We start from the raw sequence: 114765 nt of genomic DNA, 5'->3' as shown, positions 1-114765 counted from the left end.
TCCGCGCATGATCACCACCGGGGGTGGGGTCAGCCGAGGGAGCGCATGATCTCGCCCATCAGGCGGGCGGTCTCGCTGGGAGTCTTGCCGACGCGGACGCCGACCTTCTCCAGGGCCTCCTTCTTGGCCTGGGCCGTGCCGGCCGAGCCGGACACGATCGCGCCCGCGTGGCCCATGGTCTTGCCCTCCGGAGCGGTGAAGCCCGCCACGTAGGCCACGACCGGCTTGGTCACGTGCTGCTCGATGTACGCCGCGGCCCGCTCCTCGGCGTCGCCGCCGATCTCACCGATCATCACGATCGCGTCGGTGCCCGGGTCATCCTGGAACGCCTGGAGCGCGTCGATGTGCGTCGTGCCGATGACCGGGTCGCCGCCGATGCCGACGGCCGTGGAGAAGCCGAAGTCCCGCAGCTCGTACATGAGCTGGTAGGTCAGCGTGCCGGACTTCGAGACCAGGCCGATGCGGCCCGGGGTCGTGATGTCCGCAGGGATGATGCCCGCGTTGGACGCGCCCGGAGAGGCGATGCCGGGACAGTTCGGCCCGATGATGCGGGTCTTGTGGCCCTTGGACACGGCGTAGGCCCAGAACTCGGTGGTGTCGTGGACCGGAACGCCCTCGGTGATCACCACGCAGAGCGGAATCTCGGCGTCGATGGCCTCCTTGACCGCGTCCTTGGTGAACGCCGGGGGCACGAAGACGACGGACACGTCCGCGCCGGTCTTCTCGATGGCCTCGGCGACGGTCCCGAAGACGGGCAGCCCCTCGTGGACGGTGCCGGCCTTGCGGGCGTTGACACCGCCGACGACCTTGGCGCCGGAGGCCAGCATGCGGCGGGTGTGCTTGGTGCCCTCCGCGCCGGTCATGCCCTGAACAATGATCTTGCTACTGTCAGTGAGCCAGATAGCCATTACGCACCTACCGCGGCGAGCTCGGCGGCGCGCTTGGCCGCATCGTCCATAGTGTCCACCAGCTCGACGCGCGGCAGCGCGGCGTCGGCGAGAATCTGCCGCCCGAGAGCGGCGTTGTTGCCGTCCAGCCGTACGACCAGCGGGTGGGTCACCGCTTCGCCGCGGCTCTCCAGCAGCTGGAACGCTGAGACGATGCCGTTGGCGACGGCGTCGCAGGCGGTGATGCCGCCGAAGACGTTCACGAACACCGACTTGACCGACGGGTCGGAGAGGATGATCTCCAGGCCGTTGGCCATGACCTCGGCCGAGGCGCCGCCGCCGATGTCGAGGAAGTTGGCCGGCTTGGGCTGGCCGGGGTAGGCCTCGCCCGCGTAGGCCACGACGTCCAGCGTGGACATGACCAGGCCCGCGCCGTTGCCGATGATGCCGACCGTGCCGTCGAGCTTGACGTAGTTGAGGTGCTTCTCCTTGGCCTTCGCCTCAAGCGGGTCCTCGGCGGCCTTGTCGACGTAGGCCGAGTGCTCGGGCTGGCGGAAGCTCGCGTTCTCGTCGAGGGTGACCTTGCCGTCGAGGGCCTTCACCTGGCCGTCGGCCGACAGGATCATCGGGTTGACCTCGACGAGCGAGGCGTCCTCGTCGACGAAGACGGCCCAGAGCTTCTCGATGAGCTCGGCGGCGCCTTCGATCGACTGCGGCGGCAGGCCACCGGCCACGGCGATCTCGCGGGCCTTGTCGCGGTGAACTCCCGTGATGGGGCTCACCGGGATCTTGGCGACCTTCTCCGGCGCGGTGTGCGCGACCTCTTCGATGTCCATTCCGCCGGCCGCCGAGCAGATGGCGAGGAAGGTCCGGTTGGCGCGGTCGAGGAGGAAGGAGAAGTAGTACTCCTCGGCGATCTGGCTGGCCTCCTCGATCAGAACCTTGTGGACCGTGTGGCCCTTGATGTCCATGCCGAGGATCTGCGTCGCCTTCTGGTAGGCGTCGGCGGCGTCGTCCGCGACCTTCACGCCGCCGGCCTTGCCACGCCCGCCGGTTTTGACTTGGGCCTTGACGACAACGCGGCCGGTGAGCTGCTCCGCAGCCGCGCGCGCCTCCTCCGCGGTGTGCGCGACGATGCCGCGCGGCACCGGGATGCCGTACTCCGCGAAGAGCTCCTTCGCCTGATGTTCGAACAGGTCCACGAGGGTCCGTCCTTTGATGTCGAGGCCAGGCTGTGGTCCCCGCCCGGCGATTCCGCGCATGAAGCCTAGCCGCAGCACAGACATGGCCACGTCATGGGGTCCTGGTAAAGCCTTGCCAAGGACATGGGATATACGGCAGGGTTGGGCGAATTGTCCTAAACCGATATCGGGACGTGCCGAGCGCCCATGACGACCGGTTAAGGAAGACCAGCCGGGCCCGCTTGCCGGGAAGATCTATCTCCGTCCCGGCGCGAATCCCATCTGGATCAGGCGCGCGATCGCCTTGTCGTTGCGGGCGTCGGGCTCGGCCACGATCCCGCCGCCGGCTCGGGTCCGCCGGCGCGTACGCGAGGCAGTCGGACAGGAGCGTGGGTGGGCTTCAGCGGGAGAGGCGTCAGCGGTCATGTCTCTCCTCGGTGAGGTGGTTCCAGTCCGTGATCACGGGGACGAACTCTCCGCGCAGCCACAGCGGCAACTGGTCGCGGTGGTGGGCGTCGCCGGGTACGCCGGAGGCCCCGAACGGGACGACCCAGAGGCTGTCCTCACGCCGCGCGAGGTCCCAGACGTAGCGGGCCGCGGGTCCGCGTGCGGCGTGGTCGGTGATGCCGGGCACGCTGGACGTCGCGAGCACGCAGTCATGGTCGCCGGACAGGCCCGGCCATACCTCATGCGTCAGCCCCGGCAGCGCCTGCCATGGGGCGAGCCGGTGCACCTCTCCCCACCGCGGCAGCACCTCCCCGGTCCCGGCCTCCGCCGCGGCAGTTAAGGCGACGTCCTCGATGGCGGCCCTGACGACGCCGGGCGTGTCGATGCCGGGCAGCAGTTCGGTGGTCAGCACGCCTTCCAGGGCGAACGCGATCCGCCGGACCAGCAGGACCCATGGCTGGAAGATTTCGGAATACCGCGACGCGGTCTCGGCCAGCCCGGCCAGCGCGGGATGAGCGGCCAGCCGCCGCACCACCCCCGCTCGCACAGCAGCGTACAAGGTGGCGTCGCCGCTGTCGGCCTCCATCCGGCCGTCCCAGCGCAGCAACCGCTCCCGAAGGCGTGCGGCGTCGGGGGTCAGGCCGTCCAGTCCGGCCAGCAGGTCCAGCAGCGACCGGGCCGAACTCAGGAAGGTGTCGGTGTGGATGGCTGTGACGTCCTTGGCGGACCAGGCCGCCGACCCGTCCAGCAGGTGGCGGATCCGCTCGGCCCGGTGGGGGGCGGCGAAGTCGACACCGAGCGGCTCGGCCAGGCCCCGCTGGTTCGCCATCACCGCGACATCGTCGACCTCCGCACGAGGCAACGGCTCGTGCCAGCCGTGCCACTCGTGGGCGGGATCCCACGCGGGCACGACGCGCAACCCGTTGTCCCGATGGCGGAGCGGCACCATGCCGGCCACCCGGTGCAGCAGACCGCCCTCGGTGTCCGCGGCCTGCACGACGTTGACGGGCTCCGCCCACAGGTCGAGCGCCCGATCCACGTCGGCGACGGTGGCCGCTCTGAGCAGCGCGGGGAGAGCGCGGAAGCCCACGTCCTCACGCACTCGCGGAGGATAGCGGAGACTGATTCCCTGCCCCTCCCCGTCAGCCCCCGCGCCGCCGATCACCAGGGGGCCGCGGTCGGTCTCGATGACCTCGACCTGGACGGGATCGCCGCCCGCCACCTCGATGGTCTCGACGTGGACCGAGGCGGGCCGCCAGCCGTCCGGGCCGAGGGCCTCGACCTCTCCTCCCCGCCTCCGGAGGCGCTCCCGGTAGAGATCCTGGTAGTCGGCCATGGCGTTGGTGATGGCCCAGGCCACCGTGCCGGTGTGCCCGAAATGGGCGATGCCGGGAACGCCCGGGACGGCCAGCCCCACGACGTCGAACTCGGGGCACGACAGGTGGACCTGCTGGTAGACGCCGGGGTCCTCGATCACCCGGTGCGGGTCGCCCGCGATGAGGGGGGCTCCGGTGATGGTGCGGGCGCCGCTGAGGATCCAGCCGTTGCTCCCGGACGCGCCGGGCGGGCCGTCGTGGGCGAACAGCCGGATGGCCTCGTCGCCAAGGCTGCGGGCGACCTCCTCGCGCCAGAGTTTGGCGGGGAAGTTCGCGAAGAGGATGTGCGTGGACAGCCAGAGTCCGAGCGGCGTCCACGGCTCCCAGCGGCCGGGGGCCAGTCCGGTGGCGGCGAACTCCGGTGCCCGGCGCGCTCCCTCGGCGAGCCCGTCGTTGACTCCGTCGACGTAGCTCCTGACCCACGCGCCGGTGTCCGCGTCGAGGCGGTCGAAACAGCGGCGGGCGGTGTCGTCCAGCCGGGCCTGCCGGGCGAAGCGGTCCCAGGGTACGGCGGCGGCGCCGAGGAAGGCGGCGGTGGTGCCCTCCGAACGGTGCCGCTCGACCTCGATCTGCCAGGCCCGGTCGATCGCGACGTCGCGCCCCTGTGCGAAGGCCAGCTCGTGCGCGCTCCCGGCTCGCAGATGCGGGATCCCCCAGGCGTCCCGATAGGTCTCGATGGTCACTCCGCTCCCCCTCTTTCTGGTATGGCCGCGCCCACATCGGTGTCTAATCGGTGTCTAAGGGACAGCGCGGGCGGGTGGTGTCATTCAGCGTGTCCCGCTATCAGGCGTCCGTCCCGTGGCCGGCCGGGAAGTTCGAGCGGTACGACATGTTCGCCGGAGAGTTCCCGCTGTCCTGCCTCAACCGGCTGCGATTGCGCGGCAACCGGCAGATGGTCGACCTGGCCGGCCCGTCGGCCGCCCTTCAGTTCGCCGGGACGCTCGTGAACCCCATCGCACGCTTCGCGGCGCGACCGTGACCCCGCCTCAGGCGGGCACCGCCGTACGGACCCAGTCCACGATCTCCTGCGTCGTGGCGCCGGGCGTGAAGATCCGCGCGACGCCCATCTTCTGGAGCTCCGGGATGTCCGCCTCCGGGATGATGCCACCGCCGAACACGACGATGTCCTCGGCGTCCTCCTCGCGGAGGATCTCGATGAGCCGGGCGAAGAGCGTCATGTGGGCACCGGAGAGGATGGACAGGCCGATGGCCGCCGCGTCCTCCTGGATGGCGGTCTTGACGATCTGCTCGGGCGTCTGGTGCAGCCCCGTGTAGACGACCTCCATGCCCGCGTCACGCAGTGCCCGCGCCACGACCTTGACTCCGCGGTCATGTCCGTCGAGCCCCGGCTTCGCTATGACGACCCGGATCCTGGCTTCCATGAAGTCCTCCCAGATGGTGCCCGCTGCCCGAAGCGTAACCGCAGCCCCGACCGGCGCCGCCGTACGGCCCTGCCATGCGGACCAATTCCGTTAATCAACTAAAAACTCACAGCAAACGTTGAGTTTCGTGACTTTTCCGTGATTACGGCTCGGCAAGATTTCCGGGTCACCTCTCGAAGAACGAGGGGCATTTACGGGAGGAACCCCCCAATGAGGCGAACAATCGCCGCTTTGGCATGCGCCGCTACAGCCACGCTAATCGCGCCCGCGGTCGCGGCGCCCGCCCACGCGCAGGCCGGCGCCGCCGACCCGGTCGCCGCGCTCAAGAAGCAGTTCGTCGCCGGGCACGGCGTTCACTTCACGTCCGTCGGGAAGATCAGCATCGGCGGCTTCTCCTCGGTCAAGCTCCGCCAGAAGGGCGACGTCGAGTTCGCCAGGGCCGGCGTCTCCGCGAGCGACGTCACGGCGAAGATCGACTTCGGCGGCTCGCTCGGGGACGAAGGCGACCTTCAGGGCCTCGACGACCCGACCCGGACCATCACCGTGAAGAAGAAGACCTACGTCTCCGGCGGCGTGTACGCCGACGCCCTTCCCGACGGGAAGACGTGGCTCCGGATGCCCGGCGGCGACGCGGCGGGCTCCGTCGCGGGCAACAACTTCATCAACCCGCTGAACCCCCAGGCGCTCAAGGCCGTGCTCGCCACCGCCAAGGCCCACGGCAACGGCGGTGTGATCGGCGGGGCCAAGACGACGCTCTACCGCGGCGCGATCACCCTGCAGCAGCTCGCCGCTTCGACGCCGTCCCTCAAGAACGAGCTCAAGGCTCTCGGGCCGGAAAGCCGTAAGACGGTCGTCTCCTGGAAGCTCTGGGTCGGCTCCGACAGCCTGGTGCGCCGGCTGTCGACCTCGACGAGCCTGAAGTACAAGACCAAGAAGGTCAGCTTCACCCTCGACGTGGCCGGCACCCTCACGTTCACCGGGTGGGGTTCCAAGATCCACATCACGCCTCCGCCGTCCGACCAGGTGGCCGACGTCTCCGACATCGACGGCACCGTGCCGGAGATGCCCGACTACATCAACCTGGGCGACTGACCGCCGGTAACACTGAAGCGGGAGGCCACGGCACCTGGCCTCCCGTTTCCATGTCGGCGAAAGGTCCCGCGCCAGCCGCTTCGCCGCACGCCGGGCTTCCGGCTCCTCCACTTTCCATGTCGGCCAAAGGGTCCCGCGTCAGCCGGTTCGCGGGCGGTGGAGTCAGATCTTCTCGACCTTGGCGTAGGCCAGAAGAAGTGTCTTCTCGCCTTCGCTACCGAAATCGATCTTCGCTCGGGTCTTCTCCGCGATGCCTTCCACGGCGACCACCGTGCCGAGGCCGAACGTGTCGTGGGTGACCCTGTCTCCCGGTGTCAGGTTCGGGATCTCCCGGCCGCCCGTCCTGGGGGCGGGAGCCGTACGGGACCGGGGAGACGTGGCGGCGGACCAGGCGTTCTTGGCCGGGTCACTGCGCCAGTCGACGAGGTCGCCAGGCACCTCCGAGAGAAACCGGGAGGCCGGGTTGAACGACGGCGCGCCCCAGGAGGTGCGCACGGCCGCGCGGGAGAGGTAGAGCCGCTGCTCGGCGCGCGTGATTCCCACGTAGGCCAGGCGGCGCTCCTCCTCCAGTTCCTTGGCGTCGGCGAGCGAGCGCATGTGGGGAAAGACGCCGTCCTCCATCGCGGTGAGGAACACGACGGGGAACTCCAGGCCCTTGGCGGTGTGCAGCGTCATCAGCGTGACGACGCCGCCGTGGTCCTCCCCTTCGGGGATCTGGTCGGCGTCGGCGACGAGCGACACCTGCTCCAGGAAGTCGACCAGCGTGCCGTCCGGGTTGGCCTCCTCGAACTCGGCGGCCACCGAGATCAGCTCGTTGAGGTTCTCCAGGCGGCTCTCGTCCTGGGGGTCGCCGGAGGTCTCCAGCTCGGTGCGGTAGCCCGTGCCGTTCAGCACCTCCTCGGCGAGGTCGGACAGCGGCAGCTCCTTGGCCCGCAGATCCTCCAGCATCGCCGTGAACTCCCTGATCGCGTTGAGCGACCGGGTGGCGAGGCCGGGGGCCTCGCCGGCCCGCTGGAGCGCCTCCCAGAAGCTGATCCGCTCTCTGGTCGCGAAGGCCTCGATCATCGCCTCGGCCCGGTCGCCGATGCCGCGCTTGGGCACGTTGAGGATGCGCCGCAGCGACACCGTGTCGCTCGGGTTGGCCAGGACCCGCAGGTAGGCGAGCAGGTCCTTGACCTCCTTGCGCTCGTAGAACCGCACCCCGCCCACGACCTTGTACGGCAGGCCGGTGCGGATGAAGATCTCCTCGAAGACACGGGAGGCCGAGTTGGTCCGGTAGAAGACGGCCACCTGGCCCGGGGTGATCCCCTCGTCGTCGCTGAGCCGGTCCACCTCCTGCGCGACGAACATGGCCTCGTCGTGCTCGTTGTCCGCGACGTATCCGACGATCTTCGCCCCGGCGCCCTGGTCGGACCACAGGTTCTTGGGCTTGCGGCTCTCGTTGCGGGAGATCACCGCGTTCGCCGCGTTCAGGATCGTCTGCGTGGAGCGGTAGTTCTGCTCCAGCAGGATCGTCCGCGCGTCGGGGTAGTCACGCTCGAACTCGAGGATGTTGCGGATCGTCGCCCCGCGGAACGCGTAGATCGACTGGTCGGCGTCGCCCACGACGACCAGCTCGGCGGGCTCGACGCCCTCCCTCACGACGTCGCCGTCGGCGGTCCGCACCTCCGGCCGGCCGACCAGCTCGCGGACCAGCGTGTACTGCGCGTGGTTGGTGTCCTGATACTCGTCGACCATCACGTGCCGGAACCGCCGCCGGTAGTGCTCGGCCACCTCGGGGAAGAGCTGGAACAGGGCGACCGTCAGCATGATGAGGTCGTCGAAGTCCATCGCGCCGGCCTCGGTGAGCCGCTGCTGGTAGGTCCGGTACGCCTCGGCGAGCGTGCGCTCCAGATGGGTCTGGGCCCGCTCCGCCGCCGTCTCGTAGTCGATCAGCTCGTTCTTGAAGTTGCTGACCTGGGCCGAGAACGACCGCGGCGGGTAGCGCTTGGGATCCAGGTCGAGCTCCCGGCACACCAGCGCCATGAGCCGCTGCGAGTCGGCCTGGTCGTAGATCGAGAAGCTGCTGGGGAAGCCCAGCCGCTTGGCCTCCCGGCGCAGGATCCGCACGCACGCGCTGTGGAAGGTCATCACCCACATGGCCTTGGACCTCGGCCCGACGAGCCGGTCGACCCGGTCCTTCATCTCGCGAGCGGCCTTGTTGGTGAAGGTGATCGCGAGGATCTCCCCCGGCTGCACACCGCGCTCGGCCAGCAGGTAGGCGATGCGGTGGGTCAGGACCCGCGTCTTGCCGGAGCCCGCTCCCGCGACGATCAGCAGGGGACTGCCCTGGTGGAGGACGGCCTCCCGCTGCTGCGGGTTGAGGCCGTCGAGCAAGGGGTGGGTGGCGGCTCGGGTGGACACGTGACTAAGGGTATGACCGTCCACCGACATCCGGTGCCCGCCCTCCAGAGAAGCCCCCTTTAAGGTGAGTTGCCGGACCAGGAGGAGGCCAGCCCATGCTGGATGACGCTGAGATCACAACGGTGCTGGTAGTGACCGCGCACCCCGACGACATCGACTTCGGCGGAGCCGGGACGATCGCCAAGCTCTCCGACGCGGGGGCGCAGGTCGTGTACTGCCTGGTCACCGACGGCGACGCGGGCGGCTTCGACCGGGATCTCGACAACGGCGGCATGGCCGCGCGGCGCCGCGCCGAGCAGACGGCCGCCGCCAAGTGCGTCGGCGTCAGCGACCTCCGCTTCCTCGGCCACCAGGACGGTGTGGTCGAGCAGACCCTCGGCCTCCGGCGCGACATCACGCGGGTGATCCGGCAGGTCAGGCCCGATCTCGTGATCACCTCCACGCCCGAGCGCAACTACGCCCGTCTGGGTCCGAGCCACCCGGACCACCGGGCCGTCGGCGGAGCCACCCTCGACGCCGTCTACCCCGACGCCCGCAACCCCTACGCGTTCCCCGAGTTGCTGGCTGACGAGGGACTCGACGCCTGGACGGTCCGCGAGGTCTGGCTGATGGGCACCATGACGCCCGACCACTACGTCGACGTCACGGCGACCGTCGACCGCAAGATCGCCGCGCTGCGCGCCCATGAGAGCCAGACCGCCCACGTGGAGGACCTCGACGGCATGATCAGAGGCTGGCTCGCCGCCAACGCCGCGACCGCGGGCCTCCCCGAAGGCACGTTCGCCGAGGCCTTCCAGGTCGTGGTCAGCGCCTGACCCGGGCCATATGGTGCTCCATCCGCGGGGGCCAAGGGCGGAGAGCACGGGCAGGATCATGGCGTGAACACACTGCTCCCGGTGACCCCTCGGCTCGTCCTGGTCCTGGTCCTGCTGGTCCTGGCCGGTGCGGGCGTCAGCGTCCTCGGCCGCCTGGGGCATACGAGGGCCATCGTCACGGCGTCCGTCCGGGCCGCCGCGCAACTCGCCGCCGTCTCGCTCATCATCGTCTGGGCGGTCGCCCGGCTGCCCGCCGTACTTCTGTTCCTGCTGGTCATGTACGGCGTGGCGGCCGCCACCGCCGGGCGGAGGATCGTCCGGAGCCGGGCCGCCTGGTGGGCCGCGCTGCCCGTCGGCGCGGGCACGGTCCCCGTCGTGGGCCTGATGGCGGTGACCGGCACGCTGCCCATGAAGGGCATCGTGGTCATCCCCATCACCGGGATCGTGCTCGGCGGCTGCCTGACCGCCACCTCGCTGGCGGGCCGCCGCGCGCTCGACGAGCTGACCGTACGGCGGGGCGAGGTCGAGGCGGCCCTGTCCATCGGGCTGTCCGGCCGGGAGGCCGCGCTGGAGATCTGCCGGCCCGCCGCCGCCCAGGCGCTGGTGCCCGCGCTCGACCAGGCCAGGACGGTGGGCCTGGTGACCCTTCCCGGCGCGTTCGTCGGCATGCTGCTCGGCGGGGCCGACCCCGTTCACGCTGGCGCGGTGCAGCTCGTCGTGCTCATCGCGCTGATCGCCGCCGAGGCCGTGGCCGTGCTGGTCACCATCGAGCTCGCCGCCCGCGGCCTGTTCCGCCCCTAACCATCGGAGGTCACGTGCGTGATCATGCAGGGATTCCCCAGCAGCCCCAACGAGCTGCCACCCCCATGTTGATGATCATGCACAGATTCCCCGATTAACGTCTGACCTGCGGATGCTCGGTCCGCGATCTGGCACGGAGGCCTCCCGTGCATGATCACGCATCGGACCTCCGCACCTCAAGCGGTGCCCGTAGGAAGCCGTGCATGATCACGTACCGGATCTCCGCACCTAAGACGGCCCGAAGGAACCCTTGCATGATCACGCATCGGATCTCCACACCTCAGACGGCCCCGCCGGGAACCCTTGCATGATCACGGCCGGGGGGGTGGGGGCTGAGCCGCCGGGCGGCGCGGGCGGCGAGGTAACCGAGCGAGTTCGTGGCGACATGCAGCACGGACGGGGCAAGGAGACCGCCACGACGGCGAAGCTCGTGGAAGAGCAGACCCGCGATGCCTGTCGACACCACGGTCCCCGCGACAAGACGAGCGGTCTCCACGCCATCCCCCGTCTCGCCCGATGTCAGGCGGCCGAGTGCGGGGTTGGCGCGGGCCATGTCGAGGGCGGGCAGCACGTGCCACAGCCCGAAGAGGGCGGCCGACGCGGCGACAGCCGTACGAGCCGGGACCGACCTCCCGAGGAGGGCGGGAAGCACGCCGCGGAAGGCCACCTCTTCGAGCAGCACGGTCCCGGCGGGCACCTGGACCAGCGCCTCCTCCAGCAGGCGGCGGCGCGACAGCGCGAGAGCCCGCTCGTCGTGGAAAAGGGGCCGGGTGCGCGGAAGGGCGACTCCCGCGGCGTAGCCGGCCGCCACCCCGGCGGCGAGCGTCCCGCCGATCGCGGCGCCGCGCCGGGGCGTGCGGAAGCCCAGCTCGGGCCACGTGAGCCCGCCCCGGCGGGCGATCGCGGCCAGGGCTCCGGTGGCGACGGCCGACGTCACGGGGGCCCACCGCGGGGCGATCCGGTTGTTCATCACGTTGGCGGCGACGAGCACGCCCAGTGCCGGCACCAGAGGATTCACCCGGCCCACGTCATGCCCTCCTCCGTGTCACACCGTCATTGTGGGCCGCTCAGGGGTGGGCGGTGAGTCAGCAGGCTCCGACGCCCCGTTGGAAGCCCTTGGCGAAGAATCCCTGCCGCTGCTCCGGTGAGCCGTGAGCGTCCGGCGCCCACCAGGCGTCGGTGGGGTCTCCGGCGGCGGCGAGACTGGTGAGCAGCTCCGAGTCGTCGCCCTCGTCGGCCCGGATCTGACCTTCCTGGAGCAGCCCGCTGAGCGTGCCTCCGGCGTAGCAGTCCGCCTGCAACTCCCGCTCCACGTTGTAGGTGAAGTCGTTCATGAGCTGCGCCTGTACGGCATGCCCGAACTCGTGCGGAATGATCACGTAGACCGCCCCGTCGCCCATGTCGTTGTAGAGCGACTCCAGCCAGTCCACGTCGAACGCGATGAAGTGCCCGGCCGGGCAGTAGAACGCGTTTTCCGGCACTGCCGGCTGGCCTCCGCAATCGGGGCCGCCCGTGCCGTGGTAGGGGATGAATGCCTTGATCGGCTGATAGGTCCTCCCGCTGGCGGCGAACCGCTTCGTCCAGAACCATTCGGTCAGGCACCGGGCGAGCCTCACGTCGCTCGCGAAGTCCTCCCCCGCCTCGTTGCACGGGGCCGCGGACGCCGTGCCGGGCGGTGAGCCCGCCGAGTGCCGCTGCGCGATCCGCCCGCAGGCGGCGGTCAGCACGAGCACGACGGCAAGGACCAGCGTGAGGGAAGCGATCAGTCGAGGCGCCACGCCCGCAATGCTGCCCGATCCTTGGGCCGATGCACACAATTAATCCGGATATGACCAGGTGTGGACCGGTTCGTTCGTGTGCATGTGCTCGATGTACCGCAGGGTCATCTCCCGTAGGGCGTCGTATCCGCCGCCGAGAGCCCGTACGGTCTCCACCTGCCAGGTCGCCCCCGTTCGGCCGGTGACGCAGCGCCGTTCGATGATGCCGAGCAGCCGGTCGCGCTGGGCCGGATTCACTCCCCACAGGTCAAGACCCTCGTAGGCCAGGGGAAGCAGCCGCCGCAGGACGAGCTCGGCGGCGGGGACCTCGCCGAGACCCGGCCAGTAGAGGCGCGCGTCGAGGCCGTGGCGGGCCGCCCCGCGCAGGTTGTCCTCGGCGGCGGCGAAGGACATGCGGGTCCACACCGGCCTCTCCGCCGTCGGCAGCACCCGCATCAGGCCGTAGTAGAACGCCGCGTTCGCCGCGATGTCCGCGACCGTGGGCCCGGCCGGGAGCACCCGGTTCTCCACCCGCAGATGCGGCACGCCGTCCACCACCGCGTAGACGGGCCGGTTCCAGCGGTAGACCGTGCCGTTGTGCAGGGTCAGCTCGTGAAGCTCCGGCGTGCCGCCCCCGTCGAGGACCTTCCGCGGATCCTCGTCCTCGCAGATGGGCAGCAACGCGGGAAAGTAGCGGACGTTCTCCTCGAACAGGTCGAAGACCGAGGTGACCCACCGCTCGCCGAACCAGACCCTCGGCCGCACGCCCTGCGCCTTAAGCTCCTCGGGCCGGGTGTCCGTGGCCTGCTCGAACAGGCTGATCCGGGTCTCCCGCCACAGCTCCTTCCCGAACAGGAACGGCGAGTTGGCGGCCACCGCGACCTGTGGCCCGGCGATGGCCTGCGCGGCGTTCCAGTGATCGGCGAACGCGGACGGGCTCACCTGCAGGTGGAGTTGCACGCTCGTGCAGGCCGCCTCCGGGGTGATGCTGTCGGCGTACGTGTCGAGCCGGTCCACCCCGTCGATCGCGATGTGCAGGTCCTCCCCACGGGCGGCGAAGATCTGCTCGTTGAGCAGTTTGTACCGCGGGTTGGCCGACAGGGTCGCCTCACTGACGTCGGACTCGCGGAGCGTCGGAAGGATGCCGACGAGCATCAGGTGGCCGCCCACCGGCCCGGCCCGCTCCTGCGCTCGGTTGAGGCGCCGCCGTACGGAATCCTCCAGACGGCGGGCGCCGTCTCCCGAGAGCTCCTGCGGGGCGACGTTGATCTCGACGTTGAACTGGCCCAGCTCGGTCGCCCAGTCCGGCTCCGCGATGGCCGCCAGGACCTCGGCGTTCTTCATGGCCGGCTCGCCACGGGAGTCGACCAGGTTCAGCTCGATCTCCAGGCCCGCCAGCGGCCGTTCGACGTCGAACCGCGACTCCCGCAACATCTGGGCGAGCACGTCGAGCGACCGGCGCACCTTGTCGCGGTAGCGGCGGCGGTCCTCCCGGGTGAACGCGATGGCTGGTACGTCACGTCCCATGGGAACCTCCGAGCGGCGCCTCGTCCCCGATCGCTTATAGCTTTGTTTCCTGAGATATGCCGCTCATGCGATGTTCCGCCGGCGGAGCTGAGGACCCGGCCTACACCAGGCGGCGGGCGGTGGCCCAGCGGGAGAGCTCATGGCGGTTGGACAGCTGGAGTTTGCGGAGCACGCTCGACACGTGCGTCTCGACCGTCTTGACGGAGATGAACAGCTCCTTCGCGATCTCCTTGTAGGCGTAGCCGCGGGCGATCAGGCGCAGCACCTCGCGCTCGCGCTGGGTCAGCGAGTCGAGCTCCGGGTCGATCGGCGGCGCCTCCGTGGAGGCGAAGGCGTCCAGGACGAACCCGGCCAGCCGGGGCGAGAAGACCGCGTCGCCCTCCGAGACCCGGACGATGGCGTCGGTCAGCTCGGTGCCGTTGATGGTCTTGGTGACGTATCCCCTCGCTCCGCCTCTGATCACGCCGATGACGTCTTCCGCCGCGTCGGACACCGACAGCGCGAGGAACCGGACCTGCGAGCCCGCCCCGAGGACCCGCTTGAGCACCTCCTGGCCGCCGCCGCCCGGCATGTGAACGTCCAGCAGCACGACGTCGGGCTCCAGCTCGGAGATCGCCCGGACGGCCGTGTCCACGTCCTCGGCCTCGCCGATCACCTCGATCGACGGCCCCAGCTCGGCGCGCACACCCGATCGGAACAGCCGGTGGTCGTCGACGATCAGCACACGTACGGTCTTCATTCGGCGTTCCTCTTCACGGCTTCTCACGACCTCGTTCACGGCTCTTCACGACCTCTTCATGGTCAGCATGACCTCGGTTCCGTCGCCTGGCTCGGTCCTGACCCTGGCGCTTCCCCCATGGCGCTCCATCCTGCCGATGATCGACTGGCGGATGCCCATCCGGTCCTCCGGCACGTCGTCGAGCACGAACCCCTTGCCCCGGTCCCGGACGAACACCGTCACCTCGTCGCTCTCCACCTCGGCGTAGACGGAAATCACGGGAGATTCAGAGTATTTGGCCGCGTTCACCATCGCCTGCCGGGCGGCGTGGAGCAAGGCCACGAGTCCCTCGGTCAGCTCGCAGTCGCCCACGCAGACCACCTCGATCGGCACGCCGTGAGCGTCCTCCTCCTCGGCGGCGACCCTCCGTACGGCTGCCGCGAGCGTGGCGTCGGCGTCCTGCTTGGGCTGGTAGAGCCAGTTGCGCAGCTCGCGCTCCTGGGACCGGGCGAGCCGGGTCACCTCGCGAGGGTCGGCCGCGTTGCGCTGGATGAGGGTCAGGGTGTGCAGCACCGAGTCGTGGACGTGGGCGGCCACCTCGGCCCGCTCCTCCTGCCTGATGCGCTCGGTCCGCTCGCGCTGGAGCTCCTTCACGAGGGAGGCCAGCCAAGGCGCGGCGATCATCAGCATCCCGCCGACGACGACGGCGGTGAAGACCAGGCCGGTCCGCGCCTTCGCCAGCTCGCCGCTGGCGGCGAGGAAGCCGATCGCGCCGACGACCACCAGCAGCGCCCCGATGCCCGTACGGACCCAGGTCGTGCTGACCTGCTTCACCGCGCCGGTCATCCAGCGCTGCCGCCGGCCGGGGTCGGCCTGCTGCCACAGGATCAGGGCGCCGATGCCACCCACGGCGATCGGCCAAGTGCCGAATCCCCCGCTGGACGCCCCCGTCATCCAGGCGAAGGCGGCAAGCGCCAGCCACAGCACGCCGTACGCCGCGAGCTGGCCCCAGTCGCGGCCGGGCTGGGGCCCCTTGACCTGTTCCTTGGGGACCTGTTCCTTGGGCGTGAACATCCAGAGGGCGGCATAGGCGACGAAGCCCAGGCCGTCGACGACGGTGAGCAGCACGAAGGCCAGCCGCAGCACGACCGGGTCGAGCCGCAACTGGGCGGCGGCGCCCTGGGCGACACCCGCGACCACCCGGCCCGCGACGGGCCTGACAAGCCTCGGGTACTCCTCGGGGAGGTTACGGGTCTCAGACATATCGTGAAGCATCGTCACACGTCACAGCCCCCCGCCGCATCAGGGCCCGCCCTGGTCCTCCCCCGAGCCGTCGCACGCGGTCTCAGGGTCCACGCGTCTCAAATGATGACCTGCCGTTGCCAGGCCTTATCCGTCAGCTCGCCACGTCTCGCCGTGAACGGACCACCATCGGCGCCGCGGCCGTCGCCGGTAACCGGCCGGATGATGCCGGAGCGCCGCCTAAGGCTCCGCGTGTTCGATACACACCGGCAGTACCAGGCGCAGTGTCGCGCCGCTTTGACACGGTACGGCTTCTGCCGTCCCGCCATGAGCCTCGGCGACCTGCCGGACGATGGCCAGGCCCAGTCCGGAGCCAGGGTGCGCGCGGGCCGCGGGTGAGCGGTAGAAGCGGTCGAAGACGAATTCGAGGTCGGTGTCGGGGATCCCCGGGCCGTCGTCTGCGACCTCGAGGGTGCCCGCCTTGACGCTGATCCGGATCCGGCCGCCGGACGGGCTCCATTTCACGGCGTTGTCGACAAGGTTCGCGACGGCGCGTTCCAGCGCGTCGGGGTCTCCGTGGACGAGGGTGGGCGCGCAGGTCAGCTCGAAACCGATCTTTGGTGCCCGACGCGCCGCGCGGGCTGCGACGCGCTCGGCGACGAGGTCGAGGCGGACGTCTTCGGTGTGGAACGCGGGCTGGCCGTAGCGAGCCAGGTCGACCAGGTCGTTGACCAGCGTTTTGAGTTCGCCGGCCTGGCCGAGCGCTTCGGCGGCGAGGAGTGGGGCCTGCGCGTCGGCCAGGTTTTCCGCCAGCAGCTCGAGGTTCACGGTCAGGCTCGTCAGCGGTGTCCGGAGTTCGTGCGAGGCGTCAGCCACCAGGCGACGCTGGGCGCCGACCGATTCGTCCAGGGCAGCGGTCATCGCGGCGAACGCCGAGCCGAGCCGGCCGATCTCATCCCGGCTGTCGGCGGGGATCGGGATGGCCAGATCGCCCGTCGTGCGGATCAGTTCGACGGTCTCGGTGAGCCGGCCTACCGGGCGTAGGACGCGGCGTGCTGCCAGGCGTGAGGCCAGTGCCGCCAGGAGTCCGGCGGCCACCGTCGAGCCGGCGAGCAGCCAGGCGAGTTGACGTAGCGTGGGTACGGGATCGGATTCCGGGATGGCCGTGCGCACGAGCGCCCCACGTGATCCGGAAAGTTGGGCGGTGTAGACGCGGTAGCCGACGCCGTTGTACACCGCGTCACGGAAGTAGGCGCTGGCGGTGCCGTTCGCGACGGCGACGTCGCGGGCGGTGAGGTCGACGAACTCCGTCGACGGCCCGATCTGGACCGGGTCCGGCACGATCTGGAGCTTGGTGTTCCCGATCCCGAGCGGAACAGCCGGGAAGTCCGGCTGCGTGTTCGACATGCTGTACTTGGCCTTGATGGCCATGGCCACGGCCGGTGCCTGTTCGACCGCCGCGACCAGTGAGCTGTCGATCTGGCCGCGGAGGTTGGCCTCCACAGCCGGATACAGGACCACCGACACGAGCACCAACGCGCCCGCGACCACGGAACCGCCGGCGATGGCCAACCGGGTGCGCAGGTTCATGGCTCCTCGCGCAGGACATAACCCAGGCCACGAACCGTCTGGATCAATCTACTGCCGCCGTCCGCCTCGAGCTTGCTCCGCAGGTAGCTGATGTAGACCCACAGCGCGTTCGACTCCGAGCCGAAGTCGTAGCCCCAGACGGACTCGAAGATCTGGGTCCGGCTCAGTACCCGGCCGGGATTGCGCAGGAACAGTTCCAGCAGCGACAACTCCGTCTTGGTCAGCTCCAGGCGCCGACCGGCACGCTCCGCCCTGCAGCCGCTCAAGTCCAGGTCGACGTCGGTGAAGCGGAGCACTTCGGCCCTGGCGCCGCTGCGCCGGAGCAGGGCTCTGAGCCGGGCCCGCAACTCGTCCAAGGCGAAGGGCTTGACCAGGTAGTCGTCGGCCCCCGCGTCGAGCCCGGCGACCCGGTCGGTGACCAGGTCCCGGGCCGTGAGCATCAGGATCGGCGTGTTGAGGCCGCCCGAACGCAGCGTCCGGCACACCTCCAGCCCGTTCGGTTCGGGCAGGAGGACGTCGAGCACCACCGCGTCCGGGCGGAACACGCCGTGCTCGGCGAGGGCGGACGCCCCATCAGCGGCGGATGACACGTCGTAGCCGTCCCGGCGCAACGCATGCTCCAGGGACCGCCGCACAGCCGGGTCGTCGTCCACCACAAGTATCCGCATGGTCGCCCATCCTCATCGTCGCTCCTGAAGCTGTGCTGTGAGACGCGGCGGCTGTCAGCCGTTGGCCAGCGACCGCTTCAGATCCGCCAACGCGCTGGTGAGCCGGTCGGAGCTGACCCCGAGCGAGGCGGCGATGTCGCCGAAGGCCTTGGACGTCGGATCGACTCCGCCGGAAGCCGATCCCAACGCCACCACAGCGGTCAGAGCGGCCTTCGCCTCAGCTTGACCGACGCCGAGCGCCGCGGCCACAGACGCCGCCGCGGCGTCCGTGGTGAACGGCGAGTCTTGCGGGCCGTCCACGCCCTTCCTGTCCTTGCTGTCCTGCTTGCCGTGGTCGTCACCCGGCGCGGGCTTGGCGACCAGCGGTCCCAGAGCGTCCTGGACCTGCGAGACCGGCAGCCCCAGGTTGGCCGCGACCGCCGCGACGAAGGCGTCCGGTGTATCGCCGGTCGAGGTGGCCGGCGACGTCTTGGCCGCGACCAGCGCGGCATCGAGCCGGTCGGTCGTCACCCCCAGCTTCGCCGCGACCGCGGCGAAGCCGGCATCCGCGGCCCCCGTGGGTTTCCCGTCCGGATCGACCGTCGCGGAACCGCACTTCCCGGCGCCCGGTGTCGGGGCCGAACCGGACGCCGCCGCCGACGTCGTACCGATCGCGGCCAGCGCGGCGAGCGTTGCCGTGGCCACCACCAGCCGTGTGCGTTTCATCATCGTGATGCCTTTCGTCCACTGAGCGCGCCGGACGAGAACCGGCGCCGTGGCGACAACACAAACATCGCGGCCTCAAGTGTGGTTTCGGCCAACTTTAGAGGTTCCTTAGAACGGCGACGTGCACGCAAGCACACACCGGGGAAGCCATCGCCACGCGCCCCGACGCGCATCACCCCAGGACCGCCGCTCTTCTTCCTGTGTACCTCCCCGAGGGCTCTCCGGCCAGGCCGCGACAGTGCCCTGATGCCGACCCCGACGGTTCGGGGGTGAGTCAGGGGTTCCCCCGATAGTGGGTGAGCGGCGCGGACCGCCAGGATGGGACCATGACCGAGGCACCACCCACCACCGCAGACGACGCCGCCGGAGCCGCCCCTGGAGGGGAGCCCGAGCGCGTGCTGAGCCGCAGCCGCTCCGGCCGCATGCTCACCGGAGTGTGCGCTGGTCTCGGCAGGTACACGGGCATGGACCCGGTCCTGTTCCGGGTGGGCTTCGCCGTCCTGGTCCTCGCGTCCGGCATCGGGATCATGCTGTACGTCGCGGCCTTCCTCCTCATGCGGCAGCCCGGCGGGGGCCCCGGATATCTGGAGCAGTGGACCCGCCGGATGTTCGACGCCGAGACCGTGCTCGCCCTCATGGCGGCGGTCTTCGCGTTCGGTCTGATCATCAACGTCGCGTCGGGCGGGATCAGCAGGGGCACGATCGTCGTCGGCACCCTGCTGGCCATCGTGCTTCTGGCGGCGCACGCACGGGGTGTCGACCTGCTGATGATGGCCAAGTCGGTCCCCGAGCGGGCGACCGGGCGGCGTGGCATGACGCGCACCCCCGCCACTACGGCCTTCACCTCGCCTCCCCCGCCGGCGCCGTTCACCACGACCGACCCGCCGTTCGCCAGGACCGACCCGCGGACGCCGTACGGCGTGCCCGCCGAGCAGGGCCCCGCCGCACCGTCCCATCCGGCGAGTACGGCAGGCACGCGGGAAATGCCGTCGGTTCCCGTCAGCACAGATGACGCTGCGGGTCCGGCGGGCGCAGCAGGTCCGGCGGGCGCAGCAGGTCCGGCGGGCGCGGAGAGTGCGGCCGTGGCGGGGGATTTGGCGGCCATGGCGGGTTCAGATGCCGCGGGCGCGGAGAGGGCCTCTGGTCCCCTGGGCGCGGCGTCGGACATGGGCGCGTCGGCGGACCAGGGCGCGTCGGGCGCAACGGGGAGGACCACAGCCGGCACCACCGCGATGCCCGCCGGGCCGCCGGCCGCCGCGGGCTACCGGAGGCTGTCGGACCTCGCGAGAGAGGCCCGCGACAGCACCTACGGCTACTCCTCCGGCGAGCCCTTCGCACCGCACGGCCCGTACACCGCGCGTGAGCCGTACCGGCACCAAGAGTCGTACCAGCCGTCGCCGCCTCCGGCGCCGCCCCGGCCGCCGCGGCCGAGGAAGGCGAAGCGGCCCAGGTCGTTCATCGGCGGACTCACCATCTGCCTGGCGCTGATCGTTGGAGGGGTCATGGTTACGGTTCAGCGGTCGGGCGCCGGTGCGGTCAGCCTGCCGGTGATCGGCGGAGCGGTTCTTGTCACGATCGGCGCGGGACTGCTGGTCGCGACATGGTTCGGCCGGGGCGCGGCACTCGTCGCCGCCGGCACCATCGTGTCGCTCGTCCTTGTCGCGGGGTCGTCGGTGAACGGAATTCCGAAGAAGATCGGCAGCTTCGTCTGGCGGCCGGTGAGCAGCGCCCAGGCGAGCACGGACTACGTCCTCGGGATGGGCGAGGGCAGACTCGACCTGAGCGACTACGCCCTCGCGCCGGGGAGCCGGGTCAGGTTCAACGCGTCGGTGTCGGTCGGGCAGATCACGGTCATCGTGCCGTCGACCGCCCGCGTCGAGGTGCACGGCTACACGAAGCTGGGCGAGGTCAAAATCGACCACAAGGTGGAGGACGGCGCGGACGTCACTTTCGAGCGCACCCTGGAGCCGGAGGTCATGGGCTCGGGTGACGTGCCGACGATCGAGTTGCACGTGAAGGCCGGGATCGGGGACGTGGAGGTGCGCCGTGCGGCCTGATCAACTGTCCAACGGTCCCGACCGCCGTCCCGAGCGGCCTCGCCAGGCGCACCGGACCAACTGGATGGCCCTGCTGTGCGGTCTGCTGTTCGTCGGCATCGGGGTCCGCTACTTGACCGGCCCGCCTCCCGACGCAGTGATCATGGCCCCCGTGCTGGTCGGGGGCCTCGGCTTCGCGGCCTTCGTGGCCATCATCGCCAAGGCCCTCCGACGATAGCCCCCTCCCCTTGCGCGTGATCATGCAGAGGTTCCTCGATGACGCCGGGACCACGGCACACTCCCCTCGTGATCATGCACAGACTCCCACGGTGGCACGGTAAGCAGGCCACACACCCTTCGAGACCATGCACGCATTCCCGCGATGGCGGCGCTACCTGGACCTACGTCGTTCATGATCTGGCAGCTACATGATCACGAAGCGAGGAAGGCCACTTCGGACAGCGTCCCCGGGAATCTGCGCATGATCACGATGAGTGGGATCGCACCTCATCGGCAGCACCAAGGAACGTGTGCATGGTCACACCCGGCTTGTCGGGGTCAGCGGATGACCAACTCGCGGTTGCGCTGCTGGGGGAGGCCGGCGAGCCTGCGCTGGCCCTCGGTCAGCAGAGCCGCCAGCGGGCCGGGCTCACGCAGCCTGGTGAACCGGTCCCGGTTGTACTTCCGCAGCCGCGCGGTACGGCGCTTGCCGGCCGCCGCCTTGAAGGCGATCACATGCTGACGCTCGGCCCTGGGCGCTCCGCTCAGCTCGTAGCCGTTGGCGATGAGGCGGTCGCCCAGCACCTCCTCGCAGAGGGCGATCTCCCAGGGCTCCAGCCTGGTGGACCATCTGCCCGCGTGGGCGGTGGTCACCTCCCCGTGCGTGTTGTTGTGCCAGACCTTGTGCTTGGGCACCGCCACCTCGGCGATGTGCCGGGGCTCGCACATGGCGGGGTCGAAGTCCTCGCCGATGAAGGCGCACAGCTTCTTGAGCTCGGTCTCCGGATCCGCCGTCAGGTCCTCGTAGCGGAGCTGGTAGAAGGTGTCCGCCGGCAGCTTGCGGGCGTTGCGCTCGCCGAAGTCGATCGCCTCGGCCCAGTTGGCCATGGCGTGCACGCTGTCCGGCTTGTACCAGGGCATCTCCTTCAGGGAGGCGACGCAGTCGCGCCCGTCCCTGACCAGGTTGATGAACTGGGCGTCGGGGAACATCCGCATGATCATCTCGACGTGCCGGTAGTAGCTGGGCCGCTTGTCACCCCAGCGCGGCTTGCCGAACCGCTCGGCGTAGCTCTTGAAGACCATCCCGACGACCGAGCCGAAGCTGCCCGGGCCGAGCATCGCCGACTGGACGAACTCGGCCTCGTCGAGGCCCAGCTCGCGGAACTTGGTGTTCCGCCCGGTGGCGATCCAGTTGGCCAGCGTGCGGCGGTTCTCCGCCAGGCGCATGTCGCCGTACATCCTGCGCGAGAAGTAGGCCGGGACCAGGAACCGGGTCTCCGGCGGTACGGCGATGCGCGGGTGCGAGTGCAGCATGAGCTGCAGCATGGTGGTGCCCGAACGCGGGCAGCCGATGACGAAGACCGGCCTGTCCGACTGCATGAAATCAATCCCCCCGTGATGAGATGACGACGCGTGGCGGGCGTCGGCCGCCCCCGCGTGGGCGGCCGACCGCTCGCGCACCGGGCGTGGGCCCCCGGCGGGCGCGGTGGCAGGCCGATCAGACAAGAATCCTGTTCCTCTCCGGTGTGTCCCGCGGGACCTGGCGGGCCGCCAGCCAGACGCGGTAGACGAGGCTCATCTCGAACGCCAGCAGCAGCGCCCCCGCGCCGGCCGACACCGGCACCCACGCCCGCGATCCGAGCAGCGGGCCGACCACGAACACCGCGGCGTGGAACTCGATTCCGCTGACCACGTGCGTCCGGATGCGGCGCCCTACAAGGAAGACGCGGAACCGGTCGTACCAGGGAAACCGCGCGTGGAACTCCTTCTGCAGGTCCACGAGCGTCCGGCCGTCCCCCACGGCCAGCTCCCCCACGTCGGTGCGCGGCCGCGCGCGCAGGACGTCCTCCACGAACACGCAGTCGGCCTTCATCCGAGCGTGGGCGAGCACCCGGGTCGCCTCCTTGACGCGCTTGAGCTGCGGCCCGTTGATGTAGCGGAACAGGTCGAGCAGGACGACGCCCATGGCGGCGAGCAGGAACTCGATGTCGCCGTCCTGGACGTACTCCCCGAAGCCGATCCCGAACGCGCAGCACACCACCCGGATCCGGTCGCCGACGTAGTCGAGCCAGAGGCCGAACGGTGTGCCGGTGCCCTTGAGCCGGGCGATCTTCCCGTCCATGCAGTCGACGGTGAAGCTGAGGTAGAACAGCGCCGCGCCGAGGATCAGGGCGCCCTCCGCGAAGGAGACCGCCGCCCCGAGGCCGACCAGCATCGACAGCCGGGTCAGACCGTTGGGCGTGAGCGACGAGTGGTTGGCGACGAGCAGCGCGAGCCGGCAGGCGAGCGGGTCGACCATGAAAACGGTCCACCACGAGTCCCGCGGCTTGCGAGTCGCGAGGATGTCATCCAGCGTGTAGCCCCCCATGCAGGTAAGAATGACTACAGCGGGTAGGCGTTCACGTGCAGTTCGGGAACAGGCTGGGCATCTCGTTGCCAGTTCTTGACTATGTCCCCCACCTGGGTAAACCGTCCGCCAATCGGGGTTGCGATCCGTTACAGTCCGTATCCGGGGGGAGATCAATGCCGGTTATTACGCTGTACCGGCGGCTGCAGGGGCGGCTGCCGTCTTGGGAGCCGACGCCGCGGGCCGCTCTGATCCGCGAGGGCGCGAGCCCGCTGCAGGCGCAGCGCGAGACGCTCGACCTCGTGTGCTCGTTGCTCTCCGGCGCCGCGGTGCCGTACTTCTGTGTCCGCCCGATGCCGGGCCGTCCGCCGGTCGTGGCCGTCGCGGAGGGCGACCGCCTCCGGGCGCTCACCGCGCTCGCCGCCGGCGGGCACCCGCTTTTCGCGGCGCGGCAGCCGTACGGCAAGCAGGGCGCGAAGACCCGGCCGTCGGACGTGGGCCGGATGCGCCCGCTGCGACGCGCGGCGGGGCTCCTGGAGGACGCCAGGATCGTGCGGGTGGCGCTGCTGTTCGCCAGCCCGTCGCGGACGCTGACGCTCGGTCCCGAGCACGGCTGTGACCTGGAGTTCTGGTCGCGGGAGGAGGACGTCCTGGTCGCGCCGCGGCCCAACCTCGCGTGCGAGGTCGTCCCGGTTCGAGACGAGACGGTCGAGGGTGGCGAACAGCTCTTCAACACGCTCGTGTCGGCCGCGCGGAGTGTGCGGACATACCCGACACGGCCGGAGTTCACCCGGCGGCTGGTCGACGACATCGACTTCCCGATCGACGCGGTCTACACCTGGGTCGACGGCGGCGACCCCGCCTGGCGCGCCCGCCGTGACCTCGCCCTCTCCGGCGCGCTTTCCGGAGGAGCCGGCGAGGGCCCGAACGGCGGGCTCAGCGAGCTGGCCACGACCGAGGCGCGGTTCACCAGCAGGGACGAGCTGCGCTACTCGCTGCGCTCGCTGCTGATGTACGCCCCCTGGGTCAACAGGGTCTGGATCGTGACCGACGGTCAGACGCCGTCATGGCTGGACACGACGCACCCGATGGTGACCGTGGTCCACCACAAGGAGATCTTCAGCGATCCGTCGGTGCTGCCGGTCTTCAACTCGCACGCCATCGAGACGCAGCTCCACCACATCGACGGCCTGGCGGAGCACTTCCTCTACCTGAACGACGACTTCTTCCTGGGCCGCCCGCTGTCGCCGCGGACGTTCTTCGAGGGGAACGGGATCACCCGGTTCTTCCCGAGTGTGGTGCACGTGCCGTTCGGCGCGCCCGAGTCGGAGGAGTCGCCGGTCCACGCGGCCGGCATGAACAACCGGCGCATGCTGGAGAACCTCTCCGGCCGGACGCTGACGCAGAAGCTCAAGCACGTGCCGTACGCGCTGCGCCGCTCGCTGATGTACGAGCTGGAGGAGCGGTTCTCGGCCGAGTTCGAGGCGACCTCGCGCAGCACTTTCCGGAAGTCCTCGGACATCTCGGTCGTGTCGTCGCTGGCGCACTACTACGGCTATCTGAGCGGCCGGGCCGTGCCGGGTACGGTGGACTACACCTACGTCGACCTGTCGCTGCGCAAGACGCCGGCCAAGCTCCGCCGTATGCTCACCCGCCGCAGGCACGACGCCTTCTGCCTCAACGACACCGCCCCGACCACCGCCGAGCAGGACGCGCTGCTGGCGCGTTTCCTCGAGGCCTACTACCCGACGCCGACGCCGTTCGAGCTCGTCTGATTCCCCGTTCGACCTCGTCTGACTTCGCGGGCCGCCCATGGGAGGCGGCCCGCGATCGGCTTATCGGCGGCGATCGGCTTATCGGCGGCGATCGGCTTGTCAGCGGCGATCGGCTTGTCGGCGGCCCATCAGCGGATGAGGTCTCTCAGCGGGCGACGGGGGCTTCGTAGCGGGCCACGAACATGCCACGGGAGGTCCATCGGCCCGTGGGGACGAACGAGCCGCGGACGAGGTTCAGCCGCTTGCTCGCAGTCGCCACCTTGCCGGTGTGGCCGACCACCCAGAGCGTGCGAACCCCGGCAAGCCGGGTGGCCAGCACGAGGGGACCCACGTCGCGTCCGCCGAAACTGCCGTCGCGCTGGGGTGACCGCTTGAGAGCGACGTCATCGAGGCGTCCGAAGATCTCGGGGTAGACCAGCTCGTACTTCCTGGCCTTGTCCGGAACGAACAGCACGGCATCGCCGCGCTTCGCGCCGGCGGCGAGCACCGCCGCGACCGGACCGGGATCGTCCTGCCGCCCGTCCGGCCCCCGGGTGAGGAGATGGCCGGGAATCGACAGTCCGAGCCCCGCCACCAGGAGAGCGAGGGCCGCTCGGCGGGGAAGCGCGGCCAGCCCGGCACCCGCGAGCAGAGCCGCGGCGGGCACGCAGCAGAAGACGTAACGGAAGACGTAGATCGGATGGTCCACCCACGAGACCGTGAGCAGCGCCAGTGGCGGCACGATGGCCAACGGCAGCGCCAGCCCGACGAGCCTTTCCCCGCGCCCGCCCCGCCATTCCCGCGATTCTCGCCCTTCCTGCGATTCTCGCCGGTCCCGCCGGTCCCGCCCGCCTCGCGGCGCATGCCGGCTGATGGCGAGCAGCGCGAGGCCCCCCGCGAGTGGGGCCACCCCCAGCCAGGCCGGGCTCGTCGCGCCGAGGTCGCCGAAGAGCTGGACCACGAGCATGCCCACGTCACCGGCGCCGGGCGAGCGAATCCAGGAGACCTGGGCGCTCTGCGCGGACGTGAGCGCCGCGAAGGGCGCCACGGCGGCCAGCGCCATCGCGACGGCTCCCAACCACTTCAGGACCGGCCCCCGCGACCACACGACGTAGATCCCGTGGGCGCCGGCGACCAGGAAGGCGAACAGGTTGACGTAGGCCAGCCCGGCCAGGGCCATGCCGTACACCGCGAAGGCCATCCGGGACGGCTCTCGCAGGGCCCGCAGGAGCAGCAGCGACACGCCGACTGTCATGGCCATCGCCAACGGGTATGGCCGGGCCTCCTGCACGTAGCGGGAGAAGACCGGCATCACCGCCAGCAATGCCCCGCCGTACAGACCGGCTCTGGGGTTGCCGAGCGCGCGCCCGAGGACGCCCACTCCGGCGGCCGACGCCACCCCGGCCAGGACGGACGGCAGCCGCAACGCCACGTCACCGGTCCCGAACACCGCGACGAACACGTGCATCAGCACGTAGTAGACGCCGTGAACGAGGTCGACCGTGTGGAGCAGGTGCAGCAGCTGGGGCAGCGTCCGGGTGGCGGCACTGATCGTGGCGGCCTCGTCCCGCCAGAGGGGCGGGCCGCTCAGGTTCCACAGCCCGGCGGCGAGCGCGAGGACGCCCGGCACGACAACGGTGACACTCGGCCCGGGCGGGCCGGACCCCATGCGCCGCCAAGGGCGCCCCGGTACGCCGAGCCGTACCGCACGATTCCGTACGGCAGGCGGAGCGGTGAGCCTTGTCATGAGCCTTGTCATGAGCCTTGTCATGAGCTCCGTCATGCGAGCATCCGCAGCGGCAGCCCCTGCTCCGTCCGCCCGACCGTCGCCGTCCACCGCCCGTGCCGACGACCTGCGCTCTCCAGGCGCGTGATGTAGGCATGGCCCTCGACCCGCAGCACGCCGAAGCGGTGGCGTACGTGCCTGTCGTAGCGGTTCTTGAGCCCGGAAGTGTGCTCGGCGAGCAGTTCGGGAGGCACCGTCACGTGGCCAGGATGCCTTCCGGCGGGCGGCGGGCATCGCCTAACCTCGATCGCCTTACCAACGCTTGGCCGTTCCTTGACCTGGCCCGCCCCCTCGCCCAAATAGGCGATCAGACCACGAGACCCGGCGCCTTTAGTTGGCGCTCCAAGCGGGTGGTGTGTCAGAGCACGTTACGATGCGGCCTGAATAATCCCCCAAGGAGCTGCACCATGGCTTTGCGTCGTCTCATTTCCCTCGCCGTCGCGTGCGCGCTGACGATGGCGGTCGCCGCACCGGCTCATGCCCGGTCGGCGCCGAAGAAGCCATACTGCGTGACCCACAAGTGCATCGCGCTGACCTTCGACGACGGGCCCGCCGACTACGCGGAGACCCTGCTGAAGATCCTCAAGAAGTACAAGGCCAAGGCGACCTTCTTCGTGATCGGCAATCGGGTGAAGAAGCACCCCAAGATCACCGCGAACATCGCCAAGGCGGGCCACGAGATCGGCAACCACACCTGGGACCACAAGTACCTCACCGAGCTGAGCTACGAGGACATCTACCACGAGATCAGGGACACTCAGCGGATCATCAAGAAGGCCACCGGTAAGACGCCGGTCCTCTTCCGGGCGCCCGGCGGGCTGACCGACGAGGACGTGGAGACCGCGACGGCCAAGTTCGGGCTGATCCAGGTCCCCGGAACGGTCGCCACCCAGGACTTCATCCCGGACTACCGCGACGTCGAGTTCCTCACCACCAGGGCTCTCGACATCGCCGGCCGGGACGAGGTCGTGCTGATGCACGAGACGGTCAAGCAGACGGTCCAGTCACTCCCGACCGTGCTCAAGGAGCTGACCAAGCAGGGCTACCACTTCGTGACGGTCTCCAAGCTGCTCGAAGGCCAGAAGCTCATCCCTGGGCAGATATACCCGGAGGAGCCGCTGCTGAGCGACGGCTGATCCGCCTCCCGAGACGCTGCGTCGGGGACTCCACGAACCGGTACGTCAGCCAGCTCAGGCCGAGCAGCAAGGTCAGATAGCCCAGGGTGATGGACGCCTGAGCAGCGGTCGGCAACCGCCGGAGATCGCCCGCCATGGCGTTCAGGAACCTGAGCAGCGGATGGTGGAGCAGATAGATCGAGTAGCTGATCAGGCCCAGCCAGGTCAGCACTCCCGGCAGGGGACGGCCGCGCAGCGCCATCCCGAGCGCGAAGGTCGCGGCGGCCAGGGCGATCGTGGTGATCCACACGTCAGGCTGCACCCACCACCAGCCCGCCTGGATCGACCACACCGGAGCGGCGGCCACGAGGGCCGCCGACACGACGACCGGCGTCAGCCCGCTCGCGCCGCTCTCCCACCGCTGGATGGCCGTTCCCGTGAACATGACCGCGAGGATCGCCGCTCCGAACCAGGGCACGAAGCTCGCGAAGACCAGCAGGACGATAGCCATCAGGCCCAGCGCGTAGGCGGCAGCCGTACGGAACCGGCCGGTGATCAGGCACGCCACGCCCGCGACGAACACCGCGCACGCCGCGATGGCCGGCCATTTGCCCGGCAGCAGCGGCGCGGACAGCACCAGCCCCGCGCAGACGGCCACGATGCCGAAGACGATGGCCAGCGTCCCGCTCCGCTTGTGCACCCCGCCGACGAACAGGGCGGTCACCAGCAGGTAGAAGACCATCTCGTACGACAGGGTCCACATGGGATCGGCCAGGCCGCCGTGGTGCACGACGTCGAGCAGCATCGTGAGGTGCGCGGCCACGGAGGACACATGGCGCGGGACCTCCTGGCGCACCGGCACCCAGATCGCCATGACCAGGACGAGACCGATGACGACCAGATAGAGGGGATAGAGCCGGAACAAACGGCTGATCCAGAACGCCCTGACGTCTCCCCTGCGCTCCAGCGAGGTCGGAATGATATAGCCACTGACCAGGAAGAACACCAGCACGCCATACATGCCGAGGTTGAACCAGAAGGGCCGGAGCGCGGGCATCAACCAGGGCAGCATGTGCTCGGCCACCACGGCCATCGCCCCGATCCCCCGTAGCGCGTCGAGCCACGCCAGCCGCGCGACCTTCGTGCTTGACGATCCGATGACCGGCTGAGTGGCAATCACCCGCGTTAACATACCGGGCTTTACGAAGATCTCACCTGAATTGGGATGTTTGCCGACCAAAGGGGTGTCTCTGCCGGAACACGACCAGGACAAGCGGAGACCCGCCGGACCCCTCGGTCCTGCGGGTCTCCTCCGCCGTCGCCCGCCCTGGACCTCGGTGAGGCCGATGCGGCGAGAGTCGCGCGCCCGAGACAGGTCAGCGGGCGGTCTCCAGTTCACGCATTCCCTGACGCGCCTGCGCGAAGAGCATGCCGACGTTCACCGCACGTGTACAGATCACGACCGCCACGATGTCGGGGTTGGTCTTGCTTCGCATGAAGAGGTGCACGAGGTTCTCGCTGTTGACGAGGATCTCGTTGAAGTAACGCCGGCTGTCGCCCATCCCACGGCTATGCGCCCACATCTCCTCGATCTGCACGATCGTCCGGCCCTGGAACAGGTCGGCGGTGGCCGCCGCGACGGTGTCGAGGATCTCGCGGGGGTGATTGTCGACGGTGTCGACCGCGAGGAGCATTCCGGTCGAGATATCGACGACTCCCGAGCCGACGTACTCGGGAACATTCTGACGGAAGATCTTGAGGGTATTGGTGACGATCTGTGCGAGGTTCATGGGGAGCTTTCTGAAATGAGCGCGCCGGGTCTGATCACGACGGCGCGCAAAGGATGTGCACGGCGGTACGCCGGACCCAGAGTCTTCCCTGATGGCGGCACCTGAGGCAAGTTCAAGTCCGTAGCCTGACGATCACGCGCAGTCGTGTGACTGATCTCGGGTGGCCCTTCCGGCTCCGGGGAGCGGGAGCGCACTGGCGGCGACAGCACCACGGCGCTACCCTGCAAATCCGGCCGGATTCCGTCGCAAGCGTGACTTAAGACCCTTGCGTACCGGCCGTGAACTGGGGTTGGTGGTCGCGTCTCCCCGGCAGAGGACGGAGCCCGGGTGAGCGAGTTGGACAGGCGAGGCCAAGGACGGATCACCGACGAGCTCCACGCCCTGGCACGGGAAAGGGCCTCTGGGACGCTGAACGTAGGAGGAGACCGCGGTGGAACGATCTATCTCGATGGCGGACGTCTGACCTTCGCCGAAGCAGCCGGGGTTCCCGACCTCGCCGCCAGATTGATCGGCTCGGGGCGGCTGCCGGCCGACCGATCGAGCACGCTCCACGCGCAGGCCCGGCCCCCCGGTGAGCTGGCCGTACTTCTCGTGGAGCAGGGCGACATCGGCGAAGACGAGATGCGGGCCGTCGTGCGTTCGGTCTCGTTGGACGCGATCACCGCATTGGCGATGCCGGGTCGACCATCGGTCGGCGGCATCCGGTTCGCGCCGCTGGAGCGCCCCTGGATCGGGCCGATCCTTGACTTGGACGTCGAGTCCGTTCTGTCCGAGGTCGCGCCGCGGACCCGGCTGCTGGCCGGGTACGACATCAGCCTCGACGACCGCCCCCAGATGTCCGACCTGCGTCGTCCGCTGGCGGTCGTGGGCCGCGCGCAGTGGATGGTCGCCTGCGGGATCGACGGCGTCATGACGCTGCGGGAACTGGCCTGGCGAAACGGCTCGGCCCTTTACGACACCATGGAGAACGTGGCCGGACTTGTCCGGGCGGGCCTGTGCACCCTTCAGAAAGACGTGGGATCCCCGGGGCGCGACGACGGGGCGGGTCACGGGCGGCCGGTGGATGAGACGGACAGCGCCACGATGGAGCTGCCCAAGGTCCCCGGACCGGCTCCGACGGCTCGTTCTCCCCAGACGCCGCCGTCCCGCACGCGTACGGCCGGTGCCGACGGCCCCCCGGTGGACTCTCTGCCTCGTCGCCGGCCGGGCATGACGACCTACGACAGAACGCCCGCCGGCGCCGTACTCCCCGAACTCGCGCAGGGGCCCTCGGGAGCCGTCCTACCGCCGGTCACGCCGATCCACGACGGCGTCTTGGAGCGGGTCCTGGAAGGGCTCAAGCGGATGGGCTAGAAGGTGAGGGCTTGATTTGTCAGACACGACCAGGGAAGCAGCCCGTCACGTCACCCATCCGCGTCGTGATTGTGCATGGTTCCCGGAGGGCCGTCCGGCAGGGCATGGCCCTGCCAGCCCGAATCGAACTCCGCCATGTGACCCGATATCCGCTTGACCATGTCCCGGGTCTGATAGTGCAGCATCCCGATGTTCAGATCGTTGGTTCCGACGACCGCCACGACGGAGCTGTCGCTCACCGCGAACACCGCCAGGTAGCCCTCGGCGCCACGGGCGACCGCCTCGCGGAACCGTCCGCGGCCGGTCGTCTCCGTGGCCTGACGAGCCAGGCCGAACGTCGCCGCGACGAGGGCGGCGATCCGGGTCGGCTCCAGATCGGGGATGTCGTGGGTCACCAGGAATCCGTCGCTCGTGGCGACCATGCTGCCGCGCACGCCCACCACCTGATCTCTCAGCTCACGGAGCTCCGCGCGGATCCGCTCCTCGGGGGTCGGCTCTTCTGCGCTCGGCCCGGTCATCCGTTCACCCCTGCTGGTCCGGACCCGCCTTGGCGGATCTCTTTGCACACGACGGCCTCGATCATCCGATCAGCGCCCGGAGGAAGGACACGGTGTCTCGCCGGGGCCCGGACGGTTCCCCCGGCTCTCGGGGTGACGGGGCGCCGACGACCGACACAAGCCCCAGGGCGATCAGCTGGGAGACTTCGACGGTCGTGCCGAAGACGCTGTGTCCCAGTTCCCACGCGAGGTCCCGCGGCGTGGACCGGTCACGCATCCGGATGAGCAGAGCCCACTGCAACTCGGAGACCTGTAGTTCGGGTGAGTCGATGTGCGGGTTTCGCAAGACCGCCGTGTCGGCCGTGAGGGAGATGGACATCTGCTTCACGATCTCCTGCCGCCGATTCACCTCGGTGAGCAGCGCTGGAAGGGACATGCCGCCCACCGTGCCGACAGTGGGAGTGCCGGATTCGCGGAACCGCTGCAGCAGCGCGTGCCGCGGCCTGCTGGACAGCAGTTCCAGCGCGGCGTCGACGGTGGCCTCCCTGACCGCGAAGCGCCATGCGAGCGAGCCGGCGATCTCCGGATCGACGGCATCCGCCGGGCCGCCGCGGTTCGCCCGGGAGCCCGCCGGGTCGGCCTCATGCGGACGCCCCGGCTGCCGCGCGAGCCCACTGGCCGGCCCGGGGGTGCGCTTCGACTCCGCGAAGACGACATCCCCCTCGCTGAGATAGATGGCCCCGCCAAGGTCGCCCGGCAGACGCAGCACACCGGTCTGGCCGGAGTCGGCGAGCTTTCCCAGCCGGACGACGAGCGGGTCCCTGTTGAAGTACACGGTGGTTCCTGTCCTGGCCGAGGGTCACACGCTCTGATAGTGACGGGGCAGGCCCGAATCGGCTCGTCCGGCGAAGCTCATGTCGAAGTCGCGAAGCTCCCGATGGGCCATCGCCAGGTTCGCCCTCGACCGGTCCAGCACCACAAGCAGCAGAAACCGCAGTCTGGGCGCCGGGCTGAACTGCCGGATCAGGTGATAATGACCAGTCAAGGTGATGATCGCGTCCTCGAGCCCGCCGTTAGCGGCCAGCTCTCCGGTCATGAGGGAGATCACCCTGGCCACATCGGCCGCGCCCGCCGCCGCGACGGGCAGGCGCGCCTCCTCCTGCTCCTGTACGGAACCCAGCACCATGCCGGTCGAGGCGTCGATGAGACACCCGAGCACAAAGCCGTCGATCTGCCTTACCTCGGCAAGCAAGGAGTCAAAGGGAGACACGGGCATGGATGCGTCCTTTCCACCAGGCACCGCAGGCAGATTCTAGGGGACGTCCGCACTGCCGCAGAACGTTCCAGGACGAGCTCCCCGGCGGTTGTCAGCGCAGGTAAAGACACTCGGAAAGATCAGCGGTCATCCGGGCAGACCAGAGGGAAGGTTGACTGTGGTGACGAGATGAGTACGAGGAGTAATGCGCAGCCCAGTAGGGCTACGAAGTGAGGCCGGGAGTGACCGCCGGGACGGTGGTGGCCCGGCCTTCGCGCTGTTGCAACCGGGTTGACCAGAGCGACTATGCGACTACTATGGGTTATGCGTGGTCGGGTGCGAACCACGAAGTGAGGCCGGGAGTGACCGCCGGGACGGTGGTGGCCCGGCCTTCGCGCTGTCTACGGTTCACACTCGGCTGCCGCGAGAACACCCTCCAGGCGTAGAAGAACAGACGCGTCGTTGCTCACCAGCGCGCCAGCCACAGAACTCACCACGATGTCGGCGACCCATAGCAGCGGCTCCTTGGCCATTGCCGCATGCGTCACGGTGTATCGGGGCGGGCGGCCCCCCAACCCGCGAAGAACCTTGCGATCATGGAGATCTTGACTCGCCTCGCGCTGACCCAGTACGAGGTGACGCACATCCTTCGGAACGTTGTGCACCATCCAGGTCAACGCTCGGGCGCGAGCCGCTTCCTTGCGCTTGGGCCGGTCGAAGCGACATCCGTACACGAGCGCCATGATGTCCAGCCGTGCCACTTCCGAGATCAGAGCCTGGCGGACATCTGCACTTTCGTCGTACCAATGGGGCGGCGAAGTCGACGGCACAAGCTTCCGCAGGCGAGTTTGCACCTCATCCGACAAGAGGCAGTCCGCGATCACTATCCCGACGAAATACAGGCCTCCAGCACGAATTGACTCGTCGATGTAGCCGGTCAAGGGGGGAGCGGTCACGGAACACTATGGTTCCGTAACACTCCGACACTTGTTCGCTACTTATAGCGAAGAAGAGTCGATCCGGGTGGCGGCGTGCGAGAAGGGGTTACTCCCACTCGATGGTGCCGGGGGGCTTGCTGGTGACGTCGACGACCACGCGGTTGATCTCGCGGACCTCGTTGGTGATCCTCGTGGAGATCCGGGACAGCACGTCGTACGGCACGCGGGCCCAGTCGGCGGTCATCGCGTCCTCCGACGTGACGGGCCGGAGGACGACCGGGTGACCGTAGGTGCGGCCGTCGCCCTGGACGCCGACCGATCGGACGTCGGCCAGCAGAACCACGGGGCACTGCCAGATGTCACGGTCGAGCCCGGCGCGGGACAACTCCTCGCGGGCGATGGCGTCAGCCTCGCGCAGCAGGTCGAGCCGCTCGCTGGTGACCTCGCCGATGATCCGGATGCCGAGTCCGGGGCCGGGGAACGGCTGACGCCACACCATCGCCGGCGGCAGGCCAAGCTCCTCGCCGGCCCGCCGGACCTCGTCCTTGAACAGTGTCCGGAGGGGCTCCACCAGCTCGAACTTGAGGTCGTCGGGAAGCCCGCCCACGTTGTGGTGCGACTTGATGTTGGCGGTCCCGGTGCCTCCGCCCGACTCGACGACGTCGGGGTAGAGCGTGCCCTGGACGAGGAAGTCGACCGGGCCGTCGGCGAGGATGGCGCGCTGCTCGTCCTCGAAGACGCGGATGAACTCCCGACCGATGATCTTGCGCTTCTCCTCCGGGTCGGTGACCCCGGACAGTGCCTTGAGGAACCGCTCCGCGGCGTCCACGACGCGGAGCTTGACGCCGGTCGCGGCGACGAAGTCCCGCTCGACCTGCTCGGCCTCGCCCTTGCGCAGCAGCCCGTGGTCGACGAAGACGCAGGTGAGACGGTCGCCGATGGCCCGCTGGACGATGGCGGCGGCCACGGCGGAGTCGACGCCGCCCGACAGCGCGCAGATCGCCCTGCCGCCGCCGACCTGCTCACGCACCGCCTCGACGGCGTCCTCGACGATGTTGAGCATGGTCCACGACGGGCGGCAACCGGCCGCGTCGAGGAAGTGCTTGAGCACCGCCTGGCCGTGGGCGGAGTGGAGCACCTCGGGGTGGAACTGCACGCCGTACAGGCCGCGGGAGGGGTCCTCCATCGCGGCGACCGGGGTGGCCTCGGTCGAGGCGGTGACGGCGAACCCCGACGGGGCCCCCACCACCGAGTCGCCGTGCGACATCCAGACCGACTGTACGGCCGGCAGCCCGGCGAAGAGCAGGCCCTCGCGGAGCACGTTCAGCGACGTGCCGCCGAACTCGGCGGCCCCAGTTTTGGCGACCCGGCCCCCCAGCGCCTGGGCCATCGCCTGGAAGCCGTAGCAGATGCCGAACGTCGGCACCCCGGTCTCGAACAGGCCCTCCGGGGCAGGCGGAGCGCCCTCGGCGTACACCGACGACGGGCCACCGGACAGGATGATCGCCTTGGGTTTCCTGGCCAGCATCTCGGACACCGGCATCGTCGACGGGACGATCTCGGAGTAGACGTGGCATTCACGCACCCGGCGGGCGATCAGCTGCGCGTACTGCGCGCCGAAGTCGACGACCAGGACCGTGTCGAACTCAGACACCGGAAGGACCCCCAGAAGAGCGAGCGGTACGGTCAGTCTATCGGCGCGTTCCACTCAAGCCGTTCTCCGTGTCGCCGTGATCATGCACGGTGTCCCGGGAAGCTCAGGCACGTCCAGTTTCCCGAATCGTGATCATGCACGGTGTCCCGGGACGCTTAGGCACGTCCGGTTTCCCGAATTGTGATCATGCACGGATTCCGCCACACACAGTCTGATCAGCGCCGGCACTCTTCGTGATCAGGCAGCGTTCGTCCGACGGGCACGCCCTCGTGGTGCATGATCACGCGGCACAAAGCGCCAGGTGGGCGGTCCATACGGGAACCTGCGCATGATCATGTGGGACAAAGCACCAGGCAGGACGGCCCATACGGGAACATCTGCATGATCACGCCGAGAGGGCTGGTGTTGAACGGCCAGACCTTGCCTGCCGGGGAACTATGTGATCTCCACGATCGGCAGCCGGAGGGCGCCGGGAGCGGCTGAGGGGACGACCGGCCGGGCGGGGGCGATCGGCGAGAGCCGTGCGTAATCCGAACCCAGCGCGGGACGCGGGTCGGGCTCGCCCTTGTTCGGCCAGAACGCCATGGCTCGCTCGGCCTGGGCGGTGATGGTCAGCGAGGGGTTGACGCCCAGGTTGGCCGAGATCGCCGAGCCGTCGACGATGTGCAGGCCCTCGTACCCGTAGACGCGGTGGTAGGGGTCGATCACGCCGGTCTCGGGCGAGTCGCCGATCGCGCAACCGCCGAGGAAGTGGGCCGTGGCCGGGATGTCGAAGAGGTCCAGCCATGACCCGCCGGGCATGCCGCCGATCTCCTCCGCCGCCAGGCGCACCGCCTGGTGCCCGGCCGGGATCCAGGTCGGGTTCGGCTCGCCGTGGCCGGGCCCGGCCCGCAGGCTCCCCTTCCGCAGGGAGACCGTGATCGAGTTGTTCTTGGCCTGCATGACGAGGGCGATGATGCCCCGCTCGGACCATTTGCGGTGGTTGAACAGCCGGGGCACGAGATGCGGCCGCCGGAGGGCCGCGCCGAGGAACCTCAGCCAGCGCGGCGTTCGTCCTCCGCCATCGGAACGGCCGTCGATGAGCAGTGTGCGGAGCATGGCCATCGCGTTGGAGCCGTCGCCGTACCTGACCGGTTCGATGTGGGTCTCGGCGTCGGGGTGGATCGACGACGTGATCGCCACGCCCCGGTTGAGCTTCTCCCCCTTGGCCGTCAGGCGCTCGAAGCCGAGCAGGGCCTCGGAGTTCGTCCTGGTCAGCACGCCGAGCCGGGAGGACAGCCGCGGCAGGGTAGTCGCCCTGAGCCGGTGGAGCAGGTGCTGCGTGCCGTACGTGCCGGCGGCGAAGACGACCTGGCGGGCCGTGAGCGTGCGCGCCCGGCCGAGGGAGCCGGTCTTCCTGACCGTGATCTCATAGCCGCCGTCGATCGGGCGGACGCTCCTGACGGTGGTCTCGGGGTGGACCTTCGCCCCGGCCTTCTCGGCCAGGTGGAGGTAGTTCTTGATCAGCGTGTTCTTGGCGCCGTGGCGACAGCCGGTCATGCACTCGCCGCACTCCAGGCACCCTCGGCGGCGCGGCCCGGCCCCGCCGAAGTAGGGATCGTCCACCTCGACGCCCGGCTCGCCGAAGAACACGCCGACGGGAGCGAGATGGAAGGTGTCGCCCACCCCCATCCGCTCCGCGACCTTGCGCATGACCTCGTCGGCCGGGGTCACGGTGGGGTTGAGCACCACGCCGAGCATGCGTTTGGCCTGGTCGTAGTAGGCGCTGAGTTCAGACTTCCAGTCGGTGATGTGGCTCCACTGGGGATCGTCGAAGAACGGGTCGAGTGGCTCGTAGAGGGTGTTGGCGTAGACGAGGGAGCCGCCGCCGACGCCCGCCCCGGCGAGGACCATGACGCCGTTCCGGCCGCGCAGCACGTGGATCCGCTGGATGCCCTTCAGGCCGAGCGCGGGGGCCCACAGGAAGTCCCTGGCCCGCCAGGAGGTCTTGGGCAGCGTGTTCTCGTCGAACCGCCGGCCGGCCTCCAGGACGCCGACCGAGTATCCCTTCTCGGTCAGCCTGAGCGCCGTCACGCTCCCGCCGAACCCCGATCCGATGACGACGACGTCGTAATCCATGGTTCCCCGCTACTTGAGGTGCAGTCGCTTCATCGTCTTGAGCAGGGTCGCGAGGGTGTCGGCGTACGTGTCGTACGGCAGGCCGAGGATCGGCTCGAACCCGAGCCACGAGGCCTGGCTGGCGACGGTCTGGACCTCGGTGTACTTCAGCAGGCCCTCGGTCCCGTGGCGCCGCCCGAGGCCGGACGCCTTCATGCCGCCCATCGGGGCGTCGTAGGAGCCGTAGGCCGAGCCGTACCCCTCGTTGATGTTGACGGTGCCCGCCTTGACCCGGGCGGCCAGCCGCCGGCCGCGGTCGAGGTCACGGGTCCAGATCGAGGCGTTCAGGCCGTAGACGGTGTCATTGGCCTTGGCGACGGCCTCGTCCTCGGCCGAGAAGCGGTACAGCGCCACAACGGGGCCGAACGTCTCGTCGCGGCACAGGTCCATGTCCTCGGTGACGTTCTCCAGCACCGTGGGCTCGTAGAACAGCGGGCCGAGGTCGGGCCGCGCCCGGCCTCCGGCGAGCACCGTGGCGCCCTTCTCGACAGCGTCGGCCACGTGGGCGGACACGGTGTCGAGCTGCCGCCGGGACGTGAGCGACCCCATCTGGGAGTTCCAGTCGAGGCCCCCGCCCAGCTTCATGTTCTCGACCACGCGGACGAACTTCTCGCGGAACGCGTCGGCGATCGACTCCTGGACGTAGAGCCGCTCGATCGAGATGCAGAGCTGACCCGCGTTGGTGAAGCAGGCCCGGACGGCGCCCTGCGCGGCCAGGTTCAGGTCGGCGTCGTCGAGCACGATCATCGGGTTCTTGCCCCCGAGCTCCAGGGAGCAGCCGATGAGCCGCCTGGCGGCCTCCTCGGCGATCTTCCGGCCGCCGCGGGTCGAGCCGGTGAAGGCCACGTAGTCGGCGCCGTCCATCAGCGCGTCGCCGATGTCGGCGGGCTCGCCGAGCACGACCTGCCAGATGTCACGCGGCATGCCGAGCTCCACGAGCAGGTCGATCGTCCAGAGCGTCGAGAGCGGGGTCTGCGTGTCGGGCTTGTGGACCACGACGTTGCCCGCCATCAGCGCCGGGACCACGTCCGGCACGCCGAGCGCGAGCGGGTAGTTCCACGGGCTGATCACCGCCACGGCGCCCTTGGGGTGGCGGATCTCGGTGGCGCGGGTCGCGATGGGGAAGATGCCCTTGCGGCGCTGGGGCTCCAGCAGGCGGGGGGCGCGCCGCGCAAAATAAAGCGTGCAGCCGGCCGCGTCGAGGACTTCCTCGTTCGCGTGGCGTCTCGCCTTGCCCGTCTCCATCTGGACGATGTCGAGAAGCTCCTCGCGCCGGTCCAGGATCGCGTCGTGCAGCCGGAGGAACGGGCTGACCCGCTCCCGCACGGGCAGCGCGGCCCACGCCTCCTGCACGGCCCGGGCCTTGGCGTACGCCGTGCGGACGTCCTCGGCGGTGGAGATCGGCACTTCGGCGAGGAGCTCGCCGGTGAAGGGAGCGGAGATCTCCCGAGTTTTACCTTCCGAGGTGACGTGCTTAAGGATGCGTTCGACCATGGCCGCATCGAGCGTCCCAATTGCTGCACTCATGACGGAAGAATATTCCGGAGCGTGACTTATGGCTACTGGCCGGTAAAGACAACCATCGGGACACGATACTTCCGCGTCCTCCTGGCGACACGCCAGAATCCAGCTATGCCAGAAATCGCTCGCTTTTTCCGGCGACCTCATGCCGGCTGCTGAGGTCGCCCCGCTGAGGTCGGGAGACCCGGGACGGCTGGGCGCCTACGACCTCCAGGGGCGGTTGGGAGAAGGGGGCCAGGGCGTCGTCTACCTCGGCGCGGGGGCGTCCGGCGAGAAGGTCGCCATCAAGTGGCTCCGGCCCGACCTCGCGGGCGACCCCGATATGGTGGAGCGCTTCCTCCGCGAGGTGGCGGCGGCCAAGCGGGTCGCCCCGTTCTGCACGGCCCAGGTCATGGAGACGGGCGTGGAGGCGGAGCGTCCCTACATCGTCAGCGAGTACATCGAGGGCCCGTCGCTGCAACGGCGCGTCCTCACCTCGGGCCCGATCAGCGGCCCGGCCCTGCACCGCCTCGCGATCGGTACGGCCACCGCCCTCGCGGCCATCCACCGGGCGGGGATCGTCCACCGCGACCTGAAGCCGGCCAACGTCATCATGGGACCGGACGGCCCGCGAGTGATCGACTTCGGCATCGCCAGAGCCCTGGACGCATCCTCCACACTGACGTCTCGTCCCGTGGGCACGCCGTCCTACATGGCCCCGGAGCAGATCATGGGCGAGCCCGCCGGGCCGCCCGCCGACCTGTTCGCCTGGGGCTGCACGATCGCCCACGCGGCCACCGGCGAGAGCCCGTTCGGCAGCGACTCGCTACCCGCCGTGATCAACCGGATCCTGAACGGCCAGCCGAAGCTGGGCGACCTCCAGCCCCCGCTTCGCGACGTCGTGGTCTCCTGCCTGGCCAGGGATCCGCGCACGCGGCCCACGGCCGAACAGGTGCTCCTCGGCCTGCTGCAGCACTCCGCGCCGAGCCCGGCGATCCTCCAGGAAGCGGCCGCCGCCGCGTCCGAGGCCCCCGGCCCACCCCCCGCCACCCCGGCATCCCACCGCCCGTCCCCCGCCATACCGGGATCTTCGGCCGCGCCGGCGTCCCCGGCCGGCTGGGGCGCTCGGCAGCCGGTGCCGCCACCGCCCTATCCGGGGCCCGCGTCGGACCCGGGCGCGCGCCCGCCTCGCCCGGATGACCGGTCTTACCCGGCGCCACCACCGCCACGGCCGTACTCCGGCCCGGCGTCGGATCCGGGGGCCCACCAGGCTACGCCCGGAAACCGTCCCTATCCCCCGCCGCCGACCCGGCCGTATCCGGGCCCGCCGCCGTCGCCGTACCCGCCGCCGATGCCGTCCCAGGCCGTCAGGGAGACGAAGACCCTGGAGAACGACCCGGAACGCTCCCCGCGGAAGTACGGCGTGGCCATCGCGAGCGGTGCGGTGGCGGTGCTGATCGTCGTGCTGGTCGCCGTCGTGATCGCCAATCGCGACCCGGACGGCACCATCCAGGCCGGGGGAACGACGACGACGTCCGCCACTCCGGCCTCGACGCCGTCCAGCCAGGAGCCGAGCCCGACGCCGGCCGTGACCGCCGAGACGACCGAGGCGAAGCTGCCGGGCGTGAACGCCACAGCCTACGAGAGCGCGTCCGACCCGATGAGGCTGACCTACTACGAGGTCGAGAACAAGCGGAAGAACGAGTGGATCAACTACCCGCGCTCGACGGCGAACGGCCGGTTCGTCAAGAGCGTGAAGTACTGGCAGCAGGCCATCTCCCCGGACGGGAAGGTCTCCGCCGGGCGGACCAGGAACTACACGAACGACAACTACCACGGCGTGGACCTCGTCGACCGCGCCACCGGCGTCGTCCACACGGTCAAGACCGTCAAGTATCCGCTGACGTACGAGTACGCCGACTGGACCAAGGACAGCCGCCGCCTGCTCCTCAGCATCCGCAACCCCGGCGGCTCCACCTGGACCACCAAGGGGTTCATCATCGTGGACGTCGACGCCGGCACCGCCACGGTCCGCAAGATCAACGACTCCTCGATCAAGGAGGGCCGGTTCTACTGGAACGGCGACGGCAGCATGGTCGCCACCTGGTTCGACAACGGCACGACCAAGGGGATCCGCTACTACGACCTCGACGGCGATCCGGTCAGGACCCTCGAAGGCGTCGGCATGCCGTACAACACGTTGTCGGGGCTGTTCTCCCCGTCCGGCGCCTCGATCGTCACCAAGTGTGCCGACGACGCGGCGAAGGTCTGCTACTGGAACGCCACCACAGGGGTGGAGACGGGCAGGTTCGGCTCCGACTGCACGAAGGTCCTCGGCTGGTGGGACGAGCAGCACCTGTTCTGCTGGACCGAGGTCATCGCCGGCAAGTCGGCCGTGGTCGTGACGGACCTGCGGGGTCAGCACCTGCGGACGCTCCTGGAGACCACGCAGGCCGAGATCCTGGGGCCGTACTACTCGCGCCGGCAACTCGGAAGCTGACCGGCCTCGAACCGGAGCCCGGTGCGATCCGTCGTAGGGGGCATGAGGACATCGATTCGTACGGCAGGCACCCTCGCGCTGGCCGGGATCCTGGCCGCGGCGTGCTCCGCGGGCCGTGCGGCACAGGCTCCGGGGGACGGCGGGGGCGGCGGGGGCACCGTGGAGCTGACCGGGAAGGTGAAGCTCGTCTCCTACACGAGCTGCGACGACATGCTGGCCGGGCTGCGGGAGGCCACCGCGAAGAAGGTCACCCCGTGGGGCCTCGGGGGCAACATCATGTACGCGAACCGTCTGGACGTGGCCCCCAACGCCAAGGCGTCCGGGGACTCCGGGGGCGCGGGGGGCGACCAGTCGTACTCCACGACCAACGTCCACGAGGCGGGGGTGGACGAGCCCGACCTGGTCAAGACCGACGGCAAGCGGATCGTCACCGTCAACCAGGGCGTGCTGCGGGTGGTCGACACCGCGACCAGGGAGGTCACCGGAACGCTGCGGCTCCTCCCGCCGGAGCAGAGCTGGTCGCCGGCCGACCTGCTGATCTCCGGAGACCGCGCGCTGGTGCTCATCCAGGGCCGGGGGCTGCTGCCGTTCGGGGCGGTGGCGAAGATGCGGCCCGGGCTGTCGGACCCGAAGTACATGATCGTGGATCTGTCCGGCCGGCCCAGGGTGCTCGGGTCGCTGAGCGTCCACGGAGGCCACGTGGACGCCCGCCAGGTGGGGTCCGTCGTGCGGATCGTCGTCCGGTCGCAGCCGGAGATCGCGTTCCCTGAGGCGAAACCGGACACCGCCGAGTCCAAGCTGCTCAAGCGCAACCGCGAAGCCGTGATGTCCGCGCCCATCGACGCGTGGCTGCCGCGGTTCACCATCGAGTCCGGTGGCGTGAGCCGTACGGACAAGGTCAAATGCGAGCAGGTCAGCCACCCGGCCGAGTTCACCGGGACGTCGATGCTGACCGTTCACACGATCGATCTCGCCGCCGACCCGTCCACCGCGCTCGACTCGGACTCGCCGATCAGCGTGGCGGCCGACGGCGACACCGTGTACGGCACGCAGAGCAGCCTCTACGTGACGAGCAACCCCCGCTGGTGGTCCAACCCGATGGCGATCGACGACGCGGTGCCGGAGCCCGGCCAGGCGGCGAGCGGGTCGCCCGAGCCGTCCCCGACGCCGACCGCGCCGCCAGAGCAGACGGAGGTGCACCGGTTCGACATCGGAGGCTCCGGCGCCCCCCGCTACGTGGGCTCGGGGGTCGTCCCGGGACGGCTGCTGAACCAGTACTCACTGTCGGAGCACCAGGGCAACCTCAGGGTGGCGACCACCTCCAACGCCGAGGTCTTCGGCGCGAGCCAGGGGACCAGTGACAGCGGCGTCTACGTGCTCAACGCCGACACGCTGGCCCAGGTGGGCGCGGTGACCGGCCTGGGCAAGGGCGAGCAGATCTACTCGGTTCGGTTCATCGGCGACCTCGGATACGTGGTGACGTTCAAACAGACCGACCCGCTCTACACGCTGGACCTGCGGGACCCGGCCGCCCCCAAGGTCACGGGCGAGCTGAAGATCTCCGGATACTCGTCCTATCTGCACCCCGGCGGTCCGGGACGGCTGCTCGGCATCGGCCAGGAGGCGAACGCCAAGGGCCAGGTCATGGGCACGCAGATCTCGCTGTTCGACGTGAACGATCCAGCCAGCCCGCGGATCCTGTCCCGGTTCCTCCAGAAGAGCTCGGGCTCGGAGGCCGAGTGGGACCCGCACGCGTTCCTCTACTGGCCGGAGTCGGGGCTGGCCATGGTCCCCGTGTCTGACTGGGGCGACGGTGGCAGCGGGGCCATCGTGCTGAAGGTCGGCGACAGCGGGATCACCAAGGAGGGAATGATCACGCACCCCCGGTCCGGTGGTCCGGAACGGTACGACCCCGGCATCCGCCGCTGCATAGTGATCGGCGGGAGCCTCTGGACCGTCTCCGACCTCGGTCTCAAGGTCAGTGACGCGGCGAGCCTCGCCGACCAGGCGTGGATCCCCTTCAAGTGAGACCTTCTTGTACGGTCGAGCGATGGCGGGCGGCGGAAAAGCGATCTCCCTGGCCGGATGACCGTACAAGACCCGTCGGCGAGGGAAGCGTCAGACCGGGCGGCCTTCCGGGAGGGCGACGGGGACGATCTCGGGAGCGCCGAGGCGGATCGCGTCGGCCTCCTGGTCGGTGTCCTGCTCCTGGGAGGCCCGCTCGGCCTCCACGCGCTTGGTGAAGTACTCGACTTCCCGCTTGACCTGCTCCGCGTCCCAGCCGAGCGGCTTGGCCATGAGCTCGGCGGCCTCCTGCGCGACGGCGGCGCCCCGGTGGAAGGTCTCGATCGAGATGCGGGTCCGCCGGGTCAGCGTGTCGTTGAGGTGCCGCGCCCCCTCGTGCGTGGCGGCGTACACGATCTCGGCGCGCAGGTAGTCGTCCGCGCCGCTCAGCGGCCGGCCCAGAGAGGGGTCGCGCTCGATCAGGTCGAGCAGCTCGTCGATCATGGAGCCGTACCGCTGGAGCAGGTGCTCGATCCGGGCGACGTGCAGGCCCGAGGACCGGGCGAGCCGGTGCCGGGAGTTCCACAGCGCCTGGTAGCCCTCCGCCCCGGCCAGGGGCACCTGGTCGGTGCACGACGGGGGCACGCGCTGGTCGAGCCCGTGCGCCACGGCGTCGACCGCGTCGCTCGCCATCACGCGGTAGGTCGTGAACTTGCCGCCGGCGACCATGACAAGGCCGGGCACCGGGTGGGCCACCACGTGCTCGCGCGAGAGCTTCGAGGTCTCCTCCGACTCGCCGGCCAGGAGCGGACGCAGCCCGGCGTAGACGCCTTCCACGTCGTCCCTGGTCAGCGGCACCGACAGCACGGAGTTCACGTGATCGAGGAGATAGTCGATGTCAGTCCGGGACGCCGCCGGGTGGGCCTTGTCGAGGGTCCACTCCGTGTCGGTCGTCCCGATGATCCAGTGCCGTCCCCAGGGGATGACGAAGAGCACCGACTTCTCGGTGCGCATGATGATCCCGGTCAGCGAGTGGATCCGGTCGCGCGGCACCACGAGATGGATGCCCTTCGACGCCTTCACGTGGATCTGGCCTCGCCCGCCGACCAGTTCCTGGATCTCGTCGGTCCAGACGCCGGTGGCGTTGACGACCTGACGGGCGCGCACGTCGATCTCCGTCCCCGTCTCCAGGTCGCGAACCCGGACGCCGGTGACCCGCTCTCCCTCCCTCAGGAAGCCGACCGCCTGGGCGCGCGACGCCACGAGCGCGCCGTACGTCGCGGCCGTGCGGAGCATGGTCATGACGTAGCGGGCGTCGTCGACCTGGGCGTCCCAGTACTGCACCGCCCCCGTGAACGCCGACCGCTTGAGCGCGGGCGCGATGCGCAGGGCCCGCCGCCGGGACAGGTGCCGATGGCCGGGGACGCCCCGGTTGAAGCCGAAGGAGAAGCCCAGGGAGTCGTAGAGCACCAGCCCGGCCCCGACGTACGGCCGCTCCCAGCCCGTGTGAGTCAGGGGGAACAGGAACGGCACCGGCCTGACCAGGTGGGGCGCGATCCGCTGGAGCAGCAGCGCGCGCTCCTGCAGGGCCTCCCTGACCAGGTCGAAGTTCAACTGCTCCAGATAGCGCAGGCCGCCGTGGATCAGCTTGGAGGAGCGCGACGAGGTCCCGGAGGCGAAGTCCCGCGCCTCGACGAGGCCCACGGAAAGGCCCCTGGTGGCCGCGTCCAGAGCGACACCGGCCCCGACCACGCCGCCGCCGATCACGACCACGTCGAGTTCCTGTGATTCCATCCGGGACAGTGCCGCCGAACGTTCTGCCGGGCCGAGCCGTGCCATGCCCATCCGCGCCGTCATAGGGCTCCCTCTGTACGGCTTTCGCCTGTGCGATCGTTTTCTACCCGTGGGTAGCCACCCGCAAATCGTACCTCTAATCCCCTTTCCCAACGATCTTCCAATATTCGGGTTGACCTGGGCAGATCAGGCGCGCAGCACCTTCACTCCGCGTTCGGTGAACTCCGCCGCAACGGTGTCCGGCACTCCGGTGTCGGTCACGAGAACGTCGACGGCGTCGAGCGCGCAGATCCGGGCGAACGCCCGGCGGGCGACCTTCGAGCTGTCGGCCACCGCGACCACCTGTGCGGCTCGGCGGATCAGGAGGTTGTTGACCTCCGCCTCGCCCTCGTCGTGCGCGTACGCTCCCGCGAGGTCCAGAGCGTCCACCCCGAGGAAGGCCGTATCCAGCGAGAGCTGCCCGATCACCCCGGAGGCGAGCGGCCCGATCAGCTCGTAGGACTGCGGCCGGACCACCCCGCCGACCACCACGATCTTCAGGCTGCCCCGCACGGTCAGCTCGGCGGCGATGTTCAGCGCGTTCGTCACGATGGTGGACGGTCGCTCGTCGTCGGCCAGCAGGGCGAGCGCCCTGGCCACCTCGGAGGTGGTGGTGCCGCCGTTCATGCCGACGACGGCGCCGGGGGCCGCCAGCTCGGCGGCCGCCGCGGCGATGCGTTGCTTCTCCCCGGCGTGCCTGGCGGTCTTGTAGCGCAGCGGCAGGTCGTAGCTGACGCTCTGCGCGACCGCTCCGCCGCGCGTCCGCGCGATCATCTGCTGGCGGGCCAGCTCGTCGAAGTCGCGCCTGATCGTGGCCGTGGACACGTCAAGCGACGCGGCGGCCTCCTCCACGCTCAGCCGTCCCTGCCCGGCGAGCAGCTCCAGCAGCGCGTTCCACCGTTCGTACCGACTCATGCTGCACAATAATGCTCCATTTTGGTATAAACGATGCAGAAACGAGCGAGGAGCCGCCTGTGGCGAGTCACACCGCGACGGAGATCGCGTCCCAGCCCGAGTGCTGGAGGCGAGCGGTCCAGCTGGCCGCCGAGGTGGGCGGATCGCTGCCACGGCGCGGCGAGCGCGTGGCGGTGGTCGGCTGCGGCACGTCGTGGTTCATGGCCCAGGCCTACGCCGCGCTCCGCGAGCAGACCGGCCAGGGCGAGACCGACGCCTTCGCCGCCTCGGAGACACCGGCCGGCCGGACGTACGACCGGATCCTCGCCCTCACCCGCTCGGGCACCACGACCGAGGTGCTGGAGCTGCTGCGGAACTCCACGGCCCCCACCGTCGCGATCACGGCCGATCCGGAGACGCCCGTCATGGGGCTCGCGGACGAGGTCGTGGTGCTCGACTTCGCCGACGAGCAGTCCGTCGTCCAGACCCGGTTCGCCACCACCCAGCTCGCCCTGCTCCGGGCCCACCTGGCCGATGACGGGCTGGCTGGGGCGATCGCCGACGCGGAGCGGGCCGTCGCCGAGCTGCTGCCGCCCGCGCTCGTCGAGGCCGAGCAGTACACCTTCCTCGGCCGCGGCTGGACCTGCGGCCTCGCGGCCGAGGCCGCGCTGAAGATGCGCGAGGCCGCGCGGGCCTGGACCGAGAGCTACCCCGCCATGGAATATCGCCACGGCCCGATCAGCATCGCGGGCCCCGGCCGCGTCACCTGGATGCTCGGAGCCGACGTGCCCGTGGGCCTGGCCGGCGAGGTGGCCGGCGCCGGAGGCGCGTTCGTCTCCAGCGACCGGGACGCCATGGCCGAGCTGATCCGCGTGCAGCGGGTGGCCGTGGCCCGTGCCGAGGCGAACGGGCTCGACCCCGACGAGCCGCTTCACCTCACCCGCTCTGTGATCCTGGCGCCCTGACCGGAAAGATGGCCGCATGAGCGTGACTCTCTCGGACCTCCGCGTTGTCACTCCGGACGGAGTCCACGACGGCTGGCTCACCATCGAGGACGGCCGGATCACCCACATCGGCCGGGGCCCGGCGCCCGGCAACGGGCACGGCCTCGGCGGGCGCACGGTCGTCCCCGGGTTCGTCGACATCCACACCCACGGCGGGGCCGGCGGCTCCTACCCGGACGGCGATCCCGAGACGGCCGCCGCGATCGCGGCCTTCCATCTCGCGCACGGCTCCACGACCGCGCTGGCCAGCCTTGTCACCGCGGCCCCCGGCACCCTGGCCCGGGCGGCGTCCGCGCTGGCCGACCTGTGCGAACAGGGCCTCATCGCGGGCATCCACTTCGAGGGTCCGTACATCTCGAAGGCCCGCTGCGGGGCGCACAATCCGGCGCTGCTCCGCGACCCGGACCGGGCGGAGTTCCAGGCACTGGTCAAGGCGGGGCGCGGCCACGTGCGCATGCTCACGATCGCGGCCGAGCTGCCGAGCGCGCTCGACGTCATCAGGGACGCCGCCGCCGAGGGCGTCATCGCCGCGCTCGGCCACAGCGACGCCACCTATGAGCAGACGATCGCGGGCATCGAGGCCGGGGGCACCGTCGCCACCCACCTCTACAACGCCATGCCGTCCCTGAACCACCGGGTCCCCGGCCCGATCGCCGCCCTGCTCCAGGACGAGCGGGTCACGGTCGAGCTGATCAACGACGGCGTCCACGTCCACCCGGCGATGCTCAGGCTCGCCATGCACGAGGCGGGCGCGAGCCGTACGGCGCTGATCACGGACGCGATGGCGGCGGCGGGCATGGGCGACGGGAGCTACCCGCTCGGCCCGATGACCGTCAACGTCGAGAACGGCGTGGCGCGGCTGGCCGAAGGCGGCGCGATCGCCGGCAGCACGCTCACCATGGACGTGGCGTTCCGCCGCACGGTCCGCGAGGTGGGATCGTCGCTGGCCGAGGCGGCCCTGATGGCCTCTCTCACCCCGGCCCGCGTCCTCGGTCTCGACGGCGAGATCGGCTCGATCTCCGTGGGGAAGTACGCCGACCTGGTCGTGCTAGACGACGACCTGCGACTCGCCGGCGTCATGAAACGCGGAGCGTGGGTGCGCGAACCCGCCGCGGCCTGAGCCGACGGCGGATTCCTCACATCACCGGCCCCTTGCCCCGGTCTCACCGCCGGCCATCCCCGTATGCACGGAAACACATGCATGATCACGTTAAGGATCGGCGCTGGTCAGCTCGTTGGCACGGGAGCCTGTGCATGATCACGCATGGGAGGGGGTCAGGGCTGGGGCGGGGCGACGACCACCTCGACGCGCTGGAACTCCTTCAGGTCGGAGTAGCCCGCGGTGGCCATCGTCCGGCGCAGCGCGCCCATGAGGTTCATGGAGCCGTCCGCCACGGACGACGGGCCGTGCAGGATCTCCTCCAGCGTCCCGATCGTGCCGAACTCGACGCGCTTGCCGCGCGGCAGCTCGGGGTGGTGCGCCTCCGATCCCCAGTGGAAGCCCCGGCCGGGGGCCTCGGCCGCCCTCGCGAGCGGCGAGCCCACCATGACCGCGTCGGCGCCACAGGCGATCGCCTTGGCGATGTCGCCCGAGCCGCCCATGCCGCCGTCGGCGATGACGTGGACGTAGCGGCCGCCCGACTCGTCCATGTAGTCGCGCCGCGCCGCGGCCACGTCGGAGATCGCGGTAGCCATCGGCACGACCACGCCCAGCACGTTGCGGGTGGTGTGGGAGGCGCCGCCGCCGAAACCGACCAGCACGCCGGCGGCGCCGGTCCGCATGAGGTGCAGCGCGGCCGTGTACGTCGCGCAACCGCCCACGATGACCGGGACGTCGAGCTCGTAGATGAACTGCTTCAGGTTCAGCGGCTCCGCCCGGCCCGACACGTGCTCGGCGGAGACCGTGGTGCCGCGGATGACGAAGATGTCCACGCCGGCGTCGATCACGGCCTTGTGGTGCTGCACGGTCCGCTGCGGCGACAGCCGTACGGCGGCGGTGACACCCGCGGAGCGGATCTGCTCGATGCGCCGCCCGATCAGCTCGTCCTGGATCGGAGCGGTGTAGATCTCCTGCAGCCTCCGCGTCGCGGCCGCCTGGTCGAGGGTCGCGACCTCCTCCAGCAGCGGCGCCGGGTCCTCGTAGCGGGTCCACAGCCCTTCGAGGTCGAGGACGGCCAGGCCGCCCAGCCGGCCGATCTGGATCGCGGTCTCGGGCGACACGACGCTGTCCATCGGGCTCACCACGAGCGGCAGGTCGAACCGGTAGGCGTCGATCTGCCAGGAGATCGACACCTCCTCGGGGTCACGGGTGCGCCGGGAGGGCACGATGCCGATCTCGTCCAGCGCGTACGCGCGCCGCCCGCTCTTGCCGCGCCCGATCTCCACCTGAGTCATATGGCCTATTCTTTCCCATTCATGTGCGTACGGCCCCCGCCACGCGGAAGCCGTACCCTCTGCTCGTCGAGCCGGTCTTCCTAGCGGCGGTGGTAGTTGGGAGCCTCGACCGTCATCTGGATGTCGTGGGGGTGGCTCTCCTTGAGCCCCGCCGACGTGATGGGCATGAGCTGCGCCTTCTCGTGCAGCTCGCCGATCGTCCGGGACCCGGTGTACCACATGCCCTGCCGCAGGCCGCCGACGAGCTGGTGGGCCACGGCGGCGACGGGGCCGCGGTAGGGCACCTGGCCCTCGATGCCCTCCGGGATGTACTTGTCCTCGCCGGAGACCTCGGCCTGGGCGTAGCGGTCCTTGCTGAAGGACATCCCGCCGCGCTCCCGGTTGCGGACCGCGCCGAGCGAGCCCATGCCCCGGTAGGACTTGAACTGCTTGCCGTTGATGAAGATCAGCTCGCCGGGCGACTCCTCGCAGCCCGCCAGCAGCGAGCCGAGCATGACCGTGTCGGCGCCCGCCGCGAGGGCCTTGGCGATGTCCCCCGAGTACTGCAGGCCGCCGTCGCCGATGACCGGGATGCCCGCGGGCCCGGCGGCCAGCGCGGCCTCGTAGATCGCGGTGAGCTGCGGCGCGCCCACGCCCGCGACGATGCGGGTGGTGCAGATGGAGCCGGGGCCCACGCCGACCTTGACCGCGTCGGCTCCCGCGTCGACCAGGGACTGCGCACCCGCACGGGTGGCGATGTTGCCTCCGATCACGTCCACCCGGCCGTTGGCCTTGATCTTGGCGATCATGTCTCCCACGCCGCGGGAGTGGCCCTGGGCGACGTCCACGATGATGACGTCGACACCGGCCTCGATGAGGGCCATGGCGCGCTTGTCCGCGTCGCCCGCGACGCCGACGGCCGCGCCGACCATCAGGCGCCCGTTCGCGTCCTTGGTGGCCAGCGGGTACTGCTCGCTCTTGGTGAAGTCCTTGACCGTGATGAGGCCCCGCAGACGGCCGGCCTCGTCGACGAGCGGCAGCTTCTCGACCTTGTTCTGGCGAAGCAGCCGGAACGCCTCGTCGCGGGAGACCCCGACGGGGGCGGTCACGAGCGGCATGCGGGTCATGACGTCGCGGACGAGCCTGCTGTGGTCGGTCTCGAACCGCATGTCCCGGTTGGTCACGATGCCCACCAGCACGCCCTCGGCGTCAGTGACCGGGACGCCGGAGATCCGGTAGTGGGCGCACAGCCGCTCCACGTCGGCCAGCGTGTCGTCCGGCGAGCAGGTGACGGGATTGGTGACCATCCCCGCCTCGGACCGTTTGACCAGGTCCACCTGCTGGGCTTGCTCCTCGATCGAGAGGTTGCGGTGCAGGATGCCGATGCCGCCCTGACGGGCCATCGCGACGGCCATGCGCGCCTCGGTGACCGTGTCCATGGCGGCGGACACGAGCGGGATCCGCAGGACGACGTTCCGCGACAGGCGGGTCGTGGTGTCGGCGTCACCCGGCTGCATGTCCGAGTAGGCGGGAACCAGCAGCACGTCGTCGAACGTGAACCCCGGTTCGGTGAACTTGGCCATCTCCAACCCCTCCTGCCTGGCGGGTCCCTCGCCAGACCCCGAGGTCAGTCTAGTGGTCGTCCCCAAACCCGGTCCGCCGGTCCTGTCAAGAGCCGCCGCACGTGAAAGTGGGGGGACCGGAGACCGGTCCCCCCACCTAGGTCGTGTTTCAAAAGTCATGTCCTGCTGCGCGCGGCCCAGATGGCGCCTCGCGGCGTTGTCGCCCCACCCACGAAAATTCCTCGCAAGCTCGTAATTTCCGCGGGGCCCGGGTTCGTCGGCCAGAAGCTCCGCTCCGACCTCCTCCTCCGCCTTGTGATGCATTCATCTGGATCCACGCTCGCGACGGACAGCCCTTTTCAACACTCCCATGCGGCGTCGCGTTGGCCACGCCATCGAGCCCCCCTCCGCGCCCGAGTAACGCGGCGTCACGGCTAACGCTGAGTCAAGGATGCGTCACGGAACGTCGATGCGCAATGTCTCAACGTGCAACTGCACAAAGTTACATTTGTTGGAGTTTCGAAAATGCGAACGAAACAAAGCCCGGACCTGCATATGCACAAAGCGGCCATGTCGGCGGCTTGAATGTGCGAAGGTCCCGGTACCGCAGCACAAATCAGAGCTATTCTCACGACGCGAAGCGAGGCGAGGGATCGAGCTTCCGGAGTTCCGCGCGCGCGGGACCGCGGGAGCGTTCTCGCGCGGTAGAGCGAGACGACCAACGGAGCGGAGCCATGAGTACGACCCGGAACGCGGACCCTCTCGAAGCCCTCGGCCTCACGCAGGACCAGACCGTCCTCTACACAACGGTGCTGAAACTGCACCGGGCGACTCTCGCGGAGATCGCCTACTCCGTGGACCAGCCCGCGGACGACGTGCTCGACCGGCTCACCCGGCTCGTACGGCTCGGCGCGGTCGAGGAGCAGGACGGGAAGTACCTCGCCCGCCACCCGGCGGCGGCGATCGGGCGGCTGGTGGCCGAGAGACTGGACCGGCTCGCCAGGGAGAGCCGCCAGATCGACGAGGCGCTGGCCTCCGTCGGCCGTCTCACCCACCACTACGACGCCGGGCGCGACTACCAGAGCGGCCGGTTCGCCGTGGAGCTCGTCAGCGGGGCGGACGAATTGTACGAGAGCGTCGTCGGCCTGGCCCTGCAGAACCCCCCGGCCGACATGGTCTTCGCGATCGACGACCGGCGCACGATGAGCGACTTCGCCGAGAAGTACACCGGCCCCTGGATCCAGGCGATCAAGGACGGCGTCCTGTCGTCACGGACCGTCATCCCCGTCTCCGTTATGACGGCTCCGGGCGTGCGGGAGGTGTGCGACCGGCTCATCGAGGCCGGCGCCGGCATCCGGACCCTCGACCGGGTGCCGAGCTGGTTCTTCGCACTGGGCGAGGACACGGTCGGCCTTCCCGCGGAGTGGGGCGACCCGCTGCCCGAGCACGCCTACAACTGCTCCCTCGTCCGCGCCCCCATCGTCGTGGCGGCGCTGCGCTCCCTCTTCGAGGAGCTCTGGGCGCGTGCCACACCCGTGGAGTCCCCGAACGGCGCGCATCAGGTGCTGAGGCTGGCCGCGCAGGGGCTCTCCGACGAGAGCATCGCCCGCCACCTCGGGGTCTCCGTCCGCACCGTCCGGGCCAGGTTCGCGGAGGCCATGGCCGAGCTGGGCGTGCACACCCGCTTCCACGCGGGGGCCGAGGCCGCCCGCCGGGGATGGCTGTGACCTGGCCACCAAGGACCCCGGCGCCGCCGCCAAGGACCCCGGGGCCGCCGCCGGTGACGTGGGAGCCGGCGCCGGTGACCTGGGGGACGCCATCAAGACAGCGGCAAGAAGGCTCATGCGGGGGCCCATGCTCCGAGCCGTCATCGCCGCCCAAGGAGCAGATCAGGCCCGGTTTCGTTCACCACGGCGAGTCCTGGTCATAAGGTGGGATGCGTGCTGGAAGACGTCCCCCGCGACCCGTTCGCGGACGACCCCAACGATCCCGCCTCGGAGCTGGGCGAGCCGGACGACCCGGAACCGCTCACGCTCGCCGAGCGGGACGAGGCGCTGACCGACCTCGCCGACGTGGAGGTCTTCCGCTCCCTGCTGGAGCCTCAAGGCGTGCTCGGGCTGGTCCTCGACTGCCCCGAATGCGGCGAGCAGCACTACTTCGACTGGGACCTGCTCCGCGGCAACCTCCGCCAGATGATCGACAATGGCCGCCCGCAGGTCCACGAGCCCGCCTTCCAACCCGACCCGGCCGACTACGTCAGCTGGGAGTACGCCAGAGGCTACGTCGACGGCGTGATCGACACCGAGGAGAGCCGCTGACTCTCCACGTCGGCGATGAGCGCGCCGAGGAGGCGGACGGCGGCGTCGGCCCCTGAGGCCACGGGCTCACGGCGGGCCAGCGCGTCCAGGACCGCGTCGGTCCTCAGTACGTCGCCCTCCACGTCGGCATCGTCGTACGACCCGAGGAGCCGTGCCGTACGACGACGTTTCGTGGTCACGCAATCGACTCCAGCTCGGCGAGTTGCCGCAACCTGGCGAGAGCGCGATGCTGGGCGACCCGGACAGCACCTGGTGACATGCCGAGTACATTACCGGTCTCCTCGGCGGAAAGACCCGAAACCACTCGCAGGATGAGTAGTTCGCGCTGGTTGTCCGGAAGTCGGGACAGGAGAGCGCGGGCGTGCTCCGCCTCGATGTAGCGCACGACCGTCTCCTCCGGCCCCGGCCCCTCGTCGGGCCCGTCCGGCAGATCCTGAGTCGGTACGGCGGAGCGGACGGAGCTGCGCAGCGCGTCGGCGACCTTGTGCGACGCGATCCCGAACACGAACGACGCGAACGGCCGCCCCATGTCGCGGTAGCGTGGCAGGGCCGACAGCACCGCGATGCAGACTTCCTGCGCCACGTCGTCGGCGATGTGGTAGTGACCGGAGACCCTGCCGAGACGGGCCCTGCAGTAACGCACCACCATCGGGCGCAGATGTCCTAGAAGCGATTCGATCGCGGTGCGATCTCCCTGTACGGCAAGGCTGGTCAGTTCCCTGAGGTCGGACTCATCCGATCTCGTCGCAAGCCTTACCCCAGTTGCGGCGTCGGCGACGCGTCCCTCGGTCACGTTAGGCATGATGCCCGCCACGATCGTGCATGTCGTCATGGTGAACGGCTACGGATTGGTCACATTGACGCGTCGATAACGCTCTGTAATCTCCCGAACACCACAGCGTTGGAACATTCCAACGCAAATAGCCAAAATCAATCGTATTCTTACCCGATAAAAGAAGTACGGCTCCCACCTCGGCCGAGGTGGGAGCCGTATTCGTTGGGGGCCCCGAGGGGCGGACCCCACTTGGGCGGGGTCCGCGCCTCGGAGGGCGTCGTGCCGAAGGCGCGCCTTGAGTCGTGCCGAAGGCGCGCCTTGAAACGCGGATCAGTGACCGTGACCGTGGCCGTGACCGCCACCGGCGGCGGGGGCCTCCTCCTCGGGCTTGTCCACCACGAGGACCTCGGTGGTCAGCAGCATGCCGGCGATGGACGCGGCGTTCTGCACGGCCGAGCGGGTGACCTTGACCGGGTCGATGACGCCTTGGGCCACCAGGTCGCCGTACTGGCCGGTGGCGGCGTTGAGGCCCTCACCGGGGTTCAGGTCGGCGATCTTGGAGGTGACGACGTACCCCTCCAGGCCGGCGTTCTCGGCGATCCAGCGGGCCGGCTCGACCAGCGCCTTGCGGACGATCGAGACACCGGTCGCCTCGTCGCCGGTCAGGCCGAGGTCGTCCAGCGCCTTCGACACGTGCACGAGCGCGGAGCCACCGCCGGAGACGATGCCCTCCTCGATCGCGGCGCGGGTCGCGGAGATCGCGTCCTCCAGGCGGTGCTTCTTCTCCTTGAGCTCGACCTCGGTGGCCGCGCCGACCTTGAGGACGGAGACGCCGCCTGAAAGCTTCGCGAGGCGCTCCTGGAGCTTCTCGCGGTCCCAGTCGGAGTCGGACTGCTCGACGGCCAGCTTGATCTCGCGGATGCGGTCCTCGATGGCCTTCGCCTCACCGGCGCCGTCAACGACCGTCGTGGTGTCCTTGGTGACGACGACGCGGCGGGCCGTGCCGAGCACCTCGAGACCGACGTGCTCCAGCTTGAGGCCGACCTCCTCGCTGACGACCTGGCCGCCGGTGAGGATCGCGATGTCCTGCAGCATGGCCTTGCGGCGGTCACCGAAGCCGGGGGCCTTGACCGCGACCGAGGTGAAGGTGCCGCGGATCTTGTTGGTGACCAGGACGGCCAGGGCCTCGCCCTCGACGTCCTCGGCGATGACCAGAAGCTGCTTCTTGGTCTGCGCGATCTTCTCCAGCAGCGGCAGGAAGTCCGCGATCGAGGAGATCTTGCTCTGGGTGATCAGGATGTAGGGGTCCTCCAGGACGGACTCCATCCGGTCCTGGTCGGTCACCATGTAGTGCGACAGGTAACCCTTGTCGAACTGGAGCCCCTCCGTGAACTCCAGCTCCAGGCCCATGGCGTTGGACTCCTCGACGGTGATGACACCGTCCTTGCCCACCTTGTCGAACGCCTCGGCGATCAGCTCGCCGATCTTGGCGTCCTGGGCGGAGATCGTCGCGACGTTCGCGATCTCCTTCTTGTCCTCGACATGACGGGCGCTGTCCAGCAGCCTGTCGCTGACCGCCCTGGCGGCCAGGTCGATGCCGCGCTTCAGGGCGAGCGGCTGGGCTCCCGCGGCCACGTTGCGCAGGCCCTCGCGGACCATGGCCTGGGCCAGGACGGTCGCCGTGGTGGTGCCGTCGCCGGCGATGTCGTTGGTCTTCGTCGCGACTTCCTTGGCGAGCTGCGCGCCGAGGTTCTCGTACGGCTTGTCCAGCTCGACCTCACGGGCGATGGTCACGCCGTCGTTCGTGATGGTCGGGGCGCCGAACTTCTTGTCGATGACGACGTTGCGGCCGCGGGGGCCGAGGGTCACCTTGACGGCGTCCGCGAGGGCGTTGACACCACGCTCAAGAGCGCGCCGCGCGTCCTCTTCGAACTCCAGGATCTTGGGCATTCAAGTCTCCTTATGAGAGCAATGGAGCCCCGGGCGTGTGTGTCCCGGGGCTCCTCATGCTTTGCGCGGCCTACTTCTCGATGATGGCGAGCACGTCGCGGGCCGAGAGCACCAGGTACTCCTCGCCGCCGTACTTGACCTCGGTGCCGCCGTACTTGCTGTAGAGGACCACGTCGCCCTCCTTGACGTCGAGCGGGATCCGCTTCTCGCCGTCCTCGTCCCAGTTGCCAGGGCCGACAGCGAGGACCTTGCCCTCCTGCGGCTTCTCCTTGGCGGTGTCCGGGATGACCAGACCGGAAGCGGTGGTCTGCTCGGCCTCAAGCGGCTGGACCACGATGCGGTCACCAAGCGGCTTAACGGGAACCTTAGTGGCGGTCGTCACGATCGGACCTCCCCTTCAGATTGCGATGAATGAGCTGAAGAGGCGACCAGCGGCCTGCCGTCGCGGGTGTCAGACCTGCCTCGTCGCTGTTGGCACTCTCGATAGGCGAGTGCCAACACGAAACAGTATGCAAGGGGGCCGTGACAGTCAACACGAACCCGCGCCGCAGGTCGCTTCACCTGTGAGCGGGGTCCGCGGGGTGTCGTCGCCCGCCGCCCTTCCGAGGGTCCGGAGGTCGTACGGCGAGGCGCTAACGTCGGGAGGCGTGGACCTCCAGGCGTTTCGTCAGCTGCTCGATCCGGCGGGGCAGAAGGCTCTGGCCGAGGCCGTGGAACTCGTGACCGCCGGCGCCGGCCCGCTCGCGGCGGCGAGCGCCCTTCGCAGGACGCACTCCGCGGCGCTGACCTCGGCGGCGCTCACCCAGGCGGGGCTGCGCGAGCGGGCCAAGACGAAGTTCGGCGACGACGCCGCCGTGATGTATTTCACGCCCCATGGGCTGGAGCAGGCCACCCGCGCGGAGGTCGCCGCCCACCGGGCCCGTCGCGCCCGCCAGGTCACCGGCTCGGCCGCCCCCAGAGTCCTCGACGTGTGCTGCGGGATCGGAGGCGACCTCATCGCCCTCGCCCGCGCGGGCTTCGCCGTCGACGCGGTCGACCTCGATCCACTGACCGTCGAGGTCGCCCGGGCGAACGCCGCCGCTCTTGGCCTCTCGGGTCTCGTCGACGTCCGTACGGCTGACGCCGCCGAGACGGATCCCTCGGGCTACGACCTGCTGTTCGCCGACCCCGCGCGGCGAGGGGCCAGGGGCCGGGTCTTCGACCCGATGGCCTACTCCCCCACCTGGCCCGCCGTGCTGGACCTGGTCTCACGGGCGAGCGCGGCCTGCCTGAAGGTCGCCCCCGGCATCCCGTACGAGTTCATCCCGGAGGGCGCGGAAGCCGAGTGGGTCTCCTTCAAGGGCGAGGTCAAGGAGGCCGCGATCTGGGTGGGAGCGGGGACGACCGGTCGACGCGCGACCATGCTGCCCTCGGGGACGACGCTGACCCCGTCCGGGACGGGCGTGGAGACGGGGCCGGTGGGCCGCTACCTCTACGAGCCCGACGGCGCGGCGATCCGGGCCCATCTGGTCGCGGAGGTGGCCGCGATGGTCGACGGCCGTCTCCTGGACCCGAGGATCGCCTACATCACCGGCGACCGCCTCGTCCCCACGAAATGGGCATCGTGCTACGAGGTCACGGAAATGATGCCGTTCTCGCTCAAGCAGCTCAGAGCCACCCTCAGAACCCGGAAAACAGGAAACGTCACCATCAAGAAGCGCGGTTCCGCAGTTGATATCGAGCGATTGCGGAAAGACCTCCGGCTTTCCGGGGGAAATTCGGCCGTCGTCGTGCTCACCCGCATTGAGGACCGACCGTACGTCCTGCTCTGCAAGCCATCTGAGCTGGGATGATGCATCGGGACTGACCGGCTGGGTTATTACGAAACCGGGCAATCCACCGAGAATTGCGATCTTTTACAGTCCACCCCAAAGCCGTGCCGTACAGGGCCTACAGTTGGCCGCGCGGCCACGTCCGCCTATTCGTATCTCCGCGAGACCGGACCGATACCGCGTCGGCGAGTGAAGGAGCTTTCCCGGTGGACCACTCCAGCCACACCCTCCTCCAGGCGGGAAGCCAGACCGCCATCTCCGACCGGATGCGCGAGTTGCTGGCCCGCGCGGCGCAGGACCACGTCTACGAGCAGCGCACCCAGGGAGCCGTGCTGGACGAGATCCGGCAGCGCCTCGAAGGCATGGAATGGCTGCTCCGCGAGGTGCGTGAGCGTGAGCTCGGAAGCCTCAGCGGCGCGCTCGAGGTGGTCACCGGGCGGCTCGACGACATGACGACCCGGCCGCCCGCGTGGGCCGAGGGCCTCGCCCAGCACATGGAGCTGCTCCGCGACCGGGTGGACGAGGTGAGCACCCAGACCCAGGGCGTCGCCGACCTGGTGAGCGAGTTCACCCAGCGCCTCGGCCAGGTCCACGGAAGCATGGAGGCCGCCGGGGGCCGCTTCACCCGGCTCGACAAGGCCGTGACCGAGCTGACCCAGCGCACCGAGAGGCTGGAGGGCGCGGTGCTCGACCGCCTGGACACGGTGGACGACCGGGTCGAGGCCGTCACCGAGCGGCTGTCGAAGCTGCCCTCCGAGCTGGAGATCGGCGACCTGCGCACGGCTGTCGCGGAGATGAACGTGGACATCACCGCCGCCGCGACCGCGATCGCCCCGCTGCTCGACGCCATCCGCGCCCGGCCCGACCGCGACGAGCTCACCAAGGCCGTCTCCGGAGCGCTCTCCGCCATCGTGGAGCCCGCCACCACCGACGTGGCCCGCCGGCTCTCCGCACTGGAGGAGACCATGCTGGCCCTGGCCGAAGCCCTCCTCCGCCCGGCACGCAATCCGAACGACTGAGCACCGGACGCACCCGGCGTGACCCGCTTCCCGGCGTGATAACCACCCGGCAGCCGGGCGGCAGCGGCCCCCCGCGCGAGTTCGGCCTGGGCGGCCACGCCGGCGTGAAGGGCCCCCGTGGCGGCGGACCGCCGGAACGCGTCAGACGTGGATGGCCGTGATGGGAAGGGACGAGTCGGCCGGGATTTCGAGCGAGGAGGGCTCCACTCCGGCGGCCAGCAGTTCGGACCCGAGCGCGGCGACCATCGCGCCGTTGTCCGTGCAGAGACCCGGGCGGGGAACGCGGAGCCGTACTCCCGCCGCGTCGCACCGCTCCTGGGCCAGCGCGCGCAGCCGCGAGTTCGCCGCCACGCCGCCTCCGATCAGCAGGTCCTTGACGTCGTAGCGGGCGCAGGCCTGCAGCGCCTTGCGCGTGAGCACATCCACGACCGCCTCCTGGAACGACGCGGCGACGTCGGCCACCGGCACCGTCTCGCCCGAGGCGACCCGGGCCTCCACCCATCGGGCGACCGCCGTCTTCAGGCCCGAGAACGAGAAGTCGAGCGTGCCGTCGTCGAGCTTGCCGCGCGGGAACGCGACGGCCGCGCCCGACCCCTCACGGGCGGCGCGGTCGATGTGGGGGCCGCCGGGGAAGGGCAGGCCGAGCACGCGGGCCACCTTGTCGAACGCCTCTCCCGCGGCGTCGTCCACGGTGGAGCCGAGCGAGACCACGTCCTGGGCGACATCGGGCACGAGCAGCAGCGACGAGTGCCCACCGGACACCAGAAGCGCGATGGCGGGCTTCGGAAGCGGGCCGTGTTCGAGCTGGTCGACGGCGACGTGGGCGGCCAGGTGGTTGACTCCGTAGAGCGGCACGCCCAGGCCCAGCGCGTACGCCTTGGCGGCGGCGACACCGACCAGCAGGGCGCCGGCCAGGCCGGGGCCGGCCGTGACCGCGACGGCGTCGATGTCGGAGAACCGTAGACCCGCCTTGGCGAGCGCGCTCTCCACCGTGGGCGTCATGGCCTCCAGGTGGGCGCGCGAGGCGACCTCGGGCACCACGCCGCCGAAGCGGGCGTGCTCCTCCATGCTGGAGGCGATCGTGTCGGCCAGCAGAGTGTGGCCTCGGACGATGCCGACGCCCGTCTCATCGCAGGACGTCTCGATTCCCAGGACAACCGGCCCGTCAGGCCTGCTCATGTCCGCTCCCTCGTTCACCGAGCTCACCGAGGAGCTCCCTCACCATCGTGATGGCGTCCGTACCGTCGTCGTAGTAGCGCCGCCGGAGCCCGAACCGCTGAAAGCCGAACCGCTCGTACATCGCCTGGGCGGGCACGTTGTCCGCTCGCACCTCGAGGAACACCGTGGTCGCGCCACGCCGTACGGCCTCGGCGAGCAGCGCCTCCATGAGCGCGGCTCCGATCCCCGACCTGCGGTGCTCGGGCAGGACGGCGATCGTCTGGATGTCCGCCTGGTCTGCCGCCGCGGCCAGCCCGGCGTACCCGACGATCGTGTCACCGACAAGCGCGACCACGTAGTGCCGGGTGCGCGGCTGGTCGTTCAGCTCGCCGCGCATCATCCCCTCGCTCCAGGCGTCGGAGGGAAAGGTGCTGCGCTCGATCGCCATGATCGCGGGCAGGTCGTCCAGGGTCATCTGGCGCAGTACGGCTTGCGCGGTCATCGTGCCACCGGGTTCGTCCCGCCCGTCACCAGGCGACCCAGACGTCCGCCGCCCAGATCCGCGCCGCCCAGATCCGCGTCACGTGGAGCCATGCCGCCCGGATCCGCGCGGCCCTGGGCTTCGGCGCCGTTCACCGTGCCCTGCCCGTCGCGCGGTCGTGGAGGCCGGTGGTCACGCGGTCACCTTCTTGGGCACGCCGGGGATCTGGGCGTCCGGCCGGCGCAGGTAGATCGGCCGCGCCGGGCCGAGCACGGCCAGCTCCCGCGCCTTCTCCACCGAGTCGACGCGCCCCTCCGGCACCCGCGCGAGCTCCCGCGCCTGGTCCGGACTCAACCCGGCGAGATGCTCCGCCGCGAGAGCCGCCAGCGCTCCGGCCGATGGGTGATCCGGGCCGGACACCCGGCTCGGGCCGATGATGTCCGCGTACAGCCGGCCTCCGGCTCCGACGACCGGCAGGTTTCCGGGGAGGTCGTGGGGCCTGTCGACGCGCGGACCGTCAAGGCGGGTCCTGGCGTCGCCGTACCTCGCCCAGAAGACCTCCTTGCGCCGCGCGTCCGTCGCCACGAGGAAGGGCCCGGGCATGTCGGCGGCGTACGCGAGCGCGTCGAGGGTGCAGACGCCGAGCGCGGGCACCCCGGCGGTCGTGGCGAGCGCCGTGGCGGTCATCAGGCCGACCCGGAGACCGGTGTACGGCCCGGGGCCGGTTCCCGCGACGATCGCGGTCACGTCCCTGAGCGTCGCGCCGGAATCGCCGAGGACCCGCTCGATGGCGGGAGCGAGGAGCTCCCCGTGCCGCCGAGCGTCGATCGTCGTCGACTCGGCCAGCACGCGGCTGCCATCGTGCAGCGCGGCCGTCACGGCGGGGGTTGCGGTGTCGAAGGCCAAGACAAGCACGAACGTCAAGCGTAGTCGCTGTACGGCACGCGGAAGCCGCGTCCGGCCATGTGGGGCCCGTTCCCCCCGGCTCGGGGGCGTTGGAGTGATCAGGCGTCGCCGATCAGGGAGGCGTAGACGATGACGTTGTCGCGGTACTGGTGGTGCGTCCAGTCGAAGTCGCCCCCGCAGGTGATGAGGCGCAGCCCGTCCTCGGCGTAGACGCGTTCGGCCGGGAAGCTGTCCTTGGGCACCCGCTCGACCGAGTCGACCCGATACTCGGCGGTCTTGCCGTCACTGCGCAGCACCTTGACCAGCGCGCCTTTCCGCAGGTCGCGCAGGCGGAAGAACACGGCGGGGGCCGTCTTGGTGTCGACGTGCCCGATGATGACCGACGCTCCGGCGTCGCCGGGGACGGCGCTGCCGGTGTACCACCCTGCGGTGGACGGCTTGTCGAACGGCGGCAGCTCGACGTCGCCCTGGTCGGAGAGCCCGAGCTTCATGAGCGGCGCCTTGAGGCTGAGCGTGGGGATGTCGATCCGCTCGGGCACGACCGGCGAGCTCGGGGCAGGCTGCGTCTCGCTCTTGCCGCCGCCCGCCGCGAACAGGGCCAGCCCGGTGACGATCCCGGCCACGATCACCCACCGGGATGAAACCGCCAAGGTTAGGCCCCTGAACGCCTACGGTGGGCCACCCCGATGCCGACACCGAGAGCGGCCAGCAGCACGATCACGGTGACGCCCGTCGGCAGGCCTGAGTCGTCAGTCGGCCCCCCCGCCGCCGTCCCGCCGCCGCCGGCGTGGGGCGCCCGCGTGGGGAACTTCGTGTGCGTGTGGGTGGGCGCCGCAGGCGCGACGATCCGGAGCGAGGCGCTGCCGATGTCGTTGGTGGCCTCGCACCGCACCTGGACCTTGTAGCCACCGGGTTTGGCGTCGGCCTTGACGGTGGCGCCGCCGGTGACCTGCGGGACGCCGGGCGTCGCGGGCGAGGGCGTGGCGGAGCGGGTCGCGGCGGGCGGGACCAGCGTCACGAGGCCAGTGAAGGCGTCGGAGCGGGCGGTGGCGCGGTATTCGGGGCCGCCCTGCGGGAACGGGCAGCGAGCCGTGATGTGAACGGTCCTGGTCGCCCCTCCGACGATCTTGGACGGCGTCACCTCGACGTGGATGTCCTGGCGGGAGATCGTGACGATCGGCGACGGCAGCGCCGGAGTCAGCGTGATCGTGGGGCTGGCCGCCGCCGTCTGGGCCTGCGCCGAACATCCGAGCGCGCCGAACAGGACCAATCCCGCGACGGCGACCTGCGTGACCCTGCTCATCGGCCCACCCCTCCCACGCCCGGTCATCTACCCAGAAAATCTATGCCAATCCATGGCTAAGGATCTTCTTTTCGCTGATGATCCATAGGTTTCAGGAGATGAGTCAAGGACTGCGCCGATTACGGGCCTAGATCGCCCACATCACGCCCCAAAATCGCCGTGATCATGCACAGGTTCCCCGGCATGTGGTACACGCTGCGGACCCAGCCTGCGTGATCATGCACAGATTCCCCGGCATGCCATACACGCCGCGGACACACCGTGCGTGATCATGCGCGGGTTCCCCACTGGGCAGACGGTGCGGCGGGTGAGCCGGACGCGTCAGACGGTGGCGGTGGACCAGCGGGGCCCGACGCCGTGGAGGCGGACCAACCGCCGCTCGCCTTCGTCGCCGCGCTCGATGTGGATCTCCAACCGGTCTTCCGAGAGCCCCTCGACCAGGCCCTCGCCCCACTCGACCACCGTGACGGACTCGTCGAGCGAGGCGTCCAGGTCCAGGTCGTCGACCTCCAGGAAGCCGCCGAGCCGGTAGGCGTCCGCGTGCACCAGCGCGGGGCCGCCCGACAGCGACGGGTGGACCCGGGCGATCACGAAGGTCGGCGAGGTGATCGGGCCGCGGACTTTGAGGCCCTCGGCGATGCCCTGCACCAGCGTGGTCTTGCCCGCTCCGAGCGGCCCGCTCAGCACGACGAGATCCCCGGCTCGGAGGAGCGTGGCGACCCCCGCGCCCAGTGCCCGCATCTCCTCGGCCGTCGCCGGAGCGAGCTCCCCGCCCGCGATTCCGGAAAAGTCCGCAAACGCCGCGCCGCTCATGCGTCACCCCGCTCTGCCCGCTTCAGCAGCTCGCGGAGGGCATCGTTGACGATGTCGGGCCGCTCCAGCTGAACGAGGTGCGAGGCGTCCGGCACCGCGGTGAGCTGCGCGGTCGGTACGGCTGCCGCGATCGCCCTGCTGTGGTCGAGCGGCGTGAGCCAGTCGCGCTCGCCGACGATGATCGCGGTGGGGACCTTGTCGAGAACGTCGAGTGCCTTGAGCTTGTCGTGCGACATGAGAGCAGGATAGAAGTCCGCGATGACCTCTGCGGGGGTGGCGCGAATCATCGACTCGACGAAGTCGACCACGGTCGGGCTCACGTTCTTTGAATCCCCGAAGCCGAGGTAGCGCAGCGCGAGGAACGACAGGTCGGTGCCGACCTCACGGCCCCGGTCCACCAGCGTGCCGTTCTTGCGCATGACCGCGACCGCCTGGGGCACGGCCCGGTGCACCAGCTTGGAGACCAGGGCGGGAAGGCCGAGGGTCATCTCGGCGAGCTTGCCCGCCGAGGTGGAGATCAGGGACACGCCGCGGACCTTGTCACCGAACAGCTCGGGCCGGTGGTCGGCCAACGCCATGATGGTCATGCCGCCCATGGAGTGGCCGACCAGCACGCAGGGGCCGGGGACGAGCTCTTCCAGCACGAGGGCCAGGTCCTCGCCGAGACGGTCGATGGTGCAGTCCTGCGCCTCGCCCCGCGCCGACTCGCCATGACAGCGCTGGTCCCACACGACGATGCGGTGGGTGTCCCGGAGGTCACGCCGCTGGTAGTGCCATGAGTCCGAGGTCAGGCAGTAGCCGTGGCACAGGACCACGGTGAGGGGCGCGTCCTCGACGCCGTCGACCTCGGCGTGGATCCGCACACCGTCGGACGTCGTCAGCGTCACCGGACGTCCCCTGAGCTCGCCGAACGGCTCGCTGGCCTCCAGATCGGGGCGCAGCCGGATGCGGCCGACGGCGTATCTCTTGGCCAGGGCGGCCCCGGCCACGCCCGCCGATGCCGCACCGACGACGGCTCCGGCGATGCCGACCCTGCGACGTGTGCTCATACCTGCTCTCCTCGCAACCGCGGCTCAGCCTTTCCACGCAGCCCGTCCACGTGGACGCGGGGCACGCGGGATCCGATCCTCGTCACGATCTCATGAGTGATCGTGCCCAGGGAATCCGCCCATTCCTGACATGTCGGCTCGCCATTGTCCCCGGGCCCGAAGAGAACCACTTCGTCGCCCTCCTCCACCGCGTCGTCACCGCAGTCGATGACGAACTGGTCCATGCAGACCCGCCCGGCGACGCGCCGCCGCTTCCCGGCCGCCAGCACCTCTGCCTGATTGGTCGCGCCCCGCATGATCCCGTCCGCATACCCGAGCGGAACGAGAGCAAGCGTGGTCTCCCGCTCGGTCACGTAGAGGTGGCCGTATGACACTCCCGTGCCCGCCGGGACCCGCTTGACGTTGGCGAGCCTGGCCGTGAGGGTCATAGCCGGGCGGAGCCCGAAGTCGCCGAGCTCGGGGATGGGGCTCAGGCCGTATACGGCGATGCCGGGACGGACCATGTCGTACCTGGTCCGGGGCAGGGTCACCGTGGCGGCCGAGTTGGCGATGTGCCGGATGGCGGTGCTCGGCACGCCCGACTTGTCCGCGATGGCCAGTGCCTCGTCGAACGCGGAAACCTGCCCGTCGATCGAGGGATGGCCGGGGATGTCGGCGCAGGCGAAGTGTGACCAGAGGCCGGCGATCTCGATGGCTCCCCCGGCCTGTACGGCGAGCGCCCGGTCCACGAGCGCCGGCCAGTCCGCCAGCGGCGCCCCGCCGCGCGAGATGCCGGTGTCCACTTTGAGGTGAACCCGGACCGTCCGCCCGGTGCGGTCCGCGGCGGCGGCGATCTCGTCGAGCGCCCAGGGCGCGCCCGCGGACAGCTCGATTCCCTGGACGGCCGCGTCGTCCAGGGGCTCGCCCGGCGTGATGATCCACGACAGGATGGGCGCGGTGATCCCTGCCTCGCGCAGCGCCAGGCCCTCCTTGAGGAACGCGGTGCCGAGCCGCGTGGCCCCCGCCTCCAGGCACGCCTGAGCGACGGGTGCCAGGCCGTGTCCGTAGGCGTCCGCCTTGACGGCGGCCATCATCGCGACACCGGGCGCGTGCCCCGCCAGAAGCTCCACGTTGTGCCGGATCGCGGCAAGATCCACCCGCGCCTCGGCCGGGGTGACCAGGGGCGCTGTCGAAAAGCTCATTTTCCCAGTGTGTCAGGTGGCTCGACGTGCCCGAGACCGATCGGCGCCCCCATCACAGCGCCCGGATGGCGTCGGGGAGCGCCATGACCACGTCCAGCGCGGCGATCGGAGCGCCCGCACGCCCGTGAGCCCTGCCCTCGCCCCGAGGTGGAATGCCGCCCGTTGCGGCGATCCTGGCGGCCAGGCCGTGGAGGTGGGCGGCGCACGAGGCGGCGTCGTAGCCGGTCAACCCGGCGGCCAGCAGCGCTCCCGCGATGCCCGACAGAACGTCTCCGGTGCCTCCGGTGGCGAGCCAGGGCGTGCCGGTGGTGTTGACCCGCACCGGCCGGTGCTCCTCGGCGATGAGGGTCGTGGAGCCCTTCAGCAGCACGGTGACGCCCAGCTCGGCCGCGGCCCGCCGCACGTGCTCCAGCCGCCGGGCCTCGATCCGCTCTCTCGGCACGCCGAGCAGGCGCGACAGCTCGCCCGCGTGCGGGGTGATCACCGTGGGGGCGGTCCTGTGCAGCAGCGTCCGCTCCTTGGCCACGAGCGTCAGCCCGTCGGCGTCCACGAGCACGGGAACCGCGCTGGCCAGCACCGCGCGGGCCACCGCGTGCGCCTCCGAGCCCGTGCCGAGCCCCGGGCCCAGCACCCACGCCTGCACCCGCCCGACGTCGTCGAGCGAGCTCTTGAGCATGAGCGACGCTTCCAGGACGGTCGTCACGGCCTCCGGCCAGCGGGCCCTGACCTGCCGGACCGGCTCGATCGAGCTCGCGAAGCGCACCAGGCCCGCCCCCGCCCGGATGGCGCCGCCGACCGTCAGCACGGCCGCCCCGGTGAACCGGTCGCTGCCCGCGGCGATCCCGACGACTCCCCGGCGGTATTTGTCGGATTCCGCGCCCGGCCAGGGCAGGAGCTCGGCCACGTCCTCGTCGGTCATCGCCGCCACATCCGGGTCGGGCAGGTAGGGCCCCAGCCCGATATCCACCAGCTCGACCGTGCCCGCGTGAGAGGCCCCCGGATCGATCAGCAGGCCGTTCTTGTACGCGCCGAACGTCACGGTGACGTGGGCTCTGACCGCTGGCCCCTCGACCCGGCCGGTGCTCGCGTCCACCCCACTCGGCACGTCCACCGCCACGACCAGGGCCGGCGTCTCGGCGGCCATCCGCGCCAGCGTGCCGTACGGCTCCCGCAGCGCGCCGGTGCCGCCGATGCCGACGAGCCCGTCCATGACGAGGTCGGCGCCCTCGATGAGCTCGCGGGCCTTCTCCCGGTCGTATTCGGCCGCCCGGCCGCCGGCGGTCCGCAGCGCCGCCAGACCGCCTTCGTGGGTGTGCGATCCGGCCAGGATCGCGACGACCCGGGCGCCCCTGCGGGCCAGCCGGGCGCCGGCGTGGAGAGCGTCGCCGCCGTTGTCCCCGCTGCCGATCAGCAGCGTGACGCGCGAGCCGTACACCGTGCCGTGGACGCCGGTGAGCAGGCCGGCGGACACGACGGCGAGCCCGGCGGCCGCTCTCTGCATCAGCGTGCCCTCGGGGAGTCTGGCCATGAGCGCCAGCTCGGCGGCCCTGATCTGGTCAGAGGTGTACGCGGTCCGCATGCGTCCGACGGTAGCCGCAGGAGATCACGGACGCGATCACCGCCCCCGGCCATTCGGGGGGGATCCCTATGACTCGGCGATCACGTAGGCGATCGCCACGCCGCCGTCGTGGGAGAGGGACACGTGCCACCTCTTCACGCCGACCTCGCGGGCCACCTCAGCGGCCCTGCCGGTGATCCGTACGGCCGGCCTGCCGTTCTGGTCTGTGACGACCTCGGCGTCGAGGTGGCTGAGGCCGGGCGGGGCGCCGAGGGCCTTGGCGATCGCCTCCTTGGCGGCGAACCGCACGGCCAGCGACTTCATGGGCAGGCCGCTCTCGGCCTCGGTGAACAGCCGGGCCCGCAGGGCGGGCGTGCGCTCCAGCGCCGCCGCGAAACGCGCCACGTCCACCACGTCGACCCCGATGCCCACGATCACGTGGCCAGCCTAATGAACGACCACCATTCCCCCTTTCGCCGTGGCGTAATCCATCGATTTTGTCCACAGGCTGTGCACGACCCCGCGGGGGCCGGCGCGACGGCGATGAGTACGCTTGGCCGACGTGGCAGATGGGGACGCGTACGTCGAGCTCGGCAGGGCCCAGTGGGGAGACCTGCGCAAGAACACGCCGCTCACCCTCACCGAGGCCGAGCTGGAGGAGCTGCGGGGTATCGACGACCCCATCGACCTGGCCGAGGTGACCGACATCTACCTGCCGCTCACCCGCCTCCTCAACCTCCACTTCACGGGCTCGCGGCAGCGGAGCGCGGCCGTCGGCGCGTTTCTCGGCGAGCGCGAGGAGCGCGTGCCGTACGTGCTGGGCATCGCGGGGAGCGTCGCGGTCGGCAAGTCGACCACCGCGCGCCTGCTCCACACCCTGCTCGCGCGCTGGCCCGAGCACCCGCGGGTCGAGCTGGTGACCACCGACAGCTTCCTCTACCCCAACAAGGTGCTGGAGGAGCGCGGGATCATGCACCGCAAGGGCTTCCCGGAGAGCTACGACCGGCGGGCGCTGGTGCGGTTCGTGGCCGGGGTCAAGGCCGGCCGCGCGTCGGTGGACGCCCCGGTTTACAGCCACCTGGAGTACGACATCGTGCCGGGCGCGACGCAGACGGTCCACCGGCCGGACATCCTGATCGTCGAGGGCCTCAACGTCCTGCAGCCGGCCCCGCCGACGGCGCTGGCCGTGTGCGACTACTTCGACTTCTCGATCTACGTGGACGCCCGCGTCGAGGACATAAGGGCCTGGTACGTCGACAGGTTCCACAAGCTGCGCCGTACGGCCTTCTCGGATCCGAAGTCCTACTTCACGCACATCGCCGAGTTGTCCGACGAGGAGGCCACCGAGTTCGCGAAGAACGTGTGGCGTGACATCAACGAGCGCAACCTCGTCGAGAACATCGCCCCCACCCGCGGCCGCGCGGGGCTGATCCTCAGCAAGGGCCCCGACCACTCCGTCCGTCGCGTACGGCTGCGCCGCACCTGAACGGGTGCGTCCGGGCGCTCGGCGGGCGTGCGGGTACGACCCCGGCGTGATTGGCAACTCATCCTTGTGATGGAGGCCCGGCGGCGGCTTCAAGCGGTACTGTCACGATCATGGCAATCCTCGCTACAGAGGGTCTCACCAAGCGGTTCCCCCGGGTCACGGCGCTCGACGAGCTGACGGTCATGGCCGGGACCGGGGTGACCGGCCTCGTCGGCGCCAACGGCGCGGGCAAGTCCACCCTCATCAAGATCCTGCTGGGCCTGCTGCCCCCGACCTCGGGGCGCGCCCGGGTGCTCGACCTCGACGCGGCCACCCACGGCCTGGAGATCCGGCGCCTGGTCGGCTACATGCCCGAGCACGACTGCCTGCCGCCCGATGTGTCGGCCACCGAGTTCGTCGTACACATGGCCCAGATGTCCGGCCTGCCGCGCACCGCCGCCCGCGAGCGCGCCGCCGACACGCTGCGCCACGTCGGGCTGCACGAGGAGCGCTACCGCCCCATCGGGGGCTACTCGACGGGCATGCGGCAGCGGGTCAAGCTCGCCCAGGCCCTCGTCCACGACCCCCGGCTGGTCTTCCTCGACGAGCCGACCAACGGCCTCGACCCACAGGGCCGAGACGAGATGCTCGCGCTGATCAGGCGCATCGGCACCGAGTTCGGCATCAGCGTGCTCGTCACCTCTCACCTCTTGGGCGAGCTCGAGCGGGTCTGCGACCACGTCATCGTGATCGACGCCGGGCGGCTGCTGCGGTCGTCGGCCATCGGCGACTTCACTCAGGCCAGCCAGGCGATCGCCGTCGAGGTGGAAGACGGTCTGGAGCCCCTGGTGGAGCGTCTTGGCGGGCTCGGCGAAGCGGTAGCCGTACAGGGCCGCCTCCTCACCGTTCAGGTGCCCGCCGACGCCGACCCCGGCCGCACCTACGACGCCGTGCGCGACGCCGTGTGCGATCTGGGCCTCAACCTCGTGCGGCTGGAACAGCGCCGCGGCCACATCGAGGACGTGTTCAAGGAGCCGGTCGCATGACGTCCGAACCGACAGCGGTCATCCACGACATCGGATACCGCCATTACGAGGGCGCGAGACTGGGCCGCGGCAGCGCCGCGCTCGCGCTCGCCGTCAACAGCCTGCGCGGCGTCTTCGGGCTCGGCCGTACGGCACGGGCCAAGATCATGCCGTTCCTGCTGGCGACGATCATGCTGCTGCCCGCCGTGGTGTCGATCGCGGTCATGGCCCTCCTCAAGCAGGACGGCCTGCCGTACCCGGCGTACGCGGTGACCATGCAGGCCGTGCTGGCGATCTTCCTGGCCGCCCAGTCGCCCTACCTCGTCGCGCCTGACCTACGGTTCCGCGTGCTGCCGCTGTACTTCTCCCGCCCGGTGACGGTGGTCGACTACATCGGTGCGAAGCTGGCCGCGCTCGCGGTGGCGATGTTCCTGCTGATCGCCGTGCCGCTCACGCTGCTGTTCGCCGGCGAGCTGCTGGTGGACCGGCCCGGCCCCCCTCACACCTCGCAGTATCTGGCCGCCATGGGCGGCGCCGTGGTCTACGCGGTGCTGCTCGCCGCGATCGGCATCGCGCTCGCGTCCCTCACCCCGCGGCGCGGGCTCGGCGTGGCGTCCGTCATCGCGTTCTACCTGTTCACCTCGGCGGTGTCGGCCGTCTTCTTCGGCGTGCTCCTGTCGATCGGCCGGGAGACCGCCGCCAAGTGGGCGATGCTGATCAACCCGTTCTTCCTCGTCGACGCGGTGCAGGTGGCGCTGTTCGGCACGGACCCGTCCAACGGGGAGGGATACCCGCCCGGCCTTTGGGCGTGCCTGATCGTGCCGGTCGTGATCGCCGTTGCGGTGGCGGGCATCCTCCTGCGCTACCGGAAGGCGGCCTCCTCGTGACCATGACCACTTCTCCGGTGACCACCGGACAGGGCGTCGTCCATCTCGCCCAGGTGTCCCGCTGGTATGGCAACGTCGTGGCGGTCAACGACGTCACGATGACGATCGGGCCCGGGGTGACCGGCCTGCTCGGCCCCAACGGCGCGGGCAAGTCCACACTGCTGCACATGATGGCGGGCTTCCTCGCGCCGTCGAGCGGCACCGCCACGCTGAACGGGCAGGCCATCTGGCGCAACCACCAGATCTACCGGCTCATCGGGCTGGTGCCCGAGAAGGAGGGCGTCTACGGCTTCCTCACGGGCTGGCAGTTCGTGCTGTCCGCCGCCCGGCTGCACCGGCTGCCGTCGCCCGCCGAAGCCGCCGCCCGGGCCCTCGACCTGGTGGAGATGTCGGGCGCCAAGGACCGCCGGATCGAGACCTACTCCAAGGGCATGCGCCAGCGCGTCAAAGTGGCCGCCGCCCTGGTCCACGACCCCCGGGTGCTGCTGCTCGACGAGCCGTTCAACGGCATGGACCCCCGCCAGCGGCTCCACCTCATGGAGCTGGTCCGCCGCATGGGCGAGGAGGGCCGGACCATCCTGTTCAGCTCGCACATCCTCGAAGAGGTGGAACGGGTCGCCCAGCAGATCGAGGTCCTGGTCGCGGGCCGGCACGCCGCGTCGGGCGACTACCGCGAGATCCGGCGGCGGATGACCGACCGGCCGCACCTCTACCGGGTGAGGTCCAGCGACGACCGCCGGCTTGCCGCCGCGCTGGTCGCCGACGCCTCCTCCAGCGCCGTCTCCCTCACCGAGCAGGGGCTGGAGGTGCAGGCCGTCGACTTCCGCCGCTTCACCTGGCTGCTGCCGAGGGTCGCCCGCGACATAGGCGTCCACCTCTGGCAGGTCTCCCCAATCGACGAGGACCTGGAAAGCGTGTTCTCCTACCTGATCTCCCCCCACCCCTAACCCGGCGTGATCATGCACACCTTCCCATATGCCCAGGCCCCCGCCGTGGTGATCATGCGTAAACTCCCGCCCATACGGCCTGAGCAGCAATGACGCTATTCGTGATCATGCACGACAGATATTCACGGGTGCCGGAGAGCAGTCGAGCGGAGCGAGACGAATGAACACAGTCGTGGCCGACATCACCTATCGGGCGATGCTCGGGCGGAAGAGGATCTGGCTGCTTGTGCTGCTTCCCGTGGCACTCGTCGCCATCGCCGCGCTGCTCAGGCTGATCGGCGGCTCCGACGAGCACACGGCCGTCCTGCTGATGAAGACGTTCGCGATCGGCACGATGCTGCCGCTGCTCGGCCTCATCGCGGGGACCGGCGTGATCGCGCCGGAGATCGAGGACGGCACGATCATCCATCTGCTGGCCAAGCCGATCTCCCGCCCGGTGATCGCCGTGACGAAATTCATCGTCGCCGCGTCGCTGGTGGCGGTGTTCGCGGCGGTGCCCACGTTCATCGCCGCCTACCTGCTGATCCGCGACGAGTCGGGCGTGGCGTACGGCTTCACACTGGGAGCGCTGTTCGGCGGCGTGGCCTACGCGGCGGTGTTCCTGCTGCTGGGCGTGATCACCCGTCATGCCGTGACGGTGGGTGTCATCTACGCGCTGGTCTGGGAGGGCCTGGTGGGCGGCTACGTGCCCGGCGCCAGGAAGTTCTCCATCCAGCAGTGGGCCCAGTCGATCGCCGACCAGGTCTCCTCGTCGCCCTTCTTCAAGACCGACGTCAGCCTCGGCTTCGCCGTACCGGCGATGATCATCGTGACGCTCGGAGCCCTGCTGTGGGCGGGCACCCGGCTCCGGTCCCTCTCAATCACCGGCGACGATTAAGCAGAGTAGGCAGGACACCCTTGTGACCAGCGACGTCGCGGAGTCGCCCCAGCACCTCTTGGCGCGCTACTTCGAGATGTGGAACACCGGCGACTCGTCGATCGCCGTTGAGATCCTCAGTCCCGATTGGATCGACCACGCCCACCCCGAGATGACTGGCCCGCAAAGCGTCCAGCACGCCGTCGAACGGATCCGAGCGGCGCAACCCGACCTCAGGTTCCAGATCGACGCCGTTCTCGGCGATGGTGACCTGATCGCCGTCGTCGGCAGGGCCGGTCGCCACCCTCTGGACCAGTCGCAGGCCAGCCGACTCGTATGGCTGATCCGTCTGGAAGACAGCCGGATGAGGGAGATGTGGACCTACCGCGACACGAGCAAGTAGCCGAACCCCGACTCATTGACGGCACTCCGGCAGCGTCCGCTGGCCGGTTTGAGGCCTGGAAACTGAAAGGGAACGGCTTATGCCCGAGGACGTAAGCCGTACGTACCTTTGGCGCAGGCTGTGCGGACGACCTCGGCGAGGTGGCTCGCGGCAACGAAAGCCATCGAGCCTGGCGAACCTGGGAGATCAGGCGAAGATTTCGTCCGCGGAGCCGACAACGGCCGCGCGACGGATCCAGGTGTCCAGCAACGCCAGTTCGTTGCACTGCTCAATGCGATCGCGGGTGTCGGGAGAGATCTCCAGGCCACGGCTCTCCAGCACCATCAGGATCGACCTGGCCTCGCCTTGCGCCTCGCCTTTCGCCTCCCCTTCTGCGCGACCTATCTCGCGGCCCTTGGCCTCGCCCTCTGCACGGCCCTTGGCCTCGCCCTCTGCGCGGCCCTTGTCCACCCAGTGGGACAGGTACCGGCCCGCGATCTCCTCGTAGTCACGGGTCGTGGTCATCATCGCCTCCAGATGCTTGCGCGCCACGTTGGGTAGCACCGCCATCACGTAGCTCAAATATAGCTTCGCCCGGCCCTGATCCAGAGTGGCCAACCCGGCCAGCATCGCTTCCATCACCGGGCCGGCGTCGGCCGTCTCCGCATGTGCGGTGGCCGACAGCACTGCCAGCTCGGGACAGGATCGCGCCTGTTCATGGTCGGTCACGAGCGGGATGAGGCCGGGATGCACGGCCAGCGGGGTAATGGTCCCACTGGGACCCAGCGCGATCTCGCGCTCGCACCAGCGGGCCACCGTCCGATCCGGGCAGATCACCAGAAGCGCGGTCGCACAGCCCAGCCGTGCCCGCAGCACCGTCGCGTACACGGGCCAACTGAACGACTTGCGCGCGTCGTGACGTTGCTGCACCTCCACGATCAGCGCCATGCGGGCGCTGCCGGCCTCGTCTCGCAATACCACCACCGAGTCGGCGCGGAACTCCACCGGCGCGAGCTGTGAGCAGTCCACCGCCTCCACCTGGGCGGTGGCGAACGGCGGCGGTTCGATGCCCACGGCATGGCGCAGAAGCTCCACGGCGGTCATCGGCCGGTTGTGGATCAAGTCGATCGGGAGTTCATGATCGATAGTAGGCACGGCGAAAATATTACTCTAAGCGAGGAGTTGATTGCTTAGAGTTTGCAGATCGTCCCCGCGGGGCGTAGAGGCCGCCGACGTCCGGCCACAGCACAAGAAGGAACCCCGCCGGAAGGCTCTCCGGCGGGGTTCCTCGGGGTTTCTCAGGCGCAGGCTGTGCGGACGACCTCGGCGAGGCGGCCCGCGACAGAAGCGGCCGTGTCGGGGGCCTCGGCCTCGACCATGACGCGGATCATCGGCTCGGTGCCGCTCGGCCGGATCAGCACCCGGCCGGAGTCTCCGAGCTCTGCCTCGGCCCTGGCGACGGCCGCGACCAGCTCGGGCGCGGACGCCTTCGCCTTGTCGACGTCGCGGACGTTGATGAGGACCTGGGGCAGCTTGGTCATCACCGACACGAGCTCGGCCAGCGAACGTCCCGACCTCACTACCTCGGCCAGCACGTGCAGCGAGGTGAGCAGGCCGTCGCCGGTCGTGGCGTGATCCAGCATGATCACGTGGCCGGACTGCTCGCCGCCGAAGTTGAACCCGCCCTCCTGCATCGCCTCAAGGACGTACCGGTCGCCCACGGCGGTCTCCACCATGGTGAGCCCGGCGTTCCGGAGCGCGATCTTGAAGCCGAGGTTCGACATCACGGTGGCGACGACGGTGTCCCGCACGAGCCGCCCGTCGGCGTGCATCGCCAGAGCGAGAACGGCCATGATCTGGTCGCCGTCGACCTCCTGGCCGTCGCCCGTCACCGCGAGGCAGCGGTCGGCGTCGCCGTCGTAGGCAATCCCGAGATCGGCGCCACGCTCGACGACGGCCTCCTTCAGGGCGTCCAGGTGGGTCGACCCCACACCGTCGTTGATGTTGAGGCCGTCGGGCGCCGCGCCGATGGTCTCCACGACCGCACCGGCCCGCAGGAGCGCCTCCGGAGCGACCATGTGCGCCGCGCCGTGCGCGCAGTCGACGACGACCCGCAGCCCGTCGAGGCGGTGGGGCAGGGTGGTCAGCAGATGCGCGACATACCGGTCGGCCTCGCCGTACGCGTCCCGCACCCGGCCCACGGAGGAGCCGACCGGGCGGTCCCACTTCTCCCCGAGCCGCTGCTCGATCTCGTTCTCCACCGCGTCGGGAAGCTTGTAGCCCCCACGGGTGAAGAACTTCACGCCGTTGTCGGGCGCGGGGTTGTGCGACGCGGAGAGCATGACACCGAGGTCGGCTCCCAGAGCGGATGTCAGATACGCGACCGCCGGGGTGGGCAGCACGCCGAGCCGGAGCACGTCCACGCCGGACGACGCGAGGCCGGCGACCACTGCGGCCTCCAGGAACTCTCCTGAAGCCCGCGGGTCCCGGCCTACGACGGCGATCGGGCGGCCGCGCCGCCCGACGCTGGCGTGGAACGCCCCGGCATCGCCGAGGACATGAGCCGCGGCCACGGACAGGTCCATGGCCAGCTCGGCTGTGAGGTCGCGACCAGCGACCCCACGTACCCCGTCGGTGCCGAAAAGGCGCCCCAACTTAACGCTTGCTGTACTGCGGAGCCTTACGGGCCTTCTTGAGGCCGTACTTCTTCCGCTCCGTGGCGCGGGCGTCACGGGTGAGGAAGCCGGCCTTCTTCAGCGGCGGGCGGTTGACTTCGGCGTCCAGCACGGCGAGCGCGCGGGACAGGCCCATGCGCAGGGCGCCGGCCTGGCCGGTCACGCCACCGCCGTCGATGCGGGCGATGACGTCGAACGCCTCCTCGGCACCGAGCACCACGAAGGGCTCGTTGACGATCTGCTGGTGGACCTTGTTCGGGAAGTAGACGTCCAGCGAACGGCCGTTGATCGTCCACTTGCCGGTGCCCGGCACGATGCGGACACGGGCGACGGCCTCCTTCCGGCGGCCGGTGCCGTACGAGTTGCCCGTGGTGACGGGCTTGCGCACGGGGGCGTCGCCGGCGGGCGCGGACTCAGTGGTGTACTCGGACGGGAACTCCTCCGCGGAGAAGTCGTCCGGCTCGCCCTCGACGAGCGTCTCGATACCGGTGGGCTCGGCCACGGTTCTCCTCTTACTTTCCTGGCTCGGCGTTACTGGGCGATCTGGGTGATCTGGAAGGACACCGGCTGCTGAGCCTGGTGCGGGTGCTCGGCACCGGAGTAGACCTTGAGCTTCTTCGCCATCTTCCGCCCAAGGGCGTTCTTGGGCAGCATTCCCCTGACCGCCTTCTCGACGGCTCGGTCCGGGCGCTTCTCCATGAGCTCGCCATAGGCCACGGAGCGCAGACCGCCGGGGTAGCCCGAGTGGCGGTACGCCTTCTTCTGCTCGAGCTTGTTTCCGGTCAGGGCGACCTTGTCGGCGTTGATGACGATGACGAAGTCACCCGTGTCGACATGCGGGGCGAAGATCGGCTTGTGCTTGCCGCGGAGCAGGGTGGCGACGTGGCTGGCCAGCCGGCCGAGCACGACGTCGGTGGCGTCGATGACGTACCACTGACGCTCGACGTCGTTGGGCTTCGGTGAGAACGTGCGCACGGCAGTGCCTTCTGTCGGGATGTGAACTCTCGGTAGGTTGCGCAGGCACGGCGACAACCTCCGTCTCCACGTATATGGGAGAAGACGCCGGACGCGCCGTGCACCGGTCCTCAGTCAGACCGATCCACACACAACGAACTAGCAGACTACCGAGCGCGAGGCCACAGGTCAAAACGCGGCACCCGGGCCGCCCGCGGTGACCGGACCGAGAACACCCTCGATGCCGATTCAGCGCGCACGCCCGGCGGCAAGCCGCCGCGGGGCGCGTAGGCGGTCGTACGTCTCATTTGAACGTTCAGGAAATACTTTCCCGCTGGCCCCTTCTTCCCCATGCCTCAGATCCCTATATTTGGCTGCGGTATGTGGCAGACCCCTCACACCCGGCATACCCAACGGACGTCCCGGCGCGGGACTCACTTGGGCCTGTTCGCGTGCGTTGTGGCCGTCCTGCTGCTGGGCGTCGTCATCGGCCGCGTCTCCATGGCGAGGGACGGCTCCAACGAGGTCTACCTGCGCAACTCCGAGCCCACGCCCACCCACGCCGCGGCCGGGAGCCGCAGGTACCGCCCGCCGCTGGACCATGTCATGCGCGCCCACTCGCCCACCGCGAGCACTCCGGCCGGCTCGATCACCAGGCCGACGCGCAAGCCGTCCACGATGATCGACGGCTCGGCCGGTGACGGACCGCAGTGGAACTCCTTCACTCCGGAGACCACCACCGGGGACTCGGGCGGCGGCAACGACGTCACGGGCTTCCCCGGCATGGAGAACGAGGTCGTCCGGCTGGTCAACGCCGAGCGGCGCAAGAAGGGCTGCGCCGCCCTGCGGGTGGATCTCCGCCTGGTCCAGTCCGCCCGGGTCCACTCTGCGGAGATGGCCACGACCAACCATTTCGAGCATTCCTCCCCCAACGGCGGCACGCCCTGGGACCGCATGGGCGCGGCGGGATACAAGGACGGCGGCGCGGAGAACATCGCCCGGGGCTACCAGACCGCGGAGGAGGCCGTGCAGGGCTGGATGGCCAGCCCCGGCCACCGGAACAACATCCTCAACTGCCAACTGGTCGCGACCGGCGTGGGAGTCAACTTGGGCACGGGTGGCCCGTGGTGGACCGAGGACTTCGGTTATTCCTGACCCTTCCTCATGTGTCCTGATAGCCGACTAATCTCAGGCGCATGGGTTATCCCGGCGACCAGCAACCACATCGCCAGCCGCATCTCCCCTCCGACCAGCCCCGCTGGCGGGACGCTCCGCCGTACGAGGCCGCAGACGACGCCTCGCCGTACGGCTCCGCGGGCCGGCGCCGGCGCGAGGCCTCCCCGTTCGAGCGAGAGCAGGTCCAGCCGTACGACGAGCGGGACGACTCCACCCCATACGGAACCCCCGAAGCCCCACGGCGTGAGGCGCCGCCCTACGCGGGAGGGCGCTGGCGGGATGAGCCGACGGGCGGCCCGGGAAGCGGCCCCGGCTCCTCTGGGATCATGGACGAGCCGGCGCACGACAGGCGATCGGCCGCGGCGTCCGTTCCACCGCCCCCGGAGCCGATGTGGGACCCCGACGCCCCCGTCCCCCTGTGGCGTCGGCCGCTCGTGCTGGGGGCCGCCCTCCTCGCGTTGATCGGCGCGCTGTTCCTCGGCCTGTGGGTGGCCGCCCGTGGCGACAAGCCCGTCCGCACGGTGACCGCTCCCACGCCCTCGCCGCTCGTCCCCTCCGGGCCCGGAGGCCAGTACGGCTACGCGGGCTCCCGAGCCACTGACAAGGCGCCGCTGTCGGCCAGGGAACTGTTCGGCAAGAAGAAGATCGGCGAGGGCGCACAGTCGTACGTCATGACGGTGTGGCGCAAGGAGAAGTCGTGCGCCGACGGGATCACCGGTGAGAAGATCGCCAAGGCGCTGCGGGCGGGCCGCTGCACGCAACTGATCCGTGCGAGCTTCAAGAACAGCAAGGGCACGATCATCGGCACGGTCGGCGTCGCCAACCTCAAGACCTCCGCCGCCGCGAAGAAGGTCGCCTCGGCGGGCGGCGGCGGTGAGCGGAAGGACTACCTGAAGCCGCTGCCCGGCAAGGACGACGCCACCAAGCGGCTCGGAACGGGTGAAGCGTACGCGGGCGGCTGGACGCAGGGGCACTACGCGATCCTGCTGTGGTTCCAGTTCAAGGACGGCCACAAGCCGAGCAAGCCCGAGTTGAAGCGGCTCTACCAAGCGGCCGTGGACATCACCGACAAGACAGTCTTTCCTGCCCTGGACACGCGGGCTCTGACCGGTAACCGCGGCTGAGGCTGGCGATTTCTTACAGGTTGTATAGGGCGATGCGCCCGGATAACAACCGCCTTGACCCCATACGTAAACGCCCATAGCGACACGGCGATCTCGTCTGCGCCGATACGCTTCCGGATATGCGTGGCCAGGATTCCGGTTCCGAGCACGAACACGATACGGCGTGGACTCGCCGCGAGTCGGACGCCGACAGCTCGGCGGCACCCGCTATGCCACCGCCGAGCTTCGGCCAGCCGCCCGTCGGCGAAGGCGGGGCGTGGAGCCCCGATGACGAGGCCTCGGCCTACAGCTGGTTCGCGGTTCCGCTGGCACAGGGCGACGAGGAACCCTGGCAACAGGGCTCTTCCTCCGTCCACCCGCCGGCCGACAACTCCCGCCCGTCCAACGCCTTCTACGCATCCAGTGCCTATCCCGGGCACGCCGTCTCAGACGCCTCCGCGCCTGGACCGGACGGGAACGCTTCGGACCCCGCCTACGCGCGGCCCAACGCCTTACCTGTGTCCGAGGCGGATCCCGGCCATGCCGGTGGATCACCCACGCCTGCGAACGCCTTTCCGGCGTCAGCCGGCTCCTTCTCCGCACCGCCCGCTGCCGAGCCCGCCCACGACGAGTCCGAGGACACGAAGCGGTTCAGGACGGTGTCCGGCCTCCCCCCGTCGTCGCAGGCCCACGCGGTCTCTCCGCCTCCCGCGTTCTTCGGCGGCCCCAGATTTCCCCAAGAGACCGGCCTCCCCCAGGAGACCGGACGCCACGACGCCTCCGGCTCATCTGAGGCCGCCACGTCGTCGGCACAACCCTTGGGTACGGCGTGGCCCGGGGCAGCCGAGCCGGCGAACGAGCCAACGCGGGAATGGCCTCCCGCCAACGCCCCGGTTGTTCCGGCGGCTCCGGCGGCTCCGGCGTGGCAACCCCCACCGGCGTTCGGTGCGGTCCCGCCGAGCGCGCCAGTGCCACAGGCCTGGCCTCCAGCCGTAGAAGATCCGGCCGGCCAGGCATGGTCTGACCCGGCGGCTCACAGAACCGGCGAACCGACCTGGCCCGCCGCAGGCGCCCACCCCTCAGGTGAGAGCCCTCACGCCACCGGCCGGCCCACATGGCAGCACACCCCTCAGCCACCCCCCGTACCCGGCTGGGCTGACGCGACGACTGACGCGGGCGAAGCCGCTACCTGGCAAGGGCACACCCCCCAGCCACCCGCCGAACCCGCGTGGCAGGACCACACCCCTCAGCCGCTCGCCGCACCCGGCTGGGCGGACGCGACGGCTCACTCCACCGGGGAACCGGCCGCTTGGCCGACCAGAGAGACCCGGCACCCCGGTGAGCCTCCGTGGCCTCAGGTGGGTGGAGGGACATCAGGAGGCGGGTGGCCGCCTCCGTGGAACCCGCCGAGCCCTGCGAGCTCCGAGCAGCATGGTGCCGAGGCCGGAGGTCAGCCGTCCAACGAGCCACCGCCGGCCGACAACACCTGGCCCGCACGACAGGCCGTCTGGCCCGCTCCCGTCCCGGAAACCGACGTTGACCCAACCACGCCGGCGTGGCCTGGTCAGGCCACAGCCAACGGGACGACCCCCGGGACGCCTACCTCCTGGCCCGGCCGCGACACCTCCGCGGACGCCTGGTCTGGCCCCGGCACCTCAGCGGAGGCGCAACCGTGGCGGGGCGAGCACGCCTCCCCCGGCCGGCCCGAGTGGTCGCATGGCACCCTCCCCGCCCAGGAGGCCGCCACGCCTTCCCATGACGCCGTGGGAGGCGACCACCCGACCTACGGCGAGGCAGGCCACCCGGGCCACCCGACAGGACCCGAAGACCAGGCCCACCACGCGAACACGACCGGCACCTACCATCCGACCGGCACACACGGGCCTGCCCACAACGCCGGAACGGCCCACGACGCCGTGCCTGGTTCGGACGAGACCAGCGCGTCCGCCGACGGCGTGAGCGGTGGCACGGACGTGGCCGGTACGGGTGTGCCCGGCGCGGGTGCGTCCAGCGCGGTTGAGCAGTCGCCGCATGCCGAGCCAGCACAGCTGTCCGCCACGCCGACCTACGAGGGGCCTGGTGGTCGTCCGGAGCCGGAATCGCCGTCGGCTTCGGCTTCCGGGTCGGCGTCGGCTTCGGCGTCGGATAGGCCGTTCCGGGCCGGAGAGCCTGGTGACATTCCCGTGTGGCCGCCCAGGCTCCCCGGTGAGACTCCCAGCCTCTCTGGTGAGGGATCCGCACTGCCCGATCAGGCCGCCCAACTCTCCAGCGGTGCATCCGCGTTTCCAGCCGAGACGCCCGGACTCCCAGGCGAGACGCCGGGGCTGCCGGGCCCGGCCGCCGGCCCCTCTGCCGAAGCGCCAACCGACGAAACCCCCGGGCTCCCGAGCCAGACGTCTGGTCTCCCGGGATCGACCGCCGGCGCCCCGGCCGGGGCACTCCCGCTTTTCGGCGAGACGCCCGAAGCGGCAGCGCAGGAAGCAACCGATCACCCGGACGCACGGGCACGGGAAGCGGTCATCGCGGAGAGCGCCGAGCAGGACGCGTCCCACTTTGCGAGCGGCGACGGCGAGGCGGCGCAGAGCACGATGGCCGGCCAGGCGGAAGCCGTACCGCCGGCTCCAGGCGGGATAGCGGGCCCCACACCTGAGGCGACGTCGGCTTCCTACGGCCCGGCAACTGAGCAGCCCCAGAGCGAACCCACGCACCACATCGCGCCCGAGCACGCACACGGACTCGCGTACCGACCCCTGCATGAGCCGCCGCTCGAGCCACAGCAGGAGCCGCTGCACGGTGTCCTGCACGGGCCACTGCACGGGCCACTGCACGGGCCCGGGCAGGACACCGACACCGTGCCAGGAGGTGCGGCCAGGCAGCCCGGCGCCCACCGGAGCGTCATCGAAGGACCCGCCGGAGCCGCGGCGCCCCTTAATGCTCCGGGGACCGTCGGTGACCCGGCGGGCGTCGGTGATTTGGGGCCTGACGCGCGAAGCGACGTGCGGCCCATCGTCAGTGGAGACGTTCTCTCGGAGACCGGAGCGACCGGAGCGGCCTCGACCGGAGACGCGGGAGCCGTACGATCACTGCACTCGCTGTCCGAAGGCCTGCCCGGCCCCGTCCAGGGTGAGAGCTTCCCGGGTGGGACCTCCCCAGGTGAGGCCTCTCAGGACGAGTTCTCTCAGGCCGTCACACCGGCGGCGGGTTTTCCCTTCCCTCCGGCAGGCTCCGCGCCGGCCCTTGAGGAGCCTCCCGGCTCGGAGTCACCAGCCCCGATCCCATCGCCTCAGACGACGACTGGACCGATGCCCCGAATCTCGACGCAGCAGAACCCGACAGCTCAGCCCTCGGCCCCCCAGGATGCGAGAGCCCAGGACTCGGCGACACAGGGCACGACGACACCCGGCTCGACGCCCTTCGCCTTCACCCCGGTGACGCCGCCGAGGTCGAAAGCCTCTTCGCCATCCGGATTCGGCGCGGCGCCTTCGACGGCGTTCACGCCCGGACAGGGCGGGGGCGGCTCACAGGAGAACCTGCCGGTCCTGCTGCAGCCCCAGGGCGCCCCTCCGGACGCCCCCAGAGGCACGGCCAAGAAGGTGCTGCTCGCCGCCTGCGCCGTGGTCGTCGTCGGCGCCATCGGCACGGCGGCCTACTACGCGTACACGGACAAGCCGAGCAACGCAGCGCTGAGCGGCACGCCTTCGGCGACCAACGCCCCAGACGCGACCTCGGCGGCCCAGCCGACCCCGATGGCCTCGGCGGTCCTCGATTCCGAGGCCACCGACCCGCGCAAGCTGACGCTGGCGGAGGCGTTCCCCGCTTCGCGGGTCACCCTGGACGGGCGGACGTTCAAGCGCGTCAAGGTCGACATGACGGACAACTGCGCCGACGCGGCGGCCGGGGTGTTCGCCGAGGCGCTCAAGCAGCAGCAATGCCGCCGGGTGCTGAGGGCGACCTACGTGGACGGTAAGCGTGATTACGCGGTCACGACCGGCATCGCCGTACTGCCGACGAAGGACGCCGCGCTCACCGTCGACCAGAAGAAGGACCTCAACGGCAACCTGTGGTTCCGCGGGCTGAACGGCAACGCCGCGAGCGGCGCGGACCGGGTGGCGATCTCCGGCGGCTACGCGGCCGGGATGGTCTGGGGGCGCTACATCGTCTTCAGCTACGCGACCTACGCCGACGGCCACACTCCGGACGCCAAGGACAAGGACCTCGGGCCGGTCAGCGGCGCGTTCCGGGACCACACCGCCCAGGTGATCGAGAAGCGCGTCAGGAGCTGAGCGTACGGACCCGGCGTGTCGCGGCGGCACGCCGGGCCAGCTCCTCCCCGGCCGGGTAGCGCACCTCCTCAAGGGTCAGCCCGTGCGCGGGGGCCACATGCACCCCGGAGTCCCGTACGGCTGCCGCCAGCACCTGGCCGGGCCACTCGACCTGGCGCCTACCCTCCCCGACCGCCAGGAGGGAGCCCACGAGAGCCCGCACCATGGAGTGGCAGAAGGCGTCGGCGATCACGGTGGCGAGGATGATCCCGTCGTCGCCCCTGACCCAGTCGAGCCGCTGGAGCTCCCGGATGGTCGTCGCGCCCTCACGTCTCTTGCAGAACGCCGCGAAGTCGTGCTCGCCGAGGAGCCGCGCCCCGCCTTCGTTGAGGAGATCCACATCGAGCGGCCGGTTGTGCCACAGGACGTCCCGCCGCCTCAGCGGATCCACGCCCCCGGGAGCGTCGCTGACGCGGTAGCCGTACCGCCGGGAGAGCGCGGAGAACCGGGCGTCAAAACCCTCAGGGGCGACGGAGACGGCATGAACCCGAACATCCAGCGGCAGGATCCCCGCCAGCCGTCTGGTGAGCGCAGGGAGCCACTGAGGGCCGTTCTCCCTCCAGGCGGCCTCCACGTCGGCGGGGGGCTGCCCACGGCCGGCCGTGAGGTCGAGAACCGCCAGTGAGCCGACGGGGAGGTCGACGTGGGCCACCTGTCCGCGAGCGTGGACCCCGGCGTCGGTACGGCCGGCCACGGTCAGCGCGGGAGCCGCGTCCAGCCGGAGGATGCGGCCGAGGGCGTCCTCCAACTCGCCCTGGACCGTCCGGCGGCCCGGTTGCCGCGCCCACCCGGAGAAGTCGGTCCCCTCATAGCCCAGGTCGAGCCTCAGCCGAACGTGTCGATCCACGACGTCCCTCCCGTACGGCATGCGAGAGCCGTACAAACGAAAAGCGGGCCCAGCGACCCCCCCGAAGGGAGACTGAGCCCGCTCGCAAAGCCCTGCGGAGTGTCTCGCGGATCTCGTCAGACGGCGGATCCGGTGAACACGACCTGGATCAGGCCTCGTCCTTCTTCTCGTCCGTGCTCTCCGAAGCCTCGGCCTCGGTGGTCGCCGGAGCCTCGGGGGCCTCGGGGGCCTCGGCCTCGGCGGCCGGGGTCTCCTCGACAGCGGGAGCCGTCTCGGCCGCCGGAGCGGTCTGGGCGGCCGGAGCCGTACGGGACACGCGGACCGGGTTCAGCTGCTCGGTCACCAGCTCGATGACCGCCATGGGGGCGTTGTCGCCCTTGCGGGGGCCCACCTTGGTGATCCGGGTGTAGCCACCGGGACGCTCGGCGAACGTCGGCGCGATCTCGGTGAAGAGGTGGTGGACGACGCCCTTGTCACGGACGACGGTCAGCACCTGGCGACGGTTGTGGATGTCGCCCCGCTTCGCCTTGGTGATCAGCCTCTCCGCGAGCGGCCGGAGCCGCTTGGCCTTGGCCTCCGTGGTCCGGATCCGGCCGTGCTGGAACAGCTGGGTGGCGAGGTTCGCCAGGATCAGCCGCTCGTGCGCCGGGCTGCCGCCCAGGCGGGCGCCCTTGGTGGGCTTGGGCATTTCATGCTCCTCATGGATAACCCGCCCCGGCCGTACGAGGTACCGGGGTCGGGCCGACCGGCGAACCGGTCGTATCTAATTGCTGCTCAGTACTGCTCGGTCTCGATGAAGCCGCCGTCCTCGTCGTCGTACCCTCCGCCGGCGACCGCGGTGGGGTCGAATCCGGGCGGGGAGTCCTTGAGGGCGAGAGCCATCTCGTGCAGCTTCTGCTTGACCTCTTCGATCGACTTGGCGCCGAAGTTCCTTATGTCGAGCAGGTCCTGCTCGCTGCGGGCGACGAGCTCACCCACGGTGTGGATGCCCTCGCGCTTGAGGCAGTTGTAGGAGCGGACCGTGAGGTTGAGCTCCTCGATCGGCAGCGCCAGGTCGGCGGCCAGAGCCGCGTCCGTCGGCGACGGGCCGATGTCGATGCCCTCGGCCTCGACGTTGAGCTCGCGGGCCAGGCCGAAGAGCTCGACGAGGGTCTTGCCGGCCGAGGCCACCGCGTCGCGGGGCTTCATGGACGGCTTGGTCTCGACGTCGAGGATCAGACGGTCGAAGTCCGTGCGCTGCTCGACACGGGTCGCCTCGACCTTGTAGGTGACCTTGAGCACCGGGGAGTAGATGGAGTCGATCGGAATCCGGCCGATCTCCTGGCCCGGCTGCTTGTTCTGCGCCGCGGAGACGTAGCCGCGACCGCGCTCGACGGTCAGCTCCATCTCCAGCTTCGCCTTGCCGTTGAGCGTGGCGATGTGGAGGTCGGGGTTGTGCACCTCGACACCGGCCGGAGGCGCGATGTCGGCGGCGGTGACCTCGCCCGGACCCTGCTTGCGCAGGTACATCACCACGGGCTCGTCATGCTCGGACGAGACGACCAGCGACTTGAGGTTCAGGATGATGTCGGTGACGTCTTCCTTGACCCCGGGCACGGTCGAGAACTCGTGCAGCACGCCCTCGATGCGGATGCTGGTGACGGCCGCCCCCGGGATGGAGGACAGCAGCGTGCGCCGCACCGAGTTGCCGATGGTGTAACCGAAGCCCGGCTCCAGCGGCTCGATGATGAACTTGGACCGGTGCTCCTCGAGCGACTCCTCCTGGAGGCTCGGGCGCTGTGCGATGAGCATGTGATGAACTCCTTCTGGGACGGTGCGGCGCGTCGCTCCCCGCGCGGCGGTCCCTTCACTACGGCGGCGCCCGCTATTTGACGCCACTCGCTTACAACCATGATGCCGTACGGCTCGCACGAAGCGGGCCGTACGGCGTCATCGCATGGTCGCGAGGCCCTACTACTTGGAGTAGAGCTCGACGATGAGCTGCTCCTGGACCAGCGTGTCGATCTGCTGGCGGACCGGGAGCTGGTGCACGAGGATGCGCATGCTGTCCGGCACGACGCCCAGCCACGCCGGGACGGTCTTGTCGCCGGCGGTGGCGCGGGCCACCTCGTACGGAAGCAGGTTGCGCGACTTCTCGCGGACCTCGATGATGTCGTGCTCGCGCACGCGGTACGACGGGATGTCGACCTTCTTGCCGTTCACCAGGATGTGTCCGTGACGGACCTGCTGGCGGGCCGCGTCGCGCGACTCGGCGAACCCGGCGCGGTAGACCACGTTGTCGAGACGGCTCTCCAGGATCTGGAGGAGGTTCTCGCCGGTCTTGCCGGTCTTGCGGTTGGCTTCCTCGTAGTAGTTGCGGAACTGCTTCTCGAGGACGCCGTAGATGCGGCGGGTCTTCTGCTTCTCACGAAGCTGGAGCTGGTACTCAGACTCCTTGGGACGGCCGCGGCCGTGCTCACCCGGCGGGTAAGGACGGATCTCGATGGGGCACTTCGCGGACTCGCACTTCTTGCCCTTGAGGAAGAGCTTGGTCTTCTCCCGGCGGCAGAGCTTGCAGTCCGCACCCGTGTAACGAGCCATTTCTCTCTATCTCCTGGACTCAGACGCGGCGGCGCTTGGGCGGACGGCAGCCGTTGTGCGGAACCGGGGTGACGTCCTGGATGGACCCGACCTCGAGGCCGGTCGCCTGAAGCGAACGGATCGCGGTCTCACGGCCGGAGCCGGGGCCCTTGACGAAGACGTCGACCTTCCGCATGCCGTGCTCCATGGCCCGGCGCGCGGCGTTCTCGGCGGCCATCTGCGCGGCGAACGGGGTGGACTTACGGGAGCCCTTGAACCCGACGTGGCCGGCGCTGGCCCAGGAGATCACGTTCCCGTTCGGGTCGGTGATCGAGACGATCGTGTTGTTGAACGTGCTCTTGATGTGGGCGTGCCCGTGAGCGACGTTCTTCTTTTCCTTGCGGCGCACCTTCTTCGGTGCGCCCTGGCGGCTCTTCGGCGGCATTTAAGCGCTATCTCCTGGAATGTGGCTGCTAAGGACTACTTCTTGCCCGGCTTCTTCTTGCCGGCCACGGTCTTCTTCTTGCCCTTGCGGGTGCGCGCGTTCGTCTGCGTCCGCTGACCGTGGACAGGCAGGCCCTTGCGGTGCCGGATGCCCTGGTAACAGCCGATCTCGATCTTGCGGCGGATGTCGGCCTGAACTTCGCGACGGAGGTCACCCTCGATCTTGTAGTTCGCCTCGATGAAGTCACGCATCGGCACGAGCTCGGTGTCGGTGAGCTGGTGGACGCGCAGGTCGGGGCTGACACCCGTCGCGGCCAGGATCTCCTGAGCGCGGGTACGGCCGATTCCGAAAATGTAGGTGAGAGCGATCTCCAACCGCTTGTCGCGGGGGAGGTCGACGCCAACCAGGCGAGCCATGGTGGGCATTCTCCTTCGTTGTGGCGGAGGTCCTGCGCCTCACTTCCCCTCCCCATGCCCGGGGTGAGGGCCCCGGCCTCCGACCGGGGGTCTCCCGCGTGGTACGGCTCCGCGTGGAAATTTCCGCGTGGAAAGCCGCCTTCACGGGTGTGACGCGCGATTACTTTTCTCCGGCTCGGCCCGTCTCGCGGCGAAGCGCGCGACGGCCCGGACCGACGGCCCCACATGCGTCGAGTCCGCTACTGGAGCGGACTCTGCGGGGCCTTGCGGCGACTAGCCCTGGCGCTGCTTGTGGCGCAGGTTGTCGCAGATCACCATGACACGACCGTGCCGGCGGATCACCTTGCACTTGTCGCAGATCTTCTTGACGCTCGGCTTGACCTTCATAGTCCTTATTCGTTCCGCGTATGGCCCGACCTCTACGAGGAGGGACCTACTTGTACCGATAGACGATCCGCCCACGACTCAGGTCGTAGGGGCTCAGCTCGACGACCACCCGGTCGTCGGGAAGGATTCGGATGTAGTGCATCCGCATTCGCCCACTGATGTGGGCAAGGACCTTATGGCCGTTGTCGAGCTGCACCCGGAACATCGCGTTCGGGAGCGACTCAACCACAGTGCCCTCAATCTCGATGGCGCCGTCTTTCTTGGCCATGGCCCTCGCGTTTCGCTGATCGGTCGTCTGAGGTTCGGAACACTAAGCAGCCGCGACCTTCGCACGCTTCCAGAGAGCGGCGGCCAGCCAGACCGCCTATGCGCAAAAGGTCATAGTGAACCGACAAAGTAGTGTACGACAACCTGCCTCCAAATGCGAAACGGAGGCATGGTGTACCGACACAACCAGATCAAAGGGTACCCCAGATTCCGGGCGCGGCTCGCCCCCGGGGAACGGCACCGCGCCCATCCCTCCGGCACCGCCGATATGCCGGATGGATGGGCGCGGGTTCGATCATCGCCACGTTCGCTCCAGCGAGCTGGGCCGTACGGGCGATAAAGATCACTTACCCCGCGGAAAACCGGCCAATGGCGACCCATCGGCAAAGAGTGCGTCTAGGGAGTTTCTGACAAATGCTGCCCGTTGCGAGCGTGGATCCAGATGGATGCATCGCAAGGCGGAGGAGGAGGCCGGAGCGGAGCCTCCGGCCGACGAACCCGGGCCCCGCGGAAATTACGAGCTTGCGAGAAATTTTCGTGGGTGGGGCGACAACGCCGCGAGGCGCCATCTGGGCCGCGCGCGGCAGGGCATGATTTGTCAGACACGACCTACTTGAGGTTGAACTCGTGATGTCGCCGGGTGGCTTAGGTGGGTCTGATTGTCGGGCCGGTCTCGGCGAGGCGGCCGTCTATGACCAGACCGCTGGCCGCCGCTGATTACCTGGTGCGCTCAGTGCGGTCGTCGTACTCTTCGCGGGCGGTGATGACTTCTTCGATGTGCAGCACGGACCACTCCGTGAGCGCCTTCAGCGGTTCCCGTAGCGTCTGGCCGAGCGCGGTCAGCTCATACTCCACGTGCGGCGGCACCTCTGGGTAGACGGTCCGGCTGACCAGCCCGTCGCGTTCGAGGGTGCGCAGCGTCTGGGTGAGCATCTTCTCGCTCACGCCCGCCAGCGCCTGCCGGAGATGACCGAACCGGGAGGTCCCGTTCCGGCCGAGTTCGCCCAGCACGAGGACCGCCCACTTGCTGCCGATCTGGTCGAGCAGGTCCCGCGACGGGCAGCCGCGCTCGTACGGATCGAATGACGGCATGGGCCCGGTCACATTCTCGACAGCAGCCATACGGCTCACCTCAATGCTTTCGCTGCGGTAAGTACCCTACCAAGAAGTGGCTACTCCCCAACAAAGAGTGTCCAGGTCATTCTGTGTTCCATCCCGCGGCGGACGGACCGCGGCAGGCGTGCGGGGCACGCGCGGAAGGAAGGAATGACCATCATGCCGATCGTCGTCACTGGAGCCACCGGCCAGCTGGGCAGGCTCACCGTCGAGGCACTGCTGCGGCGCGGGATCCCGGCCGCGGACATCATCGCGACCGGCCGGGACATCGCCGGGATCAAGGATTTGGCCGACCGAGGCATCACGGTACGCCGCGCCGACTTCGCGGACACGGACGGCCTGGCCGAGGCATTCGCGGGGGCGGACAGGCTGCTGCTGATCTCGGCCTCCGTCCCCGTGGGCGAGCGGGTCGCCAACCACCGCCGCGTGATCGACGCCGCGGCATCCGCAGGCGTGTCGCTAGTGGCGTACACGAGCACGACGCACGCAGACACGGCCACCACCGTCATCGGTGCCACGCACAGCGAGACCGAGGCGTATCTGCGGGACCGCGGAATCCCCAGCGTGCTGCTGCGCAACGGCTGGTACTTGGAGAACTACACCAGCCAACTGCCGCAGATCCTGCAGAACGGCGCGGTCGTCGGCGCCGCAGGCGAGGGGCGGATCAGCGCCGCGTCCCGCGCCGACTACGCCGAGGCCGCAGCGGTCGTCCTCACCGCTGAAGGCCACACCGGCGCCGTGTACGAGCTCGGCGGCGACGAATCCTTCACCCTGACTGAGCTCGCCGCCGCGATCTCCGCTGCGGCCGGAAAGCAGGTTACCTACGCTGACCTCCCGGTGGCCGACTTCGCCCAGGTACTGGACGCCGCGGGCCTACCCGCCGAGCTGGCGGAGGTCCTCGCTGACGCTGACCGCGGTATGAACCGCGGCGAGATGTACACCGACTCTGGCGACTTGCGCCGCCTGATCGGCCGCCCGCCCGTGACCCTGGCCGAGGCACTCGCGGCCGCCCTGCATTACTGAGGTTGAACTCGTGATGTGGCCGGGTTGCTCAGGTGGGTCTGATTGCCAGGCCGGTCTCGGCGAGGCAGCCGTCTATGAGTTCGCTGCGGTACTGGATGTGCCGTAGGCCGCGCCGGATGCGCTGGACGAGGTGTTCAGGGGTACTGAAGGCGACGTTGGAGAGCCAGCCGCGTCGCAGGAGGGACCAGATCCCCTCGACTGGGTTGAGGTCGGGTGCGTAGGGCGGCAGATAGTAGATGGTCAGCCAGTCCCGGGCCTCGGCGAACTTTTGCAGGTCGGCGGCCTTGTGGACGTTGAGGTTGTCCCAGACGAGAACGATCGGGCCACCGAGCTGCTGGTGTGCTGCGATCAACAGGTCCCGGTAGTCGCGCCAGGAGAAGCTCTTGCGCCCATCGCGACGGCCGTCGTCATGGCGGGGCCGGTAGATGAGCCTGGAGCGGCGACCGGGTTTGTAGCAGGTCAGCGCGGCGATGGAGATCCGTCTGCGGGAGCGGCCGCGGACCCGCACCACCGGGGTCCGGCCGCGCTGTGACCAGGTCTTCGCGTGCGGCGGCGTCATGGAAAATCCGGCTTCGTCCTCGAAGACGAGCCAGGCTCCACGGGCCGCCGCGAGTCTTCCGCGCAGGGCCACACCTCCTTGACCCACCCGGCCACCACCCCGTCGTCCCGCTCCATGGCCCGTCGGGCCGGGACCTGCCAGGCCCAGCCGTTACGCGCCAGCGGTTTCCGCACGCCCTGGATCGTGTAGGCCATGTGAAAGCGCCGACCGATCACCGTCTTGATCCGCGCCAGTGTCCAGCGCTGGTCCTCCCAGCCGTGCGCGGTCGGCCCCTTGGCCAGCTCCGCCTCCAGCTGCGCGAACTGCTCCTGGCTCAGCCTCGGCAGCGATGCCGGCCCCTGCGACCGCAGGGCCCGCGGACCGCCCTGCTCCCACTTCTGCCGCCACCGTTGTACCGAGCGGACGTTGACGCGCAGGGCCTTGGCGATGACCGAGCTCGCCTCGCCCTGGGCGAACCGCTCGGCCGCCTTGAGCCGTAACTCCTCGCGGAACTGCTGCCGTTCGGCAGTCAGCCCGCCTCCTTGTGGATATCGCATGCTCCGGTGATACCGCACGGACGACGAGCCATCAGCCCCTACGACACCACGAGTTCAACCTCAGGTAACCGTAGAGACCGCTCTTCGCGGCGGAACGCGGAAAGGGGCCCGCCCCGGAGGACGGACCCCTTGGAAGATCCCAGAAGCGGGCCGTGTCGTTTAGAACACGTCGTGCCAGCCGCCGCAGTCGCTCGCCGGGCCGCCCTCGCAGACGCGGATGTCGAAGTCGTTGAACCCGTGGCTGCCGCTGAAGCCGCCGAAGTGACCGATGTGCAGGTGGCCGAAGGTCCGGTACGACTTGAAGTGGGTGCCACCCTCGTCGTGCCAGCGGAACCAGACGTAGCTGTACTCGTGGTCGTGGTCGCCGTCGTACAGGTCGCCGAAGAACCAGTAGCGGCCGTGGTCCTTGTACCAGTAACCCTTGCTGAAGTACGACCGGTCGCCGCGGTCCTCGTCGTGGCTGCCGCTGTAGCCCGAGTAGGTCGTGCCGAAGAAGTGCTTGAAGGGGCTCGACGCCTCGGCGGTCGCCGCCTGGGCGGCGGGGGCGGCCACGAGACCGGCGGCCAGAGCGCCGGCGACAGCGGTACCGGCCAGAATGGTACGGATCTTGCTCACGATGTCCTCCAGGGGGATTTCCGGAAGATGCTGCTCATCTCCGGACACCCCCGAAGTTACGGAGGATCCGCCCGCCGTTCTGCGGAGGAATGCACACTCAGCGATTCAGGAAATGCGGAAAAATACGTGCTTACCGATCTGGGCGAGAGCTATCGGCGGCGGTCGGATCCGTGCATGCCACCGAAAAGGGTGCCGAGCAGCAGGATCACGCCCCACGGACCCATCACCCAGAGCGGCCACGGGTAGACCATGTGGCCGGACGTGATCCCCACGATGAGCCACACCACCCAGTTGACGCCACTCGCGACCGCCCATGCCGCCCAGCTGGCCTTCAGCGCGCCCTGGGCGGCCGCCGGACGGGCGGGCCGCCCCCGGGGGGCCGACACCGTGGCGGGCAGGGTGTGCAGGTCGATCTCCGGCAGGTCCGCGGTGAGCTTCGCCAGCTCGCCGTACGTCCGGCTCTGGTAGACCTGTTCCAGCCGCTCGTTGAACTCGTCGACGCTGAGCCTGCCCTCGGTGACGTGTTCACGCAGCGCCGCGGCGACCCGATCCCTGTCGCCGTCAGACGCCCGCATCTCCGGAGTTGCCGCCATCACCATCTCCCGCTGATCCGCGCGATAAGACCATTATGTTTCACGGCTCGGTACGGCAGGCCGTCCGGGATCAGGCGTTCTCGCCGGCCTCGGCGAGCAGCCCCCTGAGGCGGGGCTTTCCCCCGTCGAGCGCGGTCAGCACCAGCGGGCCGTCGTCGGTGACGGCGACGCTGTGCTCGAAATGCGCGGACTGCTTGCCGTCCAGCGTGACGACCGTCCAGTCGTCGGCGAGGACCTTCGTGCGGTCGGTGCCGAGGTTCACCATGGGCTCCACGGCGAAGCACATGCCGGCCTCCAGGCGTGGCCCCCGCCCGGGACGGCCGTGGTTGGCCACCCAGGGGTCCATGTGCATCTCGGTGCCGATGCCGTGCCCGCCGTACTCGGCCGGGATGCCGTAGCGGCCCTGGGAGCGCACGTATTTCTCGACGCGGAAGCCGACGTCCGACAGGTGGCCGCCGACCGTGAGCGCGGAGATGCCGCGCCACATGGCCTCCTCGGTGACCCGCATCAGCTCGGTCAAGGCCGGATCGACCTCGCCCACGGGAACCGTGATCGCCGAGTCGCCGTGCCAGCCGTCGAGGATGGCGCCGCAGTCGATGGAGATGATGTCGCCCTCGCGGAGCTTGCGCCGCTCCGTGGGGATGCCGTGCACGACCTCGTCGTTGACGGAGGCGCAGATGGTGGCCGGGAAGCCCTGGTATCCCTTGAACGACGGGATGGCGCCCTCTCCCCGGATGGCCTCCTCGGCGATGGCGTCGAGGTCGAGGGGGGTCAGGCCGGGCTCGACCGACGAACGCAGGAGTTCGAGCGTCCGGGCCACGACCAGACCGGCCGCCCGCATCTGCTCGACCTGTTCGATGGTCTTGATCTGGATTCCGTGCTTACTCTTCTTGAACACTTATGGCACCCCCTCGCCCGATTGTCCCATAAATGGCTGAACGCCACCCCATGGATCGGGGTGGCGTTCGACGCCACGGTAACGACTCAGTCGGCGAACCGTCGCAGGGCCGACATCGCCCGCTGGGTGACCTCCTCGACCGGGCCGGTCGCGTCTACCCCGACGAGGATGCCCTCGTCGGCGTAGAACGAGATCAGCGGCGCCGTCTGCTCCTGGTAGACCTCCAGGCGGTGCCTGATGGTCTCCTCGCGGTCGTCGTCGCGCTGGAAGAGCTCGCCCCCACAGGCGTCGCAGACGCCCGGAGAAGCCGGCGGGTCGAACACCACGTGCCACACCTTGCCGCAGGAGCGGCAGGTGCGCCGGCCCGCCAGGCGCCGCACGACCTCGTCGTCGTCGACGACCAGCTCCAGGACCAGATCGAGCCCGGTGCCGAACTCGGCCAGCATCTTCTTCAGGATCTCCGCTTGCGGCACATTCCGTGGGAAGCCGTCCAGGAGGAAGCCCTCCTGCGCGTCGTCCTCCGCGAGGCGGTCACGGACCATGGCGACCGTCACCTCGTCGGGGACGAGGTCGCCGCGGTCCATGTACTGCTTGGCAAGCTTGCCGAGGTCCGTGCCACCGGAGACGTTGGCGCGGAAGATGTCGCCTGTCGAGATTTTCGGGATCGACAGATGCGAAGCGATGAACTGGGCCTGCGTCCCCTTGCCCGCTCCGGGGGGCCCGACCAGGACGACGCGCACTATCTCAGGAAACCCTCGTAGTTGCGCTGCTGAAGCTGGCTCTCGATCTGCTTGACCGTGTCCAGACCAACACCAACCATGATAAGAATGCTGGTCCCTCCGAACGGGAAGTTCTGACTCGCTCCGGCCAGCGCCAGCGCGAGGATCGGGATCAGCGAGATGACACCCAGATACGGAGCGCCGGCGGCGGTGAGCCGCGTGAGCACATAGTTCAGGTACTCAGCGGTCGGCCGGCCCGGACGGATGCCCGGGATGAACCCACCGTACTTCTTCATGTTGTCGGCCACTTCAACGGGGTTGAAAGTGATGGACACGTAGAAGTAGGTGAAGAAGATGATAAGGAGGAAGAACGTGGCCATGTAGATGGGGTGGTCGCCCTTGACCAGGTTCTGCGCCAGCCACTCCACGATCGCGTTGGGCTGCGAGCTGTTGCCGAACAGCGTGACGAGCAACTGCGGCAGATAGAGGAGCGACGAGGCGAAGATGACCGGGATGATGCCGGCCTGGTTGACCTTCAGCGGGATGTAGGTCGAGGTCCCGCCGTACATCCGGCGGCCCACCATGCGCTTGGCGTACTGCACCGGGATGCGGCGCTGCGCCTGCTCGATGAAGACCACGACCGCGATCATCACGATGCCGACGATCAGGACCACGACGAACTTGAACGCGCTGAGGCGGTAGATGTTCAGCAGCTCGGCCGGGAAGATGGCGATGACCTGCGTGAAGATCAGGATGGACATGCCGTTGCCGACGCCTCGGTCGGTCACCAGCTCGCCCAGCCACATGATCACAGCGGTGCCGGCGGTCATCGTGATCACCATCGTGACGATGGTGAAGACGTCCTGGTTGAGCAGGATCTGCTCGCGGCAGCTCGGGAACAGCGTGCCGCTGCGGGCCAGTGCGACGAATGCCGTCGACTGAAGGACCGCGAGGCCGATGGTGAGGTACCGTGTGTACTGCGTGATCTTGGAGGTGCCGGCCTGGCCCTCCTTCTTCAGGGCCTCCAGGCGCGGGATCACCACCGTCAGGAGCTGCAAGATGATGCTGGCGGTGATGTACGGCATGATGCCGAGCGCGAACACGGACAGCTTCAGCAGCGCACCGCCACTGAAGAGCTGAACCATTCCGTAGATGTTGCCGGAATCGCCGGCCTGAGCCTGGTCGAGGCACGTACGGACGTTCGCGGCGTTCACGCCGGGAGTGGGAAGTACCGAGCCGAGCCGGAACAGCGCGATGATGCCCAAAGTGAAGAGCAGCTTCTTGCGCAGGTCAGGCGTCCGGAATGCCCGGGTAATCGCGGTTAGCACGGTCCCTCCTGCGCGCCTGTGACGCGGTAACGGTCGGCGATGGTCTGGGGGGCGTCCATCGACATGTCTTCTTGCCAGTGAGCTTGCGAATGAGCTTGGTCGGGCAGGAAACGAGCCCGCTGCCCAGCGAACTCTAACGCACTACGGGCGCGGAGGCTCATAACGAACCTCCGCGCCTCGCGCAGCATAATGCCTACAGCTCGGAAACCGAGCCGCCGGCCGCGGCGATCTTCTCCTTGGCGCTGGCGGAGAAGGCGTGCGCCTGCACGTTCAACGCCACGGAGATCTCACCGGTTCCCAGCACCTTGACGGGCTGGTTCTTACGGACGGCACCCTTGGCGACCAGGTCGTCCAGCGTGACGTCGCCGCCCTGCGGGAAGAGCTCACCGAGCCTGTCCAGGTTGACGACCTGGTAGGTCGTCTTGAACAGGGCGTTGGAGAAGCCCTTGAGCTTGGGCAGGCGCCGCTGGAGCGGGACCTGACCACCCTCGAAGCCGAGCGGGACGTTCGTCCGGGACTTGGTGCCCTTGGTGCCACGGCCGGCTGTCTTGCCCTTGGAGCCCTCGCCACGGCCCTTGCGGACCTTGGGCCTGTTGGCGCCGGGGGCCGGACGCAGGTCGTGCAGCTTGAGCGGAGCGTTCTCAGTCATGACTAGTCGACCTCTTCAACCTCGACGAGGTGCGTCACCACGGCGACCATCCCCCGGATCTCCGGGCGGTCCTCCTTGACGACGACGTCGCCGATGCGCTTCAGGCCCAGCGAGCGAAGCGAGTCACGCTGGTTCTGCTTGCCACCGATCTTCGACCGGGTCTGGGTGATCTTCAGACGCGCCATCGGCTAGCTCACCGCCTTCGCCGCGGCGGCGGCCTCGGCGAGGCCCTCCGCACGCGCCTTCAGCATCGCCTTGGGGGCGACGTCCTCGATCGGAAGGCCACGACGGGCGGCGATCTCCTCGGGCCTGCTGAGGCCCTTCAGAGCCGCCACGGTGGCGTGCACGATGTTGATCGGGTTGTCCGAGCCGAGCGACTTGGACAGCACGTCGTGGATCCCGGCGCACTCCAGGACCGCGCGCACCGGGCCACCCGCGATCACACCGGTACCGGCCGAGGCCGGACGCAGGAGGACGACGCCCGCGGCGTCCTCGCCCTGCACGGTGTGCGGGATGGTGCCCTGGATGCGCGGCACCTTGAAGAAGTGCTTCTTGGCCTCCTCGACGCCCTTGGCGATCGCCGCGGGCACCTCCTTGGCCTTGCCGTAGCCGACCCCGACGAGGCCGTTGCCGTCGCCGACGATGACCAGCGCGGTGAAGCTGAAGCGCCGGCCACCCTTGACGACCTTGGCCACTCGGTTGATCTTCACGACGCGCTCGATGTACGAGACGCCCTTCTCTGCGGCGCCACCGCGGCGATCGTCACGACGGTCACGCCGCTCGCCACCGCCGCCTGCGCCGCGACGCGGTGCTGCAGCCATCAGTGGTTCCTCTTCTCGTTGCTCATGCGGGCCATCAGAAGTTCAGCCCGCCTTCACGGGCGCTGTCCGCGAGAGCGGCGAGCCGCCCCGCGTAGCGGTTGCCACCGCGGTCGAACACGACAGCGGTGATACCGGCGCTCTTGGCCCGCTGAGCGAGAAGCTCGCCGACCTTCTTCGCCTTCTCCGTCTTGTCACCCTCGGCGCCGCGCAGCGAGGCGTCCATCGTGGAGGCGCTCACCAGCGTGTGACCCTTGGTGTCATCGACGATCTGCACGAACAGGTGCCGCGTGGACCGGTTGACGACCAGACGCGGACGCTCTGCCGTACCGAAGACGTTCTTGCGGACGCGGCGGTGTCGGCGGGCCCGCGAGACGGCGCGGGCGGCCGTGTGCTTGCCGAACGCAGTCTTGCCAGCCATGCCTACTTACCAGCCTTTCCGACCTTGCGGCGGACAACTTCGCCCTGGTAACGCACACCCTTGCCCTTGTACGGGTCGGGCTTGCGCAACTTCCTGATGTTCGCGGCGACCTCGCCGACCTTCTGCTTGTCGATGCCGTCCACGTGGAACAGGGTCGGCCTCTCGACTCGGAAGGTCACGCCCTCGGGCGCGTCGACGATCACCGGGTGGCTGAAGCCCAGGGAGAACTCCAGCTGCGTCGGGCCCTTGGCCTGGACGCGGTAACCGACGCCGACGATCTCCAGCGTCTTCGTGTACCCCTGGGTCACGCCCGACACCATGTTGGCGATGAGCGTGCGAGACAGGCCGTGCAGCGCACGGACCTTGTTCTCGTCGTTGGGGCGGGTGACGGCGATGGTGCCGTCCTCGGACCGAGACACCTCGATGGGCTCGGCGACCGTGTGAGAAAGCGTGCCCTTCGGCCCCTTGACCTGGACATCCCGGCCATTGATGGCGATGTCGACACCCGTGGGTACGGGGATGGGCAGCCGTCCGATTCTCGACATGCTGTGATTCCTCCCCTCGTTACCAGACGTAGGCGAGGACTTCCCCGCCCACTCCACGCTTGCCGGCCTGCTTGTCCGTCATGAGCCCGCCGGACGTCGAGATGATCGCGACGCCCAGACCGCCCAGGACTCGGGGCAGGTTGTCCTTCTTTGCATAGACCCGCAGACCGGGCTTGGAAACCCGGCGCAAGCCCGCGAGCGAACGCTCACGGCTCGGCCCGAACTTGAGCTCCACCACGAGGTTCTTGCCGACCTTGGCGTCCTCGACGCTCCAGGCCTGGATGTAACCCTCCTGCTGGAGGATCTCGGCGATGTGCGCCTTGATCTTCGAGTAGGGCATGGTCACGGTGTCGTGATAAGCCGAGTTCGCGTTACGCAGACGCGTCAGCATGTCTGCGATCGGGTCGGTCATCGTCATGGCCGGTGGCCTTCCTCACCGCGGTTTCCCACGCTCTCATTCGTGTCTTCGACACGAGGCGGGGACCTACGGTGTGGTCGTGGGCGCTGGTGACAGCGCCCGGATTGATATGACTTCTGGTGTTGTGCGGCCGGTTACCCGGGAGGGTTACCAGCTCGACTTGGCGATGCCGGGCAGCTCGCCCCGGTGCGCCATCTCGCGGAAGCAGATGCGGCACAGGCCGAACTTGCGGTAGACAGCGCGGGGACGACCGCAGCGCGAACACCGAGTGTACGCCCTGACCTCGAACTTCTGCTTGCGCGCTGCCTTGACCTTCAGCGACGTCTTCGCCATGATCAGGCCTCCTTGAAGGGGAATCCGAGGAGCTTCAGCAGCGCCCGGCCCTGCTCGTCGTTCTTCGCGGTGGTCACGACCGTGATGTCCATGCCCCGCTGCCGGTCCACCCGGTCCTGGTCGACCTCGTGGAACATGACCTGCTCGGTGAGCCCGAAGGTGTAGTTGCCGTTGCCGTCGAACTGCTTCGGCGACAGGCCCCGGAAGTCACGGATACGCGGAAGCGCGAGTGACAGCAGCCGGTCGAGGAACTCCCACATCCGGTCGCCGCGCAGCGTCACGTGGGCGCCGATCGGCATGCCCTCGCGGAGCTTGAACTGCGCGATGGACTTGCGGGCGCGGGCGACGGCCGGCTTCTGACCGGTGATCGCGGTGAGGTCGCGGACGGCGCCCTCGATCAGCTTCGAGTCGCGGGCGGCCTCGCCGACGCCCATGTTCACCTTGATCTTGGTGACCGTGGGCACCAGCATGATGTTCTCGATGCCGAACTCCTCGCGCAGCTTCGCGATGATCTCCTCGCGGTAACGCTGCTTGAGGCGCGGAATGGTCCGCTCAGTGGTCTCAGTGGTGGCGGTCATCAGCTGTCCTCACCCGTCTCGTCGGCCTTCTTCTCGGCCTTCTTCGCGGGCTTGTTCTCGGGCTTCTCGTCATCCTTGAGCTTCTTGACGTTGCTCACGTGGATGGGGGCCTCCATGGTCTGCACGCCGCCTTCCTTGGCGCCGCGCGGACCCTGGTGGGTCACCTTGGAGTGCTTCTTGATCAGGTTCACGCCCTCGACCACCACGCGGTCCTCGCGCGGGAAGGCGGCGATGATCCTGCCCTTGGCACCCTTGTCCTTGCCGGCGATGACCTGGACCAGGTCACCCTTCTTCACATGCAGCTTCGGCATTACAACACCTCCGGCGCGAGCGAGATGATGCGCATGAACTTCTTGTCGCGCAGCTCGCGGCCGACCGGGCCGAAGATACGCGTGCCCCGGGGGTCACCACTGTCCTTGATGATGACCGCGGCGTTCTCGTCGAAGCGGATGTAGGAGCCGTCGGGGCGGCGGCGCTCCTTGACGGTGCGCACCACGACAGCCTTGACAACGTCGCCTTTTTTCACGCCGCCGCCGGGAATGGCGTCCTTCACCGTCGCAACGATGATGTCGCCGATTCCCGCGTAGCGCCGACCCGAGCCGCCGAGCACGCGGATGCAGAGAATCTCCTTGGCACCCGTGTTGTCGGCGACCTTGAGCCGCGACTCCTGCTGGATCACGTCTACTCCTGTGTGTCGCGCCGGTTCTCACCTTCGTGGTGAGCCTGGCGGAACCTGATGTGGTCTTTTTCCCTCGGCGACAGCCGTACCGACCGCCGCCGCGGGCGGACCGGGCCTCTGAGCGGCCCAGCCCCTTGGACACCGTCATGGGGGGTGGTCTCCCACCCCCCACGAGGCGCGTCTTGTGTTACTTGGCCTTCTCGAGGATCTCGACGACCCGCCAGCGCTTGCTGGCGGACAGCGGCCGGGTCTCCATCAGGAGGACGCGGTCGCCGACGCCGCACGAGTTCTGCTCGTCGTGGGCCTTGTACTTCGTCGTACGGCGGATGACCTTGCCGTACAGCGGGTGCTTGACGCGGTCCTCGACGGCGACGACGACGGTCTTGTCCATCTTGTCGCTGACGACCAGACCCTCGCGGGTCTTGCGGTAGTTCCGCGCCTGCTTCTCGGTTGCCTCGGTTGTCTCAGTTGCTTCAGCCATCGCTCGACTCCTTCTCGACCGTGACGATGCCGAGCTCCCGCTCGCGCATCACGGTGTAGATACGGGCGATCTCGCGGCGGACGGCGCGCAGCCGCCCGTGGCTCTCCAACTGACCGGTCGCCGCCTGGAAGCGGAGGTTGAACAGCTCCTCCTTGGCTTCCTTCAGCTTCTGGACCAGGACGTCCTGGTCCTCCACACGCAGCTCACCGGCGGTCAGGCCCTTAGCCATCACGCCTCACCCACTTCACGCTTAACGAACCGGCACTTCATGGGCAGCTTGTGCATCGCACGCCGCATGGCCTCGCGGGCCACGGGCTCGGCGACACCGGACAGCTCGAACATGACGCGGCCGGGCTTGACATTGGCGATCCACCACTCCGGAGAACCCTTACCGGAACCCATGCGGGTCTCGGCCGGCTTCTTGGTGAGGGGACGGTCCGGGTAGATGTTGATCCACACCTTGCCGCCACGGCGGATGTGCCGGGTCATGGCGATACGCGCGGCCTCGATCTGGCGGTTGGTCACGTAGGAGTGCTCAAGCGCCTGGATGCCGAACTCGCCGAAGACGACCCTGGTGCCGCCCTTGGCGGCTCCGCTGCGGTCGGGCCGGTGCTGCTTACGGTGCTTGACCCTGCGAGGGATCAGCATGGTCAGCTCCCTTCAGCACCCGGCTGCTCCGCCGGGCCGGTCTCGGGGGCAGCCTGGGAGGCGGCCTCGGTTCTGGGTGCGCGGTCCGTACGGCCGGCCGCCCCGCCACGACGGGGACGGTCGCCGCCGCCACCACGACGCGGACGGTCGCCGCCGGCGCCGCCGCCACGGCGGTCGTCGCGCTCACGACGCTGGCCCGCACGGGCGCCGGCCGCGGCGGCCTCGCGCTCGGCGCGGCTGGTCGGGGCCTCGCCCTTGTAGATCCACACCTTCACGCCGATGCGGCCGAAGGTGGTGCGGGCCTCGTAGAAGCCGTAGTCGATGTCCGCGCGGAGCGTGTGCAGGGGCACGCGGCCCTCGCGGTAGAACTCCGAGCGGGACATCTCGGCACCGCCGAGACGACCGGAGCACTGGACACGGATGCCCTTGGCGCCGCTCTTCATGGCGGACTGCATGGCCTTGCGCATGGCCCGGCGGAACGAGACGCGGCTGGAGAGCTGCTCGGCCACGCCCTGCGCGACGAGCTGCGCGTCGATCTCGGGGTTCTTCACCTCGAGGATGTTCAGCTGGACCTGCTTCTTGGTCAGCTTCTCCAGGTCGCCGCGGATGCGGTCGGCCTCGGCGCCGCGGCGGCCGATCACGATGCCCGGACGGGCCGTGTGGATGTCGACCTGGACGCGGTCGGTCGTGCGCTCGATCTCGACCTTGGAGATGCCCGCCCGCTCCATGCCCTTCTGCAGCATGCGACGGATCGCCACGTCCTCGGCGACGTACGACTTGTACAGCTTGTCGGCGTACCACCGGCTCTTGAAGTCGGTCGTGATGCCGAGGCGGAACCCGTGCGGGTTAACCTTCTGGCCCACTAGCGGGTCCTTCCCTTCGGCTCGCGGGACTCCACGATCACAGTGATGTGGCTCGTCCGCTTGTTGATCCGATAGGCACGACCCTGGGCGCGCGGGCGGAACCGCTTGAGCGTCGGTCCCTCGTCAACCCACGCGCGGCTCACGACGAGCGTGTCCCGGTCGAGCTTGAAGTTGTGCTCCGCGTTCGCGATCGCGCTGGAGAGCACCTTGTATACGGTCTCGCTCGCCGCCTGGGGAGCGAACTGCAGCACGGCCTGCGCCTCCGAAGCGGGCAGCCCGCGAATGAGGTCCACCACACGGCGGGCCTTCCGGGGCGTGTGGCGCGCGAACCGCGCCTGTGCCCTGGCTTCCATCGCTGTCTCCTCTGATGCTTTTCTGAAGGCGCTTACCGCCGGCTGCGGCGGTCTTCCTTGACGTGGCTGCGGAACGTCCGCGTGGGGGCGAACTCTCCGAGCTTGTGACCGATCATCGACTCGGTGACGAACACCGGGACGTGCTTGCGGCCGTCGTGCACGGCGATCGTGTGACCCAGCATGTCGGGCACGATCATGGAGCGCCGTGACCACGTCTTGATGACGTTCTTGGTGCCCTTCTCGTTCTGTGCGTCCACCTTCTTCTGAAGGTGGTCGTCCACGAAGGGGCCCTTCTTAAGGCTACGTGGCATGTCGGCTGCTCCTACCGCTTCTTCCTCTTGCTCCGACGACGGATGATCAGCCGGTCGCTGGGCTTGTTCGCCTGCCTGGTGCGGCCCTCGGGCTTGCCCTTGGGGTTCACCGGGTGACGACCGCCGGAGGTCTTGCCCTCACCACCACCGTGCGGGTGGTCGACCGGGTTCATGGCGACACCGCGGACCGTGGGGCGCTTGCCCTTCCAACGGTTACGGCCGGCCTTACCGATGTTGATGTTGGCCTGCTCGGCGTTGCCCACCTGGCCCACAGAGGCCCGGCAGCGCACGTCGACCTGGCGCATTTCTCCGGACGGCATACGCAGCGTGGCGTAGGTGCCCTCCTTGGCGAGCAACTGGATCTGCGCACCGGCGCTGCGGCCGAGCTTGGCGCCACCGCCCGGACGGAGCTCCACCGCGTGGATGAAGGTACCGGTCGGGATGTTGCGCAGCGGCAGGCAGTTGCCCGGCTTGATGTCGGCGCCGGGGCCGTTCTCGACGCGGTCCCCCTGCTTGAGGCCGGCGGGCGCGAGGATGTAGCGCTTCTCGCCGTCGGCGTAGTGCAGCAGCGCGATGCGGGAGGTCCGGTTCGGGTCGTACTCGATGTGAGCGACCTTGGCCGGGATCCCGTCCTTGTCGTGGCGGCGGAAGTCGATGATCCGGTAGGCGCGCTTGTGCCCGCCTCCCTGGTGCCGGGCGGTGACCCGGCCATGGACGTTACGGCCGCCCTTGCTGTGCAGGGGAGCAAGCAGCGACTTCTCGGGCGTGCTGCGCGTGATCTCGGCGAAGTCCGAGACGCTCGCGCCGCGGCGACCCGGGGTCGTCGGCTTGTACTTACGGATGCCCATCTTTTTCGTTCATCCTTCGTCGGTTCATACCGGTCGGGGTCCGCCTCACGGCGGTCCCCCCGGTGCTAACTACTGGGGTCGTGGCGCCCCACCTGATCGGCCGGGCGCCATCTCCCTGTGCGGCGGACGCTCAGCCGATCTGACCGAAGATGTCGATCCGGTCGCCCTCCACCAGGCTCACAATCGCGCGCTTGGTGTCGGGGCGCTGGCCGTAGCCGTGCCGGGTCCGCTTCCGCTTGCCCTGGCGGTTGATCGTGTTCACGCTGGTGACCTTGACGCCGAAGATCTGCTCAACAGCGATCTTCACCTGCGTCTTGTTGGCACCCTGGCGCACCAGGAACGTGTACTTGTTGTGCTCATCGATCAGGCCGTAGCTCTTCTCGGAGACGATCGGCTTGAGGATGATGTCGCGCGGGTCGGCGATCTTCTGCATCAGGCCTCTTCCTTCCCGCTCTTCGCCAGCCGCGCCACGACCTGGTCGTAGGCCTCCTGAGTGAAGACCACGTCGTCGTAGCACAGCACGTCATAGGTGTTCAGCTGGCCCGCGTCCAGAAGGTGGACCTCGGGTGCGTTGCGCAGGCTCAGCCAGGTCCGCTCGTCGGTCTCGTCGACCACGACAAGGACGCTACGAGCCTGCGTGATCTTGCGGAGCGCCTCCAGGGCGGCCTTGGTCTTCGGCGTGTCACCGGTCACCAGGCTGCTCACCACGTGGACGCGACCGCCGCCGGCCCGGTCGGAGAGGGCTCCGCGAAGGGCGGCCGCCTTCATCTTCTTGGGCGTCCGCTGCTCGTACGAGCGCGGCTGCGGGCCGTGGACGGTGCCACCGCCGGCGAATTGCGGGGCGCGGGTCGAGCCCTGACGGGCGCGGCCGGTGCCCTTCTGGCGGTACGGCTTCTTGCCACCGCCGCGGACGTCACCGCGGGTCTTCGTCGAGTGGGTGCCCTGCCGGCGAGCGGCGAGCTGCGCGACGACGACCTGGTGGATCAGCGGGACGTTGACCTTGGCGCCGAAGACGTCCTCCGGCAGGTCGACGGTCCCCGTCTTGGCGCCGCTGGCGTCGAGGACGTCAATGGTGGTGCTCACTTGGCAGCCCCCTTCTTGGCAGCGGTGCGGATGAGGACCAGGCTGCCGTTGGCGCCGGGGATCGCACCCTTGATGAGGATGAGGCCCTTGTCGGCGTCCACGGCGTGAACCTTGAGGCTCTGGATGGTGGTGCGGACGTTGCCCATCCGGCCGGCCATGCGCAGGCCCTTGAAGACGCGGCCCGGGGTGGCGCAGCCGCCGATGGAACCGGGCGAGCGGTGCTTGCGCTGGGTACCGTGCGAAGCGCTCAGACCACGGAAGTTGTGGCGCTTCATGACACCCGCGAAGCCCTTGCCCTTGCTCTTGCCGGTGACGTCGATGTACTGCCCGGCCTCGAAGGTGTCCGCGGTGACCTCCTGGCCGAGGGTGTACTCGGAGGCGTCGTCCGTACGGACCTCGACGAAGTAACGGCGCGGCGTGATGTCGTGCTTGCGCAGGTAGTCGCCGAGCGGCTTGTTGACCTTGCGCGGGTCCACCTGCCCGTAACCGATCTGGACGGCGGAGTAGCCGTCCTTCTCCGGAGTGCGGACCCGGGTCACCACGCACGGACCGGCCTCGACGACCGTCACCGGAACCAGCCGGTTCGCCTCGTCGAAGACCTGGGTCATGCCGAGCTTCTTGCCCAGGACGCCCTTGATCTGCTTAGCCATGTCAGTGCGTTCCCTCAGAGCTTGATCGAAATGTCGACGCCGGCAGGGAGGTCGAGCCGCATGAGCGAGTCGACGGTCTTCGGCGTCGGGTCGATGATGTCAATCAGCCGCTTGTGCGTACGCATCTCGAAGTGCTCGCGGCTGTCCTTGTACTTGTGCGGCGACCGGATCACGCAGTACACGTTCTTCTCGGTCGGCAGCGGCACCGGGCCAGCGACCTTGGCGCCGGTCCGCGTCACCGTCTCGACGATCTTCTTGGCCGAGCTGTCGATGACCTCGTGGTCATACGCCTTGAGCCGGATGCGGATCTTCTGTCCCGCCATAATGGCCTCGGTGTCCTTCGCTGTCGTCCTATAAAGCTTCACGCGGCCTGTTGCCGCTGGTCGTTCCACGCGACCGACGTGCCGGACGGTGTCCGGTTCCGTGATCTGGCAGTCGTTTCGGACACACCCTGCCGAAACGGCTGCGAGATCACGGTCTTGTCGTCCGTGGGGCGGGATCGTCTCCGATCCCTTCGTGGCGTGGCGGTCAGACCGTACCGGCCCGACCGCCACTCCGCGGTGGTGCTACTTGATGATCTTGGTCACACGACCGGCGCCGACGGTGCGGCCACCCTCGCGGATCGCGAACTTGAGGCCGTCCTCCATCGCGATCGGCTGGATGAGCTGGACGGTCATCTCGGTGTTGTCACCGGGCATGACCATCTCGGTGCCCTCCGGCAGGTTCACGACACCGGTCACGTCCGTCGTGCGGAAGTAGAACTGCGGCCGGTAGTTGTTGAAGAACGGCGTGTGGCGGCCGCCCTCGTCCTTGGACAGGATGTAGACCTGCGCCTCGAACTCGGTGTGCGGGGTGGTCGTGCCCGGCTTGATGACACACTGGCCGCGCTCGACGTCCTCGCGCTTGATGCCACGGAGGAGCAGACCGACGTTGTCACCGGCCTGGCCCTCGTCGAGGAGCTTGCGGAACATCTCGACGCCCGTGACGGTCGTCGTGGTGCTCTTCTCCTTGATACCGATGATGTCGACGGTCTCGTTGACCTTGACGATGCCACGCTCGATACGGCCAGTGACGACGGTGCCACGACCGGTGATCGAGAAGACGTCCTCGATCGGCATCAGGAACGGCTTGTCGGTGTCACGAACCGGCTCGGGGACGTTCTCGTCCACGGCAGTCATGAGCTCGATGATGGAGTCGGCCCACTTCTCGTCGCCCTCGAGCGCCTTCAGCGCCGAGACGCGGACGACCGGCAGGTCGTCGCCCGGGAACTCCTGGGCGGAGAGCAGCTCGCGGACCTCGAGCTCGACGAGCTCCAGGATCTCCTCGTCGTCCACCATGTCGGCCTTGTTCAGCGCGACGACGATGTAGGGGACGCCGACCTGGCGGGCCAGGAGGACGTGCTCCTTCGTCTGCGGCATCGGGCCGTCGGTGGCGGCGACCACCAGGATCGCGCCGTCCATCTGCGCGGCACCGGTGATCATGTTCTTCACGTAGTCGGCGTGACCGGGGCAGTCAACGTGAGCGTAGTGACGCTTCTCGGTCTGGTACTCGACGTGCGCGATGGAGATGGTGATTCCGCGCGCCTTCTCCTCGGGCGCCTTGTCGATCTTGTCGAACGGAGTCGCCTCGTTGAGCTGCGGGAAACGGTCGTGAAGCACCTTGGTGATCGCCGCGGTCAGAGTGGTCTTGCCGTGGTCGATGTGCCCAATGGTGCCGATGTTCACGTGCGGCTTGTTCCGCTCGAACTTGGCCTTGGCCACTGGTCTGTCTCCTTGAGATTCTGACTTGACTTGCGTCTTCTAACTCAGGCTCCGTACGGCGGGGCACTCGAGAGCGCCCCACCATACGCAGAGGAACACGATTTCTTCGGCGGAACAGGTCCGCCGCGGAAGTCCTATTCGCCCCGAGCCTTCGCGACGATCTCCTTGGCGATGCCCGGGGGCACCTCCGAGTAGGAGTCGAACTGCATGCTGTAGACGGCCCGGCCCTGGGTCTTGCTGCGCAAGTCACCCACGTAACCGAACATCTCCGACAGCGGGACGAGGGCCTTGATGACCTTGGCCCCGGTCCGGTCTTCCATCGCCTGGATCTGTCCGCGGCGACCGTTGAGGTCACCGATGACATCTCCCATGTAGTCCTCGGGCGTGGTGACCTCAACGGCCATCATCGGCTCGAGGATTACGGCGTCCGCCTTGCGAGCGGCCTCCTTGAAGGCCATCGACCCAGCGATCTTGAAAGCCATTTCGGACGAGTCGACCTCGTGGAAGGCGCCGTCCTGCAGGGTCACCTTCACCCCGACCATGGGGTAGCCGGCGAGGACGCCGAACTCGGCGGCCTCCTGGGCGCCCGCGTCGACCGACGGGATGTACTCCCGCGGGATGCGGCCACCGCTGACCTTGTTCTGGAACTCGTAGCCGTCGTTGCCCTCGCCCAGCGGCTCCAGGTCGATGATCACGCGCGCGAACTGGCCGGAACCACCGGTCTGCTTCTTGTGCGTGTACTCGACCTTCTCCACCTTGCGGCGGATGGTCTCGCGGTAGGCGACCTGCGGGCGGCCGACGTTGGCCTCGACCTTGAACTCGCGGCGCATGCGGTCGACGAGGATCTCCAGGTGGAGCTCGCCCATACCGGCGATGACCGTCTGCCCGGTCTCCTCGTCACGACGGACCTGGAAGGACGGGTCCTCCTCGGCCAGTCGCTGGATCGCGGTGCCGAGCTTCTCCTGGTCGCCCTTGGTCTTGGGCTCGATGGCCACGCTGATGACCGGGGCGGGGAAGTTCATCGACTCCAGGATCACCTGGTTCGCCGGGTCGCTGAGGGTGTCACCGGTGGTGGTGTCCTTCAGGCCCATGACGGCGACGATCTGACCGGCTGACGCGGACGGGCGCTCCTCGCGCTTGTTCGCGTGCATCTGGTAGATCTTGCCGATCCGCTCCTTCTTGCCCTTGGTCGAGTTGATGACCCCGGTGCCTGCCTCGAGCGTGCCCGAGTAGATGCGGATGTAGGTGAGCTTGCCCAGGTGCTGGTCGCTCATGATCTTGAATGCCAGCGCGGCGAACGGCTCAGCCGGGTCCGCGTGGCGCTCGATGATCTGCTCCTCGTTGTTCACCGCGTGGCCCTTGAAGGCCGGGATGTCGGTGGGCGCGGGGAGGTAGGCCACGATCGCGTCGAGCAGGGGCTGCACGCCCTTGTTCTTGAACGCGGTGCCGCAGAGGACCGGGTTGAGCGCGCTGGCGACGGTCGCCCGCCGGATCGCCGCGACCAACTGCTCCTCGGTGGGCTCGACACCCTCGAGGAAGAGCTCCATGAGCTCGTCGTCGTTCTCGGCGACGGTCTCCACGAGCTTGTCGCGCCACTCCCGCGCCACGTCGGCGTGGTCGGCCGGGATGTCGACGACGTCGTACATCTCGCCCTTGGCCGCCTCGGCGCTCCAGATGAGGCCCTTCATCTTCACCAGGTCGATGACGCCCTTGAAGTCGGCCTCAACGCCCCAGGGAAGCTGGATGACCAGCGGGGTCGCGCCCAGACGGGACACGATCATGTCGACGCAGCGGTGGAACTCCGCGCCGACCCGGTCCATCTTGTTGACGAAGCAGATGCGGGGCACGCCGTACCGGTCGGCCTGCCGCCAGACCGTCTCCGACTGCGGCTCGACACCCGCGACGGCGTCGAACACCGCGACGGCACCGTCGAGGACGCGGAGCGAGCGCTCCACCTCGACCGTGAAGTCCACGTGGCCCGGCGTGTCGATGATGTTGATGGTGTGACCGAGCCACTCGCAGGTCGTCGCGGCAGACGTGATCGTGATGCCGCGCTCCTGCTCCTGCTCCATCCAGTCCATCGTGGCAGCGCCCTCGTGGACTTCACCGATCTTGTAGTTGATACCGGTGTAGAACAGGATGCGCTCGGTCGTCGTGGTCTTGCCCGCGTCGATATGGGCCATGATCCCGATGTTGCGGACCTTGGCCAGGTCAAGAGCGGTCGTGGTGGCCACTTCTCTCGCGTCCTTAACTCGTCGTCGGTGCCGACTACCAGCGGTAGTGGGCGAAGGCCTTGTTGGACTCGGCCATCTTGTGCGTGTCCTCGCGCCGCTTGACGCTGGCGCCGAGGCCGTTGCTCGCGTCGAGGAGCTCGTTCATGAGCCGCTCGGTCATGGTCTTCTCGCGGCGCGCCCGGGAGTACTGGACGAGCCAGCGCAGGGCCAGCGTGGTGCTGCGCGCGGCACGCACCTCGACCGGCACCTGGTAGGTCGCGCCACCGACGCGGCGGCTGCGCACCTCCAGGGTGGGCTTGACGTTGTCGAGCGCGCGCTTCAGGGTGACGACCGGGTCGTTGCCCGTCTTCTCGCGGCAGCCCTCGAGGGCGCCGTACACGATCGACTGGGCGATCGAGCGCTTGCCGTCCAGGAGAACCTTGTTGATCAGCGCGGTGACCAGCGGCGAGTTGTGCACCGGGTCAGCGACCAGCTGGCGGCGGCCAGGGGAACCCTTGCGCGGCATGTCAGCTCTTCTCCTTCTTCGCGCCGTAGCGGCTGCGGGCCTGCTTGCGGTTGCGGACACCCTGGGTGTCCAGCGAGCCGCGGATGATCTTGTAGCGAACACCCGGCAGGTCCTTCACACGACCGCCACGCACGAGCACGATGGAGTGCTCCTGAAGGTTGTGACCAACACCCGGGATGTAAGCCGTGACCTCGATGCCGTTGGTGAGCCGAACACGCGCGACCTTGCGCAGCGCCGAGTTGGGCTTCTTGGGGGTCGTGGTGTAAACGCGGGTGCAAACGCCGCGCCGCTGCGGGCTCCCCTTGAGGGCAGGAGTCTTGGTCTTGCTGACCTTGTCCTGCCGGCCCTTGCGGACCAACTGCTGAATGGTGGGCACCGCGTCTCCGTTTCGTGCCTAGCCGGTGATACGTAGGTTCCTGGTCGAGATCGCCTTGCGGCTTTCTCTTCCAGGTCGTGCTTTCGCAGGTACTGCCGGTGTCATGACCTGCTGGTTGTCTGTCTCCTTCGACCCACGCGGTCGGGCGTGTCGCGCACTCGTCGCGCCATACCCGTGCAGATCCGGCCGATCTGGAGGGGTCACGCGGCGCTCCTACCGCTTCCACCTGAGGAAACGGCCCCTGAGCGCACGCATGCGAGCCCATGAACCCATGGGCACGAAGGAAAAGACTACCCAGCCCTTTGCAACACGTCAAAACGGCTGCCGCTGGGTCGTCGTGATCCGTGCCATGGTCCCCACGACCCGCTTCTACGCAGACCGCTATTGGGCTCCCGGCAAGTGTACCCGCACCCGCCGACTCTTCCGGCCATTTCCTCGTCGTGATCATGCACAGGTTCCCGCGTGCCCGGCTTGAGCTGCGCCGACCTCCACCGTGATCATGTACAGATTCCCGGCCCACGTCGTGACCTGCGCAGACACCCACCGTGATCATGCACAGATTCCCGGCCCACGTCGTGACCTGTGCAGACACCCACCGTGATCATGCGAAAACGCCCGGAGTGGCGGACCACTCCGGGCGTTTCCCTGTACTGCTAGGACTTCTGCCTGGCGACTCAGCGGCCGTACTGGCCGAAGTCGTACTCCTCCAGCGGGACGGCCTCGCCGCTGCCGGTGCCGAACGTGTAGTCCGCCGCGGAGCCGTCGTAGCCGCCGACCGTGTACATCGCGGCCTTGGCCTCCTCGGTGGGCTCCACCCGGATGTTGCGGTACTGGGGCATGCCCGTACCGGCCGGGATGAGCTTACCGATGATGACGTTCTCCTTGAGGCCGAGCAGCGAGTCCGACTTGGCGTGGATCGCCGCGTCGGTGAGCACCCGCGTCGTCTCCTGGAAGGACGCCGCCGACAGCCACGACTCGGTGGCCAGCGAGGCCTTCGTGATGCCCATGAGGACCGGACGTCCGGACGCCGGCTGGCCGCCCTCCGCCACGGTCTCCCGGTTGAGCACCTCGAAGCGCGGCCGCTCGACGAGCTCGCCGGGCAGCAACTCGGTGTCGCCCGACTCCAGCACGTTCACGCGCTTGAGCATCTGGCGGACGATGACCTCGATGTGCTTGTCGTGGATCGACACACCCTGCGAGCGGTAGACCTGCTGGACCTCCTCCACCAGGTGGAGCTGCACGGCACGCGGGCCGAGGATGCGCAGGACCTCGTTCGGGTTGCGGGCGCCGGCGACGAGCAACTGGCCGACCTCCACGTGCTGGCCCTCGGAGACGAGGAGCCTCGACCGCATCGACACCGGGTAGGCGATCTCCTCGGAGCCGTCGTCCGGAGTGATGACGATCTTGCGCGTCTTGTCGGTCTCGTCGATCCGGACCCTGCCGGTGACCTCGCTGATCGGGGCGACACCCTTGGGGATGCGCGCCTCGAACAGCTCCTGGACACGGGGCAGACCGTGGGTGATGTCCGCACCGGCCACACCACCGGTGTGGAAGGTACGCATGGTCAGCTGGGTGCCGGGCTCACCGATGGACTGGGCCGCGATGATGCCGACGGCCTCGCCGACGTCGACCAGCTTGCCGGTGGCCAGCGAACGGCCGTAGCAGGTAGCGCAGACACCGATCTTGGCCTCGCACACCAGGGTGCTGCGGGTCCTGACCGTCTCGACCCCGGCCTCGACGAGCGCCGTGACCGTCAGGTCGTTGATGTCGGTGCCGACCGAGGCGATCAGCTTGCCGTCCACCTCGACGTCCTCGGCCAGGATCCGGCCGTGCACGTTGCTTTCGGCGTTCTCGGCCTTGACCAGCTTGCCCTGGGCGTCACGCTCGCCGACGTGCAGCGGGACCGCGCGGTCCGTGCCACAGTCGATCTCGCGGACGATGACGTCCTGGGCCACGTCGACCAGACGACGGGTCAGGTAGCCGGAGTCGGCGGTCCGCAGCGCGGTGTCCGCCAGACCCTTCCGCTGGCCGTGGGTGGAGATGAAGTACTCCAGGACCGACAGGCCCTCGCGGAACGAGGACTTGATCGGGCGCGGGATCGTCTCACCCTTGGTGTTGGACACCAGGCCGCGGATGCCGGCGATCTGCCGGACCTGCATCTTGTTACCGCGGGCGCCGGAGTTGACCATCATCCAGACCGGGTTGGTCGCCGGGAACGCGTTGACCATGTCGGTCTCGACGTCCGCCGTCGCGTGGGTCCAGATCTCGATGAGCTCCTGGCGGCGCTCCTCGTCGGTGATCAGACCGCGGTCGTACTCGCGCTGGACCTTGTCGGCCCGCTTCTCGTACGACTCCATGATCGCCGCCTTGTTCGGCGGCGCCACGACGTCCTCGATCGAGATGGTCACACCGGCGCGGGTCGCCCAGTGGAAGCCCGCGTCCTTCAGCGCGTCCAGCGCGTTCGCGACCTCGACCTTCGGGTACGTCTCGGCCAGCTCGTTGACGATCGCGGAGAGCTGCTTCTTGCCGACCTGGTAGTTCACGAAGGGGTAGTTGTCCGGCAGCGTCTGGTTGAACAGACACCGGCCCAGCGTGGTCTCCAGGCGGATCGGCTCACCGGTCTCCCAGGCGTCCGGGGCCTCCCAGCCGCGTGGCGGCGGGACGTCCCTGAGACGGACCTGGATCTTGGCCTGCATGTCCAGCTCATGGCGGTCGTAGGCCATGAGGGCCTCCGACACCGAGGCGAACACGCGGCCCGATCCGGTGGCGTCGTCCTTGTCCGTGGTCAGCCAGTACAGACCGATGACCATGTCCTGGGTGGGCATCGTCACCGGCTTGCCGTCGGCCGGCTTGAGGATGTTGTTGGTCGACAGCATCAGGATGCGCGCCTCGGCCTGGGCCTCGGCCGACAGCGGCAGGTGCACGGCCATCTGGTCGCCGTCGAAGTCCGCGTTGAACGCGGTGCAGACGAGCGGGTGGATCTGGATGGCCTTGCCCTCGACCAGCTGCGGCTCGAAGGCCTGGATGCCCAGGCGGTGCAGGGTCGGAGCGCGGTTGAGCAGCACCGGGTGCTCGGTGATGACCTCTTCCAGCACGTCCCACACGACCGGGCGGGCCCGCTCGACCATCCGCTTGGCCGACTTGATGTTCTGCGCGTGGTTCAGGTCGACCAGGCGCTTCATCACGAACGGCTTGAACAGCTCCAGCGCCATCTGCTTGGGCAGGCCGCACTGGTGCAGCTTGAGCTGCGGGCCGACGACGATGACCGAACGGCCGGAGTAGTCGACTCGCTTGCCGAGCAGGTTCTGCCGGAAACGGCCCTGCTTGCCCTTCAGCATGTCGCTGAGGGACTTCAGGGGCCGGTTGCCGGGGCCCGTGACCGGGCGGCCGCGGCGGCCGTTGTCGAACAGCGCGTCGACGGCCTCCTGGAGCATCCGCTTCTCGTTGTTCACGATGATCTCGGGCGCGCCGAGGTCGAGCAGACGCTTGAGCCGGTTGTTCCGGTTGATGACCCGGCGATACAGGTCGTTCAGGTCGGAGGTCGCGAACCGGCCACCGTCGAGCTGCACCATGGGGCGCAGGTCCGGCGGGATGACCGGGATGCAGTCGAGCACCATGCCGCTCGGCGAGTTCCGCGTGTTGAGGAACGCCGCCACGACCTTGAGCCGCTTGAGGGCGCGGGCCTTCTTCTGGCCCTTGCCGCTGCGGATGGTCTCACGCAGGTTCTCCGCCTCGGCGTCCAGGTCGAAGCTGTTCAGCCGCTCCTGGATGGCCTGGGCGCCCATGCCGCCGCGGAAGTAGCGGCCGAAACGGTCGCGCATCTCGCGGTAGAGAAGCTCGTCGCCCTCCAGGTCCTGGACCTTGAGGTTCTTGAAGCGGCTCCAGACCTCGTCGAGACGGTCCAGCTCGCGCTGGGCGCGGTCGCGCAGCTGCCGCATCTCGCGGTCGGCGCCCTCCCGCACCTTGCGGCGCGCGTCGCCCTTGGCGCCGGACGCCTCCAGCTCGGCCAGGTCGGCCTCGAGCTTCTTCTGGCGGGCCTCGATGTCGGCGTCGCGGCGCTGCTCGATGTGCTGCCGCTCGACGGAGATCTTGGCCTCCAGCGACGGCAGGTCGCGGTCACGCATCTCGGCGTCGACATGCGTGATCATGTAGGCCGCGAAGTAGATGACCTTCTCCAGGTCCTTCGGGGCCAGGTCGAGCAGGTAGCCAAGGCGCGACGGGACGCCCTTGAAGTACCAGATGTGGGTGACGGGCGCGGCCAGCTCGATGTGGCCCATCCGCTCACGGCGCACCTTGGCGCGCGTGACCTCGACGCCACAGCGCTCACAGATGATGCCCTTGAAGCGGACGCGCTTGTACTTGCCGCAGTAACACTCCCAGTCCCGGGTCGGACCGAAGATCTTCTCGCAGAAGAGCCCGTCCTTTTCCGGCTTGAGAGTCCGGTAGTTGATCGTCTCCGGCTTCTTCACCTCGCCGTGCGACCACTGCCGGATGTCGTCAGCGGTCGCCAGGCCGATACGCAGTTCGTCGAAGAAGTTGACGTCGAGCACTTTTGATCCCCTCAGCTTCTAGATCAGACCTCTTCGACACTGCTCGGCTCGCGCCGGGACAGGTCGATTCCGAGCTCT

117 protein-coding genes are annotated in these 114765 nt (G+C 69.2%); 27 read left to right on the top strand and 90 right to left on the bottom strand.

The window, feature by feature from the left end:
• Positions 1–29: 29 nt before the first annotated feature.
• From sucD to N5079_RS00575, 3 genes are all read right to left on the bottom strand, one after another.
• Entirely contained in the window at positions 30–908 is an 879-nt protein-coding gene (gene sucD, locus N5079_RS00585) for a succinate--CoA ligase subunit alpha (protein ID WP_261581242.1), read from the bottom strand.
• Positions 908–2089: an ADP-forming succinate--CoA ligase subunit beta gene (sucC, locus tag N5079_RS00580; RefSeq protein ID WP_261581240.1), complete on the bottom strand. Its 1182-nt coding sequence runs from the start codon at positions 2087–2089 to the stop codon at positions 908–910. The genes sucD and sucC overlap by 1 nt, the downstream gene beginning before the upstream one ends.
• Positions 2090–2483: 394 nt before the next feature.
• Entirely contained in the window at positions 2484–4574 is a 2091-nt protein-coding gene (locus N5079_RS00575; RefSeq protein ID WP_261581239.1) for a penicillin acylase family protein, read from the bottom strand.
• Positions 4575–4624: 50 nt separating this feature from the next.
• Here N5079_RS00575 and N5079_RS00570 point away from each other — a divergent pair, with 50 nt between their 5' ends.
• Complete coding sequence (locus tag N5079_RS00570) at positions 4625–4870, top strand: hypothetical protein (protein WP_315967767.1); 246 nt, start codon at positions 4625–4627, stop codon at positions 4868–4870.
• A 7-nt stretch (positions 4871–4877) separates the two neighbouring features.
• Here the strand turns inward: N5079_RS00570 and N5079_RS00565 are convergent, their stop codons facing one another.
• Entirely contained in the window at positions 4878–5273 is a 396-nt protein-coding gene (locus N5079_RS00565) for a cobalamin B12-binding domain-containing protein (protein WP_261581238.1), read from the bottom strand.
• 210 nt (positions 5274–5483) lie between these two features.
• Here N5079_RS00565 and N5079_RS00560 point away from each other — a divergent pair, with 210 nt between their 5' ends.
• Positions 5484–6365 (top strand): hypothetical protein, encoded by an 882-nt coding sequence (locus tag N5079_RS00560; RefSeq protein ID WP_261581237.1) that lies wholly within the window; start codon positions 5484–5486, stop codon positions 6363–6365.
• A gap of 162 nt (positions 6366–6527) precedes the next feature.
• Here the strand turns inward: N5079_RS00560 and pcrA are convergent, their stop codons facing one another.
• Positions 6528–8798, bottom strand: a complete 2271-nt coding sequence (gene pcrA / locus N5079_RS00555) for a DNA helicase PcrA (RefSeq protein ID WP_261581236.1) — start codon at positions 8796–8798, stop codon at positions 6528–6530.
• A gap of 65 nt (positions 8799–8863) precedes the next feature.
• Between pcrA and N5079_RS00550 the strand changes: the two genes are divergently transcribed.
• Both N5079_RS00550 and N5079_RS00545 read left to right on the top strand, forming a co-directional pair.
• Positions 8864–9583, top strand: coding sequence for a PIG-L deacetylase family protein (locus N5079_RS00550; RefSeq protein WP_261581235.1), 720 nt, complete (start codon positions 8864–8866; stop codon positions 9581–9583).
• A 63-nt stretch (positions 9584–9646) separates the two neighbouring features.
• Entirely contained in the window at positions 9647–10384 is a 738-nt protein-coding gene (locus tag N5079_RS00545) for an ABC transporter permease (protein ID WP_261581234.1), read from the top strand.
• 280 nt (positions 10385–10664) lie between these two features.
• Here N5079_RS00545 and N5079_RS00540 read toward each other — a convergent pair whose 3' ends face one another.
• The 8 genes from N5079_RS00540 to N5079_RS00505 all read right to left on the bottom strand — a co-directional run bounded on the left by N5079_RS00540 (position 10665) and on the right by N5079_RS00505 (position 18591).
• Positions 10665–11402, bottom strand: a complete 738-nt coding sequence (locus tag N5079_RS00540) for a CPBP family intramembrane glutamic endopeptidase (RefSeq protein WP_261581233.1) — start codon at positions 11400–11402, stop codon at positions 10665–10667.
• A gap of 67 nt (positions 11403–11469) precedes the next feature.
• Complete coding sequence (locus N5079_RS00535; protein WP_261581232.1) at positions 11470–12201, bottom strand: neutral zinc metallopeptidase; 732 nt, start codon at positions 12199–12201, stop codon at positions 11470–11472.
• Positions 12202–13668: a glutamate-cysteine ligase family protein gene (locus tag N5079_RS00530; protein ID WP_261581231.1), complete on the bottom strand. Its 1467-nt coding sequence runs from the start codon at positions 13666–13668 to the stop codon at positions 12202–12204.
• Between the two features lie 100 nt (positions 13669–13768).
• Positions 13769–14407 (bottom strand): response regulator, encoded by a 639-nt coding sequence (locus N5079_RS00525; protein WP_261581230.1) that lies wholly within the window; start codon positions 14405–14407, stop codon positions 13769–13771.
• Positions 14408–14452: 45 nt separating this feature from the next.
• Entirely contained in the window at positions 14453–15649 is a 1197-nt protein-coding gene (locus tag N5079_RS00520) for an ATP-binding protein (protein ID WP_261581229.1), read from the bottom strand.
• A 219-nt stretch (positions 15650–15868) separates the two neighbouring features.
• Positions 15869–17200 carry a sensor histidine kinase gene (locus N5079_RS00515; RefSeq protein ID WP_261581227.1) on the bottom strand — a complete coding sequence of 444 codons (1332 nt, stop codon included), beginning with the start codon at positions 17198–17200 and terminating at the stop codon, positions 15869–15871.
• Between the two features lie 14 nt (positions 17201–17214).
• Complete coding sequence (locus tag N5079_RS00510; RefSeq protein WP_261581226.1) at positions 17215–17886, bottom strand: response regulator transcription factor; 672 nt, start codon at positions 17884–17886, stop codon at positions 17215–17217.
• Between the two features lie 54 nt (positions 17887–17940).
• Positions 17941–18591, bottom strand: coding sequence for a hypothetical protein (locus N5079_RS00505; RefSeq protein WP_261581224.1), 651 nt, complete (start codon positions 18589–18591; stop codon positions 17941–17943).
• 326 nt (positions 18592–18917) lie between these two features.
• On the opposite strand from N5079_RS00505, the gene N5079_RS00500 reads away from it, so the two are divergent.
• Both N5079_RS00500 and N5079_RS00495 read left to right on the top strand, forming a co-directional pair.
• Positions 18918–20648 carry a PspC domain-containing protein gene (locus tag N5079_RS00500; RefSeq protein ID WP_261581223.1) on the top strand — a complete coding sequence of 577 codons (1731 nt, stop codon included), beginning with the start codon at positions 18918–18920 and terminating at the stop codon, positions 20646–20648.
• A complete protein-coding gene (locus N5079_RS00495; RefSeq protein WP_261581222.1) occupies positions 20638–20865 on the top strand; it encodes a hypothetical protein in 228 nt (75 codons plus the stop codon). Before N5079_RS00500 ends, N5079_RS00495 begins: the two co-directional genes overlap by 11 nt.
• 320 nt (positions 20866–21185) lie before the next feature.
• On the opposite strand, the gene N5079_RS00490 is transcribed toward N5079_RS00495, so the two are convergent.
• Entirely contained in the window at positions 21186–22226 is a 1041-nt protein-coding gene (locus N5079_RS00490; RefSeq protein ID WP_261581221.1) for a sulfotransferase family protein, read from the bottom strand.
• Positions 22227–22344: 118 nt separating this feature from the next.
• The gene (locus N5079_RS00485) at positions 22345–23214 is read right to left on the bottom strand and encodes a CDP-alcohol phosphatidyltransferase family protein (RefSeq protein WP_261581220.1); all 870 of its coding nucleotides are present in this window, start codon (positions 23212–23214) and stop codon (positions 22345–22347) included.
• 155 nt (positions 23215–23369) lie between these two features.
• Between N5079_RS00485 and N5079_RS00480 the strand changes: the two genes are divergently transcribed.
• Positions 23370–24968: a stealth family protein gene (locus N5079_RS00480; RefSeq protein WP_261581219.1), complete on the top strand. Its 1599-nt coding sequence runs from the start codon at positions 23370–23372 to the stop codon at positions 24966–24968.
• Positions 24969–25113: 145 nt separating this feature from the next.
• Here N5079_RS00480 and N5079_RS00475 read toward each other — a convergent pair whose 3' ends face one another.
• Both N5079_RS00475 and N5079_RS00470 read right to left on the bottom strand, forming a co-directional pair.
• The gene (locus N5079_RS00475; RefSeq protein WP_261581218.1) at positions 25114–26694 is read right to left on the bottom strand and encodes a glycosyltransferase family 39 protein; all 1581 of its coding nucleotides are present in this window, start codon (positions 26692–26694) and stop codon (positions 25114–25116) included.
• 32 nt (positions 26695–26726) lie between these two features.
• A complete protein-coding gene (locus N5079_RS00470) occupies positions 26727–26933 on the bottom strand; it encodes a hypothetical protein (protein WP_261581217.1) in 207 nt (68 codons plus the stop codon).
• Between the two features lie 207 nt (positions 26934–27140).
• Between N5079_RS00470 and N5079_RS00465 the strand changes: the two genes are divergently transcribed.
• On the top strand, positions 27141–27869 hold the full coding sequence (locus N5079_RS00465) for a polysaccharide deacetylase family protein (protein WP_261581216.1): 729 nt from the start codon (positions 27141–27143) through the stop codon (positions 27867–27869).
• Here the strand turns inward: N5079_RS00465 and N5079_RS00460 are convergent.
• Both N5079_RS00460 and N5079_RS00455 read right to left on the bottom strand, forming a co-directional pair.
• On the bottom strand, positions 27820–29028 hold the full coding sequence (locus tag N5079_RS00460; protein ID WP_261581215.1) for an acyltransferase family protein: 1209 nt from the start codon (positions 29026–29028) through the stop codon (positions 27820–27822). The two genes, N5079_RS00465 and N5079_RS00460, sit on opposite strands and share 50 nt — an antisense overlap.
• A gap of 196 nt (positions 29029–29224) precedes the next feature.
• Complete coding sequence (locus N5079_RS00455; RefSeq protein ID WP_261581214.1) at positions 29225–29638, bottom strand: hypothetical protein; 414 nt, start codon at positions 29636–29638, stop codon at positions 29225–29227.
• 327 nt (positions 29639–29965) lie between these two features.
• Here N5079_RS00455 and N5079_RS00450 point away from each other — a divergent pair, with 327 nt between their 5' ends.
• Positions 29966–30991 (top strand): DUF4388 domain-containing protein, encoded by a 1026-nt coding sequence (locus N5079_RS00450; RefSeq protein WP_261581213.1) that lies wholly within the window; start codon positions 29966–29968, stop codon positions 30989–30991.
• Positions 30992–31041: 50 nt separating this feature from the next.
• On the opposite strand, the gene N5079_RS00445 is transcribed toward N5079_RS00450, so the two are convergent.
• The 7 genes from N5079_RS00445 to N5079_RS00415 all read right to left on the bottom strand — a co-directional run bounded on the left by N5079_RS00445 (position 31042) and on the right by N5079_RS00415 (position 39019).
• Positions 31042–31509, bottom strand: coding sequence for a roadblock/LC7 domain-containing protein (locus tag N5079_RS00445; protein WP_261581211.1), 468 nt, complete (start codon positions 31507–31509; stop codon positions 31042–31044).
• A gap of 61 nt (positions 31510–31570) precedes the next feature.
• Positions 31571–32323, bottom strand: coding sequence for a hypothetical protein (locus N5079_RS00440; RefSeq protein WP_261581210.1), 753 nt, complete (start codon positions 32321–32323; stop codon positions 31571–31573).
• A 24-nt stretch (positions 32324–32347) separates the two neighbouring features.
• A complete protein-coding gene (locus N5079_RS00435) occupies positions 32348–32764 on the bottom strand; it encodes a hypothetical protein (RefSeq protein WP_261581209.1) in 417 nt (138 codons plus the stop codon).
• Positions 32765–33144: 380 nt separating this feature from the next.
• Complete coding sequence (locus N5079_RS00430) at positions 33145–33684, bottom strand: hypothetical protein (protein ID WP_261581208.1); 540 nt, start codon at positions 33682–33684, stop codon at positions 33145–33147.
• A gap of 103 nt (positions 33685–33787) precedes the next feature.
• Positions 33788–35350: a glutamine-hydrolyzing GMP synthase gene (guaA, locus tag N5079_RS00425; RefSeq protein WP_410007733.1), complete on the bottom strand. Its 1563-nt coding sequence runs from the start codon at positions 35348–35350 to the stop codon at positions 33788–33790.
• Between the two features lie 420 nt (positions 35351–35770).
• Positions 35771–37453, bottom strand: coding sequence for a GMC oxidoreductase (locus tag N5079_RS00420; protein WP_261581207.1), 1683 nt, complete (start codon positions 37451–37453; stop codon positions 35771–35773).
• 9 nt (positions 37454–37462) lie between these two features.
• Positions 37463–39019 carry a succinic semialdehyde dehydrogenase gene (locus tag N5079_RS00415; protein WP_261581206.1) on the bottom strand — a complete coding sequence of 519 codons (1557 nt, stop codon included), beginning with the start codon at positions 39017–39019 and terminating at the stop codon, positions 37463–37465.
• A gap of 139 nt (positions 39020–39158) precedes the next feature.
• On the opposite strand from N5079_RS00415, the gene N5079_RS00410 reads away from it, so the two are divergent.
• Positions 39159–41492 (top strand): serine/threonine protein kinase, encoded by a 2334-nt coding sequence (locus tag N5079_RS00410; protein WP_261581205.1) that lies wholly within the window; start codon positions 39159–39161, stop codon positions 41490–41492.
• A 42-nt stretch (positions 41493–41534) separates the two neighbouring features.
• The gene (locus tag N5079_RS00405) at positions 41535–43520 is read left to right on the top strand and encodes a beta-propeller domain-containing protein (protein WP_261581204.1); all 1986 of its coding nucleotides are present in this window, start codon (positions 41535–41537) and stop codon (positions 43518–43520) included.
• Positions 43521–43610: 90 nt separating this feature from the next.
• Here N5079_RS00405 and glpD read toward each other — a convergent pair whose 3' ends face one another.
• Positions 43611–45341 carry a glycerol-3-phosphate dehydrogenase gene (gene glpD, locus N5079_RS00400; protein ID WP_410007732.1) on the bottom strand — a complete coding sequence of 577 codons (1731 nt, stop codon included), beginning with the start codon at positions 45339–45341 and terminating at the stop codon, positions 43611–43613.
• A gap of 135 nt (positions 45342–45476) precedes the next feature.
• Positions 45477–46244, bottom strand: a complete 768-nt coding sequence (locus N5079_RS00395) for a DeoR/GlpR family DNA-binding transcription regulator (protein ID WP_261581200.1) — start codon at positions 46242–46244, stop codon at positions 45477–45479.
• 59 nt (positions 46245–46303) lie between these two features.
• Here N5079_RS00395 and N5079_RS00390 point away from each other — a divergent pair, with 59 nt between their 5' ends.
• Together N5079_RS00390 and nagA are read left to right on the top strand one after the other, a co-directional pair.
• Positions 46304–47188: an SIS domain-containing protein gene (locus tag N5079_RS00390; RefSeq protein WP_261581199.1), complete on the top strand. Its 885-nt coding sequence runs from the start codon at positions 46304–46306 to the stop codon at positions 47186–47188.
• A gap of 16 nt (positions 47189–47204) precedes the next feature.
• Positions 47205–48347 (top strand): N-acetylglucosamine-6-phosphate deacetylase, encoded by a 1143-nt coding sequence (nagA, locus tag N5079_RS00385; RefSeq protein WP_261581198.1) that lies wholly within the window; start codon positions 47205–47207, stop codon positions 48345–48347.
• Positions 48348–48502: 155 nt separating this feature from the next.
• Here the strand turns inward: nagA and N5079_RS00380 are convergent, their stop codons facing one another.
• The gene (locus N5079_RS00380; RefSeq protein WP_261581196.1) at positions 48503–49621 is read right to left on the bottom strand and encodes a GuaB3 family IMP dehydrogenase-related protein; all 1119 of its coding nucleotides are present in this window, start codon (positions 49619–49621) and stop codon (positions 48503–48505) included.
• 80 nt (positions 49622–49701) lie between these two features.
• Positions 49702–51183, bottom strand: coding sequence for an IMP dehydrogenase (gene guaB, locus N5079_RS00375; RefSeq protein WP_315967766.1), 1482 nt, complete (start codon positions 51181–51183; stop codon positions 49702–49704).
• A 713-nt stretch (positions 51184–51896) separates the two neighbouring features.
• Between guaB and N5079_RS00370 the strand changes: the two genes are divergently transcribed.
• Both N5079_RS00370 and N5079_RS00365 read left to right on the top strand, forming a co-directional pair.
• Entirely contained in the window at positions 51897–52889 is a 993-nt protein-coding gene (locus N5079_RS00370) for a helix-turn-helix transcriptional regulator (RefSeq protein ID WP_261581194.1), read from the top strand.
• Between the two features lie 213 nt (positions 52890–53102).
• Positions 53103–53480, top strand: coding sequence for a DUF5319 domain-containing protein (locus N5079_RS00365; protein ID WP_261581193.1), 378 nt, complete (start codon positions 53103–53105; stop codon positions 53478–53480).
• Here N5079_RS00365 and N5079_RS00360 read toward each other — a convergent pair.
• From N5079_RS00360 to groES, 4 genes are all read right to left on the bottom strand, one after another.
• On the bottom strand, positions 53441–53659 hold the full coding sequence (locus N5079_RS00360; protein ID WP_261581192.1) for a hypothetical protein: 219 nt from the start codon (positions 53657–53659) through the stop codon (positions 53441–53443). The genes N5079_RS00365 and N5079_RS00360 overlap by 40 nt on opposite strands.
• Positions 53656–54282, bottom strand: coding sequence for a sigma-70 family RNA polymerase sigma factor (locus N5079_RS00355; RefSeq protein ID WP_261581838.1), 627 nt, complete (start codon positions 54280–54282; stop codon positions 53656–53658). Before N5079_RS00355 ends, N5079_RS00360 begins: the two co-directional genes overlap by 4 nt.
• A gap of 303 nt (positions 54283–54585) precedes the next feature.
• Positions 54586–56205: a chaperonin GroEL gene (groL, locus tag N5079_RS00350; protein ID WP_261581191.1), complete on the bottom strand. Its 1620-nt coding sequence runs from the start codon at positions 56203–56205 to the stop codon at positions 54586–54588.
• A gap of 70 nt (positions 56206–56275) precedes the next feature.
• The gene (gene groES / locus N5079_RS00345; RefSeq protein WP_082776538.1) at positions 56276–56590 is read right to left on the bottom strand and encodes a co-chaperone GroES; all 315 of its coding nucleotides are present in this window, start codon (positions 56588–56590) and stop codon (positions 56276–56278) included.
• 262 nt (positions 56591–56852) lie between these two features.
• Between groES and N5079_RS00340 the strand changes: the two genes are divergently transcribed.
• Together N5079_RS00340 and N5079_RS00335 are read left to right on the top strand one after the other, a co-directional pair.
• A complete protein-coding gene (locus N5079_RS00340) occupies positions 56853–58037 on the top strand; it encodes a class I SAM-dependent methyltransferase (RefSeq protein ID WP_261581837.1) in 1185 nt (394 codons plus the stop codon).
• 185 nt (positions 58038–58222) lie between these two features.
• The gene (locus tag N5079_RS00335) at positions 58223–59035 is read left to right on the top strand and encodes a hypothetical protein (RefSeq protein ID WP_261581190.1); all 813 of its coding nucleotides are present in this window, start codon (positions 58223–58225) and stop codon (positions 59033–59035) included.
• 141 nt (positions 59036–59176) lie between these two features.
• On the opposite strand, the gene tsaD is transcribed toward N5079_RS00335, so the two are convergent.
• The 10 genes from tsaD to N5079_RS00285 form a co-directional block, all read right to left on the bottom strand.
• A complete protein-coding gene (gene tsaD / locus N5079_RS00330) occupies positions 59177–60214 on the bottom strand; it encodes a tRNA (adenosine(37)-N6)-threonylcarbamoyltransferase complex transferase subunit TsaD (protein WP_261581189.1) in 1038 nt (345 codons plus the stop codon).
• Positions 60201–60695 carry a ribosomal protein S18-alanine N-acetyltransferase gene (gene rimI, locus N5079_RS00325; RefSeq protein ID WP_261581188.1) on the bottom strand — a complete coding sequence of 165 codons (495 nt, stop codon included), beginning with the start codon at positions 60693–60695 and terminating at the stop codon, positions 60201–60203. Before rimI ends, tsaD begins: the two co-directional genes overlap by 14 nt.
• A gap of 171 nt (positions 60696–60866) precedes the next feature.
• Entirely contained in the window at positions 60867–61589 is a 723-nt protein-coding gene (tsaB, locus tag N5079_RS00320) for a tRNA (adenosine(37)-N6)-threonylcarbamoyltransferase complex dimerization subunit type 1 TsaB (RefSeq protein ID WP_261581187.1), read from the bottom strand.
• Between the two features lie 89 nt (positions 61590–61678).
• The gene (locus N5079_RS00315) at positions 61679–62230 is read right to left on the bottom strand and encodes a class F sortase (protein ID WP_261581186.1); all 552 of its coding nucleotides are present in this window, start codon (positions 62228–62230) and stop codon (positions 61679–61681) included.
• Positions 62231–62232: 2 nt separating this feature from the next.
• Positions 62233–62883 (bottom strand): hypothetical protein, encoded by a 651-nt coding sequence (locus N5079_RS00310; RefSeq protein ID WP_261581185.1) that lies wholly within the window; start codon positions 62881–62883, stop codon positions 62233–62235.
• Between the two features lie 321 nt (positions 62884–63204).
• A complete protein-coding gene (gene tsaE, locus N5079_RS00305) occupies positions 63205–63696 on the bottom strand; it encodes a tRNA (adenosine(37)-N6)-threonylcarbamoyltransferase complex ATPase subunit type 1 TsaE (protein ID WP_261581184.1) in 492 nt (163 codons plus the stop codon).
• Complete coding sequence (locus N5079_RS00300) at positions 63693–64745, bottom strand: alpha/beta fold hydrolase (protein ID WP_261581183.1); 1053 nt, start codon at positions 64743–64745, stop codon at positions 63693–63695. Before N5079_RS00300 ends, tsaE begins: the two co-directional genes overlap by 4 nt.
• The gene (gene alr / locus N5079_RS00295) at positions 64742–65926 is read right to left on the bottom strand and encodes an alanine racemase (protein WP_261581182.1); all 1185 of its coding nucleotides are present in this window, start codon (positions 65924–65926) and stop codon (positions 64742–64744) included. Before alr ends, N5079_RS00300 begins: the two co-directional genes overlap by 4 nt.
• A 52-nt stretch (positions 65927–65978) precedes the next feature.
• Positions 65979–67505, bottom strand: coding sequence for an NAD(P)H-hydrate dehydratase (locus tag N5079_RS00290; RefSeq protein ID WP_261581181.1), 1527 nt, complete (start codon positions 67503–67505; stop codon positions 65979–65981).
• Positions 67506–67571: 66 nt separating this feature from the next.
• Positions 67572–67922, bottom strand: coding sequence for a holo-ACP synthase (locus N5079_RS00285; protein WP_261581180.1), 351 nt, complete (start codon positions 67920–67922; stop codon positions 67572–67574).
• 124 nt (positions 67923–68046) lie between these two features.
• Here N5079_RS00285 and coaA point away from each other — a divergent pair, with 124 nt between their 5' ends.
• The 6 genes from coaA to N5079_RS00255 all read left to right on the top strand — a co-directional run bounded on the left by coaA (position 68047) and on the right by N5079_RS00255 (position 73067).
• The gene (gene coaA / locus N5079_RS00280) at positions 68047–68970 is read left to right on the top strand and encodes a type I pantothenate kinase (RefSeq protein ID WP_261581179.1); all 924 of its coding nucleotides are present in this window, start codon (positions 68047–68049) and stop codon (positions 68968–68970) included.
• A 110-nt stretch (positions 68971–69080) separates the two neighbouring features.
• Positions 69081–69995, top strand: a complete 915-nt coding sequence (locus N5079_RS00275; protein WP_261581178.1) for an ABC transporter ATP-binding protein — start codon at positions 69081–69083, stop codon at positions 69993–69995.
• On the top strand, positions 69992–70861 hold the full coding sequence (locus N5079_RS00270) for an ABC transporter permease (RefSeq protein ID WP_261581177.1): 870 nt from the start codon (positions 69992–69994) through the stop codon (positions 70859–70861). Before N5079_RS00275 ends, N5079_RS00270 begins: the two co-directional genes overlap by 4 nt.
• 2 nt (positions 70862–70863) lie before the next feature.
• Positions 70864–71808: an ABC transporter ATP-binding protein gene (locus N5079_RS00265; RefSeq protein WP_261581176.1), complete on the top strand. Its 945-nt coding sequence runs from the start codon at positions 70864–70866 to the stop codon at positions 71806–71808.
• 160 nt (positions 71809–71968) lie between these two features.
• Positions 71969–72685 carry an ABC transporter permease gene (locus N5079_RS00260; RefSeq protein WP_261581175.1) on the top strand — a complete coding sequence of 239 codons (717 nt, stop codon included), beginning with the start codon at positions 71969–71971 and terminating at the stop codon, positions 72683–72685.
• A gap of 22 nt (positions 72686–72707) precedes the next feature.
• Positions 72708–73067 (top strand): ester cyclase, encoded by a 360-nt coding sequence (locus N5079_RS00255; RefSeq protein ID WP_261581174.1) that lies wholly within the window; start codon positions 72708–72710, stop codon positions 73065–73067.
• 186 nt (positions 73068–73253) lie between these two features.
• On the opposite strand, the gene N5079_RS00250 is transcribed toward N5079_RS00255, so the two are convergent.
• The 4 genes from N5079_RS00250 to rplM form a co-directional block, all read right to left on the bottom strand.
• Entirely contained in the window at positions 73254–74201 is a 948-nt protein-coding gene (locus N5079_RS00250) for a hypothetical protein (protein ID WP_261581173.1), read from the bottom strand.
• A 143-nt stretch (positions 74202–74344) separates the two neighbouring features.
• The gene (glmM, locus tag N5079_RS00245; RefSeq protein WP_261581172.1) at positions 74345–75700 is read right to left on the bottom strand and encodes a phosphoglucosamine mutase; all 1356 of its coding nucleotides are present in this window, start codon (positions 75698–75700) and stop codon (positions 74345–74347) included.
• 1 nt (position 75701) lies between these two features.
• Positions 75702–76223, bottom strand: coding sequence for a 30S ribosomal protein S9 (rpsI, locus tag N5079_RS00240; RefSeq protein WP_261581171.1), 522 nt, complete (start codon positions 76221–76223; stop codon positions 75702–75704).
• Positions 76224–76252: 29 nt separating this feature from the next.
• Positions 76253–76696 (bottom strand): 50S ribosomal protein L13, encoded by a 444-nt coding sequence (gene rplM, locus N5079_RS00235; protein WP_261581170.1) that lies wholly within the window; start codon positions 76694–76696, stop codon positions 76253–76255.
• A 417-nt stretch (positions 76697–77113) separates the two neighbouring features.
• Here rplM and N5079_RS00230 point away from each other — a divergent pair, with 417 nt between their 5' ends.
• The 3 genes from N5079_RS00230 to N5079_RS00220 all read left to right on the top strand — a co-directional run bounded on the left by N5079_RS00230 (position 77114) and on the right by N5079_RS00220 (position 83237).
• Positions 77114–77830, top strand: coding sequence for a CAP domain-containing protein (locus N5079_RS00230; protein ID WP_261581169.1), 717 nt, complete (start codon positions 77114–77116; stop codon positions 77828–77830).
• A 41-nt stretch (positions 77831–77871) separates the two neighbouring features.
• The gene (locus N5079_RS00225) at positions 77872–78975 is read left to right on the top strand and encodes a hypothetical protein (protein WP_261581168.1); all 1104 of its coding nucleotides are present in this window, start codon (positions 77872–77874) and stop codon (positions 78973–78975) included.
• A 3281-nt stretch (positions 78976–82256) separates the two neighbouring features.
• Positions 82257–83237 carry a hypothetical protein gene (locus N5079_RS00220; protein ID WP_261581167.1) on the top strand — a complete coding sequence of 327 codons (981 nt, stop codon included), beginning with the start codon at positions 82257–82259 and terminating at the stop codon, positions 83235–83237.
• Here the strand turns inward: N5079_RS00220 and truA are convergent.
• From truA to N5079_RS00175, 9 genes are all read right to left on the bottom strand, one after another.
• Positions 83227–84144: a tRNA pseudouridine(38-40) synthase TruA gene (gene truA / locus N5079_RS00215; protein ID WP_261581166.1), complete on the bottom strand. Its 918-nt coding sequence runs from the start codon at positions 84142–84144 to the stop codon at positions 83227–83229. The two genes, N5079_RS00220 and truA, sit on opposite strands and share 11 nt — an antisense overlap.
• A 127-nt stretch (positions 84145–84271) precedes the next feature.
• The gene (rplQ, locus tag N5079_RS00210; protein ID WP_261581165.1) at positions 84272–84811 is read right to left on the bottom strand and encodes a 50S ribosomal protein L17; all 540 of its coding nucleotides are present in this window, start codon (positions 84809–84811) and stop codon (positions 84272–84274) included.
• A gap of 86 nt (positions 84812–84897) precedes the next feature.
• The gene (locus N5079_RS00205) at positions 84898–85914 is read right to left on the bottom strand and encodes a DNA-directed RNA polymerase subunit alpha (protein ID WP_261581164.1); all 1017 of its coding nucleotides are present in this window, start codon (positions 85912–85914) and stop codon (positions 84898–84900) included.
• 162 nt (positions 85915–86076) lie between these two features.
• Positions 86077–86703: a 30S ribosomal protein S4 gene (gene rpsD / locus N5079_RS00200; RefSeq protein WP_261581163.1), complete on the bottom strand. Its 627-nt coding sequence runs from the start codon at positions 86701–86703 to the stop codon at positions 86077–86079.
• 19 nt (positions 86704–86722) lie between these two features.
• Complete coding sequence (gene rpsK / locus N5079_RS00195; RefSeq protein WP_020542285.1) at positions 86723–87127, bottom strand: 30S ribosomal protein S11; 405 nt, start codon at positions 87125–87127, stop codon at positions 86723–86725.
• A gap of 35 nt (positions 87128–87162) precedes the next feature.
• Complete coding sequence (rpsM, locus tag N5079_RS00190) at positions 87163–87543, bottom strand: 30S ribosomal protein S13 (protein ID WP_261581162.1); 381 nt, start codon at positions 87541–87543, stop codon at positions 87163–87165.
• Between the two features lie 273 nt (positions 87544–87816).
• Positions 87817–87930: a 50S ribosomal protein L36 gene (gene rpmJ, locus N5079_RS00185; RefSeq protein WP_003956441.1), complete on the bottom strand. Its 114-nt coding sequence runs from the start codon at positions 87928–87930 to the stop codon at positions 87817–87819.
• Between the two features lie 46 nt (positions 87931–87976).
• Positions 87977–88198 (bottom strand): translation initiation factor IF-1, encoded by a 222-nt coding sequence (gene infA, locus N5079_RS00180; RefSeq protein WP_012887858.1) that lies wholly within the window; start codon positions 88196–88198, stop codon positions 87977–87979.
• 716 nt (positions 88199–88914) lie between these two features.
• Complete coding sequence (locus N5079_RS00175; protein WP_067253666.1) at positions 88915–89319, bottom strand: winged helix-turn-helix transcriptional regulator; 405 nt, start codon at positions 89317–89319, stop codon at positions 88915–88917.
• A gap of 153 nt (positions 89320–89472) precedes the next feature.
• On the opposite strand from N5079_RS00175, the gene N5079_RS00170 reads away from it, so the two are divergent.
• Positions 89473–90336: an SDR family oxidoreductase gene (locus tag N5079_RS00170; protein WP_253768558.1), complete on the top strand. Its 864-nt coding sequence runs from the start codon at positions 89473–89475 to the stop codon at positions 90334–90336.
• Positions 90337–90364: 28 nt separating this feature from the next.
• Here the strand turns inward: N5079_RS00170 and N5079_RS00165 are convergent, their stop codons facing one another.
• From N5079_RS00165 to N5079_RS00005, 33 genes are all read right to left on the bottom strand, one after another.
• Positions 90365–90967 (bottom strand): IS630 family transposase, encoded by a 603-nt coding sequence (locus tag N5079_RS00165; RefSeq protein WP_261581161.1) that lies wholly within the window; start codon positions 90965–90967, stop codon positions 90365–90367.
• Positions 90892–91431 carry a helix-turn-helix domain-containing protein gene (locus N5079_RS00160; RefSeq protein ID WP_261581160.1) on the bottom strand — a complete coding sequence of 180 codons (540 nt, stop codon included), beginning with the start codon at positions 91429–91431 and terminating at the stop codon, positions 90892–90894. The genes N5079_RS00165 and N5079_RS00160 overlap by 76 nt, the downstream gene beginning before the upstream one ends.
• A gap of 159 nt (positions 91432–91590) precedes the next feature.
• The gene (locus N5079_RS00155; RefSeq protein WP_261581159.1) at positions 91591–92046 is read right to left on the bottom strand and encodes a hypothetical protein; all 456 of its coding nucleotides are present in this window, start codon (positions 92044–92046) and stop codon (positions 91591–91593) included.
• 149 nt (positions 92047–92195) lie between these two features.
• Positions 92196–92639, bottom strand: a complete 444-nt coding sequence (locus N5079_RS00150) for a DUF1707 domain-containing protein (protein WP_261581158.1) — start codon at positions 92637–92639, stop codon at positions 92196–92198.
• A gap of 70 nt (positions 92640–92709) precedes the next feature.
• Positions 92710–93537: a type I methionyl aminopeptidase gene (gene map / locus N5079_RS00145; protein ID WP_261581157.1), complete on the bottom strand. Its 828-nt coding sequence runs from the start codon at positions 93535–93537 to the stop codon at positions 92710–92712.
• 86 nt (positions 93538–93623) lie between these two features.
• Complete coding sequence (locus N5079_RS00140; protein ID WP_261581156.1) at positions 93624–94277, bottom strand: adenylate kinase; 654 nt, start codon at positions 94275–94277, stop codon at positions 93624–93626.
• Positions 94277–95584 carry a preprotein translocase subunit SecY gene (gene secY, locus N5079_RS00135; RefSeq protein WP_261581155.1) on the bottom strand — a complete coding sequence of 436 codons (1308 nt, stop codon included), beginning with the start codon at positions 95582–95584 and terminating at the stop codon, positions 94277–94279. Before secY ends, N5079_RS00140 begins: the two co-directional genes overlap by 1 nt.
• 193 nt (positions 95585–95777) lie before the next feature.
• The gene (gene rplO / locus N5079_RS00130) at positions 95778–96233 is read right to left on the bottom strand and encodes a 50S ribosomal protein L15 (protein WP_261581154.1); all 456 of its coding nucleotides are present in this window, start codon (positions 96231–96233) and stop codon (positions 95778–95780) included.
• A gap of 2 nt (positions 96234–96235) precedes the next feature.
• Entirely contained in the window at positions 96236–96418 is a 183-nt protein-coding gene (gene rpmD / locus N5079_RS00125) for a 50S ribosomal protein L30 (protein WP_030451484.1), read from the bottom strand.
• A gap of 3 nt (positions 96419–96421) precedes the next feature.
• On the bottom strand, positions 96422–97054 hold the full coding sequence (gene rpsE / locus N5079_RS00120; protein WP_261581153.1) for a 30S ribosomal protein S5: 633 nt from the start codon (positions 97052–97054) through the stop codon (positions 96422–96424).
• Positions 97055–97088: 34 nt separating this feature from the next.
• On the bottom strand, positions 97089–97472 hold the full coding sequence (gene rplR / locus N5079_RS00115; RefSeq protein ID WP_261581152.1) for a 50S ribosomal protein L18: 384 nt from the start codon (positions 97470–97472) through the stop codon (positions 97089–97091).
• A 2-nt stretch (positions 97473–97474) separates the two neighbouring features.
• Complete coding sequence (gene rplF / locus N5079_RS00110) at positions 97475–98017, bottom strand: 50S ribosomal protein L6 (protein ID WP_261581151.1); 543 nt, start codon at positions 98015–98017, stop codon at positions 97475–97477.
• A gap of 19 nt (positions 98018–98036) precedes the next feature.
• Entirely contained in the window at positions 98037–98435 is a 399-nt protein-coding gene (gene rpsH, locus N5079_RS00105; protein ID WP_066933619.1) for a 30S ribosomal protein S8, read from the bottom strand.
• Between the two features lie 147 nt (positions 98436–98582).
• On the bottom strand, positions 98583–98768 hold the full coding sequence (locus N5079_RS00100; protein ID WP_261581150.1) for a type Z 30S ribosomal protein S14: 186 nt from the start codon (positions 98766–98768) through the stop codon (positions 98583–98585).
• Between the two features lie 2 nt (positions 98769–98770).
• Positions 98771–99346 (bottom strand): 50S ribosomal protein L5, encoded by a 576-nt coding sequence (rplE, locus tag N5079_RS00095; protein WP_261581149.1) that lies wholly within the window; start codon positions 99344–99346, stop codon positions 98771–98773.
• On the bottom strand, positions 99346–99648 hold the full coding sequence (gene rplX, locus N5079_RS00090; protein ID WP_261581836.1) for a 50S ribosomal protein L24: 303 nt from the start codon (positions 99646–99648) through the stop codon (positions 99346–99348). Before rplX ends, rplE begins: the two co-directional genes overlap by 1 nt.
• Before the next feature lie 8 nt (positions 99649–99656).
• Entirely contained in the window at positions 99657–100025 is a 369-nt protein-coding gene (gene rplN / locus N5079_RS00085; protein ID WP_055482781.1) for a 50S ribosomal protein L14, read from the bottom strand.
• Between the two features lie 187 nt (positions 100026–100212).
• Positions 100213–100506 carry a 30S ribosomal protein S17 gene (gene rpsQ / locus N5079_RS00080; protein ID WP_261581148.1) on the bottom strand — a complete coding sequence of 98 codons (294 nt, stop codon included), beginning with the start codon at positions 100504–100506 and terminating at the stop codon, positions 100213–100215.
• Positions 100499–100735 (bottom strand): 50S ribosomal protein L29, encoded by a 237-nt coding sequence (rpmC, locus tag N5079_RS00075; RefSeq protein ID WP_061253673.1) that lies wholly within the window; start codon positions 100733–100735, stop codon positions 100499–100501. Before rpmC ends, rpsQ begins: the two co-directional genes overlap by 8 nt.
• Entirely contained in the window at positions 100735–101154 is a 420-nt protein-coding gene (gene rplP, locus N5079_RS00070) for a 50S ribosomal protein L16 (protein ID WP_261581147.1), read from the bottom strand. Before rplP ends, rpmC begins: the two co-directional genes overlap by 1 nt.
• A 2-nt stretch (positions 101155–101156) precedes the next feature.
• The gene (gene rpsC, locus N5079_RS00065; protein ID WP_261581146.1) at positions 101157–102017 is read right to left on the bottom strand and encodes a 30S ribosomal protein S3; all 861 of its coding nucleotides are present in this window, start codon (positions 102015–102017) and stop codon (positions 101157–101159) included.
• Positions 102017–102370, bottom strand: coding sequence for a 50S ribosomal protein L22 (gene rplV / locus N5079_RS00060; RefSeq protein WP_261581145.1), 354 nt, complete (start codon positions 102368–102370; stop codon positions 102017–102019). Before rplV ends, rpsC begins: the two co-directional genes overlap by 1 nt.
• Before the next feature lie 32 nt (positions 102371–102402).
• Entirely contained in the window at positions 102403–102681 is a 279-nt protein-coding gene (gene rpsS, locus N5079_RS00055; RefSeq protein ID WP_030451498.1) for a 30S ribosomal protein S19, read from the bottom strand.
• Positions 102682–102692: 11 nt separating this feature from the next.
• Positions 102693–103529: a 50S ribosomal protein L2 gene (gene rplB, locus N5079_RS00050; RefSeq protein WP_261581144.1), complete on the bottom strand. Its 837-nt coding sequence runs from the start codon at positions 103527–103529 to the stop codon at positions 102693–102695.
• A gap of 130 nt (positions 103530–103659) precedes the next feature.
• Positions 103660–103962 (bottom strand): 50S ribosomal protein L23, encoded by a 303-nt coding sequence (rplW, locus tag N5079_RS00045; protein ID WP_261581143.1) that lies wholly within the window; start codon positions 103960–103962, stop codon positions 103660–103662.
• Complete coding sequence (rplD, locus tag N5079_RS00040; protein ID WP_261581142.1) at positions 103962–104612, bottom strand: 50S ribosomal protein L4; 651 nt, start codon at positions 104610–104612, stop codon at positions 103962–103964. Before rplD ends, rplW begins: the two co-directional genes overlap by 1 nt.
• Positions 104609–105262, bottom strand: coding sequence for a 50S ribosomal protein L3 (rplC, locus tag N5079_RS00035; RefSeq protein WP_261581141.1), 654 nt, complete (start codon positions 105260–105262; stop codon positions 104609–104611). Before rplC ends, rplD begins: the two co-directional genes overlap by 4 nt.
• 14 nt (positions 105263–105276) lie before the next feature.
• On the bottom strand, positions 105277–105585 hold the full coding sequence (gene rpsJ, locus N5079_RS00030; protein WP_012887830.1) for a 30S ribosomal protein S10: 309 nt from the start codon (positions 105583–105585) through the stop codon (positions 105277–105279).
• Positions 105586–105828: 243 nt separating this feature from the next.
• Positions 105829–107022 carry an elongation factor Tu gene (gene tuf / locus N5079_RS00025; RefSeq protein WP_261581140.1) on the bottom strand — a complete coding sequence of 398 codons (1194 nt, stop codon included), beginning with the start codon at positions 107020–107022 and terminating at the stop codon, positions 105829–105831.
• 134 nt (positions 107023–107156) lie between these two features.
• On the bottom strand, positions 107157–109205 hold the full coding sequence (gene fusA, locus N5079_RS00020; RefSeq protein ID WP_410007731.1) for an elongation factor G: 2049 nt from the start codon (positions 109203–109205) through the stop codon (positions 107157–107159).
• Positions 109206–109290: 85 nt separating this feature from the next.
• A complete protein-coding gene (gene rpsG, locus N5079_RS00015; RefSeq protein WP_067174793.1) occupies positions 109291–109761 on the bottom strand; it encodes a 30S ribosomal protein S7 in 471 nt (156 codons plus the stop codon).
• Position 109762: 1 nt separating this feature from the next.
• Complete coding sequence (rpsL, locus tag N5079_RS00010; protein WP_061253213.1) at positions 109763–110137, bottom strand: 30S ribosomal protein S12; 375 nt, start codon at positions 110135–110137, stop codon at positions 109763–109765.
• A 674-nt stretch (positions 110138–110811) separates the two neighbouring features.
• On the bottom strand, positions 110812–114687 hold the full coding sequence (locus tag N5079_RS00005) for a DNA-directed RNA polymerase subunit beta' (RefSeq protein WP_261581138.1): 3876 nt from the start codon (positions 114685–114687) through the stop codon (positions 110812–110814).
• Positions 114688–114765: the final 78 nt, after the last annotated feature.

This window comes from Planotetraspora sp. A-T 1434, from assembly GCF_025420585.1.
Lineage (GTDB): Bacteria > Actinomycetota > Actinomycetes > Streptosporangiales > Streptosporangiaceae > JAOEGB01.
Note: the sequence above shows the minus strand (reverse complement) of the source record. Positions and strands in the feature narration are given on the sequence as shown.

Coding starts and splice junctions, on each gene's coding strand:
- sucD (WP_261581242.1), bottom strand. CDS start 908: ATGGCTATCTGGCTCACTGACAGTAGCAAGATCATTGTTCAGGGCATG.
- N5079_RS00565 (WP_261581238.1), bottom strand. CDS start 5,273: ATGGAAGCCAGGATCCGGGTCGTCATAGCGAAGCCGGGGCTCGACGGA.
- N5079_RS00560 (WP_261581237.1), top strand. CDS start 5,484: ATGAGGCGAACAATCGCCGCTTTGGCATGCGCCGCTACAGCCACGCTA.
- pcrA (WP_261581236.1), bottom strand. CDS start 8,798: ATGTCGGTGGACGGTCATACCCTTAGTCACGTGTCCACCCGAGCCGCC.
- N5079_RS00550 (WP_261581235.1), top strand. CDS start 8,864: ATGCTGGATGACGCTGAGATCACAACGGTGCTGGTAGTGACCGCGCAC.
- N5079_RS00530 (WP_261581231.1), bottom strand. CDS start 13,668: ATGGGACGTGACGTACCAGCCATCGCGTTCACCCGGGAGGACCGCCGC.
- N5079_RS00525 (WP_261581230.1), bottom strand. CDS start 14,407: ATGAAGACCGTACGTGTGCTGATCGTCGACGACCACCGGCTGTTCCGA.
- N5079_RS00520 (WP_261581229.1), bottom strand. CDS start 15,649: ATGTCTGAGACCCGTAACCTCCCCGAGGAGTACCCGAGGCTTGTCAGG.
- N5079_RS00510 (WP_261581226.1), bottom strand. CDS start 17,886: ATGCGGATACTTGTGGTGGACGACGACCCGGCTGTGCGGCGGTCCCTG.
- N5079_RS00505 (WP_261581224.1), bottom strand. CDS start 18,591: ATGAAACGCACACGGCTGGTGGTGGCCACGGCAACGCTCGCCGCGCTG.
- N5079_RS00500 (WP_261581223.1), top strand. CDS start 18,918: ATGACCGAGGCACCACCCACCACCGCAGACGACGCCGCCGGAGCCGCC.
- N5079_RS00490 (WP_261581221.1), bottom strand. CDS start 22,226: ATGCAGTCGGACAGGCCGGTCTTCGTCATCGGCTGCCCGCGTTCGGGC.
- N5079_RS00485 (WP_261581220.1), bottom strand. CDS start 23,214: ATGGGGGGCTACACGCTGGATGACATCCTCGCGACTCGCAAGCCGCGG.
- N5079_RS00480 (WP_261581219.1), top strand. CDS start 23,370: ATGCCGGTTATTACGCTGTACCGGCGGCTGCAGGGGCGGCTGCCGTCT.
- N5079_RS00475 (WP_261581218.1), bottom strand. CDS start 26,694: ATGACAAGGCTCACCGCTCCGCCTGCCGTACGGAATCGTGCGGTACGG.
- N5079_RS00465 (WP_261581216.1), top strand. CDS start 27,141: ATGGCTTTGCGTCGTCTCATTTCCCTCGCCGTCGCGTGCGCGCTGACG.
- N5079_RS00455 (WP_261581214.1), bottom strand. CDS start 29,638: ATGAACCTCGCACAGATCGTCACCAATACCCTCAAGATCTTCCGTCAG.
- N5079_RS00445 (WP_261581211.1), bottom strand. CDS start 31,509: ATGACCGGGCCGAGCGCAGAAGAGCCGACCCCCGAGGAGCGGATCCGC.
- N5079_RS00435 (WP_261581209.1), bottom strand. CDS start 32,764: ATGCCCGTGTCTCCCTTTGACTCCTTGCTTGCCGAGGTAAGGCAGATC.
- N5079_RS00420 (WP_261581207.1), bottom strand. CDS start 37,453: ATGGATTACGACGTCGTCGTCATCGGATCGGGGTTCGGCGGGAGCGTG.
- N5079_RS00415 (WP_261581206.1), bottom strand. CDS start 39,019: ATGAGTGCAGCAATTGGGACGCTCGATGCGGCCATGGTCGAACGCATC.
- N5079_RS00410 (WP_261581205.1), top strand. CDS start 39,159: ATGCCGGCTGCTGAGGTCGCCCCGCTGAGGTCGGGAGACCCGGGACGG.
- N5079_RS00405 (WP_261581204.1), top strand. CDS start 41,535: ATGAGGACATCGATTCGTACGGCAGGCACCCTCGCGCTGGCCGGGATC.
- glpD (WP_410007732.1), bottom strand. CDS start 45,341: ATGGGCATGGCACGGCTCGGCCCGGCAGAACGTTCGGCGGCACTGTCC.
- N5079_RS00395 (WP_261581200.1), bottom strand. CDS start 46,244: ATGAGTCGGTACGAACGGTGGAACGCGCTGCTGGAGCTGCTCGCCGGG.
- nagA (WP_261581198.1), top strand. CDS start 47,205: ATGAGCGTGACTCTCTCGGACCTCCGCGTTGTCACTCCGGACGGAGTC.
- N5079_RS00380 (WP_261581196.1), bottom strand. CDS start 49,621: ATGACTCAGGTGGAGATCGGGCGCGGCAAGAGCGGGCGGCGCGCGTAC.
- guaB (WP_315967766.1), bottom strand. CDS start 51,183: ATGGCCAAGTTCACCGAACCGGGGTTCACGTTCGACGACGTGCTGCTG.
- N5079_RS00370 (WP_261581194.1), top strand. CDS start 51,897: ATGAGTACGACCCGGAACGCGGACCCTCTCGAAGCCCTCGGCCTCACG.
- N5079_RS00355 (WP_261581838.1), bottom strand. CDS start 54,282: ATGCCTAACGTGACCGAGGGACGCGTCGCCGACGCCGCAACTGGGGTA.
- groL (WP_261581191.1), bottom strand. CDS start 56,205: ATGCCCAAGATCCTGGAGTTCGAAGAGGACGCGCGGCGCGCTCTTGAG.
- tsaD (WP_261581189.1), bottom strand. CDS start 60,214: ATGAGCAGGCCTGACGGGCCGGTTGTCCTGGGAATCGAGACGTCCTGC.
- rimI (WP_261581188.1), bottom strand. CDS start 60,695: ATGACCGCGCAAGCCGTACTGCGCCAGATGACCCTGGACGACCTGCCC.
- N5079_RS00310 (WP_261581185.1), bottom strand. CDS start 62,883: ATGAGCAGGGTCACGCAGGTCGCCGTCGCGGGATTGGTCCTGTTCGGC.
- tsaE (WP_261581184.1), bottom strand. CDS start 63,696: ATGAGCGGCGCGGCGTTTGCGGACTTTTCCGGAATCGCGGGCGGGGAG.
- N5079_RS00300 (WP_261581183.1), bottom strand. CDS start 64,745: ATGAGCACACGTCGCAGGGTCGGCATCGCCGGAGCCGTCGTCGGTGCG.
- alr (WP_261581182.1), bottom strand. CDS start 65,926: ATGAGCTTTTCGACAGCGCCCCTGGTCACCCCGGCCGAGGCGCGGGTG.
- N5079_RS00290 (WP_261581181.1), bottom strand. CDS start 67,505: ATGCGGACCGCGTACACCTCTGACCAGATCAGGGCCGCCGAGCTGGCG.
- N5079_RS00275 (WP_261581178.1), top strand. CDS start 69,081: ATGGCAATCCTCGCTACAGAGGGTCTCACCAAGCGGTTCCCCCGGGTC.
- N5079_RS00270 (WP_261581177.1), top strand. CDS start 69,992: ATGACGTCCGAACCGACAGCGGTCATCCACGACATCGGATACCGCCAT.
- N5079_RS00265 (WP_261581176.1), top strand. CDS start 70,864: ATGACCACTTCTCCGGTGACCACCGGACAGGGCGTCGTCCATCTCGCC.
- N5079_RS00260 (WP_261581175.1), top strand. CDS start 71,969: ATGAACACAGTCGTGGCCGACATCACCTATCGGGCGATGCTCGGGCGG.
- N5079_RS00225 (WP_261581168.1), top strand. CDS start 77,872: ATGGGTTATCCCGGCGACCAGCAACCACATCGCCAGCCGCATCTCCCC.
- N5079_RS00220 (WP_261581167.1), top strand. CDS start 82,257: ATGCCCCGAATCTCGACGCAGCAGAACCCGACAGCTCAGCCCTCGGCC.
- truA (WP_261581166.1), bottom strand. CDS start 84,144: ATGCCGTACGGGAGGGACGTCGTGGATCGACACGTTCGGCTGAGGCTC.
- rplQ (WP_261581165.1), bottom strand. CDS start 84,811: ATGCCCAAGCCCACCAAGGGCGCCCGCCTGGGCGGCAGCCCGGCGCAC.
- N5079_RS00205 (WP_261581164.1), bottom strand. CDS start 85,914: ATGCTCATCGCACAGCGCCCGAGCCTCCAGGAGGAGTCGCTCGAGGAG.
- rpsD (WP_261581163.1), bottom strand. CDS start 86,703: ATGGCTCGTTACACGGGTGCGGACTGCAAGCTCTGCCGCCGGGAGAAG.
- rpsK (WP_020542285.1), bottom strand. CDS start 87,127: ATGCCGCCGAAGAGCCGCCAGGGCGCACCGAAGAAGGTGCGCCGCAAG.
- rpsM (WP_261581162.1), bottom strand. CDS start 87,543: ATGGCTCGCCTGGTTGGCGTCGACCTCCCCCGCGACAAGCGGTTGGAG.
- rpmJ (WP_003956441.1), bottom strand. CDS start 87,930: ATGAAGGTCAAGCCGAGCGTCAAGAAGATCTGCGACAAGTGCAAGGTG.
- infA (WP_012887858.1), bottom strand. CDS start 88,198: ATGGCCAAGAAAGACGGCGCCATCGAGATTGAGGGCACTGTGGTTGAG.
- N5079_RS00175 (WP_067253666.1), bottom strand. CDS start 89,319: ATGGCTGCTGTCGAGAATGTGACCGGGCCCATGCCGTCATTCGATCCG.
- N5079_RS00170 (WP_253768558.1), top strand. CDS start 89,473: ATGCCGATCGTCGTCACTGGAGCCACCGGCCAGCTGGGCAGGCTCACC.
- N5079_RS00160 (WP_261581160.1), bottom strand. CDS start 91,431: ATGCGATATCCACAAGGAGGCGGGCTGACTGCCGAACGGCAGCAGTTC.
- N5079_RS00150 (WP_261581158.1), bottom strand. CDS start 92,639: ATGGCGGCAACTCCGGAGATGCGGGCGTCTGACGGCGACAGGGATCGG.
- rplO (WP_261581154.1), bottom strand. CDS start 96,233: ATGACTGAGAACGCTCCGCTCAAGCTGCACGACCTGCGTCCGGCCCCC.
- rpmD (WP_030451484.1), bottom strand. CDS start 96,418: ATGGCGCGTCTGAAGATCACCCAGACCCGGTCGAAGATCGGTGGCAAG.
- rpsE (WP_261581153.1), bottom strand. CDS start 97,054: ATGGCTGCAGCACCGCGTCGCGGCGCAGGCGGCGGTGGCGAGCGGCGT.
- rplR (WP_261581152.1), bottom strand. CDS start 97,472: ATGGCTGGCAAGACTGCGTTCGGCAAGCACACGGCCGCCCGCGCCGTC.
- rplF (WP_261581151.1), bottom strand. CDS start 98,017: ATGTCGAGAATCGGACGGCTGCCCATCCCCGTACCCACGGGTGTCGAC.
- rpsH (WP_066933619.1), bottom strand. CDS start 98,435: ATGACGATGACCGACCCGATCGCAGACATGCTGACGCGTCTGCGTAAC.
- N5079_RS00100 (WP_261581150.1), bottom strand. CDS start 98,768: ATGGCGAAGACGTCGCTGAAGGTCAAGGCAGCGCGCAAGCAGAAGTTC.
- rplE (WP_261581149.1), bottom strand. CDS start 99,346: ATGACCGCCACCACTGAGACCACTGAGCGGACCATTCCGCGCCTCAAG.
- rpsQ (WP_261581148.1), bottom strand. CDS start 100,506: ATGGCTGAAGCAACTGAGACAACCGAGGCAACCGAGAAGCAGGCGCGG.
- rpmC (WP_061253673.1), bottom strand. CDS start 100,735: ATGGCTAAGGGCCTGACCGCCGGTGAGCTGCGTGTGGAGGACCAGGAC.
- rplP (WP_261581147.1), bottom strand. CDS start 101,154: ATGCTGATCCCTCGCAGGGTCAAGCACCGTAAGCAGCACCGGCCCGAC.
- rplV (WP_261581145.1), bottom strand. CDS start 102,370: ATGGAAGCCAGGGCACAGGCGCGGTTCGCGCGCCACACGCCCCGGAAG.
- rpsS (WP_030451498.1), bottom strand. CDS start 102,681: ATGCCACGTAGCCTTAAGAAGGGCCCCTTCGTGGACGACCACCTTCAG.
- rplB (WP_261581144.1), bottom strand. CDS start 103,529: ATGGGCATCCGTAAGTACAAGCCGACGACCCCGGGTCGCCGCGGCGCG.
- rplW (WP_261581143.1), bottom strand. CDS start 103,962: ATGCAGAAGATCGCCGACCCGCGCGACATCATCCTCAAGCCGATCGTC.
- rplC (WP_261581141.1), bottom strand. CDS start 105,262: ATGGCTAAGCAGATCAAGGGCGTCCTGGGCAAGAAGCTCGGCATGACC.
- rpsJ (WP_012887830.1), bottom strand. CDS start 105,585: ATGGCGGGACAGAAGATCCGCATCCGGCTCAAGGCGTATGACCACGAG.
- fusA (WP_410007731.1), bottom strand. CDS start 109,205: ATGGCCCATATCGACGCGGGCAAGACCACGACGACCGAGCGCATCCTG.
- rpsG (WP_067174793.1), bottom strand. CDS start 109,761: ATGCCGCGCAAGGGTTCCCCTGGCCGCCGCCAGCTGGTCGCTGACCCG.